A 112,271-nucleotide genomic window follows, 5' to 3' on the forward strand; every position below is an offset into this window, starting at 1 on the left:
GGTGCAAGAGCTGCGCCCGCTTTTGGGTGGGTCTCCCCTAAGCACCCACCGCCCCCCCCCCCCCCCCCGGGCCGCTACCGCCGCTGCGCGGCGGACCCTCCCTATGGGTCGGGTGTGGGGGCTGGGAGTGCGGTAGGTGGCGGATTTATGTGCCGGTGAAGTTGGGCTTGCGCTTTTCTGCGAAGGCTCGGGGGCCTTCCTTGGCGTCGGCTGATTTGAATACTTCGATGCCGATCTTCGCTTCGATGGGGAATGCCTCGTTCTCGGGCATGGCCTCGGTTTCGCGCAGGGTGCGCAGCATTGCCTGGACGGCGAGAGGGCCGTTGTCGGCGATCTGGGCTGCCAGGGCCATGGCCTTGTCTAGGGCGGTTCCGTCGGGGACGACGTGGCCGATCAGGCCGATCTCCTTGGCCTCGGCGGCGGTGATATGTCGACCGGTCAGCAGCAGATCGGCGGCCACGGTGTACGGGATCTGTCGGGCCAGGCGCACGGCGGAACCGCCGAGCGGGAACAGGCCCCAGCGGGCCTCGGAGACGCCGAACTTGGCGCTTTCCCCGGCCACGCGCAGGTCGGTGCCCTGCAGGATCTCGGTGCCACCGGCAATAGCCGGGCCCTCGACCGCCGCGATCAGCGGCTTGGCCAGTCGCCGCCCTTTCAGCAGCGCGGGGAGGTAGGCCGGGTCCCAGCTGCCGGCGGAGGCGGTGTCGCCCGGATGCTGCGAGCTCATCGCCTTCAGGTCCATCCCCGCGCAGAACGCGCCACCGGCACCGGTGAGGATCGCGACGCGGATGTCGGGATCGCCGTCCACCTGATCCCAGGCGTCGCGCATGATCGCCATCATCTCCCCGGACAGGGCGTTGCGCGCCTCGGGGCGGTTCATGGTGACGATGAGAACGTGGTCACGCTTCTCGACCAGACAGTGAGCCATGGGACAGATCTCCTCAACAACGTTCGGTCGCATTCGCCGAAAACCTTGTCAGAAACAGTAACACGTTCTATTTTTGACCTGTGAGCTACAACATAGCCGATCTCGTCGAACATGCCGTCGACTTGATGCCCGACCGGATCGTGCTGGTCGGCGAACATCGAGAGTCGACCTACGCCGAACTGGAGGAGCGGGCCAACAAGCTGGCCCACTACCTGCTGGAACAGGGCGTTCGACCAGGCGACAAAGTCGGAATCTATTCCCGCAACACCGTCGAAGCCGTCGAGGCGATGGTGGCGATCTTCAAGGCGCGGGCGGTGATGATCAACGTCAACTTCCGCTACGTCGAGAACGAACTGCTGCACATCTTCGACAACTCCGACATGGTCGCGCTGATCCACGAGCGCCGCTACACCGACAAGGTGGCGGCCGTTCGGGACAAGGTGCCTGCGCTGAAGACGGTGATCGTCGTCGACGACGGCACCTCTGCCGAAACCCCCGCAGACACCGTCGAATACGAAGCGGCACTGGCCGATTCGTCAGGCGAACGCGACTTCGAGGAACGCTCGCCCGACGACCTCTACATGCTCTACACCGGCGGCACCACCGGCCTGCCCAAGGGCGTGATGTGGCGGCACGAAGACGTGTGGCGCGTGCTGGGCGCCGGCATCAACTTCGTCACCGGCGAATACACCAAGGACGAATGGGAGCTGGCCAAGATCGGCGCGGCCAACCCGCAGATGGTGCGCTTCCCGATCCCGCCGATGATCCACGGCGGCTCCCAGTGGGCTACCTTCCACAGCCTGTTCGGCGGCGGCAAGGCCGTGATGATCCCCGAGTTCAGCGGACACAAGGTGTGGCAGGCCGTGGACAAGCACGGCGTCAACCTGATCTTCATCACCGGCGACGCGATGGCCCGCCCGATGCTCGACGCCCTGGCCGAAGGCAACCCGGAAACCGGTGCACCCTACGACCTTTCGACCCTGTACGTGCTCGCCAGCAGCGCCGCCCTGTTCTCGCCCGCACTCAAGGACAAGTTCCTCGAGGTGCTGCCCAACCGGATGATCTCCGACTCCATCGGTTCCTCCGAAACCGGCTTCGGCGGCCTGTCCCTGGTCTCCAAGGGCGCCAACCACACCGGCGGGCCCCGGGTGAAAATCGACGCCGCCACCCAGGTGCTCGACGAGGAAGGCAATCCGGTCGCGCCGGGCTCCGGCGTCGTCGGCCTGCTGGCCCGCAGCGGACACATCCCGTTGGGCTACTACAAGGACGAGGTCAAGTCCGCGGCAACGTTCAAGGAGTTCAACGGGGTTCGCTTCGCCATCCCCGGCGACTACGCCCGCGTCGAGGAAGACGGCTCGGTCACCATGCTCGGCCGCGGCTCGGTGAGCATCAACAGCGGCGGCGAGAAGATCTACCCCGAAGAGGTCGAGGGCGCCCTCAAGGCACACCCGGATGTCTTCGACGCGCTGGTAGTCGGCGTCGAGGACGAACGCTGGGGCCAGCGAGTCTGCGCGGTCGTCCAATGCCGCGGCGAAAACCGCCCCACCCTGGCCGATTTGAAGCCGGTTCTCGCCAGCGAGATCGCATCCTACAAGCAGCCCCGCAGCCTGTGGTTCGTCGACGAGATCAAACGCTCGCCCGCGGGCAAGCCCGACTACCGCTGGGCCAAGTCCCAAACCGACGAGCGCCCCGCCGACGAACACGCCGAAGCAGGTTCGGCCTAGCCCCACGATCAAGATCACCAGGCTGTGGTGGTTTTTCCTACTCGGCCGATGTTTGCGCCATAGCCTGGTGATCACTCGTCCAACACCTAACCCCGTCCGGCAGCGTCGCCGGACGGGGTGTTCTGCGTCCACGGCAACCGGTTCGGCTACGACTTCATCGACGTAGTCGGATCTCGGCGATATCGTTGATACGTGGAGCAGCCTGCGGAAACAGCAGTCAGCGAGCGTGACCGTCGGTTCGATGAGGCGGCCACCGATGTGCTGCGAATCAGCGAAGAGTTGAGTCAGCGACTGGCGCGGGATTCTGGTGACACTGTGATCGGCAGCGACGACGAGGGTTAGGCCCGTACGGAGTTTGTCCGTACGGGCCTGCGTTAGGGTTTGGGGCTAGCTCGCGAGTTCTGCGCCCAGGGCTAGGAGGTGGGGAGTTGCGCCGCCCAAGGCGAATTCTTGGTGTTTGGCGGCGGTGAAGTAGTTGTGGAGGGTGTGGTCTCGGTCTATGCCCAGTCCGCCGTGGATGTGGACGGCGGTGTGGGCGACCTGGTGGCCTGCTTCGGCGGCCCAGAATTTGGCTATGTGGATGGACTCGGTGGCGGGGAGGTTTTCGGAGACTCTCCAGGCTGCCTGGGTGACTGTCAGGCGGAGGCCGCCGATTTCTATGTAGGCGTCGGCTAGGCGTTGGGCTACTGCTTGGAAGGCGCCGAGGGGTTTGCCGAATTGTTCGCGGGTGCGGGTGTGTTCGGCGGTGAGGTCGAGGGCTCGTTCGAGGGTGCCCAGTTGGAGGGCGGACAGGCCCAGCCAGGCTTGTTCGCGGAGCCAGGGGAGGATGTCGGCGTCGAGGGTGCCGACCAATTCGGCTGGGGTGTCGGTGAATTCGACGAGGAATTCGGGGCTCAGGTCGACGACCTGCTGGGCGGTGCGGGTGACCGAAGTGTGGGTGGGATCGACCAGGAAGACCGCTGTGCTGCCGGAGATGGTGGCGGGCACCAGAATTCGTGCGGCTCGGTCGGCGTAGGGGACGGTCGTCGCGCTACCCGTCAGTGTGAAGGCGCCGCGCTGCGAGTCAGCGTTGTCGGCCGTGTCCCGAGCGAGGATGCCGGGTGCGTCGGTGGTGGCGCGTAGGTCCTCTGCGAGTGCGGCGGTGAGCACGATCTCGCCGGTGCCTGCTCGCGCCGCCAGCTGCTGCTGCGAGGCATCACCGAACTTCGCCAGTGCGCCCGCGCCGACGACGATCGACCACAAGTACGGCACCGCGGCGACAACGTGGCCGAGTTCGCGCAGGATCGCGGTCTGTTCGAGGGCGCCGAAGTCGCTGCCACCCAAAGCTTCTGGAAGAGCGGCGGCGAGGATGCCGGTTTCGGCCAGGGCCTTCCACAGCGGTTCGTCGAAGCGGCCGGGGGCGTCCAGTTCACGCAGACGATCGGCGGTGACGAGCTTGGCGCAGATTTCGCCGGTCAGGCGGGCGAGGTCGGTTTGGGCCTCGGTGGGAGTGAAATCCATGGGGGGATACCGGCTTTCAGCGGGCGGAGGCGGGCTGGCGGAGGGCGGTCATGGCGATGATGTCGCGTTGGACCTCGTTGGTGCCGCCGCCGAAGGTGAGGATCAGTGCGGCGCGGTGCATGCGCTCGAGTCGGCCGAGCAGCACGGCGCCGGGGGAGTCCTGGCGCAGGTAGGCGTGCGGGCCGACGACTTCCATCAGCAGGCGGTAGGCCTCGGTGGCGAGTTCGGTGCCGTAGACCTTGCACGCGGAGGCGTCCCACGGTTTCGGCGCGGCTTCACCGCCCTGGTCGGCGCGGCTGGCGATTTCCCAGTTCAGGAGCTTGAGGTACTCGACTTTGGCGTGCACGCGGGCCAGGTTCAGCCGCACCCACTCCTGGTCGATCAGGCGCTTGCCGTCGGAACCGGTGGTCGAGCGAGCCCACTCCACCGTCTGCCCCACCGCCAGCGACAGCGGCCCGGCCGAGGTCAGCGCGACGCGTTCATGATTGAGCTGGTTGGTGATCAGCGACCAACCGCCGTTTTCCGGCCCGACCAGCGACGACGCGGGCACCCGCACATCCTGGTAATAGGTGGCGCTCGTGTCGGGCCCGGCCATCGTGTGCACCGGCGTCCACGAGAACCCCTCGGCATCGGTGGGCACGATGAGCATGCTGATGCCCTTGTGCTTCTTGGCATTCGGATCCGTGCGCACCGCCAACCAGATGTAGTCGGCGTAGGCGATCAGGCTGGTCCACATCTTCTGACCGTTGATCACATAGTCGTCGCCATCGCGCACCGCCGAAGTACGCAGTGCCGCAAGGTCGGTGCCCGCGCCCGGCTCGGAATAGCCGATGGCGAAGTGCAATTCACCGGCGGCGATCTTCGGCAGGAAGAACTTCTTCTGCTCCTCGGAGCCGTACTGCATGATGGTCGGCGCCACGGAGTTCAGCGTGAGGAACGGGACGGGCGCGCCCGCGATGGCCGCCTCCTCGACGAAGATCAGCTGGTCCATCGTCGTACGGTCTTGTCCGCCATACTCTTTCGGCCAGCTCAGCGTGAGCCACCCGTCGCGCCCCATGTCGCGCACCACATCGCGATACACCGTGCCCGCACCGTATTCGCCGGTCTGCATGCTCAGCGCCGCGCGCCGCTCCGGTGTCATCAGCCCGGCGAAGTATTCGCGCAGCTGCGCGCGCAAAGCTTCCTGTTGCGGCGTATACGCGACGCGCATGCTTCCTACCTCCTGGAAAGGGACGGCGGGGCGCAGGGAATGAGCCCCGCCGAAACCGATCATTGCACACCAACTGGAACATGTTCCAGTATTGGTACTCATCGGGCTCCGGTTCCGCCGCGCGGACCGGGCTCGCTGGGTTAGTGTCGCCAGGACCGTGTGGAAGGAAGTTCTCATGAAGATCATCGTCGATTTCGACCGTTGCGAAGCCAACGGCGTGTGCGTCGGAATCGCCCCTGACATGTTCGAACTCGACGACGACGATCAGTTGACCGTCCTCGAGGGCGATGTCGCGCCCGATCGCCTCGCCGAGGCGGAGGAAGCGGTGTCGCAGTGCCCCAAGGCGGCGCTGAGGTTGGCGTGATTGCCTCTTGTCCGATGGTGGAACACGTTCTAGAGTCCGCTGCATGAGTGTGACGCAGATTTCACTGGCCGGCCGGGTCGCCATCGTGACCGGCGCGGGTGCGGGCCTCGGCCGTGCCGAAGCGCTGGCGCTGGCCGCGGCGGGCGCGGCGGTGGTGGTCAACGACCTCACCGAGGACGCGGCCGCGGAGACCATCGCCGCGATTCGCGAGCTCGGCGGCAAGGCGGAATTCGTCGGCGGCTCCATCGCCGAACGCGCCACCGCCGACGCGCTCATCGCCACCGCGCAGGAATCGCTGGGTGGCCTCGACATCGTGGTCAACAATGCGGGCATCACGCGAGATCGCATGCTATTCAACATGTCCGACGAGGACTGGGACGCGGTGATCGCGGTGCACCTGCGCGGACACTTCCTGCTGTCGCGCAATGCCGGTGCCTACTGGCGGGCGAAGTCCAAGGCCGCGGGCGAACCCGTCTACGGCCGCTTGATCAATACCTCTTCGGAGGCAGGGCTTCTCGGCCCTGAAGGCCAGGCGAACTACGGTGCGGCGAAGGCGGGCATCACCGCCCTCACGCTCACCGCCGCACGGGGATTACAGCGATATGGCGTGCGCGCCAACGCAATCTGCCCGCGCGCCAGGACTGCCATGACCGAGTCGGTCTTCGCCGATGCTCCTGAGGGCGCTGTCGATCCGCTGGCTCCCGAGCATGTCGCCAAGCTCGTCGCCTACCTGGCGTCGCCGGCCGCGGACGCGGTCAACGGTCAGGTGTTCGTCGTGTACGGCCCGATGGTGGCGCTGATGGCCGCGCCGACCGTCGAGCAGCGTTTCGATGCCGCAGGTGACGAGTGGTCCGAGACCGATCTCGCCGCCACGATCGGTGGCTATTTCGCAGACCGTCCCGCCGACCACACCTTCTCCGCGCGCGCCCTGCGCGATCTGGGCTGACCTGCCCGTGGCCTCGGTCGGACCCGCCTACGGGCTCGGTCCGACCGGCCCGTGGGTGGTTTGCCCGAAGTTGGCCCGCTAGCTGCGAGCAAGCACCGGTCTACGCCGATCTGTTGAACGCCGGTCCAGGTATTGGTAGACATGATCGTCGGGGTGTGTGGCGCCTCACAGGAGGGCGGCGGATGTTGATAAGTATCCGTTTCAGTTTGAACGGCGAACTACCAGAAAAACTCCTGGTCTAAGTCTTCGGATATAGCAGACATTACCGGGAACGTGTTCTAGTCTTTGGACAGTCTTCAGATCGGGGTGGCGGTGGAGTACGGATACGCGGACCAATCGGGCCGCCCGTCGAACGAGGAGGATTCGGTATGAACAACCTCCTTGCTGTCCCGTTGCGGGCGGTCGGCGGATTCTTCGAACTCGGCGCGGAAGTGGCTCGCGCCGCGGTCCGCAGGCCGTTCCAATGGCGCGAATTCGTCGACCAGTCCTGGTTCGTGGCCCGCGTATCGATCGTGCCCACGCTGCTGGTGGCCATCCCGTTCACCGTGCTGGTGGTGTTCACCCTCAATATCTTGTTGCGCGAAATCGGCGCCGCCGACCTCAGTGGCGCGGCGGCCGCGTTCGGCGCCGTCACGCAGGTCGGCCCGATCGTCACAGTGTTGATCGTGGCGGGCGCGGGCGCTACCGCCATCTGCGCCGACCTGGGCGCACGCACGATTCGCGAAGAGATCGACGCGATGAAAGTCCTCGGCATCGACCCGGTCAGCCGACTGGTCGTGCCGCGCGTGCTGGCCTCGATGTTCGTGGCGCTGATGCTCAACAGCCTGGTGTGCACGATCGGCATCGGCGGCGGGTTCGTGTTCTCGGTGTTCCTGCAGGGGGTGAATCCGGGCGCGTTCGTCAACGGGATTCCGCTGCTGACGAGCTTCTCCGAACTGATCATCTCCGAAATCAAGGCCGGCCTGTTCGGGCTGATCGCCGGAATGGTCGCCTGTTATCTGGGCCTGCAGGTCAAAGGCGGGCCCAAGAGCGTCGGCGACGCGGTGAACCAAACGGTGGTCTTCGCGTTCATGGCGCTGTTCGTGGTGAATGTCGTGGTCACCGCGATCGGCCTGAAATTCACGGTGCGGTGATGGCGTTCATAGTTCGCAGCAAGTTCCCGCGTACGGTCCGCCGTTTCGATCGACTGTCGAAATCGACCGACGCCCTTGGTAATCAGGCCATCTTCTATGTGAAGGCCCTGGCGTCGGTGCCGCGCGCGCTGATCCACTACCGCACCGAGACCATCCGGCTGATCGCCGAGATCAGCATGGGCAGCGGCGCGCTGGCCGTGATCGGCGGCACCGTGGTGATCGTCGGATTCCTCACTCTCATGGCGGGCGGCACCATCGCCGTGCAGGGGTACAGCTCGCTGGGCAATATCGGTGTCGAGGCGCTGACCGGGTTCTTCGCCGCGATGATCAACGTGCGCATCGCCGCACCGGTGATCTCCGGCATCGGCCTGGCCGCCACCATCGGCGCCGGCGCGACCGCCCAACTGGGCGCGATGCGAGTGGCCGAGGAGATCGACGCACTGGAATCGATGGCGATTCGGCCGGTGCCGTTCCTGGTCGGCACCAGGGTGTTGGCGGGCATGATCGCGATCGTGCCGCTGTACGCCCTGGCGGTGATCGCGTCGTTCATCGCCAGCCGCTTCGCGACCGTGGTGATCTACGGCCAGTCCGCCGGCGTCTACGACCACTACTTCTCCACGTTCCTCATCCCCAGCGACATCCTGTGGTCGTTCGCGCAGGCCATTGTGATGGCGCTGGCGGTGATGCTGATCCACACCTACTACGGCTTCCACGCCGCGGGCGGACCGGTCGGCGTCGGGATCGCGGTGGGCAACGCGGTGCGGTCCTCGCTGATCGCGGTGGTCACGGTGACACTGCTGATCTCGCTGGCCATCTACGGCACCTCCGGCAACTTCCACCTTTCGGGATAGCGGGATGAACTCTTCACGGATCGTCGCCGCATTGCAGGGCGGGCTCGGGCGCAAGCTCGCCGCGCTGACAATGGTCGGGCTGCTCGTCGGGGGCGCGGTGTTCGCGCTCGCGCTGTTCCAGGGCGCGTTCACCACCACCGCGCAGGTGCTGGTGCAGGCGCCGCGGTCGGGCTTGGTCCTCGACCCTGATGCCAAGGTGAAGGTGCGCGGGGTCGAGATCGGCCGGGTCGCGGACATCAACTGGCGCGATGACAGTGCGCAGTTGGTGCTCGAGGTGGACCCCGAACAGTTGAAGCTGGTGCCCGCCAACGCGGGTGTGGATATTCGCTCGACCACGGTGTTCGGTGCCAAGTACGTGAACTTCGTTGTCCCGCAACAGCCTTCGTCCGGTTCGTTGAAGCCGGGTGCGACGGTGGCGGCCACTGCTGTGACGGTGGAGTTCAATACGCTGTTCCAGCATCTGTCCGACGTGTTGGCTCAGGTGGAGCCCGAGAAGCTCAACGCGACGTTGACTGCTTTGGGTACGGCTCTGCAGGGGCGCGGGGACAAGTTCGGCGATCTGCTGGTTCGCTCGGATCGGTACCTGCGGGAGATCAACCCGTATCTGCCTACGCTGCAACAGGATCTGGCCAAGACGGGGCAGGTGACCGATATCTACGCCGATGCGTCCGGGGCGTTGTTACGGACTGTGGACAACGCGACGGTGACCTCGAATACGTTGTCGGAGTTGCAGGCTCAGCTCGATGACGTGTTGGTGAATGTGATCGGGCTGTCCGACACCACCGGTTCGGTGTTGCGGGAGAACGAAGCCAACCTCGTCACCGCCCTGGACCTGCTGCGCCCCACGACCAGCCTGCTGTTCGAATACGCGCCGGCGCTGAGCTGCATCATCGACGGTCTCGGCCCGATCATGCCGTTGGCCGAGGAGATGTTCGGAGGGGTCTTGCCCGGTGTCGGCATGAACACCAACTTCATGTTCGGCGACAAGCCCTACACCTACCCCGACGACCTGCCCAAGGTGAACGCGACCGGCGGCCCGCACTGCGACGGCATTCTCAACCGCGTGCCCGAGAGCCACGCGAACTACGTGGTGACCGACACCAACCAGGGTGCGCCCTACACGCCCCGCACCGGATCGCCGGAGTTCAACGGCCCCAAAGTTTTCCAGCTGTTGCTGGAAGGAATGCCGGGAGCGACACGGTGAAGAACACGGCGACGACGGTCAAGCTGGCGATCTTCACCGTGGTGATGACTCTGGTGTTCGCGGGTCTGGCGATCGTGCTCAGTCAGGCACGTTTCTCCAGCGAGAACGGCTACAAGGCGGTGTTCACCAGTTCCTCGGGCATGCTGCCGGGAGCGAAGGTGCGGATCGCCGGTGTGCCGGTCGGCTCGGTCACCTCGGTGAAGGTCGGCGACGACGATCTCGCGCATGTCGAGTTCGATGTGGACACCAAGTACTCGGTGCTGTCGAGCACAAGGCTGGCGATCAAGTACGAAAACCTCGTCGGTGACCGGTATTTGGAGCTGAAGGAAGGGCCCGGCTCGCCGCGTGCACTGCCCGACGGTTCCACCATCGGTAAGGAACAGACCACGCCCGCGCTGGATCTGGACCTGCTGCTCGGCGGTTTCAAGCCGCTGCTGCGCGGCCTGGATCCCGGCCAGGTCAACGACCTGACCTCGGCGCTGCTGCAGATCTTCCAGGGCCAGGGCGGCACGCTGGTCTCGCTGCTCAACAGCGGCGGCAGCTTCTCCAAGACACTCGCCGACCGCGACGCTCTGATCGGCAGCGTGATCGACAACCTCAACACGGTGCTGGCCACCATCGACGATCGTGATCAGCAGTTCACCACCACGATCGACGAATTGCAGCGCCTGGTCAGCGGATTGGCCGCCGAACGCGATCCGATCGGCGACGCACTGCCTCGAATCGCCGGTGCGACAAAGGAGATCAACGACCTGCTGACCACCGCGCGTCCGGATCTGCGCAACACCATCGAGCAGACCGGCAGACTGGCCACCAATCTCGACAACGGCTCCGACGACATCCAATGGGTGCTGAACAAGCTGCCGGAAACCTATAAGCAGCTCATCCGCATCGGCGCCTACGGCTCGTTCCTGCAGCTGTACGTGTGCGGCACCAACTTCCTGATCGACGGCCCCAACGGACAGCCCATGGAAGTCAAGATGCCGGGTCTGCAGGCCACCGGAAGGTGCACGCCCAATGAGTGAGAAGAAGTCGTCGACCGTGACCATCGGCATCGTCGGCATCGTGCTGGTGGTGACGATCTCGCTGGCCACGCTGCAGTACACCAAGCTGCCGTTCCTTCGTTCCGGCGCGACCTTCACCGCGCACTTCGTCGACGCGGGCGGCCTGGTGCCGGGTGACCCGGTGCACGTGGCCGGCGTGCGTTCGGGCGAAGTCGATCAGGTGGCTCTCGACGGGCCCAAGGTGCTGGTGAAGTTCACTCTCGACGAGTCGATTGTGCTGGGCCAGAAGACATCCGCCGCGATCAAGACCAACACGGTCCTCGGCCGCAAGTCCCTGGAGGTCGTGCCGACCGGGCTGGGCGCGCTGCGCACCGCCGACACCATCCCGCTGGACCGCACCACCTCGCCGTACTCGCTCAACGAGGCGCTGTCGGACCTGGGCGCGACGGTGCGCGACCTCGACATGGACCAGGTCGACCAGACCCTGGACACGCTGTCGGCCGCCTTCGCCGACACACCGGGCCCGCTGCGCACCGCCCTGGACGGCGTCACCGCACTGTCGCGCAGCATCAACACTCGCGACCAGGCACTGACCGACCTGCTCGGCCGGGCCCAGAACGTCACCAGCATCTTGGCCGACCGCAGTACGCAGCTGAATGCGCTGCTGCTGGACGGCAACAACCTGCTGGGCGAACTCGACAGCCGCCGTGCCGCGATCAACCAGCTCATCGTCTACGTCGACTCGGTTGCCAAGCAGCTGTCCGGGCTGGTCGCCGACAACGAAGCGCAGATGAAACCGACGCTGGACCGGCTCAACTCGGTGCTCGGTCTACTGCAGCGCAACAAGCAGAACCTGCGGGAAGCGCTGGAGAACCTCGGCCCCTACGCCTCGGCGCTGGGTGAGCAGGTCGGCAACGGCCCGTGGTTCAACGCCTACGTGGTGAACGCGACCAGTACCGAGCTTCGCCCGCTGGTCGACGCGCTGGTCTGGCCCGAACACCTGCCGCAGGACATGATCGACATCTTCACGCATCCGGCGCCGCCGAGCATCGTGCCTTCCGAGGAGGATCCGCCGCGATGAACATTGCATCGACAGTGCGTGGCGTGCCACGTTGGACCCTGGCCGTGGCCGCGGTGGTGATCGTCGCGCTGGTCGCGGTCGGGGTGTACAGCGGTCTCGGGATCGGCAAGACCAAGATCACCGCGGCCTTCCCCTCCACCACCGGCCTGTACGCCGGTGACGAGGTGCGGATGCTCGGGGTGCGGATCGGCACGATCGACGCGATCGAACCGGGACAGGGTCGGGTGCAGGTGCGAATGACCGTCGACAGCGGCGTCGACCTGCCCGCCGACGCTCGCGCGGTACTCATCGCACCCTCGCTGGTGTCGGCCCGTTTCATCCAGCTCGCACCCGCCTATACCGGCGGCCCGAAAATGGTTGATGGAGCGCAGATTCCGATCGAGCGCACCGCAGTGCCGGTCGAGTGGGACGACATCAAGGCCGAATTGTCGAATCTCGCGACGGCTCTCGGGCCCGTCGGTGACGACCCGCAGGGGTCCTTCGGCCGCTTCGTGAACACTGCCGCTGACAATCTCGACGGCAATGGACAAAAGTTCCGTGACACCCTGCGTGAACTGTCTGCGACACTGAATACGTTGTCCGACGGGCGAACTGATCTCTTCGGCACTATCCGCAACCTGCAGAAGTTCGTCGAGGTGATCTCGGCCAGCAACGAGCAGATCGTGCAGTTCGGCGGACGCCTCGCCTCAGTGGCCTCGGTGCTAGCCGGGGCTTCGGCTGAGCTGGGTGCGGGACTGGACAGCCTGGATGTGGCGCTCGCTGACGTGAAGCGCTTCCTCGAAGGCAGCGGCGCTGAGCTCACCGACGGTGTCGAGCGGCTCGCCGACGTCACCCAGACACTGGTCGACAAGCGGCCTGAGCTGGAACGAGTGCTGCATTCCGCGCCGACCGCGCTGGTGAACTTCTACCAGATCTACAAGCCGGCCCAGGGCTCGCTCACCGGCGCTGTGTCGCTGAACAACACGGCCAATCCGCTGAGCTTCCTGTGCGGTTCCATCCGGGCACTCGAGCACAACGACTCGGACCGCTCGGCGGATCTGTGCGCGGAATTCCTTGCCCCGGTGATCAGTTCGCTGGCCATGAACTACGCGCCGATCATGCTCAACCCCGCCAGCAGCGTGACGGCCTTCCCCGACCAGTTGGTATACAGCCCGCCGAGCCTGGCCGGGCAGGCGGAACCGGATGCGCCGCCGGTGATTTCGCCGGTGACCGTGCCGAACGGTCTTGCCGGACTTGCGGTTCCAGGAGGACAGCGGTGAAGCGGATAATCTCCGGGCTGGCAGTGGGTGTCGCGGTGACACTCGGTGCGACCGGCTGTCAGTGGGACGGACTGAACTCGCTACCCATGCCGGGCTCCGAGGGTGCTGCGCCCGGTTCGTACACGGTGCGCATCCAGATGCCCAATGTGACTACGCTGACGCGGAATTCGCCGGTTCGGGTGGATGACGTCGAGGTCGGCAATGTCACCGGGATCGATGTCGAGGGCTGGCACGCGCTGGTCACGGTCTCGTTGAATCCCGAGGTGAAGTTGCCCGCCAACGCGATCGCCAAGATCGGCCAGACCAGTCTGCTCGGCAGCAATCACGTCGAGCTGTCCGCGCCGATCAACACGCCCGCCCAAGGCCAGCTGCGGAACAACGATGTGATCCCGCTGGAGCGGGCCGGGGCTTTCCCGACCACCGAGCAGGTGCTGTCGTCGCTGTCGGTGGTGCTCAACGGCGGCGGCATCGCCCAGCTCGAGACCATCACCAGGGAGATGAACGCGGCGCTGCACGGTCGCGAAGCCGAGATCGCCGACCTGCTGCCCCAGCTCAACGAGCTGACCACCGGCCTGGACAAACAGACCGGCAGCATCATCGCCGCGATGAACGGACTCGACCGCCTCGCAGGCAACCTCGCCGACCAGAAAGACGTGCTGGCCCGCGCGATCGAGCAGATCCATCCCGCGCTGACCGCACTCGCCGACCGCACCGCCAACATCACCAGGGCGGTCACCGCGCTCGGCGAACTCAGCGACGTCAGCGAGCGGATCATCCAGACCAGCGGCGACGATCTCAAAGCCAACCTGGCAAGTCTGGGCCCGGTGCTGGAAACCCTGGCCGATACGGGCACCAACCTCATCGCGTCGCTGCGCATCCTGCCGACCTTCCCGTTCCCGATCAAGAACATCGGCAACGCGATCAAGGGCGACTACCTCAACCTCTTCATCACCGTCGACATGACCGGCAAGCGCCTGGACAGCAACTGGCTCACCGGCACCCCGTTGGGCGGGCGCTTCGGTGGCGTCGAAGGCGTGCTCGGCAGTTTCGCGCCGTCGACCGCGACCGACGCGGGCGACCCGACCAAGCTCCCGGCCGCACCCGCGCCCAGCGCGGCACCCACGCCCACCTTGCCCGGACTCCCGTCCATCCCCGGCCTGCCCGCCATCCCCGGAATCACCGTGCCGCTGCCCGGCCAGGAAGGGACGGGACGATGAAACTCACCAAGTTCGTCCACGTTCAGCTCGCGGTCTTCGCCGTGCTCACCGTGATCGGTCTGGTCGTGATGGGCGGCACGTATGTGCAGCTCCCCGCCATGTTCGGGATCGGCCGATACAACGTGACGGTGCAGCTTGCGGCCACCGGCGGGCTGTACCCGACTGCGAACGTCTCCTATCGCGGCACCAATATCGGCAAGGTCGAGTCGGTTCGGCTCACTTCGGCCGGGGTCGAAGCGGATCTGTCGATCGACAGCGACTACAAGGTGCCGTCGGACTCGACCGCCTGGGTGCGCAGTGTGTCCGCGATCGGTGAGCAGTACGTCGACCTGGTGCCCGAGCCCGACGCGGGCTCATCCAACCTGCGTGACGGATCGGTGATTCCGGTGCAGCGCACGAAGCTGCCCCAGGATGTCGGGTCGCTGCTCGATCAGACCGACAAGCTGCTGTCGACCGTCGCAGATACCCGGCTGCGTCAGGTGATCGACGAGGCGTTCAAGGCGTTCAACGGAGCGGGCCCGGACCTGCAGCGGTACATCGACTCGGCGGCTTTGCTGGTGCAGCAGGCCGAGACCGATGTGGAGCCGACCAAGAAGCTGCTCGATCAGATCGGGCCACTGCTGGACACGCAGATCCAGTCCGATGCCAACATTCGTTCCTGGACGACAGATCTCGCAATCGTCACCGACCAATTGCGCGCGCACGATCCCTCGCTGCGAAACCTGCTACACAACAGCCCCTCCGCGATGCAGAAGGTGAACGAACAGTTCCAGAGCCTGCGCCCGACCCTGCCGCTGCTGATGACCAACCTGGTCAGTCTCGGTCAGGTCGGCGTGACGTATCACGCTGGTATCGAACAACTCCTGGTTGTTTTCCCGCCGTTGATCGCGGCACTGAAGACCGTCATCCGCGGACCGACGAGGTACGGCGTGATGGTCGACTTCATGACAGTGGTCAACGACCCGCCCGCCTGCACCACCGGCTTCCTGCCCGCCGACCAATGGCGGCAGCCCAGTGAGTTCACGCCCATGGACACTCCCGAGGGGCTGTATTGCAAAGTGGCACAGGACTCTCCGATTCAGGTGCGCGGTATTCGCAACTCGCCGTGCATGGAGTACCCCGGCGTCCGGGCGCCCACCCCCGAACTGTGCCGAACCGGGTACGTGCCGCAGGGCACCAACCCGCCGTTCGGCGCGCCGCAGCCGGTAGCCCCGGCCTCGGCACCGATCGGCGCGCACAACGACGGGGTTACCCCCGCCGCCGCGCGCCCCTATGATCCGTCCACCGGTACCTATCTGGGCACGGACGGTCGCACGTACCGCCAAGGTGATGTCGCCGCCGATGGGTCGGGCACGGTGCCCGCCAGTTGGCAGGCGATGTTGGAGGAGCAGCAGAGATGAGTGACAACAGCAACCGGCGTCCGCGTCGGCGCGCAGCACGGTCGGCGGGTCCGCCGGTGGGGGATGTGAGGGGCGTGGAGGTGGCGGTCGATGAGTCGTCCACGGCTGCAACTGAACTGGTGAAGTCCGATGTGACGGTGAAGGGTGAGGTGGCAGCTGTCGGTCATGCGAAGGACGACGTGACGGCTGCGGCTGGTCCAGCGAAGGACGATGTGGCAGCTGCGAGTCAGCCGGCGAAGGACGATGGGCCGGCTGCTGTCGGTCTGGCGAAAGACGCCGATGCGACTGTCGTGGAGCTGACCGAGTCCGAGGATGCCGACGAGGAGTCCGACGACCTCGACGAAGAAGACGAGAAGCTGACGAAGCTGGGGCAGATCATCGGGCTCGCCGCCGCCGCTGTGCTGGTGTTGGCACTGGTCGTCGGCGCCACATTCACCGCGTTGGCCGCCCGCTCGGCCGGTCAGGACGAGGACCTGCGCGCCCAGTACACCCAGACCGCCCGGCAGGCCGTGATCAACCTGACCACCATTCGCGCCGACTCCGCCAAGGAGGACATCGACCGGATCCTGTCGGTGGCCTCGGGGGAGTTCAAGACCGAGTTCGACGGTCGGGTGGATCCGTTCATGGATGTGGTGAAGCAGGCGAAGGTGGTGTCCAGCGGCGAGGTCGTGGAGTCGGGGATCGAGTCCGTCGACGAGAACTCGGCGAAGGTGCTGGTTGCCGCGAAGCAGATGGTGAGCAATACCGGGTCGGCCGAACCGCAGGCGCGGCAGTACCGATTCCGGATCACGGTGTCGAAGGGCGATGCCGGAATGACTGTGTCGAAAGTGGAGTTCGTGGGATGAGCAAGCGACTGAGAGTTGTGTTCGGTGTGCTCGCGGCGGCGGGGTTGGTCGCGGCTGTGGTGTTGGGTGTGAGTGGGTTTCGGCTGTGGGAGCAGAGCAAGGTCGAGCAGGCGCGCACGGATGCGATGAGCACCGCCGGGCGCACGGTGAGCGCGATGTTCACCTATGAACCCGCCACCGTCGACACCGAATTGCCCAGGGCGGCAGACAATCTCACTGCGGAGTTTCGCACCGAGTATTTGGAGCTGATCGAGCAGGCCATCGCACCGGGCGCCAAGGAGAAGCAGCTCACCGTCAAGGCCACGACCCAGGCGGAGGGTGTGGTGTCGGCCGAGCCGGAGCACGCGGTGGTGCTGCTGTACCTGAACCAGCTGACCACCAGCAAGGACTCCCCGCAGGGCGCCACCTCGGGCAGCCGGGTCCGGGTGACCCTGGATAAGACCGACAATCGCTGGTTGGTCGCCCAGGTCACCCCGATCTGACCGCCTGGTGATCAATCGTCCAGGATGCGGTCAGGCGGGTTCGCGCGGTAGGCGCACGGTGAACGCCGTTCCCGTGCCGGGCGTACTGGTTACTTCGACGGTGCCGCGATGGGCGGTCACCAGGGCTTGCACGATGGATAGCCCTAGACCCGTGCCGCCGCTGGTGCGGGTGCGTGAGCGGTCCGTGCGGTAGAACCGGGCGAAGACGTGGTCGGCTTCGGCGGGTTCCAGGCCGGGGCCGGTATCGATGACCTCGAGGCGGACCTCATCGACGGCGGGGGTGAGTCGGACGGTGATCGACGTGTCGTCCGGGGTGTGGGTGCGGGCGTTGTCCAGGAGGTTGGTGAGGATCTGGCGCAGACGGGGTTCGTCGCCGAGTACCTCCAAAGTGCCAGTGCCTTCGGCGATCTCGAGAGTGATCGGGCGGTGTTGGCCTTCGGCCGCCTCGACCGCGCGGGCACTGTGGACGGCGTCCCCGGCCACTGCCAGCAGATCCACCGGCCCCAGTTCGACGGGCCGTTGGGCGTCGAGTCGAGCCAGCATGAGCAGGTCTTCCACCAGTAAACCCATGCGCTGAGCCTCGTGTTCGATGCGGTTCATGAACATCGCCGGGTCGGTGGTCGCGCCCTGGCGGTACAGCTCGGCGAAGCCGCGGATCGTGGTCAGGGGAGTGCGGAGTTCGTGGCTGGCGTCGGCGACGAAACGGCGCATCTTCGCCTCGGATGCGCGGGCCGCGGTCTCGGAGGCCTCCGTCGCGGCGAACGCCTGTTGGATCTGGGTCAGCATGGTGTTCAGTGATCGGGACAGCCGGTCGACCTCGGTGTCGTTGTCGCGCACCGGAACTCGACGGTGCAGCTGTCCATCGGCGATCGCGGCAGCGGTCTCCTCGACTCGGCGCAGGGGGCGCAAACTGCCGCGCACAACGAAGTACGCGGCAATTGCCAAGGCGGGCAAGACAATCGCGCCGACGAGCAGCTGCAGCATGATCAGATTGCGGACGGTCTCGATGTTCTCGGTCAGCGGCAGCGCGACGGTCGCCTTCGCCTTCGGGGTCTGCAAGGTGAGCACGCGCCACTGCACGGACCCGCCACCCACTGAACCCACCGTCACGGGGTGCGAGGTCGGAACGTCAGGCAGGGCGGGCAGGCCGGTGGTTCCTACGACATTGTCGAACCCGAAAAGCTGTCTGCCATCGGCACTTTCGGCGCGCAGGAAATACTGGCTCGGCAGCTGCCTGACGTCGTGCGAGGGCGGTGGTGGTGGCGCGGGCATACTCACCCGCCGCTCCCACTCGAGCGCGGCATCGTGCAACTGCTGATCGGTGCGATCCTGCAACGAGTTCTTCATCGCCGTGGTCACCACGAAACCCGAAGCGGCCAAGCCGAATCCAGCCATCGCGACCAGGATCAGCACGAGCGTCATCCGCAACGGGATCGCGGCCAGGCGCGCGCGCAACGGTGCCCTCACCCGCTCGCCCACCTACGGAACGACGTCCTCACCGGCTCGACTCCCGCATCACATAGCCGACGCCGCGCAGCGTGTGGATCAACCGCTGCTCGGTATCGACCTTCTTGCGCAGGTAGGACACATACGTTTCCACCACACCCACCTCGCCGCCGAAGTCGTAGCGCCACACGTGATCCAGAATCCGCGGTTTGCTCAGGACGCTGCCCGCGTTCACCATGAAGTACCGCAACAGCGTGAACTCGGTCGGGGACAACGCAACCGGCTCGCCCGCCTTCCACACCTCGTGGGTGTCATCGTCGAGTTCGATGTCGGCGAAACGCAACCGGGTTTTCGCGGGCTCCGGGCGTCCCGCGCGACGCAGGATCACCCGCAACCGCGCCACCACTTCTTCGAGGCTGAACGGCTTGGTGACGTAGTCGTCCGCGCCCAAGGTGAGTCCGGTGATCTTGTCGTCGACTTCGTCGCGCGCGGTCAAGAACAGCACCGGCGCGTCGATGCCGTCGGCGCGCAAACGACGCAGCAGACCGAACCCGTCCATGCCGGGCATCATCACGTCCACGATCAACGCCTGGGGGCGGAACGTGCGCGCCCGGTCCAGCGCCTGGGCGCCGTCGGCCGCGGTCGCCACCTCGAAACCCTGGTAGCGCAGGCTCACCGCCAGCAGTTCGACGATCATCGGCTCATCGTCGACCACCAGCACCCGCGCCTCGGGCGTACTCATGCCGGGCCCGCGCAGTGCGTCACTACGCGGGCCTTCTGCTGGTTCATGCCCCTATGCTCCACCACCCCGCTGGGAAGTGGCTGGACCGAAGCTGTGAGGTCGCTGTGTGCCGTTACCGCTGGTCGGCGGGGAACGTCTGTTCGTCGCTCATCAGCGCCGAACCGGCGATATTGCTGTGCGACAGCGCGTCGAGGAACGCCCGCGCCCACCGTTCGACGTCATGGGTGAGCACCTGCCGACGCATCGACCGCATCCGACGGCGTTTGGTGTCGCGATCGTCATCGAGCGCGCCGATGATCGCGTCCTTCACGCTGTCCAGATCGTGCGGATTGCACAGGTACGACTGCCGCAGCTCGGCCGCCGCGCCGGTGAACTCGCTGAGTACCAGCGCGCCGTTGAGGTCGCTGTGACAGGCCACGTACTCCTTCGCGACCAGGTTCATGCCGTCGCGCAGGGGCGTGACCAGCATGGCGTCGGCGGCGATGAAGAACGCGATGAGTTCGTCGCGGGGGATCGGGCGGTGCAGGTAGTGCACCACCGGGTAGCCGACGCGGGCGAATTCGCCGTTGATCCGGCCGACCTGGCGTTCGATATCGCCGCGCATCTTGATGTAGCTCTGCACGCGTTCGCGGCTGGGGGTGGCCAGCTGCACCATCACCGTCTCGGACGGATCGATGCGGCCCTCCTCCAGGAGTTCCTGTAGGGCGTTGAGTCGGATGTCGATGCCCTTGGTGTAGTCCAAGCGGTCCACGCCGAGCATGATGTTCTTGGGATTGCCCAGCTCAGCACGTATTTGTGCGGCTCGTTCGCGCACCGAACGGCGGCGCGAGGACTCGTCGAGTTCGGCGGAATCGATCGAGATCGGGAACGCGCCGACGCGCACCGTGCGGAAACCGACCTGCACCACACCCAGTTTCGAACGAACACCGATCGTGCCGCGCGACGTCGGCTGACCGGCCAGTCGACGGGCCAGATACAGGAAGTTCTGCGCGCCGCCTGGCAGGTGGAAACCGATCAGATCGGCGCCGAGCAGACCCTCGACGATCTCGGTGCGCCACGGCATCTGCATGAACAGCTCGACCGGCGGGAACGGGATGTGCAGGAAGAAACCGATGGTCAGATCGGGGCGAAGCATCCGCAGCATCTTGGGCACCAGCTGCAGCTGGTAGTCCTGCACCCAGACCGTGGCACCCTCGGCGGCCACCTTCGCGGTCTCCTCGGCGAACCGCCGGTTGACCTCGACGTACGCGGCCCACCAGTCCCGGTCGTACACCGGGCGCACGATCACGTCGTGGTACAGCGGCCACAGCGTGCCGTTGGAGAACCCCTCGTAGTAGTCCTCGACCTCCGACGCCGTCAGCGGCACCGGATACAGCTCCAGCCCGTCCTCGATGATCGGTTCGACGTCGACATCGGGCACACCGCACCAGCCGACCCACGCGCCCTTGTTGGTGCGCAGCACCGGTTCCAGCGCGGTCACCAGCCCACCGGGGCTGCGCTTCCACCGGGTGGTGCCGTCGGGCAGGCGCTCGAGGTCGACCGGAAGGCGGTTGGCGACGACGACGAAACCCGAACCCGATCCGGTCGGCTGTTGAGTTTCTTCGGACGGGCGGTCGTTGGACGGTTGATCGATCATGTGGTCCACTCACGCATCCTTCTGCGTCGCAGGGGGCGCTGTGTCAGGCGGGGGCGATGCCGAGCATCGACAACAGCATTCGGCACTCGTCGGCGTCGTCGGCGTGCGCGGCCACGACCTTCTGCGCCTGTCGGGCGGTCTCGTCGGCCAGCGGCTCGAGCTCGTCGTCGGCGATGTCGTTGGTGGTGCTCTTCGCGGCCATAATGGGTTCGTCCTCCCGGTTTCCCTACGCTCAACCTGCGAGTGCTCAATACTATCGGGCTCGGGCGGACAGCCGTTGAACTAGCGACGCGCACACCCCGCCCCGGTGCCGTGTCGTCGCGGTCCCGTTACCGTTGAGTCAGCAATTCGATCGACCCCCCGCACGAGAGGTTTGTTTCATGCCAGTGGCCACGGTGAACGGCATCGCACTGAACTATCAGGTCAAGGGCGACCGTACCAAGGGCACCGACGTGCCGGGTGGTGGTCCGCTGGTGGTCTTGATCATGGGGACCGGGTCGCCGGGTCGGGTGTGGGAGCTGCACCAGGTTCCCGCGCTGGTCGCGGCCGGTTATCGGGTGTGCGTGTTCGACAATCGCGGGATCGCGCCGTCGTACGAGGCCGCGGGCGGGATGCGGATCGAGGAACTGGTCGCCGACACTGCCGCGCTGATCGAATTCCTCGGCGAGGGGCCCGCCTTGATCGCGGGGACGTCGATGGGGGCGCGGGTGGCGCAGGAGCTGGCGTTGGCGCGACCGGATCTGGTGCGCAAGGCGGTGTTCATGGCCGGGCACGGGCGGCTGGACCAGTTCCAGAAGACGTTGTCCATCGGCGAACAGGAGCTGGACAAATCCGGTGCGAAGCTGCCCGCCAAGTTCGACGCGGCACTGGCCGCGGTGATGAACCTGTCGCCCGCGACCATGGCCGACACCAACGCCGCACGCGACTGGCTGGACCTGTTCGAGTTCACCGTCGGCACCCCCTCACCCGGAATCCGGGCGCAGCGGGCCATGGATCACGACTTCGATCGGGTCGCCGCCTATCGCTCGATCACGGTGCCCTGCTTGGCAATTGGCTTCGCCGACGACCGGATGATCCCGCCCTACCTGTCCCGCGAGGTCGCCGAGGCGATTCCGGGCGCGCGCTACCAGGAGATCCCTGATACCGGTCACTACGGTTACCTGGAACGGCCTGAGGCAGTCAACAAAATCCTGCTCGACTTCTTCGCCGCCTGACCGCCGACCGGGTAACTGCCACCAGTAACATATGCCTTGCTAGTGTCGACACAACGCTCGTGGCTCTCCGGCCGCGCAGTGACCCCGTACACAGCGCCAGTATTCCAGTGAGGTGAAATGAGCACCAACCCCTTCGACGACGAGGACGGCCGCTTCTTCGTTCTGGTCAACGATGAAGAGCAGCACTCTCTGTGGCCCGCGTTCGCGGAGGTCCCGGCGGGCTGGCGTGTCGTGTTCGGCGAAGAGAGCCGGGCAGCGTGCGTCGAGTACGTCGAGAAGAACTGGACCGACATGCGGCCCAAGAGCCTGCGTGACGCGATGGCCGCCGACGACGCAGCCCGCGCCAAGTCCTGACCTGTTCGCCCGCCGCGTGACACCCGATCCGGTGTCACGCGGTGCGCGTTCGCGGCTATGATGGTCGCCGCAGTACCCGCCTCCTTAGCTCAGTGGTAGAGCACCGCTCTTGTAAAGCGAAGGTCGTCAGTTCAATCCTGACAGGGGGCTCAATTCGGTCGGTGGGGCGACCGTGTATCTCAGGCTCGGCCATGCGGTGGACATGGGGGTCAAGGGGTCGCGGCAGATCCAGATGTCGATGTCGAAGTTTTGGCCGCTGAGGCCTAGGGGGTCTCGGAGTTGGCGTGCCTTTGTGGTGTGGGCGAAGCCGGCTAGGAAGTCGCGTTGTTCGGTGCCGTGGTTGAAGCCGACGTACACGATCGTGGTGGCCGAGTCCGGTGGGGTGCCGAAGGCGGCGAAGCCGCGGTGGGGGCTGTAGACGGGGGGGATCCATGTGGATCGGCCGTAGTGGTCGAGGGCGCCGGCCTGGTTGTAGGCGGAGGCTACGACCACCGCGGTGGCTTGTTCGGCGGGGGGCAGGCGGATCGCTACCTCGTGGACGGCGTCGGCGAGGGAGTGCCAGGTGTCGTTGCCGTAGTGCTGTAGGGGGAGCCAGGGGCTTTTCGGGTCGACGATCCAGCTGCTCGGGTAGGGCAGGCAGGCGAGAAAGGCCAACAGGGCGGCGGAGCAGGCGGCTGCACCAGTGCATAAGCGCCGCAACATGATTCGCTGGGCATCGGCGTCGAACAGGGTGGAAAGCATCGAAGCGCCGACGCCGAACAGCACGGGAAAGATTCCGGCGACGTAGTAGGACCTGCCGTGCCCGCCGATCACCATGATCACCATCAGCACCGCCGCGACCAGCAGGAACCGGTACTGCCGCAGATGCGGCGCGCGAGCCAGGCCGTACAGGCCGAGCAGGATCAACCCGCCGCCGATGAATCCGGGACTGATGATGATCGCCCCCACGGTTCCCCATTGCCCGCCCATGGTCTGCGCGGTTTCGTGGGCGATGGCGTCGTTGGTCGCCAGCTGCGGCCAGTCGTGCGACGCCTGCCACAGCAGCGCGGGCAGCATGGCGGCGGCGAAAATCAGCAGGCCCAGCCACAGGGCGGGGCGGCGCAGGATTTCGCGGGGGCCGAGGGTGAGGATGCTGAGGCCGACGGCGGCCGCCACCATCAGCACCAGCCATTTGTCCTGCACGTCGATCGCCGCGACGACCCCGATCGCCACGAGCAGGCGGTCTCGACGGGTGCGCACCCAGCGGACCAGCAGCCAGATGATCGACGCCTGGCACGCGATGTCGAAGGAGACACTGGTCAGCACGGTGAAGCCGAAGACAAGGGGGGACGTGGGAAAGGCTGCGGCGGCCAGCATTTGGAAGCGCGGGCGGGCGCCGCATTCATAGGCCACCGCGGCCGCGAGGATCGACACCGCGACCAGCAGGAGCAATCCGGGGATTCGGAGCGCGATCACCGAGCCGGGGGCGAGTAGATCGCACAGTCGCGCGATCAGCGGCACCAGCGGCCCATTGTCGACATAACTGACCGCCAGTCGCCGACCGCACGCGAGGTAGTACAGCTCATCACCGGCGATATGCAGCCGCGCCGCAGAGACCGACAACACCAGCGCCGCCAACCCAGATACCAGCGCGACACCTCGCCAGGCGAACGACGGTCGCGCGACCGTCGTCTCGGAATCAGCTTTGTCTGTAGTAGTGAGGGTCAAGAACTTCTCCGCCGTCATGCATGGCCGTGGCCTGAGGTAAGGATGGCGGGGTATCGACCAGTCCGTTAGTTAAATAGCATTATTTCATTTAACTCACAGGGGAACGGGGCAGGGGTCCACCGGCGGCACAGCGCGGGCGGGCCGGAGGTGCCGGTCGACCGGTCGGGCCTATCCTGACAAGGTCAGGCTGTGTACCCGTCGAAACTGATCGAAGGGAACGACGTTGAGCGAACACAATGAATGGTCGCCCGCCGAACAAGCCGCCCACCTGCGGTCCTTGCTGACCGAGGTGATCACCGCGGCACGCCGCAACATCGGCACCGTGTCCGACCCGAAGGCGCAGGCCCTGTTCGAGACCACCGCCGAGGTGTGCGGCGGACTGTGCCACGCGTACGACGATTACGCGAAGCGGGAACCGGCCTGGCGATAAGCCCTGCACTACCGTGGCTGGTGAAGCTCATCCTGTTCTGTCCGCGGAAACGTCGAGATAGGGGAATGACGCATGGCTATGTATGACGTGGGTGGTAGGGCCGCGATCGTCAGCGGGGCCGGGTCGGGAATCGGGCGGGCGGTGGCCCTGGAATTGGGGATCAACGGCGCGTCGGTACTGGTATTCGACCTGAACGGGGACGCCGCGCGAAAGGTTGTCGGCGAGATCGTGACAGCGGGCGGAATCGCGGACGCTTTCGAAGGTGATGCTTCCGATCCCGACACGGTCGCTCGAAGTGTCACTGCCGCACAAGAACTCGGGCCTTTGCGGATCGCGGTCAACAATGCCGGTATCACCGGGGAATCCAATCCGATCGGCGAGTATTCGACCCAGAGCTGGCGCAAAGTCATGTCGGTGAATCTGGATTCGGTGTTCTACGCGTTGCGCGCGCAATTGCCGGTGATGGTCGCGGCCGGGGGTGGGTCGATCGTGAATATGGCGTCGATTCTGGGCAGCGTCGGATTTCCCGGCTCGTCGGCGTATGTCGCGGCCAAGCACGGCGTGGTGGGCCTGACTCAGAACGCGGCGCTGGAATACGCGACGCAGGGCGTGCGCGTCAACGCGGTCGGGCCCGGCTTCATCCACACTCCACTGCTCGCGGACGACGCCGAGACCACGAAATTCCTGGCCGACAAACACCCCATCGGACGCCTGGGCACCCCGGAGGAGGTGGCGAACCTGGTGTTGTTCCTGGCCAGCGACGCGTCGACCTTCATCACCGGCAGCTACCAGCTCATCGACGGCGGCTACACCGCGCAGTAAAACCGTTGGCGGCGTAGGAAATCGGCGCTGCGGTCTCCTACGCCGACGGAAGTCAGGCGGGGACGTGGGCTCCGTAGCCGAGGTCGCGCAGGGCGGTTTTGATCTTGGTTTGGGCTTCGTCGAGGGATTCGGGGGTGGGGTCGGTGGTGGCGCCGGAGATGTCGAAATCGCCCATCGTGTAGGCGGGGAAGACGTGGGTGTGCAGGTGGGGGACCTCGAGGCCGGCGATGAGCAGGCCGGCGCGGGGGGCGTCGAAGGCCACGCGCACGGCCTGGCCGATCTTCTGGGCCACGCCCATCAGACGCGCCATGACGGCGGGGTCGACGTCTTGCCACTGGTCGATCTCCGCGCGCGGCACGACCAGGGTGTGGCCCTGGGTGACGGGGGCGATGGTGAGGAAGGCGACGAACTCGTCGTCCTCCCAGACGAAACGACCGGGGATCTGACCTGCGATGATCGCGCTGAACACGGATGCCATACCGGCGAGCCTAGCTAGATCGACACGAAATGCGACAGGATGCCCTGCACCTCGTAGATGTCGACCTGACGGTTGAAACGCTGCTTGACCGGGTCGTTGCCGCTGCCGATCCAGATGTACAGCTCGGCGTCGAGGTCGAAGGTGCCCGCGGTTTCGACGGCGAAGTGGCTGATCGACCGGTAGGGGATGCTGTGGTAGCTGACCTTGCGGCCGGTGACGCCCTGTTTGTCGACCATGATCAGGCGGCGATTGGTGAACAGCATCGCGTCGCGGACCAGGATGAACGCGGCGTACACCTGCTCGCCCTGGCCGAACAGTTTCGCGTATTCCTGCTGGGCGGCGGCCGGATCTATGCGCCCGGCGTTGCCCATCATCCCGTCGAGCAGGCCCATGGTGTGCTCCCTCCGCGTCCGGGTTCCATTGTGGCCCAGAAGGACCGGGGGCGGAACAACTCCGCTGAACGGACAATGAACGGCGGATCGGTCGGGAAATCGACCGAAGTGGCGAACAGTGGTCGCTCAGCGTGGCCGAATCCGTGAACCAGGGGGCTCGCGGTGACCGACGACCTCGCGACTAACCTGAGCGGGTGCGCGTACTCGTCATCGGTTCCGGAGCCCGTGAACATGCCCTCGTCCTGGCGTTGCGCCGGGATCCGTCCGTGACGGCGGTGATCGCTGCCCCCGGCAACCCCGGCATCGCCCAGCACGCCGAGTTACGCCCGGTCGACCCCTGCTCCGCCGAGGACGTCGCCGCGCTTGCCGCCGAGACCGCCGCTGACCTGGTGGTCATCGGTCCCGAGGTGCCGCTGGTGCTCGGTGTCGCCGACGCGGTGCGCGCGGCCGGGTTCCCGGTGTTCGGCCCGTCGGCTGACGCAGCGCGGATCGAAGGGTCCAAGGCGTTCGCCAAGGATGTGATGGCCACCGCCGGTGTGAAGACCGCGCACAGCGAGATCGTCGACAGCCCCGCCGAGCTGGACGCGGCGCTTGACCGCTTCGGCCCGACCTGGGTGGTCAAGGACGACGGCCTGGCCGCAGGCAAGGGTGTCGTCGTGACCACCGACCGACGCGCGGCCCGCGATCACGGCGCCGAGCTGCTCGAACAGGGACACCCGGTGCTGCTCGAGTCGTTCCTCGACGGGCCCGAGGTGTCGCTGTTCTGCCTGGTCGACGGCGAAACCGTGATCCCGCTGCTGCCCGCGCAGGACCACAAGCGGGTCGGCGACGGCGACGCCGGCCCCAACACCGGCGGCATGGGCGCCTACACGCCGCTGCCGTGGCTGCCCGACGAGACGCTGACCGAGATCGTCGAAGACGTGGTGAAGCCGGTGGCCGCCGAGCTGGTCGCGCGCGGTAGCTCGTTCTCGGGCCTGTTGTACGCGGGTCTGGCGATCGGCACGAACGGCCCCGCCGTCGTCGAATTCAATTGCCGCTTCGGCGATCCCGAGACCCAGGCGGTGCTGGCACTGCTGGACAGCCCGTTCGCCGAACTGCTGCACGCCACCGCGACCGGACGGCTGGCCGAAGTCGACGCACCGCGTTGGAAGGACGGCTCCGCGATCACCGTCGTGCTGGCCGCGGAGAACTACCCGGGTCGTCCGCGTACCGGCGATGTGATCTCCGGTGCCGACGACGGCGCGCTGGAGGGCGAAACCCTTGTGCTGCATGCCGGTACGGATCAGCGCGAGGACAAGGCGCTGGTGTCGGCCGGTGGCCGGGTGCTGAATGTGGTCGGCGTCGGTGCGGATCTCGCGCAGGCGCGGGAACGGGCCTATGCGCGGCTGGCGGACATCAAACTTCCCGGCAGTCATTTCCGGACCGATATCGGTGCGACCGAAGTTGTTGTTCCCGAACGCAATAGCGTCGCGGGGTAATTACACGCAGATGGTGATCAGCGGCATTGCACGCTGATCACCATCGAGCGAGGCGACTAGGTGACCGAGAGATCGACGATTTCGGCGCCGGGGGCATTGGTCTGAATGGAGGCGATGCCCTTTTTGGCACCCTCCTTGCTTTCATAGCCCTGACTCTCGAGGACGATTTCACCGTTACCGGCCTTGAGATGAAAGTGGAATTTTCCGGCCTTGTCCACGAATACCTCGAACTTACCTGCCATGGTTGCCTCGCTTTGTTCGGAGGGAAACATTCGACAGGTTCCACAATAACTGCCCCGTGATGTTTCCGGTCTCAGCGTGATGTCAATCGAGACGCAATCCATGCACCGCGAGCCAGGCCTGCGGGTCCACATGTTGACCGTTTTGCACGATTTCGAAATGCAGGTGCGGGCCGGTGGAATCGCCGCGATTGCCGATGCGGGCGATCTGCATTCCGGCCGGGACCCGCTCGCCCTGGGAGACGAAGAAGTCGTACATGTGGCCATAGATGCTGATGGTGCCGTCGTCGTGCCGGATACGGACCCACAGGCCGAAACCCTGTGCCGGACCCGCCTCCACGACCGTGCCGTCGGCCACAGCGTAGATGGGGCTGCCGATGGGGCCCGCGATGTCGATGCCACGGTGCAGGGTGCCCCAGCGCGAGCCGAATCCCGAGGTGAACGCGCCCTTCGCGGGCAGGCTGAACCCGCCCACGGACGGCGTCGAGCCGGGCGTCACCGCACCGGGAACCACGGGGGCTCGCGTGCCCATCCAGTCCTGCCATTCACCTGATGCAGCGGCCGCCGCCTCCGCTTTAGCGCGTTCGAGCGTCGCGCGGGCTGCCGCGGCGACCACGTGCCCCTCGCGGCGCTTCTCGCCCGCGGCGATGGCATCGAGCATTCGGGTCACCGATTGGGGGTTGTGCTGCAGCTGCGGGGGATAGGCGATGGCCACGTGGATCGCCTCGCCGGGCGCGAGCGGGCGCTCGTCGGGCACCGCACCGAACTGCCCGTCGGCCGCCACGAACACCGCGACCGCGACCATCCCGGCGATGAGCACGCGCCGCTGCACCAACACCTGACGTGCCTGTTCGCGACTGGGCCTGCGCGCCCACAGCCCCTCGGCCTGCGCCTTGGGCCGCCGCCAGAAGACCTTGCGAACCTCACCGCTTCGCAACTCACCGGCGATTTCCCCGACCACCGGATACCGCGCCGCCCACTCGGCCATCCGATCGCGCGTGGCAACCTTCGATGGCAACTGTTCGCGCCAATTCGCCTGCAGGATCCGGCCATTGACGCTGACCGGTCGACGACGGGGCGCATCGACATCCGTCGAGCGGTCTGCCACGGATTCGCCCCGCGCTGTCCGACTTCGCTTCATCTCGCCCCCGCGCCCCGGCCCCGTCGCGCCCACGTGGGTCGCGCCGGTGGCTGCGTATTCGCTGTCGGAGCCATTGTGCCGACCATATCTGTCGATGCCCGCAATCGGGTGCTCTACCGTTCCTCGGGTGTCCAGAGAATCGCGCCGGTCGGCCATTGCCCCTTTCTACGTGATGGATGTCTGGAAAGCCGCAGCTGAACGGGCCAGGTCGCACGGTGACGTGCTGGTGTTGGCCGCGGGGCAACCGTCCACGCAGGCGCCCGCGCCGGTGTTGCGTGCGACCAAGGCCGCGATCGATCACGAATTGCTGGGTTACACAGAGACATTCGGGATCCTGCCGTTGCGCGAGGCGATCGCGGGGCATCACAGCGAAACCTACGGGTACGACGTGCATCCGGACGAGGTGGTGGTGACCACCGGTTCGTCGGGCGCGTTCACGCTGATCTTCCTGGCTGCCTTCGACCCCGGCGACACCGTGGTCGTGGCGCGCCCCGGCTACCCCGCCTACCGCAACACGCTGTCCGCGTTGGGCTGCACCGTGATCGAACTGGACTGCGGCCCGCAGACCAGATTCCAGCCCACCGTGGCCATGCTCGAGGCGCTGCCGGAGCCGCCGAAAGGCTTGGTCGTGGCCAGCCCGGCCAACCCGACGGGCACCATGATCGACCCGGCCGAACTCGCGGCGCTGGCCCGCTGGTGCGACGAGCACGGCACCCTGCTGATCTCCGACGAGATCTACCACGGCATCACCTACGCCGGCGCGAGCACACCGACCTCCTCGGCATGGGAGTTCTCCCGCGAGTCGGTGGTGATCGGCTCGGTGTCGAAGTACTTCTCGATGACCGGCTGGCGACTCGGTTGGATGCTGGCACCGGCCGACTTGCGCCCGGCACTGCAGCGGCTGGCCTCGAACATGACCGTGTGCCCGCCCGCGATCTCGCAGTACGCGGCGGTGCACGCTTTCGGACCCGAGGCCAAGGACGAACTGGACGGGCACGTGCGCCGGTACGCGCGCAACCGGGCGCTGTTGCTGGAGGGTTTGCCCGCGATCGGAATCACCGATCTCGCGCCCGCCGACGGCGCTTTCTACGCCTATGCCGATATTGGTCATTTGACCGACAATTCTCGGGACTGGTGCGCGCGCGTTCTGGCCGAAACCGGCGTCGCGCTGGCGCCCGGTCTCGATTTCGACACCACAAATGGAAACCACACGGTCCGTTTTTCCTTCGCGGGCGCCACCGATGACATCGATGCAGCTCTGCGGCGTCTGGGACGGTTCCTGCAGCGCTGATTCTGTACTGTGTCAACAGTGATGTGCGACAACAACTTTGCGTAGTACGAACACATCTGTGCCGGGATACGGTAAAACTCAGTTATCCCGAATTCCCAGTGTTTCCCCGATGACGATTGCGCACGGTTGAACTGATGATGACTGGCATTGCTGCACGGTGACCACCGCAACGACTCCGAAAGGCGAACGACGTCGGCAGGCCCTGGTGGCGGCGGCGGCGCAGCTGTTGCTCGAGGGCGGCTTCGACGCTGTGCGACATCGTTCGGTGGCCTCGCGAGCCGATCTTCCACTCGCCTCGACCACCTACTACTTCGAATCGCTGGAAGATCTGATCGCGCGTGCCGTGGAGTTCAGCGGCGCGATCGAACTCGACGCCATGCGCCGCCGGGTCGGTGAGGTCAGCCACCGCAGGCGCGGCACCGACGCGACCGTCGACCTGGTGCTCGACGTGCTCGTGGGCCCCGTCGACGGCGACCTCGACGCCCGCGGCCAGCTCATCGCCCGGTACGAGCGATCCGTGGCCTCGGCTCGGCATCCCGAGTTACGCGAGGTCCAACTGCGACTACGCACGCAGCTGGAAGAGCTGCTCGCCGATGTGCTGCGCCGCTGCGACCGCGTGGTGCGCCCGGAACAATTACGCAGGCTGGTGGCCGTGGTCGACAGCGCGGTGGTCGCCGCGCTGATCGAAGGTCACCCGCAACCGCGCCGCCCCGCCCGCGCCGGGCTGATGGAAATGATCGACATCGTCGCCCCGCCCGTGGTCCCGAACATGATGCCCTCCCAGGCCGAACGGGTGCGGCAATTAGACTGAAGCCTCGTGAGCCTCGTCCCGAATGTCCTCGCCACCCGTTACGCCAGCCCGGAGCTCGTCGCGCTCTGGTCGCCCGAGAACAAGATCGTGCTCGAGCGCAAGCTGTGGCTCGAGGTGTTGCGCGCGCAGGCCGAGCTCGGAATCGATGTCCCCGCAGGCGTTGTCGACGATTACGAGCGCGTGATCGACCAGGTGGACCTGGCCTCGATCGCCGAACGTGAGCGGGTCACCCGCCACGACGTGAAGGCCCGCATCGAGGAGTTCAACGCGCTGGCCGGGCACGAACACGTGCACAAGGGCATGACCAGCCGCGACCTCACCGAGAACGTCGAGCAGCTGCAGATTCGCCTGTCGCTCGAACATGTCTACAAGCACGGCATCGCCATCGCGGCGCGGCTGGCCGAGCGGGCCGCCGAATACCAGACGCTGGTGATGGCCGGACGCTCGCACAACGTCGCCGCGCAGGCCACCACGCTGGGCAAGCGCTTCGCGTCGGCCGCCGACGAGATGCTGGTGGGCCTGGCCCGCGTGCGTGAACTGCTCGAGCGGTACCCGCTGCGCGGCATCAAGGGCCCGATGGGCACCGCGCAGGACATGCTCGACCTGCTCGACGGCGACGCCAACAAACTCGCCGCCCTCGAACAGCAGGTGGCCACGCACCTCGGCTTCGCGAACGTGTTCACCAGTGTGGGTCAGGTGTACCCGCGTTCGCTGGACCACGACGTGCTGTCCGCGCTGGTGCAGCTGGGCGCCGGGCCGTCTTCGTTCGCGCACACGATTCGCCTGATGGCCGGCCACGAGCTGGTCACCGAGGGTTTCCAGCCGGGCCAGGTCGGGTCGTCGGCGATGCCGCACAAGATGAACACCCGGTCCTGCGAGCGCGTGAACGGCCTGCAGGTGATCCTGCGCGGCTACGGCTCGATGGCCGCGGAACTGGCGGGCGCGCAGTGGAACGAGGGCGACGTGTTCTGCTCGGTGGTGCGCCGCGTCGCGCTGCCCGACGCGTTCTTCGCCATCGACGGGCAGATGGAGACCTTCCTGACCGTGCTCGCCGAGTTCGGCGCCTACCCGGCGGTGGTCTCGCGTGAGCTCGACCGGTACTTGCCGTTCCTGGCCACCACCCGCATCCTGATGGCGGCGGTGCGTGCCGGGGTGGGCCGCGAGACCGCGCACGAGGTCATCAAGGAGCACGCGGTGGCCGTGGCGTTGGCCATGCGCGAGCAGGGTCGCGAACCCGATCTGCTGGATCGCCTGGCCGCCGACGACCGGATGCCCCTGGACCGTGCGGGTTTGGATGCGGCGCTGGCGGACAAGGCCGCGTTCATCGGGGCGGCGTCGGATCAGGTGTCTGAGGTAGTTGCGCAGGTGCAGAAGTTGGTCGAGGCGAATCCGGAAGCCGCGCGCTACACGCCGTCGCCGATTCTGTAGTCCACACCCGGCGTAATCGACCACTTCGTCCTACTTTTCGCGGATTTCCGCGTGCGAAGCGGCGAAGTGGTCGATTACGCCGGGGTTACCGTACGTGAGTGAATCCGTACACGATCTTCGCCGACATCATCGCCGGGCACGCCCCCTCCTCGAAGGTCTACGAGGACGACGAGGTGTTGGCCTTCATGGACATTCGTCCTGTGACGCCCGGACACGTGCTCGTGGTGCCCAAGGTGCCCGCGCCGAGTCTGGCCGACCTCGATCCTGCCTTGGGCGGCAAGCTCTTTCAGGTCGGCCAGCAGATCGCCGCCGCTTTGCGCAGCAGTGAAGTCGCCGCGCACGGCGTGAATTTCTTTCTCGCCGACGGGGTTACGGCCGGTCAGGAAGTCTTCCACGTGCACCTGCACGTGATCCCACGCACGCCCGGTGACGGTTTCGGGTTGCGTGCCCGCCCGACCTCGCCCGCGCGCGCGGATCTGGACTACCTCGCTGGGTCCATCCGGGGCGCACTCGGCTGAATTTCCGGGCGAAGCGGTCATTGCAAACCGGGGAGTTTGCTGAAGAAACGCCCGAAACGCCGAATGTTTTCAGTTCGTTGCCCTGTGGGTTACTTTGGACTGTCATTGGCATGCGGTTATGGAGGGTAGATCGTGCGTCGTATAGGTGTTGCTGCTTCAGTGCTGGCTATCGCTTTCGCGTTGATCGGACCGGCGGTTCACCCCGCCACCGCATCCGCCGCGGAGATCATCGGGGTGCACCAGATGACCCCTAATCGGACGGCCATCACCGTCACCTCGCCCGCCATGGGCCGAAATATCGATCTACAGGTGCTGCACCCGGCGGGCGGTGGTTCACGCGGCACCTACTACCTGCTCGACGGACTCGACCCCGGCATCGGTCAGAGCACCTGGACCAATGCCACCGATGCCGAAGCCTTCTTCCGCGACAAGAACGTCAACGTGGTGCTGCCGATGGGCGGCCAGGCCAGCTACTACACCGACTGGGTCTCCGACGATCCGCGATTCGGCCGGTACAAGTGGGAAACGTTCCTCACCAGGGAACTGCCGGGACTGATCGACGGCCACTTCAACGGCAACGGCGTCAACGCCATCGGCGGCTTGTCGATGGGGGGCAACGGCGCGTTCATCATCGCCGCCCGCAACCCCGGTCTGTACCGGGCCGTGGCCGGTTACAGTGCGTGCCCGGACATCGCCATGGCGGCGGGGGCGATGATGTTCTCCATCGCCAATCGCGGCGGCAACCCCGGCAACATGTGGGGCGCGCCCGGCAGCCCGCAGTGGGCCGAGCACGACCCGGCCCTGATGATCGAGAACCTGCGCGGCAAGGCGCTGTACATGTCCACCGGTACCGGCATCCCCGGGCCCCACGAGGCCAAGATCAAGCCGACCCTGGCCGAGAACATCTTCCTGGGTGGGCCCATCGAACTGGGCGTCAACACCTGCATGGTGGCCTTCGACCAGCGTCTGCGGGCCGCGGGCATCGGCGCGAAGATCGACTACCACCCGGTGGGCACGCACTCCTGGTCCTACTGGCAGGACGCGCTGCACCACTCGTGGCCGACCATCGGGCCCGCATTGGGTGCGTAGGCGACTTACGTACAGCGTCAGGTCTGACAATCGCGACCCGGCTCGACGGCTGTTGCAGCCGGAGGGCCGGGTCGCGTTGCGTTCATGGGTTGGTGTGGCCGGTGGCCGGACCGCGCGGAATCGGCCGCATCGAACGCGTGGATCTGCCCGTTCGATCCGAGGTGAGCGCGCTGTGGAGGGCGCGGGTGGCCGAGTTGGCGGGCCCGGTCGCAGTGTGGCGGCTACGGTGGACCAATGCCTGGCGAGAATGAGACTGTGTCGGCGCCGATCGCGAAGAAGGCGCCGTTCGAGCGAGTCCACCACGGGGATACGTTCGTCGACGACTACGAGTGGCTGCGGGACAAGGAGAACCCCGAGGTCATCGCGTACCTGGAGGCGGAGAACGCCTTCACCGCGGCGCAGACCGACCAGTTGCAGCCGTTGCGGGACAAGATCTTCGACGAGATCAAGGCGCGCACGCAGGAAACCGACCTCTCGGTGCCCACCCGCCTGGGCGACTACTGGTACTACTCGCGCAGTTTCGAGGGCAAACAGTACGGCGTGCACTGCCGCTGTCCCATCGACGCGAACGCCGAGGGCATCGACGCGTGGACGCCGCCGCAGCTCGAGGTCGGCACCGTCATCGAGGGTGAGCAGGTGCTGCTGGACAGCAATGTGCTGGCCGAGGGGCTGGACTTCTTCGCTCTCGGCGCGTTCTCGCTGAGCCACGACGGCAACCTGCTGGCCTACTCGGTCGACAGCACCGGCGACGAGCGGTACACGCTGCGGATCAAGGATCTGCGCACCGGTGAGCTGCTGCCCGACGAGGTCGTGGGCGCGGCGCCGGGGGCGACGTGGTCGCTGGACGGCACGCACATCTTCTATCAAACCGTCGACGAGTCCTGGCGGCCCGACACCGTGTGGAGGCACCGCGTCGGCACCGGTTCCGACGCCGACGTGACCGTGTTCCACGAGCCCGACGAGCGTTTCTGGGTCAGTGTGGGCGCGACCCGGTCCGAGAAGTACCTGATGATCTGGCTCGGTTCCAAGATCACCACCGAGGGCTGGATCCTGGAATCGGAGAACCCCGAGGGCGAGTTCCGGGTGCTGCTGCCGCGTCGCGAAGGCGTGGAGTACTCGGCCGAGCACGCGGTGATCGCGGGGCAGGACAAGTTCCTGATCCTGCACAACGACGTGGTCGACGGGGTGAAGGCGGAGAACTTCGTGCTCGCCATCGCGCCCGCCACCGACCCGTCGGACATGACCACCCTGATCGGGCATCGCGAGGACGTGCGGCTCGAGGACATCGACGCCTTCGCCAATCACCTGGTGCTCAGCTACCGGCGCGGCGCACTGCCACGCCTGGCGGTCTGGCCGCTCACGGCGGACGGTTTCGGCGAGCTCACCGAACTGGACTTCGGACTCGAATTGTTCTCCGCCGGTGCGGGTTCCAGCCCTGAGTGGGAGCAGCCGACATTGCGCGTGGGGGTGACCTCGTTCATCACGCCGATGCAGGTGTTCGACTATGTGCCCGTCACCGGCGAGCTGATCCTGCGCAAGGAACAGCCGGTGCTCGGCGGCTACAACGCCGATGACTATGAGCAGCACCGTGATTGGGCGGTGGCCGCCGACGGCACCCGGATTCCGATCTCGATCATCAAGCGCAGCGGCCTGCCCGACGGCCCGAAACCGGTGCTGCTGTACGGATATGGGTCCTACGAGGCCAGTATCGATCCGTCGTTCTCGGTGTCGCGACTGTCGCTGCTGGATCGCGGCATGGTGTTCGCGGTGGCGCACGTGCGTGGCGGCGGTGAGATGGGTCGGCTCTGGTACGAGCACGGCAAGACGTTGATGAAGAAGAACACCTTCACCGACTTCGTCTCCTGCGCAAGCCATCTCATCGACACCGGGGTCACCACCGCCGACGAGCTGATCGCCGATGGCGGCAGCGCGGGCGGGCTGCTGATGGGCGCGGTGGCCAACCTGGCACCGGAGCTGTTCACCGGCATCCTCGCCAACGTCCCGTTCGTCGACCCGCTGACCTCGATCCTGGACCCGTCGCTGCCGCTGACGGTGATCGAATGGGACGAGTGGGGAAATCCCTTGGCGGACAAGGACGTCTACGAGTACATGAAGTCGTACTCGCCCTACGAGAACGTCGAAGCCAAGGACTACCCGGCCATCCTGGCCATCACCAGCCTCAACGACACCCGCGTGCTCTACGTGGAACCGGCCAAGTGGGTCGCCAAACTGCGCGCCACCTCCACCGGCGACAACGACGTGCTGTTGAAGACGGAGATGACCGCGGGTCACGGCGGGGTGAGCGGCCGCTACGAGAAGTGGAAGGAAGTCGCCTTCGAGTACGCGTGGGTCCTGGACCGGGTGGGTCTGGCGAACGCGTGATGTAGAAAATGGACCCCGGCTGATTCTGTCGGGGTCCATTTCGCGTCGGAGAGTTCGCTGCCGCGTCATCGGCGGAGCACGTAGGTGTCACCTCGGAGTGTCACCCTGGGGTGTATGAACGCTGAGTTGATCGTTTCGGTGTCGGGGATCCGGGATACGACTCGTGATGCCGCGATCGAGTTCGCGGCGGCGATGGATGAGCGGGGTGTGCGGCTGTCGTTGCTGGTTGCGCCGCGTTTGAAGGGGAAGTATCGGCTGGTCGACGATCCGGCTACGCAGTCGTGGTTGCGGGGGCGGCGGCTGGCGGGGGACGCGATCGTGCTGCACGGGTACGACCAGGCGGCGACCAAGTCTCGGCGGGCGGAGTTCGCGGATCTGCCGCGGCACGAGGCCACGTTGCGGTTGAAGGCCGCGGATCGGGTGATGGAGCAGGTGGAGCTGCGCACCCGGCTGTTCGCGGCGCCGCGCTGGGACGCATCCTCGGGTGCGCTGGCCGCGCTGCCCGAGGTGGGATTTCGGATGGCGTTCGGGCTCACCAGCATGCTCGACCTGGAACGTGATGTGGCGCAACGTGCTCGCGTGTACGGGATCGGCGAGGGGTTCCGGGCGGAGCCGTGGTGGTGTCGGGCGCTGGTGATGGGCGCGGAGCGGACCGCGCGGCGCGGTGCAGTGCTGCGGTTGGCGGTCTCGGCGGCGCAATTACAGCGATCGGGACCCCGTCAGGCCATGCTCGACGCGGTCGATCTCGCGCGGTATCACGGTGCCCGCAGCGACGTGTACCGCTGGGAACCCGACGCCGCCGCAGCAGCTGCCTGACCCGGCCGTCGCCGCGCGCGTACTGGCGATCAGCGCGCGGCGGCGGCCTCAATACGTCAGGAAAGCGCCTCGGTCATCGCGACCGTGATGGGCCCCATCAGCGGCAGCGCGACATTGGAGAGCGCGTACACGATCGTGTACGACATCAGCGGCGTGGCATTGCCCGCCACCTGCTGCACCGCGGTGATACCGGGCGTCGAACACTGCTGCCCGGTGATGGCACCCAACGCCAGCGGCGCGGGCAGTTTCATGATCTTCCACGCCACCAGCAGCGAGATGCACGCGGGAATCGCGGTCATGAGCACGCCGGCGATCGGCAGCCCGAAACCGAACTTGGCGACCAGGCTCACCGCCTGCGGCCCCGACGTCAGCCCGACCACCGCGATGAACACCGACAGGCCAAGCGTCTTGATGACTTCCGCCGCGGCCGGCGCGTACTGACCGATCTTGGGATTCTTGGACCGGAACCAGCCGAACAGCAACCCGGTGAGCAAGCAGCCGCCACCGGTACCCAGCGTCATCGGAATGCTGCCCACCGGAATCACGATCTTGCCGATGATGAACCCCAGCGCGACCCCGAGGGCGATGTAGATGATGTCCGCCTTGACGCTCGGGTCGAGCCGATAGCCAAGTCCGGGAATGTATTTGGCCAGATCGGACTTCGAACCGGTCAGCTGGACCGTGTCCCCGCGCTGCACCACGGTGCCGGGGCGCAACGGCAGTTCCTTGTCCTCGCGGACCACGCCGGTGAGGAACAGGCCCTTGCCGAGCTGCTTGTCGAACTCGTCGATGGTGGTGGACTTGGTCTGTCGATGATCGAGCACGACCTGGTCGGTTTCCAGCGAGGTCTCCAGACCGGCGGTCGGCACGATCTCGGTGCCGATCGCGTCTTCGGCGGGCACCATCGCCGACCGCAGTCCCACCACCAGCACCTGATCACCGGCCTGCAGCACCACATCGTCGGTGACGGTCACGGGCTTGCCGCCGCGCACCATTCGCTCCACGGTCAAATGACCGCCCAGGCTCGCGGTCACCGCACCGATGGTCTTGCCTGCCACCCGCTGCACCTGGAACGCACGGCCGACCAGATCCGGCGCCGCGGGCACCTCGTTGGCGGAATCGGCACCGCCGCCCATCTTCTGCCACAGCTTCTCGGCCTCGTCGCGCAGGTTGATCCGCATGATCAGCGGGAACACCTGACTGGACAGCAGCACGATCACGATCAGCCCACAGATGTACGAAATCGAGTACGCCGTACCGACATTGGCTTGCAGTGCACTGATCTCGTTCGCCGGTCGATCCAGCTTGGCGATGGCATCGGTCGCGGTGCCGACCGCGGCGGATTCGGTGGCGCCACCGGCCATCAGACCCGACGCGGTGCCCGGGTCGAGTTTCATGATGACCGTCGCGGCCGCGGTGATCGCCAAGATGCTGACCACCTCGATCACCGTGAATGTCCCGTACTTCAAGCTCTTTCGGTTGAGACTGGCGAAGAAGGTCGGTCCGGAGACGAAGCCGAGGGTGAAGATGAACAGCGCGAAGGCGATGTTCTTGACCTGATCGTTCAAGACGATGTGGCCCGCCATCCCGACGAAGATCGCCACGATCAACGTCCCGGCTACTCCGCCCAGCGACAACTTCCAGATGCGGATCTTGCCGATCGCGTAGCCCAATGCCAAACACAGAAAAAGCGCCGTCTCAGGAGAGTCCTGTAAGAACCTTTTGATCGCATCCATGGAATTGTCCTCGAGGGGTGAGTCGGGTCAGCTTGTCTCGGCACGACTTTCGAACTCACGGTGATACTCCTGCATGATCTCGCGCAGGCGCCGCCCGATCTCGGCGTAGTCGTCCTGCCGGAGATTGGCCAGCGACACCCGCACCGACCATTCCGGACCGTCGAAACCGCCACCATTGAGCAGCACGATCGAACCCTGCTCGGCCAGCCGGAACACCGGATCGACCGGTTCGTGCTCGGATTCCAGCCACTGCGCGAACTCCGCGCTCCAATGCTTCTTCACCCACAGCATCAGGTCGAGTTCGATGTAATAGTGCGCCGAATCGGGGCTGTTCGGAATCGAAATCTGCAGGCCCGCACACAGTTCCCGCAATCGACGCGCGAGAATCGCCTCGCATTCCTTCTTGTGCTGCCCGTCTTTGTCGAGCAGGTCGGTCAGGGCGAACAGTGCCATCTGCACCTGTTGCGGGGTCGACAATCCGGCGGTGTGGTTGAGCGCCACATCGCGCGAATCAGCGACCATGCGATCGACGAACTTCAGCTTCGCGGGATCGAGGGTGAGAATGGAGTAGCGCTTGTGCAACTGTTCCTGTTGGGCCGCAGGCAGTTTCGCGATGCGTGGATCGAAGGTGTTGTCCTTCGCGATCGCGATGACGCCCAGCCGCCAACCCGTGCATCCGAAGTACTTGCTGAACGAGTACACCCCGATGGTGTTGGCCGCCGCCACCGCCATGAGCGAGGTGAAGTTGTCGACGAAGGTTCCGTACACGTCATCGGTGATGATCGTGAGGTTCGGATTCTCCTTGGCGGCGATCTCGGTGATGCGATCCAGCGTGGCCTGATCCAACTTCATCGACGGCGGATTCGACGGGTTGACCAGGCACACCGCCTTGATCCGGGGGTCGGCGAGCTTGTTGATCTCGTCGAGGGGGTACTGCCAGGTGTGCAGCCCGTCGGCGGACAGCTGCGAGGCCTGGATCTCGACGACGTCGAAGTCGTAGCGTCGCAGGTGCGGGATCTCCAGGTAGGGGGTGAAGATCGGGGTCATGATCGCGATCCGGTCGCCCGGCGCGAGCAGGCCGTTGACCACGCAGCTGTCGAACACGTAACACATGGCGGCCGTGCCACCTTCGGTGGCGAACAGGTCCCAGCCACCTTTCGGCGCACCGCCCATGGCGAGCTCGAGGTAGGCGTGCACCACCTGTTCGATGTGGGTCAGCATCCTGGGCGGATCGGGGTAGTGGTCACCGTTGATCGCGTCGGCCAACTCGCCCACCCACGCGTCGGCGTCGAAGTTTCGGGTGGCGCCGTATTCGACCGCGCCGCGCAACAGTCTCACCGCGTCGGTTTCCGGTTCGGCGGTGAGGAATTGGTCGAATCGTGCTGCTATTCCGCTGGATTGGGGCATTCCCGCCAGCCCGGGGAATTCGTCCCAGTCCCGTTTCGCCTCGGTGCAGGTGAAACGGCCGAGCAGGTAAAAGGATTCCCTGGCGACGATGGAGGTCCAGTTGGGATTGCCGCGACCCGCGTTGATCAACGTGCCTGCGGTCTTCTTCATGTTGTCATCGGCCAAAGCGATGAGTTCGTCTTTGAGCTCGAAGGGGCTCAGTTGTTCGTACTTCTTCTCGTTCCCGCGATCGACCTCGTCCGAGCCCATCAACCAACCTCCGCGTTTTGAAGTCCGGTCGTTCCGCGAAAAGCATGGCACGAGGTCGTGCGCGCGATGACCCAACACGCAGGGGGTCAGAACTGGCCTTGATCCTCGGGTTCCAGGACGCGGAACTCGGTTCCCGCCGGTGCCATTTCGGCCAGCCTGCCGAAATAGATGCCCTGCGCGGACGGTTCGATGATGCCGAAATGAATGGGCACGGCGGTGCGGGGATTCACCGCGCGCAAGTAGTCGATGGTGTCCCAAATACGCATCCACGGGGCGACGGCCGGAATGGCGAGCACACCGACCGGGACCGGCGGCACCCATAACGAGTCGCCGGGATGAACGAGTTGGGCGGGATCGGACGCGGTGCCCAGCTGGAACACGGTGTTGTCCACAACCGGGATCTCCGGGTGGATCACCGCGTGCATTCCACCACCACCGGTGATCTGTAAGTCGCCGATATCGAGGACCTGACCGGCCGACACCGGCTCCCAGCCCTCGCTGCGCTGCTGGGCGGTCTGCGGATCGGACAGCAGGCGGGCACCGGGATTGTTCTCGATCAGGTCGCCGATGCGATTGGGATCGATGTGGTCGGGGTGCTGGTGGGTCACCGCGATCGCGTCCAAGCCGGTGATGCCCTCGAAACCGTGCGCGAAGGTGCCGGGGTCGAACAGCACTTTCACGCCGTGCAGTTCCACGAGGATGCAGGAATGACCGAAGTGGGCGATACGCATACCCGATGCTAAGCCGCTACTACCCCGGAAGGCGGGCTGCACGGCCGGGTCAACTAGGATTTCTGGCGTAACCCCCACACCACTTGAGGAGCAACGCGTGGCACGAGTCGTGGTCGAGGTCATGCCGAAGGCCGAGATTCTGGATCCCCAGGGACAGGCCGTGGTCGGCGCGCTGCCGCGTCTCGGGTTCGCCGGAATCTCGGATGTGCGGCAGGGCAAGCGATTCGAGCTCGAGGTGGACGACAGTGTGTCGGACGCTCAGCTCGAGCAGATCGCCGAGGCGCTGTTGGCGAACACGGTGATCGAGGACTGGAAGGTCGTTCGGGTCTCATGAGGGAGCGTAGCGAGCTCACAATAGGCACAGCCGCCTTCGCGGTCATGCCGGAGCCGAGCGCCAGCGAGGCGGAGGCATGAGCGCACGCATTGGCGTTATTACGTTCCCCGGCACGCTCGACGATGTCGACGCTGCCCGCGCGGTGCGGTTGGCCGGTGCCGAGGCTGTGAGCCTGTGGCACGCCGATGCCGATATCAAGGGTGTCGACGCGGTCATCGTGCCCGGCGGGTTCTCCTACGGCGACTACCTGCGCTGCGGTGCCATCGCCCGCTTCGCGCCGGTGATGGGCGAGGTCGTGCGCGCGGCAGGCCAGGGCATGCCGGTGCTGGGTATCTGCAACGGCTTCCAGGTGCTGTGCGAAGCCGGGCTGCTGCCCGGTGCGCTCACCCGCAACGAGGGCCTGCACTTCATCTGCCGCGACGAGTGGCTGTCCGTGGAAGCCACCGATACCGCCTGGACCTCGCGGTATGAGCCGGGCGCGCAACTGCTGGTGCCGCTGAAGTCGGGCGAAGGGCGTTTCCAGGCGTCGGAGAAGGTGCTCGACGAGCTCGAGGGCGAAGGTCGCGTGGTGTTCCGCTACGCGGGCGACAACCCCAACGGTTCGCAGCGCGGGATCGCCGGCATCTCCTCGGCCAACGGCCGGGTCGTGGGCCTGATGCCGCACCCCGAGCACGCCACCGAAGCACTGACCGGCCCCAGCGATGACGGCCTCGGCATGTTCTTCTCGGTGATCGACAGTTTCGTGAAGGCCTGAACTACAGATCATCGATGATCGTGAAGTCGACCCCGTTCGCCTGAGCCAGGTGGGCGGGGCCGACTGCTTGATTGCCCAGAAAACCTCGGCGCGACGCGGGGCCGTCGAGGACCAGACCATGCTCCGAACGGCCCATGATCGTCTCCACGTCGAGCGTGCCGACGGTGTCGGCGAGACTGTTCAGCAGATGGATCGCCTCGTAGGTCGAATTGCTGAATGTCGTTAGCGCTGGGGAGAATTGGCCCTGGTGCTCGCGGTAGCGGGCTTGGCGGGACCGGCCCTCGGTGGTGTGGTCGTCGAGGAAGAAACTCGACGCCACGTAGAGATTGACGTTCGCCGATGGTCCGGCGCTCAGCAGCACGTTTTCGTCCACGGCGGGGCTCAGGCGCGGCATCACCGCCGGTAGCCCGGTGGCGGTGAACTGGCGGTTGAAGCGGGCGGTGTCCGCACCCACCATCAAGATCAACACCGCGTCGGCCAGCAGCAGTGCTGGGTTGTCGAGGAAATCGTCGAAATCGGTGGTGCCCAACGGCACATACTGTTCGACGATGATGTCGTAGGGGCTGGGTAGCGAGCGGCGCAGGGCGTCGGCGGTGCGGCGCGGCCAGATGTAATCGTTGCCGATCACCGCCCACCGGCGCACCCCCAATTCGCGACCCATCCAGGCCGCGGCTGGCACGCTCTGATGGTCGGGATGTTCGCCGACCAGCAGCACGCCGGGACGCTCGTCGGGCAGGCCCTCGTGGTCGGTGGCATAGAGATACGGCACCCGCGCGTCCACCACCTCGGCCACCGCGCGACGCACGGCCGAGGTGTGCCAGCCGGTGATCGCGCCGACCATTCCGGTGGCCAGAAAGGCCTCGACTTCGGTGGCCACCTCGTGCGGTTCACGCCCGCCGTCGAGAGTGGTGAGTCGAATTTCGCGACCGAGAATTCCTGTGCCGCTATTGATTTCGTCGACAGCCAGCGAAATGGCGGCGGTGCACGAGGGGGCGATGATGCCGCCAGGGCCCTGCGTGGGCACGATCGACAGAATCTCGATCGTTTCATCCCGGCTCTGGCCGAAACTGGGCATTCTGTACTCTATCGCCTTGTGCGAACAGGATTGTTCGAATGAATTTCTCGGCAGGTGGGAATGCGATCAGTGTCCATCATATGTGGGTATTCCACGCTGCACGGTGCCTTGCGCTCCGCGGAGCGCAACTGGGTGAGTCGACTGGAATCGGCGCTGACGGCTGACAATCTCACAGCCGACCACTGGGCGATGCTGGCGCAGCTATCCACCGACAGCGGGATGACGATGTCGGAACTGGCCGCCGCGGCGCGCCTCGCCCCGTCCTCGGCCACCCGGCACGCGGACTACCTCGCCGAACGCGGGCTGATCTTCCGCGTCGCGGCCACCGACGACCGCCGCCGGATCCTGATCGGGCTGAGCAGTCTGGGCGCGAAACTGGCCGCCAAGATCCGCGCGCAGGAAAAACTTGCCGAGGAACAACTGCGCACCCGCCTCGGTGTTCGCCGGTATGGCGAACTGATGGCGGCGCTGTCGGTCGTCGCCGAACTCGACGACTGATCCACAGTCGGAGGGCATCGTGCCTAGGATCGCAGAATGCCCGTTTCTCTGACAGCGGCCACGGCCAGTGGATTGTGCGCCTTCATCGATGCTTCGCCGTCGCCGTTCCATGTGTGCGCGACGGTGGCCGCCGAGCTGGACGGCAACGGGTTCACGCCGTTGACCGAGGCGTCGGCGTGGGATGACGCGGGCGGCAAACACTATGTGGTGCGCGGTGGTTCGCTGATCGCGTGGGCCGACTACGACGCGGTGCCCGCGGCGCCGTTCCGGGTGGTCGGCGCGCATACCGACAGCCCCAATCTGCGGGTGAAACAGCATCCCGACCTGGCCTCGGCCGGGTGGCAGCTGGTCGGGCTGGAACCGTACGGCGGCGCCTGGCTGAACTCGTGGCTGGGCCGGGAGCTGGGGCTTTCGGGGCGGCTCAGTGTGCGCGAGGGTGCGCGGATGCGTGACGTGCTGGTGCGCATCGACGAGCCGATCCTGCGGGTGCCGCAGTTGGCGATCCACCTGTCCGAGGACCGACGCGGGGTCACCCTCGACCCGCAACGACACGTGAACGCGATCTGGGGCATCGGTGACGGCCCCGCGCCGTTCCTGGACTTCGTCGCCGAGCGGGCCGGGGTGAACGGCGCCGACGTGCTGGGCTGGGAACTGATGACCCACGACCTCGCGCCGAGCACGATCGTGGGCCGGGATCTGGATCTGGTGAGCGCGCCGCGGCTGGACAACCAGGGCACCTGTTATGCCGGGTTGCAGGCGTTTCTGGCCGCCGCCGACGAGCCGGGAGCGGCGACGGCGGTGCTGGTGATGTTCGACCACGAAGAGGTCGGTAGTCAGTCCGATCGCGGCGCGCAGTCGGATCTGCTGCCCGCGGTGTTGGAGCGGATCGTGTTGGCCCGCGGTGGCGGACGCGCGGATTACCTTGCGGCGCTTGCCGGTTCGGTGGTCGCCTCGGGCGATATGGCACATGCCACGCATCCGAACTACCCGGATCGGCACGAGCCCGCGCATCGCATCCAGGTCGGGGGCGGGCCGGTGCTCAAGGTGAACCAGAACCTGCGCTACGCCACCGACGCGGCGGGCGCGGGTGCGTTCGCGCTGGCGTGCGCGCAGGCCGACGTGCCCTTGCAGCGCTACGTGCACCGCGCCGACCTGCCGTGCGGCTCGACCATCGGCCCGATGACCGCGGCCCGCACCGGCATGTCGACCGTCGACGTCGGCGCACCGCAGTTGGCGATGCACTCCTGCCGCGAACTCATGGGCGCGGCCGACGTCCCCGCCTACGCCTCCGCCCTCGCGGCCTTCTTGACCCCCGAAGCCTGACCTGGACGGTTGATCACCAGGCTCTCACGCAAACATCGCCCGAGTGCGAAAATCCCTGAGAGCCTGGTGATCAGATGACCATTTAGCTACGGCTGCGTGAGTGCCGTTGCCGCGGCCGGATTTCGGCTGGGTCGGTAGGTGATCACCGCGAAGACGATCACCGCGAACGTGGTCCACACGTAACTGCTGCCGATGATCTGCTGCCACCACGTCCAGGCCAGTTCCTGGTCCTTGGAATGCGGCAGCAGCCATTGCGGGCCGATGATGAACATCACCGTGAACAGCGCGACCACCGTGGTGAAGGCGGGGGAGCGGCGGCGGTCGGCCAGGCTGACCGCCACGACCAGTGCGGGCGCCACCCACACCCAGTGATGCGACCACGACACCGGCGAAACCAGCAGCAGCGCAGCGGCATTCACCAAGATCGCGGCCACGTCGTGACCCGCGCCGATCAGGCGGTACATCCATATCGCGGCCAGCGTGATGGTCAGCGCGGACAGGCCGAGCCACAGGCCGGTGGCCAGCGATTCGTCCAGGCCGAGGCGGAACAGCGTGCCCTTGATCGACTGGTTGCCCGCGAAGAACGGGGTGCCGATGCGGCCGGTGTCGGCGACCGTGTGGAACCAGTATTCGACCGAATCCTTCGGAAACAGCAGAAAGCCGACGCCCACCGCGCCCGCCGCCGACGCCACCATCGTGGCCGCGGCCTTCCAGTCCTTGCGCAGCAGGAAATACAGCAGATAACCGGCCGGGATCAGCTTGATCGACACCGTGATGCCGATCAGCATCCCGCGCGGCAGCACCGGCTTGCGCATCAGCACGTCGACCAGCACCGCCGCCAACAGGATCAGATTGACCTGGCCGAAGTTGACCGACTGCCGAACGGGTTCGAGGAACTGCGCCAGGCCGAGTCCGGCGATCACCACGGTCAGCACCGCGATCCGGTCGAGCTCGGGGCGCACCCGCACCAGCACCAACCACAGCGCGATGCCAAGGCTCAGCAGCGAGGTCACCAGCACCACGACCTCGGCCAACCCCAGTGGCATCAAGGCCAGCGGCACGAAGAACATCGCGGCCAGCGGCGGATAGGTGAACGGCAGGCCCATCCCCTGGACCGGCGGCATCGGCCCGTACAGGTCGCCGCCGTCCAGCCACACCCGCGCCCCGGTGCGGTAGACCTGCAGATCGATGTACCCGTCCCACCAGTTCGCGATCAGCGCGATCGCCGCCGACACCGCGAACAGGCCGATCGCCGCGGCCAACCAGCGCCGCTGACGGTCGAGCGGCGGGGGGTGATCCGGTACCGAATTCGACCCCCCGTTATCTGCCGGAACAGGTGACTCGACCTGCCCGGCAACCCCCTGACATTCGTTCACGGCGCCAGACTAGCGGGTGCAGACCCAGCCGAAGCGCAAGTGTGATCGGGCCGCTATATAGACTCTGGACCAGACGATCCCCCCGGCCGAAAGGACCCTGGTCTCCCGTGACTTTGCAGGTCGACACCGTCGCCACCGCCGCAGCCACCCCGGATGCTCCGCAGCCGTACAAGGAACTCGGTCTCAAAGACGACGAGTACGCCCGCATCAAGGAGATTCTCGGCCGTCGGCCCACCGATGCCGAGCTGGCGATGTACTCGGTGATGTGGAGCGAGCACTGCTCGTACAAGTCCTCCAAGGTGCACCTTCGCTACTTCGGTGAAACCACCACCGACGAGATGAAGGCCTCCATGCTGGCCGGGATCGGCGAGAACGCCGGCGTGGTCGACATCGGCGACGGCTGGGCCGTCACCTTCAAGGTCGAATCGCACAACCACCCGTCGTATGTGGAGCCCTACCAGGGTGCGGCCACCGGCGTCGGCGGCATCGTGCGCGACATCATGGCCATGGGCGCGCGCCCGATCGCGGTGATGGACCAGCTGCGTTTCGGTGCCGCTGACGCCCCCGATACCCGTCGCGTGGTCGACGGTGTGGTGCGCGGCGTGGGCGGTTACGGCAACTCGCTGGGCCTGCCCAATGTCGGCGGCGAGACCGTGTTCGACGCCTCCTACCAGGGCAACCCGCTGGTGAACGCGCTGTGCGCGGGCGCGATGCGCGTGGAAGACCTGCACCTGGCGTTCGCCTCGGGTGAGGGCAACCGGATCATCCTGTTCGGCGCGCGCACCGGCCTGGACGGCATCGGCGGCGTGTCCGTGCTGGCCTCGGACTCCTTCTCCGGCGACGAGTCAGGCTCGGGCCGTAAGAAGCTGCCCGCGGTGCAGGTGGGCGATCCGTTCACCGAGAAGGTGCTCATCGAGTGCTGTCTCGACCTGTACGCGGCCGGCCTGGTCGTGGGCATCCAGGACCTCGGCGGTGCCGGATTGTCCTGCGCCACTTCCGAACTCGCGGCTGCCGGTGACGGCGGTATGCACATCGACCTGACCAAGGTCCCGCTGCGCGCCGCCCACATGACCCCCGCGGAGATCCTGTCCAGCGAATCGCAGGAGCGCATGTGCGCGGTGGTCACGCCCGAGAACGTGGAAGCGTTCATGGCCGTGTGCCGCAAGCACGACGTGCTGGCCACCGACATCGGTGAGGTCACCGACGGCGACCACCTCGTGATCACCTGGCACGGCGAGACCGTGGTGGACGTGCCCCCGCGCACCGTCGCCCACGAGGGGCCGGTCTACGAGCGGCCCGTGCAGCGTCCCGACACCCAGGACGCGCTGATCGCCGACACCACCGCCGCGCTGACCCGCCCGCAGACCGGCGACGAGCTGCGCGAAACCCTGCTCACCATGATCGCCAGCCCGCAGCTGTGCAGCCGCCGCTGGATCACCGAGCAGTACGACCGCTACGTGCGCGGCAACACCGTGCTGGCCGAACACGCCGACGCGGGCGTTGTCCGGGTCGACGAGGCCACCGGCCGCGGTATCGCCCTGGCCACCGACGCCTCGGGCCGCTACACCAAGCTCGACCCGTACACCGGCGCGCAGCTGGCGCTGGCCGAGGCCTTCCGCAATGTCGCCACCACCGGCGCCACCCCCAAGGCCGTGTCCAACTGCCTCAACTTCGGTTCGCCGGAGGACCCGGGCGTGATGTGGCAGTTCCAGCAGGCCGTGCGCGGTCTCGCGGATGGCTGTGCCACCCTTGGCATTCCGGTCACCGGCGGCAATGTGAGCTTCTACAACCAGACCGGCAAGGACGCGATCCTGCCGACGCCGGTGGTCGCCGTGCTCGGTGTGATCGACGATGTGCACCGACGCATCCCCACGGGCCTCGGCCTCGAGCCGGGCGAGTCGCTGATCCTGCTCGGCGACACCCACGACGAGCTGGACGGCTCGATCTGGTCGCAGGTCGTGCACGATCACCTCGGTGGCGTGCCGCCCAAGGTCGACTTCGCCCGCGAGCAGCTGCTGTCGGACGTGCTCACCTCGGGTTCGCGGGACGGCATGATCTCCGCCGCGCACGACCTGTCCGAGGGTGGTCTGGCGCAGACCGTCGTCGAAGCCGCGCTGGCAGGCGAAACCGGTTGCCGCATCGTGCTTCCCGAAGGCTCGGACCCGTTCGTGCAGCTGTTCTCGGAGTCGGCGGGGCGTGTGCTCGTGGCGGTGCCGCGTTCGGAGGAGACCCGCTTCACCAAGATGTGCGACGCGCGGCAGCTGCCGTGGGTGCGCATCGGCGTGGTCGACCAGGGTTCGGATTCGGTCGAGGTGCAGGGGCAGTTCTCGGTGACACTCGCGGAATTGCGTGAGGCGTTCGAGGGCACCTTGCCTAAGCTGTTCGGAGCGCACACCGCCTGATCTGACGAGGAGTCGAGCTTGTGACCACTGAGGATACGAGCTCGACTTCTCGACCAGAAGCACGCGTGCACGAGAACCTCTTCGTCCGGGGAATTCACCTGGTGGAGAGGTTTTTTCATCCCAATTACGTGGGGCTCATCGTTTCTGCGATGTTCTTCGGGCTGTCGCTGACACCGTCGCTGCTGCCGCGTGACTGGTTCTTCCAGGGACTGATCAGCGGGATCAACGCGACCATCGGCTACGGCATCGGCTGCGCGCTGGCCTGGGCCTGGCGTAAGTGGGCGGTTCCCCGCATCAAGTGGCCCGAGCAGGTGACCGCTGCATGGGCGAAGCGGCCGAGCTGGGCGCTGGTGGCGGTGAAGGGCGCGATCGTGGTGGCGTGCCTGATCTTCGCGGTGCTGATGAGCATCCAGTCGTCGAAGTGGCAGCGGCAGATCACCGACCTGATGGGGATGGCGCCGGTCTCGGACGCGGGCTATCCGCGCACGGTGCTGCTGGGCGCGGTGGTGGTCGGGATTCTGATCTGGATCTCGCGCCTGGTGGTCCGGCTGGTGCGCGCGGTGACGCGGGGACTGAACCAGTGGGTGCGAATTCCGACGGCGATCGCGCGGCCGCTCGGATTGCTCGTCGTGGTGGTGGTCGCGGCCATGCTGTTCAACGGCGTGCTGGCGAAAGGCTTTTTCGCCGTGGCCAATTCGGCCTTCAGCGCGCGTAACAGTCACACGTCGCCCAATGCGGTGCAGCCGGTACTGCCCGAACGTTCCGGTAGCCCTGAGTCTTTGGCGAAATGGGACACCCTGGGTTCGGAAGGCCGCTGGTTCGTGTCGAACGCACCGACCGCGCTGGCCATCAGCCAGGTGACGGGAAAGCCTGCGCGCGAACCGATTCGGGTCTACGCCGGGTTGGAATCCGGTGACGGATTCGAGGCGCAGACCGACGTGGCGATCGCGGAACTGGAGCGCACCAAGGCTTTCGAACGCGAGGTCCTCGTGGTGATCGGCACCACGGGTACGGGCTGGGTCGATACCGTCAGCGCCGAATCGGTGGAGTTGATGTTCGGTGGGGACACCGCGCTGGTGGCCACGCAGTACTCGTATCTACCCAGCGCACTGTCGTTCCTGTCGGACCGCGACAAGTCGATGACCATGGGGCGCATGCTGTTCGACAAGGTGTACGACCGCTGGTCGGCGCTGCCCGAGGACGCTCGCCCCAAGCTGCTGGTCTACGGCGAAAGTCTGGGCTCGCAGGGGTCGGAGGGCGCATTCTCCGGCCTAGCCGATATTCGCAACCGCACCGACGGCGTGCTCTGGGTGGGGCCGCCGAATTCGAATCGGCTGTGGTCGGAGTTCGTGAGCAGGCGCGACCCCGGCACCGAGGAGATCACCCCGATCTACGCCGACGGCATGTCGGTGCGTTTCGCCGCCAGTGCCGACCAGCTCGCGAAGCCGACCCCGGTCTGGAACGATCCGCGCATCGTCTATCTGCAGCACGCGTCGGATCCGGTGGTGTGGTGGTCGCCGGATTTGCTGTTCGGCAGGCCGGATTGGTTGCGCGAGAAGCGCGGACCGGATGTGTCGCCGGCGATGTCGTGGTATCCGATCGTCACATTCTGGCAGGTGGCGGCGGATCTTCCTCGCGCACAGTCTGTTTCGGACGGGCACGGTCACAACTACGGGAACCTGGTGCCCGACGCATGGGCCGCGGTGGCTGAACCACCGGACTACACACCGGAATTGGCGCAGCGGATTCGGGCGTACCTCGACGCGTCGATGGCGCGCGAACATCGGTTGAAGTGACGCACCGGGGCAGCGCCGAACCCCTCGATCAGCGCTGCCCCGGTGCGGTTACGACACCGATTTGAACGGATTGTGTTCGGCGATCAGCTGTTCCAGCCGCGCCTCGTCGACCCGGCTCAGCAGCGACTGGGTCTCCTGCTGGTCGCGCACGACCTTGGCCAGGGTGAAGCAGCTGGTCACCAGGAACAATCCCGACATCGCCAGGAACGCGCGCTGCCAGCCGTCCAACGGCAGGTAGGCGATACCGGCGCCGGTCCCGAACAGGCTGACGCCGAACGCGATCGCGGCCTGGGCCATGTAGGCCGAGGTGTTCTTCGGCTTGTGGTTTGTGCTCATGGGTATCAGTGTGCTGATCTGCGGCTTCGCGATCGCGCGTACAACTACTCGAGTGCGGTACGTAGTTTGTGAGCCGATCGGCATGCGCAAATCCGGTGTTTGTCAGACCCGGCCGCCATACTGAGGCGGTGACCGAACGCGCATCGACGGTGGCGACGCTGCGTGCGCGCGGCGGCGTGATCGCGCGCCGCGTGGAGGACGTCGTCGATCTGAACTATCCGGGACTGGTGCTGGCGACCCTGTTCTTCGGGCTGTCGGTGACACCGTCGCTGGTGCCGCGCGACTGGCTTTTCCAGGGGCTGATCAGCGGGATCAACGCGGCGATCGGGTACGGCCTCGGGTGTGTGCTGGAGTGGGTGTTCCGGCGGTGGGTGCGTGCGCGGCTGCCGATTCCCAGCCCCTCCGATCGGCTGCGGTACGCGATCAAGGCGACCGTGCTGGTGGGGTGTGCGGTGTTCGCGGCAGGGATGCTGGTGCAGTCGGCGCGGTGGCAGCGCGAGATCACCTCGCTGATGGGGATGGCGGGCACGACCACGCCCGCGTACCTGCGAACCGGGCTGCTCAGCGTGGCTGTAGGGGTGGCGGTGGTGGCCGCGTATCGGACGGTGCGGGTCATCGTTTTGGTGCTGGCGCGGCAGCTGAATCGGTGGGTGCGGGTGCCGCGTGAGGTGGCGCCGGCGGCCGGGTTGCTGGTGCTTGTCGTGCTGTCGGTGACGATTTTCAACGGGGTGGCGTCGCGGGCGTTCTTCGCGGTGGCGAATTCGGCGTTCAGTGTGCGCAACGACCGGACGACGTCGTTCGCGGTGCAGCCGGTGGCGCCCGAGCGGTCGGGGAGTGCGGGGTCGTTGGCGCCGTGGGAGACGTTGGGGTTCGAGGGGCGGTGGTTCGTCGCCAACGGGCCCAGTGCGTCGGGGATCGCCGGGGTGACGGGAAAGCCTGCGCGCGAACCGATTCGGGCGTACGTGGGGTTGGAATCGGTCAAGGGCGAACAGACCGCGGCGCAGCTGGCGGTTGCCGAGTTGGAGCGGACCAAAGCCTTCGAACGTGCGGCGATGGTTGTCGTCACGACCACCGGAACCGGGTGGGTCAACGGGATGGCGGCCGGGGCTGTCGAGTATCTGTACGGCGGTGACACCGCGATCGTGGCCACCCAGTTCTCGTATCTGCCCAGCGTGCTGTCGTTCATGTCCGACCGGGAGAAGGCGGCCGCGGCCAGCCGGGAGCTGTTCGACGCGGTGTACGCGCGGTGGTCGGCCCAGCCGGAGGGGCAGCGGCCGAAGCTGTTCGTCTACGGGGAGAGTCTCGGGTCGCAGGGATCGGAGGAGGCCTTCGACGGGTTGGCCGAGCTGCGGGAGAAGGTCGACGGGGCGCTGTGGGTGGGGCCGCCCAATTCGAACCGGTTGTGGCGGCAGTTCGTGGAACGGCGCGATCCCGGCTCGCCCGAGGTGGAGCCGGTGTACGCCGACGGGCTTGTGGTTCGATTCGCCGACGAGGCAACGGATTTCGAAGGTTTCGAGCCGTGGCGTGAGCCGCGCATCGCGTACCTGCAACACCCGTCCGACCCCATCGTGTGGTGGTCGGCGGACCTGATCTTCACCCGCCCGGACTGGCTGAGTGAGCCGCGCGGGTCCGATGTGTCCACGCAGATGCGGTGGGCGCCGTTCGTGACGTTCTGGCAGGTCACGGCCGATCTGACCAATGCGCAAGGGGTGGTCGACGGGCACGGGCACCGGTACGGGTCGTTGGTGCTGGATGGGTGGGTGGCGGTAGGGGCGCCCGAGGTGAGTGGTGAGGTTGTCGAAAAGATTCGGGCCGCACTGGAATTCGCGGAGGACTACGAGCGGGAGGTGAAGTGAGCCGGTTCAAAACGCTTGCCGCACTGATACTTCCGCCGCTCTGGAACAACCGTGTACTGCCCGCCCTCGACCTTCCCCTACGCGGCCGCACCGCAGCGAACCTGGTTTTCGCAACCGGCTACACGAAAGCCTTCCAAGGAACGCCGAATTGGCTGTCCGCCAGCGGATTCCGCTGGGGCTCAGCCAGCGCGGCCATAGTCCTCACCGGCTACGCCATCGCACTATCGATCCCACCCCTCCGTCGAATCCCCCTCGAAATAGAGACCCGCACCCCCGAAACCTCCACCCTCGAGTGGACAGCCCTACACATCCCCCTAGGCACCGTCCTAGCCGAAGAAGCAATCTTCCGAGGAACCCTCGACCCCCTCCTCACCCGATCGCTGGGCACCCCCGCCCTGAGCCCCCTCGACTTCGGCCTCTGGCACATCCACCCGGCAAGAACCGCAAACGATTCGATACCGGCAACCATCCTGGCCACCACCCTCGCCGGCCTGCTCTTCACCGAACTCCGCCGCCGCTCGAACAGCGCCACCGCCCCCGCCCTCCTCCACCTGGCCCTCAACACCGGCGCAGCCCTGACCCCCCTCGCCGCCCGACGGATCGAGCAGTTCAGGAAGTAGCTCGGTAACTTGGGGGAATGGCGCAACAGAAGGTGGATCCCGCGCAGGTGCGGGCGGCTGTGTTGGGGGTGGGGGAGTGGTTGCGGGGCTCGGGGGTGGAGAAGCCGGGGCGGGCGGAGATCGCGGCGGCGGTGAAGGGGACGGTGCGGGCGTTGGCGGCTGGTGCGCCGGGGCATTCGGTGGAGGTTCGGGTGCCGCCGTTCGCGGCGGTGCAGTGCATCGAGGGGCCTCGGCATACCCGGGGGAATCCACCGAACGTGGTCGAGACCGACGCGCGGACCTGGTTGTTGCTGGCCACCGGGCTGCTCGAGTTCGAGGACGCGGTTCGAGCGGGCGCGGTCAGTGCGTCGGGGACCAGGGCGGGGGAGATCGCGCAGTGGCTGCCGATTGTTCCGTTGGCGGCGAACAGTTAGAGCAGGTTTTCGCGGTGGAGGCCCTTTTTGTCGTAGAAGGTGGTCACCGCTACGCCCAGGACTACGGCGATGGCTATGCCGAGGAAGGCCATGAAGGTGCCTCGGCCCAGGCCTGCGTCGTAGTTGGAGTCGAAGTACAGGATCGAGCGGACGCCCAGGTAGACCTGGTGCATGGGTTCGAATTCGGCCAGCCAGGCGAGGTATTTGGGGGCGGCTTCGATGGGGACGGTGCCGCCGGAGGACGGTAGGCCCAGGATGACGAACAGGATCATGTTGATCAGCAGGCCGGGGGTGCCGAACACGGCGAGCATGGTCAGGCCGGTCCAGCCGCAGGCGAGCATGCACAGCACCGAGAACAGGTAGAGGCCGAAATGGTTGCTGATGGCCATGCCCAGGATCTCGGCCGTCACGACGTAGACCAGCGACACCACCAGCGAAACCACGGTCATGATTCCCCATTTGACCACCAGGGTGCCAAGGCGCGAGATCTTCACGGGCTCATGGTGGATGTAGAAGGGGCCGTACTCGTTGGGCACGAAACCCAGGCCCGCGTCGGTCATGGTGTGCACGACCATCGCGCCGATCATGCCCGCCAGCAGCAACAACAGCGCGTAGAAGAAGGCCGTGAGCCCTTCGCCGCTGCCCGCGGGTAGTGGGCGGAATTCCTGTTCGATGATATTGATCGGGTCCTGCAGGGTCAGCATGGCCGCGCCGGAGACCTGCGGTGCGGGGGCGCCTTCCGGAGTGCCGGCCAGGGCCTTCTTCACCTGGTCGGTCAGCTGACCACCGACCTGCTTGTCGACCTCGGCCAGTGCCTGCTGGCCGACCTGCTTGGTGATCTGGGTGCCGAAAGCGCCCAGGCGCGGGTTGGTCTGCAGGGTGATCACCGGACGTTCCATCTCGCCCGGCACGATCGAACCCGCGCCCAGGATGCTCAGCCGTTTGCTGAAGTCGCCGGGGATGATGATCGCGCCGTACACATCGCCGTTGCGCATCAACAGCTCGGACTCGGTGATGCCCACGACCCGCAGGTCGACCTTGTCCGCGGGCACGTTGTTCACCAGGCCGTCGGTGACCTGCTTACCGAAGTCGACCTTCTCCCCGGTGCCGGTGACATCGCCCACGTCGAGGTTGACCAGCGCGATCGGGAAATCGTGCAGGTTGCCCTCGGGGTCGGCCACGTAGTCCAGGTACATCACACCCAGCAGCGCGGTGAGGATCGCGAGCACGACCGTGGGCTTGAGCACCATCCGAATCAGGTCGCCACGCTGCAGGTTCCGGGTCGCCGGGCGCGCTTTGCTACCACGCTGCCGGGGCGATTTCACCGCCTGAGCACCGGCGGGATCGGGTTCCGCACCGGCCTGATCGTTCGCACTGTCGTCCGTGGTCACACCCGGGACGGTAGCAGTGCCGGGCAACATTTCGGCGACCAAAAAGCAGGTGTCACCCGCCGGGATGCCCAGCGGAGGTACTACCTGTCGGAGGTGACCCGTAGACTGATCATTGCCCCCAGCCCGCCCGAACAGGGAGCGAAAAACAGTGGCCAACCAAGCGCCCGACGAACTCGAACACGAGCCTCGCGAGGAGTGTGGCGTTTTCGGCGTCTGGGCTCCCGATGAGGACGTGGCCAAGCTCACCTACTACGGCCTGTACGCCCTGCAGCATCGCGGGCAGGAAGCGGCGGGCATCGCCGTTTCCGATGGCTCCCAAATCCTGGTCTTCAAGGATCTCGGCCTGGTTTCGCAGGTCTTCGACGAGCAGACCCTGGCCGCCATGCCGGGCCATATCGCCGTGGGCCACTGCCGCTACTCCACCACCGGTGGGGTCACCTGGGAGAACGCGCAGCCGATCTTCCGCACCACCTCCGTGGGTTCCGGCCTGGCACTGGGCCACAACGGCAACCTGGTCAACACCGCCGAATTGGCCGGTCGCGCACGCGAACTGGGCCTGATCGGCGCCGGGGTGGTCGACGGCCGCCCGCAGATGACCGGCGCCACCTCCGACTCCGACATCGTCACCGCGCTGCTGGCGCACGCCTCGGCGGACTCCAGCATCGAAGCCGCCGCGATGGAACTGCTGCCGCAGTTGCGTGGCGCGTTCTGTCTGACCTTCATGGACGAGCACACCCTGTACGCCGCGCGTGACCCGCACGGCGTACGCCCGCTGGTGCTGGGTCGGCTGGATCGTGGCTGGGTCGTGGCTTCGGAAACCGCCGCGCTGGACATCGTCGGTGCCGCGTTCGTGCGCGAGATCGAGCCCGGCGAACTGTTGGCCATCGACTCCGACGGCGTGCGCTCGATGCGCTTCGCCAATCCCGAGCCCAAGGGTTGCGTGTTCGAGTACGTGTACCTGGCGCGTCCCGACACCACGATCGCCGGGCGTTCGGTGCACTCCACCCGCGTGGAGATCGGCCGCAAGCTGGCCAAGGAGCACCCGGTCGACGCCGACCTGGTGATCCCGGTGCCCGAGTCGGGCACGCCCGCCGCGGTCGGGTACGCGCAGGGTTCGGGCATTCCGTACGGCCAGGGTCTGATGAAGAACGCCTATGTGGGCCGAACCTTCATCCAGCCCAGTCAGACGATCCGTCAGCTGGGTATCCGGCTCAAGCTCAACCCGTTGAAGGAAGTCATCCGCGGCAAGCGGCTGATCGTGGTCGACGACTCGATCGTGCGCGGCAACACCCAGCGCGCGCTGATCCGCATGTTGCGCGAGGCCGGTGCGCTCGAGATCCATGTGCGGATCGCGTCGCCGCCGGTGAAGTGGCCCTGCTTCTACGGCATCGACTTCGCCTCGCGCGCGGAGCTGATCGCCAACGGCACCGGCGCCGACGACAGTTACGCCGACATGATCGAGACCGTGCGCCGTTCGATCGGTGCCGACACCCTCGGTTACGTGTCCACCGAGGGCATGATCGCCGCCACCGAACAGCCGGCGTCGCGACTGTGCACCGCCTGCTTCACCGGTGAGTACCCGATCGAGCTGCCCACTGAGGCCGCGATCGGCAAGAACGTGCTCGAGGGGATGTTGTCGGGCAAGCCGGAGGCGACGCTGCTGGGCGAGAACGTGAACGTCGACGCGCTGAGTCGTCCGTAGTTTCCACCCATCAGGGGTCGGCCAGGATAAACCTGGTCGGCCCCTTTTGTGTGCTGTACGGACAAAATTCCGGTGCCCTCGAATTACGTAAGATTAGTTCATAACATAGCGGCAATATTTCGGCGCATTTGAAACTGGCCGGTAATGGTCGCAATGTACGGTCCCCCGTTATATCGCTAGCTCAAACGCGCTGCCGCCGCTCTCGAAACCCGGGTTCGGCGGCAGCGCAGCGTTCGAGAATGGGACCTGATGTTGAATAATCGTGCGAAACAAGTGGGTGCGGTGGGTGCCGCCGCGCTCGTCGTGGCCGCGCTGGCCGGCTGTGGCTCCGGCCGCACCGATGAAGCGGGCTCCGGTGCGGGCCTGGTCGTGGGCACCACCGACAAGATCTTCTCGCTCGACCCGGCCGCGGCCTACGACAACGGGTCGCTGCTGGTGGAAAACCAGATCTACTCGTACCTGCTCAATTTCGCGCCCGGCGACACCACGCCCAAGCCCGACGCGGCGGAGAAGTGCGAGTTCACCAGCCCCACGGTCTACACCTGCAAGATCAAGCCGGGCCTGAAGTTCGCCAACGGCAACCCGCTCACCGCCACCAGCGTGAAGTTCTCGTTCGACCGGATGCTGAAGATCAACGACGCGCACGGTCCGGCTTCGCTGCTGGGCAACCTCGAGAAGACCGACAAGATCGACGATCTCACCGTCGCGTTCACGCTCAAGGTTGCCAACGATCAGACCTTCCCGACCATCCTGCCCACGCAGGCCGGGCCGATCGTGGACGAGAAGTCGCTGCCCGCCGACAAGGTCGCCACCGACGAAGAGGTCGTGAAGGCCAAGGGTTACGCGGGCCCGTACACGATCTCGAGCTACGACAAGAACAAGCTGGTCGAGTACAAGGCCAACCCCGACTACCAGGGCATTCTCGGCACGCCGAAGAACACCACGGTGTCGACCAAGTACTACGCCACCTCCGACAACCTGAAGCTGGACCTGCAGAACGGCGCCATCGACGTCGGCTACCGCTCGTTCACCCCCACCGACATCGACTCGCTGCGCGCGGACTCGAAGGTGAAGGTCACCGACGGCCCCGGCGGCGAGCTGCGCTACGTGGTGTTCAACATGAACACCATGCCGGGCAACACCCCCGAGCAGAAGCTGGCCGTGCGCAAGGCCTTCGCGTCGTCGATCGACCGTGAGGCGCTGGCCGCCGGTGTCTACAAGGGCACCTACCAGCCCGCCTACGGGTACGTGCCGCAGGGCATGGCCGGTGCGGCCGAGCCGCTCAAGGACCTCTACGGCGCCAAGCCCGACAAGGCCGCGGCCGTGAAGTTCCTGGCCGACGCGGGCGTCACCGCCCCGGTGACGCTGAACCTGCAGTACAACCCCGACCACTACGGCTCCAGCTCCTCGGAGGAGTACGCCGCGGTCAAGTCGCAGCTCGAGGCCTCGGGCCTGTTCAAGGTGAACCTGCAGTCCACCGAGTGGGTGACCTACCAGAAGGAGCGCGCCTCCGACAGTTACCCGATGTACCAGTTCGGCTGGTTCCCGGACTTCCCGGACGCCGACAACTACCTGACGCCGTTCTTCGGCCCGAACAACTTCCTGCAGTCGCACTTCGAGAACCCCGGCATCAACGCCCAGTTGACCGCCGAGACCACCGAGTCCGATCCGACCAAGCGCGCGGAGCTGCTGAAGAAGATCCAGACCGATCTGGCGCAGAACTTCCTGCCGACCCTGCCGCTGCTGTCGGGTAAGCAGGTCGCGGTGTCGAAGCCGGGCGTGTCCGGTGTCGATCAGACCCTCGACGGCTCCTTCAAGTTCCGGTTCACGGTCCTGAGCAAGTGAGTGACGTTGCTGCTGCGCCCGAGTCACCGACTCGGGCGCAGCGTTTCGGGTGGATGCGCGGCGGGGGTTCCCGCCAGGTGGCTTTGCTGCGGTACCTGCTGATTCGGCTGTTGCTGATTCTGCCGACCGCGTGGTTGCTGGTGACGGTGGTGTTCTTCCTGATGCGGGTGATCGGTGACCCGATCAGCGCGGCCATGGGTGGCCGGTTGACCCAGGAGCAGATCTTCGAACGCAAGGAAGCGGCCGGGCTGAATCGGCCTATCCTTACCCAGTATTGGGAGTACCTGACCGGATTCCTGCGCGGTGATTTCGGACGAACACAGGACAACGAGGCGATCTCCGATGTGGTGATCACCTACGGTGCCGCGACGTTCGAGCTCGTGTTCTGGGGTCTGGTCGTGGCGTTCGCGGTGGGTGTTCCGTTGGGCAGATACGCTGCGACGCACCGGGATACGGCCGCGGACGCGTTCCTGCGGTTCTCCGCGGTGCTGGCCTACGCGGCGCCGGTGTTCTTCGTGGGCATGTTGCTCAAGCTGGTGTTCTCGGTGTGGCTGGGCTGGTTCCCGGTCGGCGGGCGTGCCAGCACCGACGTAGAGCTTGCGCTGCAACATGTTTCGCCCAAGACCAACATCTTGATCATCGACTCGATCCTGTACGGCGAGCCGTCGTACGTGCTCGACGTGCTCGAACACGCGGTACTGCCCGCGGTGGCGCTGGGCTTGCTGACCGCGGGCATCTTCCTGCGACTGGTGCGCGTGAACCTGATCCAAACTCTGCGCAGCGATTTCGTGGAAGCGGCACGGGCGCGCGGGTTGTCCTCGCGCGTGGTCACCGGTCGGCACGCGGTGCGCAACGCGCTGATCCCGATCATCACGGTGATGGGCATGTGCATCGCGATGATGCTGGGCGGTGCGGTACTCACCGAGACCACGTTCGAATGGAAGGGCTTGGGCTATCAGCTCGCCGAGTATCTGCGGGCGCGTGACTTCATCGCGGTGCAGGGCATCGTGGCGTTCATCGCGCTGATCGTCGCGGTGATGAGCTTCGTCGTGGACGCCATTGTCGCGCTGATCGACCCGAGGGTGAGGTTCTAGATGACCACCGCTGTGAAACGCCGGCGTCTGCCCGGCGCCGAACTGCTGTCGAAAACCGGTGGGCTGCAACGGGCTACGTTGATCACCGGGCTGGTGCTGGTCGGGGTGTTCGTGTTCGTGGCGGCCTTCGCGCCGCTGCTGGCGCCCTACGGTTTGGCGCAGAACTCCGCGGACGGTGTGGCATTCCTGCCGCAGCAACCGCCCTCGGCCGACCACTGGTTCGGTACCTCGGTGCGCAGCGAGGACGTGCTGTCGCGAGTGCTGTTCGGTGCGCGCACCGCGCTGCTGGTGATCGCGATCGCGGTGACGTTGTCGCTGCTGATCGGCGTGCCGTTGGGTCTGCTGTCGGGGTATGTGGGGCGTTGGGTCGACAAGATCCTGGTGCTGATCATGGACGCCATCTACGCGTTCCCGTCGCTGCTGCTGGCCATCGTGGTGTCGATCGTGGTGGCCGGTGGCACGTCGAGCAGTCTGGGCGGCATGTTGTCCGCGGCGATCGCGATCACCGTTGTGTATGTGCCGCAATACTTTCGGGTGGTGCGCAACGCGACGGTCGCGGTGAAGACCGAACCGTACGTCGACGCCGCCCGGGTCACCGGGGCGTCGACCACACGAATCATGTTCCGGCACATCCTGTCCAACGTCACCGGTTCGCTGCCGGTGATCGTCACCATCAACGCCGCCGACGCCATTCTCACGCTGGCCGCGCTGGGTTTCCTCGGGTTCGGCATCGAGCCGACCCAGGCCGCCGAGTGGGGTTACGACCTGAACAAGGCGCTCAACGACGTGTCCAACGGGCTGTGGTGGACCTCGATCTTCCCCGGCACCGCGATCGTGTTGGTCGTGCTCGGGATGACGCTGGTCGGCGAGAGCCTGGACGAGACGCTCAATCCGATGCTGCGCACCCGCCGCGCGGTCACTTCGAAGGAGACGGTCGATGAGTGAAACCACTGCCGCACTGGCGGTTTCGGGCTTGTCGGTGACCTTCTCGACCGACGCCGGACCCGTGCACGCGGTGCGCAATGTGTCGTACGAGGTGTTCCCCGGCGAGGTGCTCGCCATCGTCGGCGAGTCCGGGTCGGGCAAGTCGGTGAGCTCGCGCACCGCGATCGGACTGCTTCCGCATTCCGCGTCGGTGCGCGGGCTGGTCACCATCGGCGACCGGCCGGTCACGTCCATGACCGAACGGCAGCTCACCGCGTTGCGCGGCGGGGCGGTGTCGATGGTGTTCCAGGAGCCCGCGCGGGCGCTCGACCCGCTGTTCACCGTCGGGTTCCAGATCTGTGAAGCGCTGCGCGCGCACAGCGACATGAGCCGAAAAGCCGCCAAGGCCAAGGCAATCGAGCTGCTGCGCTCGGTCGGGCTGCCCGATCCGGAGCATCGCGTGGACTACTACCCGCACCAGCTGTCGGGTGGGCAGAAGCAGCGCGTGATGATCGCGATCGCCATCTCGTGCGAGCCGAAGGTGATCATCGCCGACGAGCCGACCACCGCGCTCGACGTGACCGTGCAGGCGGAGATCCTGGAGTTGCTGCGGGATCTGCGGGACCGGCTCGGCAGCGCGATCGTGTTGATCACGCACAACATGGGTGTGGTGGCCGATCTCGCCGATCGTGTCGTGGTGATGCGCGAGGGCGAGGTGGTCGAGCAGGCGCCGGTGCACGAGCTGTTCGCCAACCCCAAGGCCGACTACACCAAAGCCCTGCTCGATGCGGTTCCGCACCTCGGCGCGGCGACCATCGAGCGGCCCGTGATCGACCGGACTGTCGAGCCTGTGCTCGACGTGAAGGATCTGGTCGTCACGTTCCCCGGTCCGTTCGGGCGGCCCGCGTTCCGTGCGGTCGACGGCGTCAGCCTGCAGATCCGGCCGGGGGAGACCCTCGGCCTGGTCGGCGAGTCGGGGTCGGGCAAGTCGACCATCGGACGCTGTGTGGCCGCGCTGCAACGGCCCACCGAAGGGCACGTGCTGATTCGCGGGCAGGACATCGCGGATCTGTCCCAGCGAAAACTGCGCCCGATCCGGCGACGGTTCGGGTTCGTGTTCCAGGACCCCGCGGGCTCGCTGAACCCGCGCCTCACGGTCGGCGAGTGCGTGGCCGAACCGCTGGTCGTGCACGGCATCGGCGACAAGGCGAGCATCCGCGCGCGCGTGCGGCACATGCTCGACGACGTGCAACTGCCCGCGGGCACCGAGAACCGCTACCCGCACGAACTGTCCGGTGGACAACGTCAGCGGGCCAGCCTGGCGCGCGCACTCGTGCTCGACCCGGACCTGCTCGTAGCCGACGAACCGACCAGCGCCCTCGACGTCTCGGTGCAGGCAGCGGTCCTGGAACTGTTCGCCGAACTGCAGCGCTCCTGCGGCTGGGCCTGCCTGTTCATCAGCCACGACCTCGCCGTAGTCGACCAACTCGCAGACCGCATCATGGTCCTGCGCGACGGCACCTGCGTCGAAGAAGGCACCAACGAACAGATCCTGCGCAACCCCCAGCACGAGTACACCCGCCGCCTCGTCGCCGCCGTCCCGGTCCCCGACCCAGTCGAACAGCGACGGCGTCGGCTCGAGGGTGTCGGCATCGAGTAGGACCGGCTCCCCTGCCCGCTCGAAGTGCAGCTTTCGGGCGGGGGAGTCGTACCACAATGCGGTACCATTGAGGGGACTCTTGGGAGAGGACCGATCTCGATGACCAGCATGTCCGCCAGTGAAGCGCGAAGCAACCTGTTCCCACTGATCGAGCAGGTCAACGACGATGCGATCGCGGTCCACATCACCAGCCGCAAAGGCAACGCCGTCCTGATTTCCGAGGACGAGTACAACTCGCTGCGGGAGACGCTCTATCTTCTGCGATCCCCTGCGAATGCCGCCCGGTTGGCCATGGGCATCGCCCAGTTGGAGACCGGTGACGTGGTCGAGGTCGACGTGCGGAAGGTCGCGGAGGAACTCGAGTGAGGGTCATTTTCGCGAAGGCCGCGTTGGAGGATCTGACGCACTGGATCGACACTGATCGGAAACTCGCCCTGCGGATCATGCGCCTGATCGATGAGATCGAACGCGATCCCTTCGCTGGAATCGGCAAGCCCGAACCGCTGAGGGGCGACAAGTCGGGCTACTGGTCTCGGCGCATCAATGACGAGCATCGTTTGGTCTACGCGATCCAGGGCAACGACCTCCTCGTCGCCCAGGCCCGCTACCACTATTGATCGTCTTCTCACCTGTTGGGCATCGCGGGGGCGAACTCTGAAGCGAGGAGGACGCCGCGATCACATGTCGTATCACCGAAGTTGCCATCCAGAATCATGCTGTACTCCTTCATCTCAACGAGTACAAAGCAAGTTCCCGGTCCAATTGTGGAGTTGGCTACGATCGCGGGGTGGTCAGCTATGGTCAGGCGGCGTGTATCCCGGCTTTGGCTACTGGACTTCAGGGACTCGATGTATTCAATTGTTACGTTTGTGGTTGCAAAGTCGAATTGAGCAGCACTAGATTCGGGTTGGGTGGTCGGATTTTGATCTTTTATGTCACACGAAGTGCTGACTCGTATTTGCGATGACCAGTCTCCTCCTGCGTATGTAGGCGCGTAGAAATCTGACTCCAACTTGGTTAGGTCCAGTTTGGAGAGCAGTTCTGGTGCGATATATTCGCAAGGGTCGAACAATGGCGCTTTGCGGTTCAGCGATGGGACTTGTGCCGTCGCTGGATCGTGAGGGTAAGACTGTTCCGTTGCGCAGCCTAAGCATAGGGCGGCAACGCCGGCGATTGCAGCGAGTCCCATCGATCTCACCATGCTATTTCCCTCCCCCATTGCCACCTGTCACCTGTGCTGCGCCACCGGCCAAGAATTGGTTAAGAGCGTCCGGAGAATCGATAATAGTATCGACGGCCAGACCGTTATATGCAGTGCTGAGCTTATCTCTTGCATCTGTCGAAAGGTTGTGAAGTGCAACCTTTTCGTCATAGTAAGCGTAGGCGTTCGCCTTCAAGTCCTGCGGGCGAGGAAATTGGCTGGACTCTTCTTCCGGCTTGGGGTTCCATTTTTCGATAACCGATTCCATGCCCTTGTCGCGCATCTCGCCTACAATGCCGTGCACAATCGCGCCCCCTGGCATCTTCTCGATGGGCCCATCCGTGACTCCGCCGACGAGCATCGAGGCGAATTCGGCGGCTTTTTGTTTGGAGTCGTATATCTCCTGCCGATGTGAATATCCTTCAATCTTGTCGTTCACATCTCGGAACAACGCAGCGTTGCTGATCGCGGAATCCATACGGGCGTCAATTCCGCCCATTATTGTCAACGCTTTGGCAGGGTCTGCATACCCTCCGGCTTCGAGTCTGCTGAGTACGCCCAAGTCGTATGTTTGGCGAGCTGTCTCAAGGTACATAACGCCTTCCTGGGACTCCGCTGCCAGGAATAGCATGCGCTCGGCATCGGCGGTTGAGATCCTGCCGCTGCCAGGGGTCATGTCCGGCACATTTAGATTTCCCTGGATGGAATCGATATTGGGAGCGAGAGTTTTGCTCAGACCAGTTGCCAGCTCGGGATTCTTGAGGAACGACTCGGCATTGATCGCGAAGACGCTCTTCTTCTCGTCGCCCTTGCCTTCGGTCACGAGGACGCCGGCGTCATCGTGCGGGGAAAGGATATTGGGTAGGCCCGCGTACGCCTCGCGGGAGAGATCGCCGAGTTTGGATTGGTCGTGGGTGTGTTCGCCGATCCAGTCGACCATGCCGGCGGCGGCTTTGCCGTCGTCGGGCCATTCGTGGCGGATGGCGGTTGTCACGAGTTTGGACGGGTCATAATTGCCGGTTGGGTTGTGGTCAGCGTTGGCGCCGAAGGAGAGGTCGGCGGGGAGAGGTTCACCGGTGTGGGAGTTCTTGCCGGTGAGAAGTTGGTAGGCGGCTTCGGGGTTGGAGGTGCCCACCTCGAGGTATTTCTGGGCGGCGGACTCGAGCGATTCCTTGCTCGGCTCGCCGAAGACGCCGTTGGCACCGATGGTGCCGTCGGGCATCGCGTCCTGCCAATGTTGGGCCGACCACTGGTTGATAACGGTGGCCTTGCCGTCTACGTAATCGGCGAGGTCGGCTCCTTGGCGGCCGAGTTCGGTGCCAAGGGTTGTGCCCGGTGGCATGCCGTCGTCGGCGTGGGACATGAGGTCGGCCATGCCGATCTTTTCCTGGAGGCGCTTCTGGAATTCGTAGGGGCCTTGCGGGGCGACTTTGCCTAGGTCGACGTCGGCGAGTCGGCCCGAAACGCCGTTGCGCAGGCTTGCTGGAAGTTGGTTGTAGTCACCTGGTGAGATGAGTTTTCCGGTGTTGTCGAAGCCGGTTCCGATGCGCTCATTCGAGACCATCATCAGGCCGTTGGCGATGTTCGATTGAGCTTGGACAGCGGCTGGGAGCGTGGCGCTACCCGGTTGAGATTGTTCGGTGAGATAGCTGTTCAGCGAGAGCAAGCCGTCTTTGCCAAGATCTTGGTAGAGGTTCTTGTAGTAGTCGCGGAGTTCAGCGGGGACCGCGATGTCCTTGCCCGCTGCGAGCGCTGCGAGGTCCGCCTGCGGCAGTGAGTTGTCAGGCATGCTGGCGAGGATTTCGTCAATCCTCGCGGTGTCGTTGGTGCGCAACGCCTCTGCGAGTGCCTTGCCGTCGTCGACCCCGGAGTTGCCGTACCTGTCTGACTTCTGGGGTCCAAGTCCAAACTCGCCGTTGGCTTTCTGGACCAAGTCGAGGAGTTCCTGGCCAGCCTTCTGCGCGAGGGTCAGATCCTCGGTGATGAACTGGTTGATGAGGCCCTTGACGCGACTGGTCGCCTCGACGGCGTAGGTCGCCAGCTGTTCGGGTGACATCTTGATGACGCCGCCGGCCATGGCTGGGTTCTTTATTCCAGTCGCACCGGCGGGGGCCGTTACTGTGCCGTCGTCAGCGACGTTCATGCCAACGATGATGTAGCCGTCAGCTGCGGCGACCGCGGCCTTGCAGTAACCATCCATGGCGGCGCCATGCACCTTGTACGCGGTGGCGATGTCTTCTAGCTCGGTCGCCAGTTTGTTCCCGGACAACCGCTCGCCGAGTGCGCGTTCGTTCGCGGCTTTCGCCGCATCACCCTTCCAATCATCGTGGGTCGCGTCCACTTTGGTGTAAACGTCCGCCATGTTCTTCCGGAAGTCGGCGACCAAGGCTTCGACTCCGCGCGCGACCGCGCTGGTCGTGGCTTCAGGGTTGTACGTACGCATCTGGCTCAAACCCATACTCATGAGTACACGCCACCGCCGACCGTGTTGAGAAGGGCGGCGAACTCGCGGTCGGCTGCCTCGTAGTCGCCTGAACAGCGGATTGCCGCGCCGCCCATGGCGTGGATTCGGGATGCGACCGCGTTCAGCGCGGTGCGTACCTGGTCGACTGCGGCGGCTGAGACTGCCGCTGTCGCAGTGCCTTTCAAGTCATCGATGCCGCAGCGGAAAGGGGTGTGGCAGTCGGTTTTTTCCAATGCTGTGCCGATTCTGTTCAGTTCTACGCCGAGGGCGACGAGAGCTTGCTGGTTGACGGCGAGGTCAGACATTTCTCTCTCGATCCCTATTTCATTCTCGGCAACGCGGATTCGATTTTCTCGGCGGCTTCTTGGATGTGGTCACAACCGTCCCAGTCCGACAACCCTTTTGCGTTGTGTAGGTCGACGCTGATCACCCCGTCGGGCCCCTTCATTGCTATGCTGCACCGGTCCTTGAACTCTGGCATGTATGAGAGCGCCTCGCGTCCATTGACCGTGATGGCCTGCTTGGATGAGAAATCTGAGCGTTGCCAAAATTTGTCTAGGCTTAGGTCGGTCGATGAAATTATCATCCATCCACCGGGTATGTCATTTCCGGTGACGCGACTTTTCTCTCGTCGCTCAAACTTGCACCCGATCCAGGCGTAGTCGTCATAAATGAAGTCAGACCTGACGCGTGACGAGGCCTCGAAGCCGAGTTCGGAAACTGGACCATCTCCAATTTCAAAGCAGGGGTCGTAACCGGCCCGCGTTCCGGCTCGGCCAACTTGCGGTGGCGCTGCTGGCACAGCTACGAGGATCGACGGACGTGCAGAAGTTGCCGGAGCAGTCGAATCTCCTGTCGAGATGGGGTTATTACCTGATGGCTGGCCGGTGCACGCACTGATAGCTATGGCGAAGAGTGGGATGCCGATCGCGAGCTTAGCCTTCACTGGGCACCGCCCAGGTTGCCCTTCGCGAGGTTGATTCGACTCTTGTTTATCTCGTCTATGGCCGGAATCATGTTGGCGGCACGAAGGATTCCTTCTTCGAGGTCGAGTGACCCGGTTATCAGTTGATCGAGAACGCTGTGGCCTTCATTTGCCTTCCAAGCGAATCCCGCCGCGAGTTCATGTGCGGATTCGAATCCTCCGAAACCCTTGGTCTGCTTTGCCATATCCATATTTGGCCGTGCAGAGGCGATTGCGGCGATCAGCTGTTCGACCTCACCCGCCAACTGTCGCACCGCACCCTCCTCGAAGCTGATCTCACCATTGCGCGCACCTTCGAGCAACTGGGAGATTTCCTTCTTCCCGTAGTCGATCTGGGGGAGCTGGCGTTCAGGTTCTTGGCTCATGGTTCGCTCGCTTTCACCACACCTGGGCGGGTGTGTCGGCACGGAGTCGGGAACGGAGTTCGGTGGCGATTACGTCGTTGTCGGCCGGTAGGACGGTCACGTCGTCGCGCTGCACGGTGATCAGGTAGCGGCCGGACGCGAATTGTCCGGGCGGGATATCTATCCAATTCAGGTAATGCGGCGCGTAGGGGCGCGGGTCGTTGACCGCGGATTCGATGACGAAATGGCCTTCAGCCTCGCGGGGAATGCGGAGAAGGAGGTGGCGGATGCGTTCATCGGTTGGCAGGCGGCCATCGGCGCTGGGTAGGTAAGACGTGTTCGGTCCTTCGCCCCTGACCCTGGGTGCGTACCCGTCCATCCGGCCTGCACCGCCGGGCTGGGCTGGTGGTAGCGCGCGGGCAACGTAGGTGGCGACCGATTCAGGGCGGCAGGTGAACACGAGGATGGGGCCGACCTGACCGATTCCTTGGCATCGTTGGACGACAACCACCCCAAGATTCGACGTGATCGCGCCGTGTACCCGCAGCTGCTCCCCGGTTGGGAGCGTGCCATAGGCCCTGATTCTGTCCCGTGGCTCGGCGAGAGTAGTGAATGCCGCTGTGAGCCAGGGATTGTCGTCTTTGGGATAGCGCTTGGCGCATGCGGTCATGATCGGCCAGTGTTCGGCCTCGGTCGTTGCGGTCTCGCGGATATCGATCGGATCTGGGAAGTAGAACTCGTCGCGGTCGGTGTGTGCACGCCAGATCCACGCGAATTCGTCACAGGTCAGGGACCAGGCACGGTCGTCGGACATCAGTTGCTCCGCTCGCGCTGGCTCGGCTGGGCACCTGGGGTGAATCCGTAGGACGCGAGCAAGTCTGCGACGTTGGGCGCGATGATCGCAGCCGCTTGCTCCGCAACCGGATCGCGTGGCGGCTCCGCCTCCACGGGCGGTGGCGAATTATCTACCGCAGGAGCTGGATTGGGGTCTGATGGCATGACGGGGGTGGGGGGTCCTTCGGCCGGAACCACGTTGTGGTCTGGTTCGGGCGCGGCTGGGATGGGGAGCGGCGCTTGCGCGTTCGAATGCGAGGACGAGGCGCTGTCACCATTGGTCGCTGGGGTTGTCGCGGGTGCTCGCTGCTCGGAGTCTTTGTTGGGAGTGTTTGTGGCAGCGGCCGCTGGTGTGCTCGCATCTGCCATTGGCGAGTCTTCGGCACCAAGGGCTTGTGGCACCGCCGACAGGTTCTCTGTCCACATGGGATCAACTCGACGCAGGTACCCGGGCGCGTAGTGCTCCTCATCGTCCGGTTGTTTTCCGCCCCTCGCCCCAGCTCCGGGCGACATCGGTCCCATCGTCCCTGGCATACCCGCGCGGGCAGCGGATCCGGAGTTTGCCGGGCCGGGACCGCCTGGCGTGAGCGGACTGCCGGGTATCGGCTGCCCAGGCGCGGCCGAGGACAATCCGCCGCCGCCCGGGGAGCCACCGCCGCCACCAATTCCGAGTGAGGTTCCACCGGGGGAGCCGGACGGTCCGGCGCCCGGAATGGTCGGGGCTACGGCCGACGGCGCGGTGGCCGCGGGGGTAGTCGCCCCGGCGGAGTCATCGGTCGACGTAGCGGGCGAACCACCTGAATCATTCTGGGAATCATCGGAATTCGAGGCCTCTGAGCCATTGCCTTGGCCAGGCTCGTCACCTTGGTCCTGTGGCCCCGGCTGCGCGGGTTGACCGGCGGGACTGTCCGAACCGCCATCTCGGCCGCCGGGAGCATCGCTGTTCGGACTTCCAGACGATCCACCCGTGCCTGGTACGCCGCCAGCGCCGCTGGCGAGCTGATCGCTGACCGGAACATAGGTCGGAACTCCGACGCCTGACGGCGGGAAGGACGGTGTGTAGAGCGCGGTCATCGCCGCACGGACGGCCTGCTCGTTATAGGTCGATTCGGTCCGATTCCCGGTGGCGGTCGCGGGATTGGCCAGGCCGGGCAAGATCACCGCCATGGGGTTGTCGTTGTTCAAAGTCGTCGATGTGGCCACCGGCGCGGTCACCGCCGTGCGGATCGCTTCCGAGACGAAGGCCAAGCCCTGAATTCGCAGGCCAACTGATTGATAGATCTGCGCGGTCGTGTCGACGGCGGTGGCCAACCTCGACACGGCGGCTTTCGCGGCGTCGCCGCTCGCCCCGGTCCATGCCTTGTCAGCGAGCACGGTGTTCGCACGTGTCAAGAAGGCTTGCGCGGCTGCGGTCAGCTGAGCCGCGGCGGTGAGCCACGCGTTGGAGAGCGTGTGCAGACCGGCAACGTCCATGCCGCCCGCGCCATGCACGGCGGTGTAAATCTCCTGGTGTGACATCCCCATGAACCGCTCAACGGTTTTCGAGTAGTCAGGGTCGCTGCCCAATCCCAAGGCACTCAAGACACCGTCGAGCCCCTGCGCCTTCGATTGATTGCCGCCGAGGCTGGCCGACGCCTTGTTGATGGCGGCGACGACAGCGTTGGTCGCGCCGGGAGCCAGCACTCCGGGTAGCGCGCCGGGAGCGAGCACCAGCTCAGCAGGTATCTGCAGTGGATTTGTCATATGACTGCCCCCCTTGGCGTACTCACGGTCAACTCGCGCCGCCCTCCGCCCGGCAACGCTTGGCCGGGAGACTACCAGTCACTTCAGTACGCGGCCAGGGACTGAGAACCTCCCTGCGCCTGTCGCGCTGCCGGCGAGACTTGAGTTCGATGCCAGCTTCGTCGCGGCGGTGTACAGGCGGCGCAGGCAAGGCGTCCGGGTCGATGGCCTAGAGTTATAGGGCATCTATCCGCCGATTCGGTTTGGAGCTTTCCCCTACAATGACTGAACAAAACGCTGGTGCAGGCGCTTCCTACGCTGCGGCGGGCGTGAGCATCGAAGCCGGTGACCGCGCCGTCGAATTGTTCGGACCATTGGCCAGGAAGGCCAGCCGACCCGAGGTGCAGGGCGGCATCGGCGGGTTCGCCGGGATGTTCGCGCTCAAGGGCGGGTACCGGGAACCGTTGCTGGCCGCCTCCACCGACGGTGTGGGCACCAAGATCGCCATCGCTCAGGCACTGGACAAGCACGACACCGTCGGCCTGGACCTGGTCGCCATGGTCGTGGACGACCTGGTGGTGTGTGGCGCCGAGCCGCTGTTCCTGCAGGACTACATCGCCATCGGCAAGGTCATCCCGGAGAAGGTCGCCGAGATCGTCTCCGGCATCGCCGAGGGTTGCATCAAGGCCGGCTGCGCGCTGCTGGGTGGCGAGACCGCCGAGCACCCGGGCCTGATGGATCCCGATGATTACGACCTGTCCGCCACCGGTGTCGGCGTCGTCGAAGCCGACTCGGTGCTGGGCCCCGACCGGGTTCGCCCCGGTGACGTGGTCATCGCGATGGGCTCGTCGGGTCTGCACTCCAACGGTTACAGCCTCGCCCGCAAGGTGCTGCTGGACATCGACCGGATGTCGCTGACCGGGCACGTCGAGGAGTTCGGCCGCACGCTGGGCGAGGAACTGCTCGAGCCGACCCGCATCTACGCCAAGGACTGCCTCGCGCTGATCGCCGAAACCGATGTGCGCACGTTCTCGCACGTCACCGGTGGTGGCCTGGCCGCCAACCTGGCGCGCGTGCTGCCCGCGGGCCTGGTGGCCGAGCTGGACCGTGGCACCTGGAACCCGGCACCGGTGTTCAAGATGATCGCGCAGCGCGGACGCGTGGAGCGCATCGAGATGGAGAAGACGTTCAACATGGGCGTCGGCATGGTCGCGATCGTGGCGCCCGAGGATGCCGACCGTGCGCTGGCGGTGCTCACCGCCCGCCACATCGACTGCTGGACGCTGGGACAGGTCAAGAAGGCCGCCGACGTGGAAGCTCCGCGTGCGGTGCTGCTGGGCGACCACCCCAGGTTCTGATCTTTCACAGCACTGAGCCGGGCCGCAGACAGTCTGCGGCCCGGCTCACGTGTTTCCGGGGTTTGTAACCACCCCGCAACGGCTACCCCAAGATGGGTCGGCTCGGAGTGGTCGGGGCTTCGAGGCGACCAACACGACGAGCGTCCTGTGTGTGTGCACAGGACGCTCGTCGCGTATTCAGGTATTCACCGCAATAGCTGCAACTTCAGCGGCGCCAGCTGTCGTAGCCGTCGTCATCGTCGTCCCATCGGGACGGCGACTCCTCCGGCTCCTCGGATAGCACTGCACTACTCCTTGGTGCGGAGTAGGGCGAAGCATCGCTATCCGACAGCTCGCGCTGAAGGCTCGCGAAGTCGGTCGGCGCGGAGCTGTACTTGAGCTCACGTGCGACTTTGGTCTGCTTTGCCTTAGCCCGGCCACGGCCCATGGCTGACCCCCTCGCGTCACTGCGGGGCGGCCTGGGGTTTGTTGGCGGCCCCGTTCGAATTAATACTCTTCCTGACAGACACTTTAGCGTGTGTCAGACCGTCGCGCTCCCAGGAGTGGGTGAAGACCTGTCGAAGCGCCCCGGTTTGCCCCTTCTTCGCCCAGACCGGCCGGTCTCAGAAGACCCCCGGAATCGCGCGGATGACCCCGACTCTGGCGTCGCCGCCCAACACCGCGGTGGCCGCGAGCGCGGTGTGCTCGTCGGACCATTCCACGCCCAGTTCGCGCAGAATCGCCAGCGTCAGCGGCATCCGGGCCCGATCGTGACCGTCGGAAATCTTGTACGCGAAGGCTCTGCCGTCGGGGAGCGCACCCGCGTGCACGCCGTCGGCGCCGATCTTGCAGAACAATCCGGGGGTCGTGGACATCGCCAGCAGATCCGGTCCGCTCGTGCCGGAAATCACTCGCGGATTGCTTCGAACCGCGTCGGCGATCCGGCGCGGCGCGGTCCCCGGCTCGGCCGTGGTGAACCCGGCGAAGGCCCGCGCGAGGTTGATCAGCGACACCGGCACGATCGGCAGCCCACACCCGTCGATGCCGAGATCGGTCTCGGGTTCGTCGGTGAAATCGGCGATGGTGGCCAACACCGCCTGCTGCAACGGGTGGTCGAGGTCGAGATACCCGGTGCGCGGCCAGTCGTTGATCACACAGGTCGCCAGCATCGCGGCGTGTTTGCCCGAGCAGTTCATGTACACGCGACTCGCGCCGTCCCCGCTGATCGCGGCGGCCCGGGCGTTCTCCTCGAACGGCAGATCGGGCGGGCAGGCCAGATCATCGTCGGTGAACCCGTAGCGCTCCAGCAGCCGACGAACCAGTGCGATGTGATCAGGCTCGCCGAAGTGCGACGCGGTCGCGATGGCGAGTTCGTCGTCATCGACGGGATCGAAACCGTTGCGCAACAAGGCCAGTGCCTGCATCGGCTTGTTCGTCGACCGCGGGAAAATCGGCCCGTGCACCTCACCGAGTTCGACGGTAGGAGTCCCGAGTGCGTCGAGAACGACCACGGAACCGCGATGCACACACTCCCGAAAACCGGACCGAACAACTTCGACCAGTTCGACGCTCACGCTGCGACCTCCATGCCTTCCAGGCGATTCGTGCCGGGGTTCATCGCCCGCGCAGCCGGTTGACGGCGGCGCGGCCTGCCTGTTCGACGTCGTCGGCGGGGACCGAGTCGGGGTCGATGGCGGCGGCCATGCTGCCGACTACCAGTTCGGTGCCCGCGGGGACCGAGCGTTTGATCAGGGCCAGGGCGATCGGGCCGAGTTCGTAGTGGTCGATGACGGTGCCGAGGCGGCCGACGGTGCGGCCGCCCGCGGTGACGTCGTCGCCGGTGGTGGGGCGTTCGTCGGCGGAGCCGTCCAGGTGTAGGAGCACGAGGTTGCGTGGGGGTTTGCCGAGGTTGTGGACGCGGGCGACGGTTTCCTGACCTCGGTAGCAACCCTTGTTCAGGTGTACCGCGCCGTGCTCGTCGATGCCGCCGATCCAGCGGGCCTCGTGCGGGATGGTGCGTTCGTCGGTGTCGACGCCTATGCGGGGTTTCACTGCGGCCACTCGCAGCGCTTCGTAGGCCCACATGCCTGCGGGTTCGGCGCCGGCCTGGGTGAGCTTGGTCCACCAGGTCGACAGGTCGGCGCGGGGGACGATGAGGTCGAAGGAGTCGCCGGGCATCCGGCGCAGGAAGCCGCCGCCGGGAAGCGCGACGGCGCCGTAGGTCTCGGGCAGGCCGTCGAGACCGAGGGCGGGCAGCAGCGTGTCCACTTGCGGGCCCAGCAGGCTCAGCACGGCGTGATCGGGGGCGGCTACGGGTTTCGCGTCGGCCCAGAACACCATCTTCTGCAGAAACGACAGCAGGGCGGGGCCGCGGTCGGCTTCGGTGTCCAGCCACAGGGTGCCGTCGAGGTCGGTGAGCACGAAATGGTTCAGGACACGGCCGTTGAGATCGAGGTCGAGGGTTTCGGCGCTGTGCGCGTCGGGCAGCGCGGCGATGTGCTGGCTGGTGATGGTGTGCAACCAGCTCAGGCGTTCGGCGCCGGTGATCGTCGCGAGGCTGCGGTGGGAGCGATCCACGACCGCGACTCGCTGCGCGGCGGCCTTCTGCTCACCGAACGGATCGCCGTAATGCCAGGCGACAGCGGCGTCCTGCGTATCGGGAGCACCCGCGACGGCACCCGGAGTATGAAGAACAGGACTGGGGGCGACGACCTGTGACACGACACCCACTGTAGGCGCGTTGGCCGACACGCGCCGCACGCGGGCCGCCGACCGCCGCGCGTCGCGAGCCGGATTCTTAGCAGCGGTACACGTCACGGACCGATAACGCCTACGCTTCGCGCATGGGAGAACGGGTTCTTGTGACACTCGACGGGACGGTCGCCGACGCGAACGTGCCGTCACTGTATGCCGACGACATCGGCGCACTGCGCGGCGATGGAGTATTCGAAACGATTTTGGTGCGCGGCGGAGTAGCAACCGCGCTGGAATTCCACCTGGCCAGACTGCGTCGCTCGGCGCAGGCACTGGAACTGCCGGAGCCGGGCCTGTCGCGCTGGCGCTCCGCGGTGGAATTGGCTGTGAAGGAATGGGGTTCGGAATCCGAAGGCATGTTGCGGTTGATCTACACGCGCGGCCGCGACTCCGAATTCGACGCGCCGCGCTCGGAGTTGGCGCCCGAGGATCCGCAGCCCACCGCGTATGTGCTCGTCTCCCCGGTGCCCGCGCGCGTGGCGACGGTGCGGGCCGAGGGCGTGAAGGTGATGTCGCTGGCGCGCGGCATCTCCGTCGACCTCGCGCAGGCCGCGCCGTGGCAGCTACTGGGCGCGAAAACGCTGTCGTACGCCACCAATATGGCGGCGCTGCGGTTCGCGCGGCGGATGGGCGCCGACGACGTGATCTTCCACAGCACCGAGCACAAGGTGCTGGAAGGCCCGCGCTCGTCGGTGGTGATCGCGCGCGGCAAGGAACTGATCACCGTGCCGCAGAAAAGCGGTGTGCTGCCCGGCGTCACCCAGCGGGCGCTGTTCAATGTGGCCGAGAAGGCGGGGTGGGAGTGCAAGTACCAAACACTGTTCACCGCGGACCTTTTCGACTGTGACAGCATCTGGCTGCTGTCGAGTGTGACCCTGGCCGCACGGGTGAACCAGCTCGACGGCATTCGCCTGTCGGCGCCCGACAACGCGCAGGAGATCATCGACCTGGTCGACCTGGGGATCGAACGGCCGGGGACCATCGGAGACTGGTGACCGTTGCGTGGGGCGCGGGTGGGCGCGCCCCTGCGGTAAGGCTTTTCGCGCACCGTGGCGGTTGTCACCCTTGATGCGGGTGGTTGCGGGCGTACGATCTACTACAAGTCGTCGTAGTAGATCGGTGGAGGTCGGATGGACACCCTGGATGTCTCCCGGTGGCAGTTCGGGATCACGACCGTCTACCACTTTCTGTTCGTCCCGCTGACCATCGGCCTCGCGCCGCTGATCGCGATGATGCAGACCGCCTGGGTGATCACGGGCCACGAACGCTGGTACCGCCTGACCAAATTCTTCGGCAAACTGTTCCTGATCAACTTCGCCCTCGGCGTGGCCACGGGCATCGTGCAGGAATTCCAGTTCGGGATGAACTGGAGCGAGTACTCGCGCTTCATCGGCGATGTGTTCGGTGCGCCACTGGCTTTGGAGGCGCTGATCGCGTTCTTCATGGAGTCCACGTTCATCGGATTGTGGATCTTCGGGTGGACTCGACTGCCTCGGCTGGTGCATCTGGCGACCATCTGGATCGTGGCGATCGGGGTCAACGCTTCGGCGTTCTTCATCGTCGCCGCCAATTCGTTCATGCAGCATCCGGTGGGGGCTCGATATAATCCGGAGACTAAACGTGCTGAGCTGGAAAGTATTTGGGCGCTGTTGACCAATAACACTGCGCTGGCGGCCTTTCCGCACGTGGTGGCGGGTGCGTTTCTGACTGCGGGAACCTTCGTGGCGGGTATCGCCGGTTGGTGGATGGTGCGTAATGCGCGAAGTGGTGATTCGGTTAAACTTGCTGAGGCGCAAACGATGTGGCGGCCGGTGGGACGGGCGTCACTGGTAGTGGTCGCGCTGTCCGGGGCCGCGTTGATTCTTACCGGTGATATTCAAGGCAAGCTGATGTTCGAGCAGCAACCGATGAAGATGGCTTCGGCGGAATCGTTGTGCCACACCGCGACCGACCCCGACTTCTCCATTCTCACCGTCGGCACACACAACAATTGCGACAGTGTCGTGCACGTCTTGGAAGTGCCGTATGTGCTGCCGTATCTGTCCAAGGGCGAGTTCACCGGGGTGACGCTGGACGGTGTCGTCGACCTGCAGAAGACCTACAACGTCGCCTATGGGCCCGGTGATTATCGGCCGAATCTGTTCGTCACCTACTGGTCGTTCCGCGCCATGATCGGCCTGGCCGGCGGGTCGGTACTGCTGCTCCTGGCCGGATTCTGGCTCACTCGCGGCGGTCGGGTACCCGATCAGCGGTGGTTCGGGTGGTTGAGCCTGCTCGCCATTCCCACGCCGTTCCTGGCCAATGCCGCGGGGTGGGTGTTCACCGAGATGGGGCGTCAGCCGTGGGCGGTGGTACCCAACCCGACCGGCGACCCGAACATTCGAATGACGGTGCAGCAGGCGGTATCCGAACATTCCGTCGGGACCGTGGTGTTCTCGCTGGTGGTGTTCACGCTGCTGTACGGCGCGCTGGCGATGGTGTGGTTCTACCTGATGCGGCGGTACGTCGAAGCAGGCCCGGACACGCCGAAGCAGGCCACGGACGGGCCCGATAACGACCAGCTTTCCTTCGCGTACTAGGAGCCGACGATGGGTCTGCAACAGTTCTGGTTCGTCCTGATCGGAGTGCTGTTCACCGGCTACTTCGTGCTCGAGGGGTTCGACTTCGGGGTCGGAATGTTGATGCCGATTCTCGGGCGGCGGTCCGACACGCGGCGCCGGGTGGTGCTCAACACGATCGGGCCCGTGTGGGACGGCAACGAGGTCTGGCTGATCACCGCGGGTGGGGCGCTGTTCGCGGCGTTTCCCGAGTGGTACGCCAGCATGTTCTCCGGGTTCTACCTGGCGTTGTTGCTGTTGCTGGTCGCGCTGATCCTGCGGGTGTGTGCGATCGAATACCGGGGCAAGATCAACGATCCGAAGTGGCGGGCCTGGTGCGATCTCGGGATCGGGATCGGGTCGTGGATTCCGGCGTTGGCCTGGGGATGGGTGTTCGCGAATCTCGTGCGCGGCGTGCCGTTGAACGCGGACAGGCAGGTGGTGGGGTCGGTGTGGGAGTTGCTCAGCCCGTACGCGCTGCTCGGTGGGTTGGCGACGGCGACTCTGTTCGCGCTGCACGGTGCGGTTTTCCTGGTGCTCAAGACTGCGGGCGACGTTCGAACGGACGCTCTGCGGCTGGCCAGGTTACTGCTGATTCCTACCGCGATGGTGGTCGGCGGGTTCGGGCTGTGGACGCAGCTCACCTATGGGGCCTCCTGGACTTGGATCATGGTGGCGACCGCGGTGCTCGGGCTCGTGCTCGCGGGCGTGGCGAATACGGCCGGGCGTGATGGATGGGCCTTTGTCGGAACGACCCTTACTGTTGTTTCCGCGACCGTGTTGATCGTGGGGTCGATGTTTCCGAATGTCATGCCGTCGACGATCGACCCGCTCTACGACCTGACCATCTACAACGCGTCATCGACGGCGTATACGTTGAAGGTGATGAGCTGGGCGGCGGTGCTCGCTACGCCGGTAGTACTGATTTATCAGGGATGGACCTATTGGGTTTTCCGGCAGCGAATTCGAGTCGAACAGATTCCGCCGCCGGTGGGTTTGCCTGTCTAGTGCTCGCGAAAGGTCGGACGCTGTGGTGTCGGAGAGCTTGTCGCAAGACGATCGGTCGGGGCCCGTCGACGAGGTAGCGACTCGTCGACGGAAGGGGCCCGTTGATCCTCGGCTGTGGCGGTACGCGCAGTCGGCTCGGCCGCATCTGGTGGTCGCGGTCGCGTTGGCGATGGTGATCACGGGGACGATCGTGGTGATGGCGATCATGTTGGGGCGGGTGTTGTCGGGGGTCATCACTGATCCCAGCAGGCGTGAGTTCGGTTCGTGGACAGGCGAATTGGTGGCGATTGCGATCGCTGTCGCGGTGCGGGGGTTGGCCAGTTGGTGGCAGGCGCGTCTGGCGCATCGGGCCGGGGCGGCGGTGGTCGCTGAGCTCGAGACTGCGGTGTTGCGGGCCGGTGCTTCGCTGCCGCCTCGGGAGCTGGATGCGCGGCGAACTGAGATCGCGGTGGTTGTCAGCAATGGGCTCAGTGGGTTGCGCGGGTGGTTCACGGGTTACCTGCCCGCGCTGTTGCTGGCCTGCCTTGTGCCGCCGGTTGTGTTGATAGTCATCGCATTTCACGATTTGACGTCCGCGCTGATCGCGGTGATCACCGTGCCGTTGATTCCTGTTTTCATGATTCTCATCGGGCTGCTCACGCAAGGGCGAGCCGAGGCCACGCTCGCGGCGACCACTCGGTTGTCCGATCAGATCTTGGATCTTTTCGCGGGGATGCCGACGCTGCGTGCGCTCGGGCGTGAAGGGGCCGAGGGGCCTTCGATGGTGAAACAGGTGCAGGCGCTGGGGGATTCGCTGCGGGAGCGGACAATGCGTGCGCTGCGGATGGCGTTCCTTTCGTCGATGGTGTTGGAAAGCCTTGCGACGCTGAGTGTTGCGATCATCGCGGTGGCGATCGGGTTGCGGTTGGTGTTCGGGGAGATGGCGTTGTACAGCGGGATGGTGGCGTTGATTTTGGCGCCGGAGGTGTATTGGCCGTTGCGGGTGGTGGGGGAGAAGTTTCATGCGGCGCAGGATGGGATGGCTGCTGCGCAGCGGGCGTTTGCGGTGTTGGAGCCGGGGGAGGGGGTGGATCGGGGGTCTGGTGCGGCGGACCGGCAGTCCGACGCAGCGGAACGTGCGCTTCCCGATGCTGAATCGACGGTGGTGGGCGGCGGCGAATCCCGTGCTTCCGCTGAGGTCGGCGCGGCGCGAATTGTGCTGCGCGGGTTGACCGTTGGTGCCAGATCGGGGACTGCGCCCGACCAGTTGACTGCCGAACTCGCGCCAGGTGTGGTGACTGCCCTGACCGGGCCCAATGGATGCGGGAAATCGACTGCCTTCCAGGCGATTCTCGGGTTGATCTCGCCCGATGAAGGCGCTGTTCTTGTCGACGGCACCGATGTTCGCGAGCTCGATCCCGACCGTTGGTGGAGTCGGATCGCGTGGTTGCCGCAGCGACCGGTGCTCGTTCCCGGAACTTTGCGCGAGAACATCGAGTTGCTCGGCGCGCGGTCCGACAGTGCGGTGGATCTGCAATTGATCAGTGCGGCAACAGGATTCGATGAAGTGCTGGCCGAACTTCCGGACGGCTGGGACACCGTCGTCGGACAGAACGGCACGGGCTTGTCCCTCGGTCAACGCCAACGCCTCGCGCTGACTCGCGTCCTCGCCGCCGTTCGTCCCATCCTGCTCTTGGACGAACCCACCGCTCACCTTGATCCCGACAGTGAGCGACGTGTGCTGAACACGCTGCGCACCCTTGCCGATCGGGGTGCGACGGTCGTCATCATCGCCCACCGCCCGACAGTTCTCGCGGCGGCAGATGTGGTCGTCGAGGTGGTCGCCAGTGTTGCGATGACCGACCGAACCGGCCAGGAGGTACGGGTCTCGTGAATTCCATGCGCAAGCAGGAACTATCCGGTGGTGCGGGCACCGTTGGCGATGCTCGGACGAAGAAGTACGCGGCCCGCGACGAGGATCGAGTAGATGCCGTCGCGGGTTCGCGCGGGGGGAAATCGGAGGGCGGTGTTGTTCGGGATCTGCGCGAGATGTGGCGGCTGCTGGAATTGTCCCCGGGGCGGGTCGTGATCGCGATCGCGTGGGGTGTGGCCGCATTGGGCAGTGGGCTCGGTTTGGCCGCGCTTGCCGCGTGGTTGATCGCGCGGGCTTGGCAGATGCCGCCGGTCCTCGACCTGAGTGTCGCGGTGGTCGCGGTGCGGGCGTTGGGTATCTCGCGCGGGCTGTGTCGGTACCTGGAACGCCTGGCCACGCACGATGTGGCGTTGCGGGCGATGACGACCGCTCGGACCTCGGTGTATCGGACGTTGGCGCAGTCCGATGTGTGGTGGTGGCGGGATCGCCGGCGGAGTGGAGAGCAGAGTACGGGTCGCGAACTGCGGCGCGGGGACGTGCTCGTCCGGATCGGTGCCGATATCGACGATCTCGGGGCGGTTGTCGTTCGCGTGCTGGTGCCGGTCGCGGTGGCAGTGGTGCTGTCGTTCGCCGCGGTGGGGTTGATCGCCTTCATCTCGCCGTTGGCGGCAGTGATTCTGGCCGTGGCGCTGGGTGTTTCAGGAATCCTCGCGCCGTGGTTGTCGGCGGTCGCCGCCCAGGAAGCAGAACGGGCCGTGCGCGCCGACCGAGCAGAGTTCACCGCCGAGGCATTGACCGTTCTCGACCACGCAGCTGAACTGCGCGTCGCAGGCCGCCTTGACGCGGCAATTTCAGTGGCAGACAAGGCATCTCACCGAGCAGTCGTCTCCGAAGACTCCGCCGCCTCCCGAAGCGCATGGGCAGCCGCAGCCACCCCCCTCTCGATCGGCATCAGCGCATTCGGCGCCCTACTGGTCGGCATCGCCGCCTACGGCCCCACCGGCGGACTCCCCGGCGGCATGACCCCCATGGCCCTCACCATCCTCGTCCTGGTCCCCCTCTCCGCCTTCGAAGCCGTCGCCGCCCTCCCCGCCGCCGCGACTACCCTCACCACCTCCCGTGCAGCCCTGCACCGCCTCCGCGACATCTCGACGAATTCATCCCCACCCGTCAACAGCCCAGCCACGATCGCAATGCCCGCGGGTCGCCGAATCGCCGTAGTCGGCCCCAGCGGCGCAGGCAAAACAACGCTGCTGATGAGATGGGCGGGCCTGTTCGACACCCCACGCGAAGGGGTCACCTTCTTCGCCGAAGACGCCCACCTCTTCGGCACCTCCATCCTGGAAAACCTCCGAGTAGCCCGCGGCGACCTCACCCCCGAAGAAGCCGAAAACGCCCTGGACACAGTAGGTCTCACCCCCTGGCTCACCTCCCTCCCCAACGGCATCCACACCCCCCTCACCGCAGGCGCCGCCGCAGTCTCCGGCGGCCAACGCCGCCGCCTCCTCCTAGCCCGAGCCCTCATCTCCCCAGCCCAAACCCTCCTCCTGGACGAACCCACCGAACACCTATCCGCCACCGAAGGCGACCAACTCCTCCGCAACCTCCTCGACCCCAACAGCGGTTTGGTTGCCCCCAACCGCACAGTCGTAGTCGTCACCCACCAACTCCCCACCACTCACCACGCCGATACGATCATCACCGTCGACCCCACCGGAATCAGCAACATAGATAGCCCGCGGTCCTCGACGACCTGAGTTGTTGATCGGAGTATGCGTGACGGAATCCAGAAGGTTCGATAGCTGGATGGGTGTATCGAATAAATGGTGGAGTCTCCCGCTATTTCTCCTGGTCCTCCTTATCGGCAGCGGGTCTGCGGTGGGTGCATTCGAGGCCTGGAACCAGGATCGCTGGCCCATCTTCGTGCTGCTCACTCTGGTAGCTCTCGCATGCGCACTCGCCATTGCGCCGCCTGTCCTCGCAGAGATGTACGTTTACGTACTCCTAGCCGTTATGGTGCTGTCCTCTCCGCTGCTTTTAATGCCTCGCACACATACTTGGTGGAAGAGAACCTGGAGTCGCCTAATGGCCTCGAGTGGTCACCCCTCCAACTGACCTCGTGGAGAAGGGGGCGCTGCGTCTCCGAGAATTGGGATCGCCCTACGTGGCTACCGGATCGGCCTCAGATTCGTCTCGTGTCGGCACGTCCAAAGTTCCGACGCGACGATCGACTCGGTCCTCGCCGAATACTGCGTCGACCTCGGTGCGCTCCGCGGCCGCATCTTCGACCCCTGCGAAGCGTGCGAGCCGTGCCTGGAGGTCGGATGTCAGCACCTGCCGCGGCACCGGGACCGGCCGCAACTCGCCCACGGGATTCCCGTTTCTGGTGATGATGAAGTTCTCCCCCGCTTCGAGCGCGTCCAACACTGCTGCAGTGCCGGTGCAGAGTTGGGTCTGGGTGATCGTCCTGGTCATGCTTCGAGGATGGCCGCTGGTGTCATGTCCGGCAAGGCTGAAAGCCCTGTGCGGAGTTGAGCATCGTTGTCGCGCAACATGATCTGATTGGCGCGGTGTCGGACCCAGGCGGTAGCTTTCCGCTATGACCAAGAAGCCGTCGAATCCGCACGATGCCTACGCGCGTCAGGTCCTCAGTCGTGCGGCCGACGCGGCCAGTGAGATCCGGGTCAACATCGATGCGGAACTCGCCGCTCGCATCGATCTCGACGGGATGGTGTTGGTGCCGGGCAGTTTCATCACCGAGGATCTTCGCTCGCTGTACAGCGACGTTCTCTACCGGACCACGATCGACGGCCGAGGCGCCTACATCTACATTTTGATCGAGCACCAGTCGTGCAGTGACCAGCTGATGGCATTCCGGATGCTCGGTTACGTGGTCAATATTTGGCGTCGGCACCTGGACGAGCATCCCAAGCCGGAGGTGCTGCCATTCGTTCTTCCGCTGGTGGTGCACAGCACCCACACCGGTCTGCGCTGGACCGCTCCCACCCAGCTCAGCGATCTGATCGACCTCGATGACGTCACCCGTGACCCGCTCTACCGGTACCTGCCACGGTTCGAGTTCCTTCTCGATGACGTCGCCCCGCTGGATGTCGCGGCCTTGCGTGCGCGCGAGTTGACCCCGGCGGCGCAGCTGATGTTGATCATGCACAAGATCGGACCAGGTAATCCCCACCTCGGCTCGGATATCATGGAGGTGGTTGACGAGCTACGGGCGCTGCTGGATGGGCCTTCGGGTGTCCGCGAGTTCGACATTTTGGTGACGTATCTGTTCATCGTCGGCGATGTGGGCGTCACTGATCTGCAGCCCTTGACCGATCGACTCGGTCCTCGAGCGAAGGAAGTTGTGATGACTACAGCGGAACGGCTGGAAGCGCGAGGGGAAGCGCGTGGGCGCGCGGAAGGCCGCGTCGAGATGCTGGTCGAGATGCTGACTGCCAAGTTCGGTCCGTTGCCGAGCGCGATGGCGCAGCGGGTCCAGGTGGCCGATGCTGACGAACTTCATTTGTGGGCGAGGCGCGTGCTGACCGCTGATTCCCTGGCGGAAGTGTTCGCGTAGCCTGCTCGCTCCGTGCCGACATCCTCGGCTCCCGCGAAGCGCAAGTCGCTCCTCGAGATCGGGTGCCTCGGCGACGCAAGGATGAATTCGCAGGTCAGCGCGGCGATTAAATCAATTGCGGGGCGTGGCGGTGGGGGTTAGATTCTTCAGTACACAAGAGAGGAGGTGGTCTGAGGAATGTATGTTCAACGGATGCGTGAGGTGGCTGCTCGCTAGCAGCTTCACTGCGGGATGCCCCCAGCGAAGCTGAGAGTGAATCCCAAGCAGTCACCCGACCCCCGAGCCCCCGGATGATCCAACCGGGTTCGTCGTCCAGACGGAATGGCTCGGGGGTCGCACCATTTCCGGACCAAAAAGGCCCGCCCAGGGATCTGGACGGGCCGGTGGACGATTCTCAGCCGACGTAGCGCTGCAGGCGCGCGGACAGGCGGGGGACGAGGTCGCCGTCGGGGTCTACTCGTTCTTCTACGTAGGCCAGGTCGCCGTTGTCGACGATGCCGTAGAGGCGTTTCGCGCCGCCGACTACCGCGCCGGACTGGGTACGGATGGAGACGTCGGTGGCCAGTTCCCAGGAGGACTGGTTGCGGGCCTTGCCGTAGTAGAGCTCGATGACGCCGTTGCTGTGGGTGAGCAACAGTTCGATCATTTCGTCTTCGGAGCTCTCGCCGGCGACCCGCCAGAAACCGCTTTCGCGCAGGTCGGGGCCCTCGTAGGCGCCTTCGCTGTCGAGTTTCCAGGTCTGGGATTGCCAGGTCAGGTATTCGCCGCCGTCGTGGGAGACGATGATCTGCTGGCCGAAGGCGTAGCCGCCCTCGGTGGGGTGGTGGCCTTCGCCTTCGCCGCGCCACACACCCACCAGGGGGATCAGGGCCAGCATGGCGTGGTTGAGGTCGGGGCCTTGGCGCAGGTTCGCCGTGTCTTCGGGCAGCGGAAGGTCTGGCAGCACCGAAATGTTTCGGGCGCCAGTGGCTTTCGCGCGTTCCGCGGCTACTTCTACGGCCTCGTCACCGCTGCGTCGTTGCGCCGCGGCTGATTCAGTACTCGCTTGCTCGGCCGGATCGGAACCTTCGCTAGCGAGCCCGCTCATGACTCGGTGAACAAGCGGTAGAAGACGTAAAGGCCGAACCAGCCGATGAGAATCGACACGGCCACCAGGAGTACTTCGAAGAAGAGGACCACAACCGAAGTCTAGCGACTCCGGGGGCAAGATACGAAAACGGCCCCGGCAGTTCCCGCACAGGAACTACCAGGGCCGTTGTGAGCTTCTTTACTTCGCGACGGCTACGTCGACGGAGTGGATGCCCGCGCCTTCGGGGCAGATCTCGGCGGAGCCGTTGCCCGACGAGCTCAGCGCGCGCAGGGTCCACGAACCCGGTGCGGCGAAGAAACGGAAATCGCCGGTGCCCGAGGCGACGACCTCGGCGGTGAAGTCACCGTTGCCGTCCAGCAGACGCACGAACGCGCCGCCGACGGGCTGGCCGTCGGTGCTCAGTACACGGCCGGAGATGACCGTTTCCTTCTCCACGTCGACGCCGGCGGGGATGGCCTGACCCTGGGTAGGTGCTGCACACATATTGATTACGCTCCCAACTCGATAGGTGCTCCGACGAGCGAACCGTATTCGGTCCAGCTGCCGTCGTAGTTCTTGACGTTCTGGTGGCCCAGCAGCTCCTGCAGCACGAACCAGGTGTGCGAGGAACGCTCGCCGATGCGGCAGTAGGCGATGGTTTCCTTCTCGCCGTCCAGGCCCGCGGCCTTGTACAGCTCGGCCAGGTCGGCGTCGCTGCGGAAGGTGCCGTCTTCGTTGGCAGCCTTGCTCCACGGCACGTTGATCGCCGACGGGATGTGGCCGGGACGCTGGCTCTGCTCCTGCGGCAGGTGCGCGGGCGCGAGGATCTTGCCCGAGAACTCGTCGGGGCTGCGCACGTCGACCAGGTTCTTGGTGCCGATGGCCGCGATGACCTCGTCACGGAACGCGCGGATGCTCAGGTCGGGAGCGGCGGCCTTGTACTGGGTGGCCGGGCGTGAGACCGCGTCACGCGAGAGCGGACGACCGTCGAGCTCCCACTTCTTGCGACCGCCGTCGAGCAGCTTGACGTCGTTGTGGCCGTACAGCTTGAAGTACCAGTACGCGTACGCGGCGAACCAGTTGTTGTTGCCGCCGTACAGCACGACGGTGTCGTCGTTGCTGATGCCGCGAGCCGACAGCAGGTCGGAGAACTGCTCCTGGTTCACGAAGTCGCGGTTGACCTGATCCTGCAGGTCAGCCTTCCAGTCGAGGCGGATGGCGCCTTCGATGTGGCCACCTTCGTAGGCGGAGGTGTCCTCGTCGACCTCGACGAAGACGATGCCGGGGGCGTTGAGGTTCTCTTCGGCCCAGTCAACGGAGACCAGGACATCGGAGCGAGCCATGTTGTTCCTTTCAACAGACGTGCAGGGGAGTCAGTTCGGTGCCGGGGATGGGGTGGTCCGGCGGAAGCGGGCGACCAGGGGGTAGATCTGGCAGCCCAGGCAGACCCCGAACGCCGCGTTCAAGAACGCCGCGAACAGGGCGAAGCCGGCGAACACCGCGCCGACGATCGAGGAGCCGAGCGCGAAGCCCAGCAGGGAGACACCGGCGAACGCGAAGCCCAGCGCCTGCGCGAAACGCAGCGGCGGGACGGGCTCGGTCTCGGTGGTAGGGCCGTTACGCGGCGCGATGAACGCGGCGTAGATCCGGCCGTAGGGGCCCTTTGCGGGGCCCAGAGCCGCGCCGATCGCGAAAACCACGGCCTGCGCGCCGATCAGGACGGCGGCGGCGGTGGTCGACACGGTGGCGACGAGCAGGACGAGCACCAGCACGGCGGTGGTCACCCAGGCCACGAAACGTGGCCCGCGGACATCGACGCGAGGTGGGGAATCGGAAGGGGTCATTGTGCGAACTCCTGCGCTTGAAGCTGAGTCAAGGGGGATCTGCCTGTTCGCCGGGGGATCGTGAAGATCACTCGCACGGCGGGCACAGGTCGACGTCAGAAATCTCGGGAGAGAAAAAGCCGACCGATCAGCAGCACAGGCAGCAACAACCACCGAGGCGACACAGGTCAACTGTGCGGCGTCGGGTGAGCATCAGCTCGTGGTCGGTTTGCACGTTGGATAGTTTACCCGGTCTTCCCGGGGAATGTCTCGGGGCCCCTGGATAGGGGGCTGGATCACACTGTCAGGGGTTCGAGGGCGGTGCGAAGATCGCCCGCCTTCGGCACACCTGAGATGCGGAAACGTTCTTTTCCTTCGGCGTCGAAGACGAAGGTCGTCGGCAGCGAGAGCACGTTGAGCTCGCGGGCCAGCGCTGGATCGGCGTCGATGTCGATCTCGATATCGCGCGGGGCGTTCGGGGAATCGGACAGCTCGTCGGTGACGGACGCGACCACACGTCGGACGGCATCACACGGGCCGCACCAGTCGGCGGAGAAGTGCAGGACCGCGGGGGCCGCGCCGGTGACGCCGGCGGCGTCGAGCAGTCGGGTGCGCTGCCCGGTGTCCGCGTCGAGCGTGGCGGGGCGGACCTGACCCTGCCTGCGGGACAGGAACAAGCCCAACGCGACGGCGGTCGCGAGGACGACGGCGAGGATGACGATCTCGATCACGGATGCTGCAATCTGTCCAGGTCGATGGTGACGTTGCGGCCCACACCCTCGACGACGATCTGACCGCCCAGCGCCGACACCTCCGACGGTGCGACACCGAACGGCAACTCCTTGGTATCGATGGTACGGCTGAACCGCTCGAGCACCGCGGCGCGATCTTCGTCGGAGATCTCGGACTTGGTCGCGGCGGTGGTGTCGGTCGGGCCGCTGCTCTTGTCGCGGTAGAAGCCGGTGGCCTGGATGCGGACCTGATCGCCGACGAGGAACAGATCGGCCTGCACCTGCACGGGCACCTTGGTGCTGTTGCCGGTGGGGACCACGTTCGCGCTCAGGACGCGACCGTTGGGCGCGGTGGACAGCGTGCCGGTGAGCACCAGGCCGCCCGCGGTGGTCATGCCCGAACCGCCGGAACCGCCGGTGCCGTCGGACTTGTCGGCGGGCCGGGTGTGCACCTGCAGGTCGGGAATGCCGAACAGTTTGCCGAGCTCGGTGGGCTCGATGTGCATCTTCGCGTCGATGCGATCGACCTGCACATTGCGGGCCGCGCCGTCCAGCAGTTGGCTCGTAGGGGCATGCAGCCCTTGGAGTTCGGCTTCGATGCCGATCTCGCCGGGGATGTCGGGGCGCACGCCGCGCGCGCGGATCGTCACGTCGTCGAAGCGGTTGTTCATCGCCTGGACGGCGAACGGGAAGCCGTGGAACGTGACCTCGGGATCGGCGGACAGATCCGCGCCTGCCCGCAGTTGACGGGAGACGTGGTACTCGGTGTAGGCGGCGGCGCCGAAATCGATGACCACCGCCGAACCGGCCAGGCAGAGAAGCCCGATGATCAGCTTGCGCATAAGAGGCAGACTAGCGGCTGGCACCGCCCTCGAGACATCGGGAGCGACCGAGAATGTCACAAAAGCGACGCCGTGTTGCGAGGTCGTGGCCGTACAGGGGCTAATGTTGCTGCTGAATTGACCTGTGTTTCGGCGACGTAGCTGCGCGGCAGCTGTCGGCCGCGAAGCAACGAGAATAGGAGGAGAGCCCCATGGAGCTGCTCCTGTTGACTTCCGACCCCAACCCCGACGCGGTGCTGCCGTCGTTGTCGCTGCTGGCGCACAACGTCCGGCCCGCGCCGACCGAGGTGTCGTCTCTGCTGGAAGCGAGCAGCGCCGACGTCGCGCTGGTCGACGCCAGGATCGACCTCGCCGGTGCGCGCGGTCTGTGCCGACTGCTCGGCAGCACCGGATCCTCGGTGCCGGTGGTCGCGGTGCTCACCGAAGGCGGTCTGGTGGCCGTCAACGCCGATTGGGGCCTGGACGACATCCTGCTGCCCGGCACCGGCCCCGCCGAACTCGACGCTCGGCTGCGGCTGCTGGTCGGACGCAACGGTGGTGTCGCGAGCCCGGAGAACACCGGCAAGATCACCCTGGGTGAGCTGGTGATCGACGAGGGCACCTACACCGCGCGGCTGCGTGGTCGCCCGCTCGACCTCACCTACAAGGAATTCGAGCTGCTGAAGTACCTCGCGCAGCACGCGGGCCGGGTCTTCACCCGCGCGCAGCTGCTGCAGGAGGTGTGGGGGTACGACTTCTTCGGCGGCACCCGCACCGTCGACGTGCACGTGCGACGCCTGCGCGCCAAGCTGGGCACCGAGTACGAGTCGCTGATCGGCACCGTGCGCAATGTCGGCTACAAGGCCGTGCGCCCGGCCCGAGCCCCCAAGGGCGAGGCCGCGCCGGTGACCTTCGTCGACGAGGATCTCGACGGCGACGAGTCGTACGCCCCGGTCAACGGCTCCGCGCAGTAGCCCTCCAGCCGGGGCCACAGCGTGGTGGCGCGCGGCCGAGTAGCCTCCGGGGGGACCGTGCGGTAGTTACTACCGCTATCGAGGAGGACGCGATGCCGCAGTCGGCAACTCTGACCTGGACCGAGCAGATCGAACCCGCGACGGCGAGTCGAGTGCGCGCGCTGCTCGAGCGCGCGAAGGTCGAAGACGGCGTCGCGGCGGTGTCCGAGCAGGCCGTGTTGTCGCTGGCCGACGCGGATTCCTCGACCAGGCATCTGCTCGCCGAACGCGCGGGCGAACTCGTCGGCTACGCCAATCTCGTTGCCGCACATGATGATCACCCCGCGATGGCCGAAGTAGCCGTCGACCCGACCGCGCGCCGCACCGGCATCGGTACCGACCTGGTCCGCGCGGCTTTGACCGAGGGCGGGTCGGGTGCGCGAGTCTGGGCACACGGTGACCTGCCCGCCGCGAAGAAGCTGGCAACCGGTCTCGAGCTGAGCACGGCCCGCGAACTGTGGCAGATGCGGCGCTCGCTGGCAACACCACAGCTACCGGAACTCGAGCTGCCCGAAAACCTCATCGTGCGCACGTACGCGGGCCCCATCGACGACCTCGAGATCCTGCGCGTGAACAACGCCGCCTTCGCCTGGCATCCCGAACAGGGCGGCTGGACCGCGCGCGATATCGCCGCCCGACGCGCGGAATCCTGGTTCGAACCGGCAGGCCTGTTCCTGGCCTTCGACGTCGCCGATCCGTCCCGTCTGCTCGGCTTCCACTGGACCAAACAGCACCCCGACGCCGCCCCGGCGGGCGAGGTCTACGTGGTCGGTATCGACCCGTCCGCACAGGGTCGGGGCCTGGGCCGACTGCTCACGTTGGCCGGCCTGCGCCACCTCCAGGCCACCGGTTCGACGGAAGTCCTGCTCTACACCGAAGCCGACAACACCGCCGCCGTGCACACCTACACCAAGCTCGGCTTCGCGCCCTCACACGTCGACGTGGCGTACGCACTGCCCTGATCACGTGCGCACTGCCCTGATGCGAGGCACCTCACATGCCAGATGAATTCTGGTGCGTCAGGCGAATATCGCGAGGATGACCGGGTACGGGCGGGTAAAACTGGGGCAAACGTCACAGCCCGCGCCCGGTTTGCGCCGACGTGTTCATTCTCCGTTAACCCACGTCGGGCCAACTGTCAACCGGACGACCTTAGGTTACTTCTGGGCGGCACAGTCGTCGCCTGGTGCGCGCGTTCCATCAGGAACCGCGAGCACTACCCAGCCTCACTCGGGCCGGTGAGGGACCGAGTGAGACACCCCAGCATTGTCGGAGGAAAAGTGAACTTCAAGCGCACCAGTGCCCTGGTCGGCGTTCTCGCCGCGGGCGCCATGACCCTGGCCGCCTGTGGCAGTGACGAGAACAGCACCGGCGATGCGAGCAACGCCGCCAACACCAGCGTTGCCTGCGGTGGCAAGAAGGCGCTCAAGGCGTCGGGTGCCTCGTCGCAGAAGAACGCCATGGAGCGTTTCGTCGCCGCCTACGAGGCCAACTGCGACGGCTTCACCCTCAACTACACCTCGTCCGGCTCGGGCGCGGGCGTCAACGAGTTCATCGGTAACCAGACCGACTTCGGTGGCTCCGACTCGGCGCTGAGCTCGAAGAAGGAAGAGCCGGCCAAGGCCGCGGAGCGTTGTGGCGCCCCGGCGTGGAACCTGCCGACCGTCTTCGGCCCGATCGCCATCACCTACAACATCGACGGCGTGTCCGACCTGGTGCTCGACGGCCCGACCGCCGCCAAGGTGTTCAACGGCTCCGTCGCCACCTGGGATGCCCCGGAGATCAAGGCGCTGAACCCGAACGCGAAGCTGCCTGCCGAGAAGATCGCCGTGATCTTCCGCTCCGACGAGTCGGGCACCACCGACAACTTCCAGCTCTACCTCGACGCGGCCTCGGACGGCGCGTGGGGCAAGGGCGGCGGCAAGACCTTCAACGGTGGCGTCGGCGAAGGCGCCAAGGGCAACGAGGGCACCTCGGCCGCGATCAAGAGCACCAAGAACTCGATCACCTACAACGAGTGGTCCTTCGCCAAGGCGCAGAACCTGTCCATCTCGCAGATCATCACCTCCGCGAGCAAGGACCCGGTCAAGCTGTCGGCCGAGACCGCGGCCAAGGCCATCGACGGTGTGAAGGTCAAGGGTGAGGGCAACGACCTGATCCTGGACACCAGCTCGTTCTACAAGCCGACCGTCGCCGGTTCGTACCCGATCGTCATGGCCACCTACGAGGTCGTGTGCTCCAAGTACGCCGATGCCGAGACCGGTAAGGCCGTCAAGGCGTTCCTGACCTCGGCGGTGACCAACGGCCAGAACGGTCTGACCGAGGCCGGCTACGTTCCGCTGCCCGACGCGTTCAAGACCAAGCTCACCACCGCGATCAACGCCATCTCCTGATCGCTCTATAGGCAATGACCATGAACCCTGAGGTGACCGCGGTGGGCTCGTCGGATTCGACGAGCCCACGGGCGGCCGGAGATACTGCGAATATGCCGACCGAACCGACATTCGACAAGGCCCCCGACGGGGGTCGTCCCGGACGATTCGACGCCGAGACGATCTTCCGCTGGACGGCCACCGCGGCCGGCGCGACGATCGTCGCGGCGATCGCGTTGATCGCGCTGTTCCTGCTGATCCGCGCGGTCCCCTCGCTCATGGCCGACAACGCCAACTTCTTCACCAGCACCGAGTTCTCGACCGGCGATGCCAACAATCTCCGTTTCGGTATCCGCGACCTGTTCATGGTCACGGTCTTGAGCTCGGTGTTCGCACTGATCGTCGCGGTGCCGATCGGCGTCGGCATCGCGCTGTTCCTCACGCATTACGCGCCGTCGCGGCTGGGCAAGCCGTTCACGATGTTGATCGACTTGCTCGCCGCGGTGCCGTCCATCGTGTTCGGTCTGTGGGGCTTCCTCGTGCTGGCGCCGCAGATCGCGCCGGTGCAGGAATTCCTCAACAGCAACCTGGGCTGGTTCTTCCTGTTCGCCGACGGCAACGTCTCGATCGCCGGTGGCGGCACCATCTTCACCGCCGGTGTCGTGCTCGCGGTGATGATCCTGCCGATCATCACCTCGGTGGCCCGCGAGGTCTTCGCGCTCACCCCGCGCGCGCACATCGAGGCCGCGCAGGCGCTGGGCGCCACGAAGTGGGAAGTCGTTCGCATGACTGTGCTGCCGTACGGCCGCAGTGGTGTGATCGCCGGTTCCATGCTGGGTCTGGGCCGTGCGCTCGGTGAGACGATCGCCGTGCTGGTCGTGCTGCGCACCGCGAGCAACGCGGGTAACTGGTCGCTGTTCGACGGCGGCTACACCTTCGCCTCCAAGATCGCCTCGGCGGCTTCGGAGTTCAGTTCACCGCTGCCCACCGGTGCCTACATCGCCGCCGGTTTCGTTCTGTTCGCGCTGACCTTCGTGGTCAACGCGCTGGCCCGCCTGGCCTCCGGTGGAAAGGTGAACGGCTGATGACCACCACGACGACCCTGGACAAGCCGCTCAAGGCGCCGACTTTCCGGCACGTCAGTACCGGCAGGCGGATCAAGAACAACATCGCCACCGGCCTGGTGACCCTGTGCTTCCTCATCGCGCTGATCCCCCTGGTGTGGGTGCTCGGGCTGGTCGTGAGCAAGGGTTTCACCGCGATCATCAGCTCCGACTGGTGGTTCAACTCGCAGAAGGGCATCCTGCCCGAGCAGACCGGCGGCGGTGTCTACCACGCCATCTACGGCACCATCGTGCAGGCGTTGGTCGCCTCCGTCATCGCGGTGCCGCTGGGCATCATGGGCGCGGTCTACCTGGTCGAATACGGCCGCGGACGCCTGGCCAAGGTGACCACCTTCATGGTCGACATCCTCGCCGGTGTCCCCTCGATCGTCGCCGCGCTGTTCATCTTCGCCCTGTGGATCGCCACGCTGGGCATGCCGCAGAGCTCCTTCGCCGTCTCCCTGGCGCTGGTGCTGCTGATGCTGCCGGTGGTCGTGCGCAGCACCGAGGAAATGCTCAAGCTCGTGCCCGACGAGCTGCGTGAGGCGTCGTACGCGCTCGGTGTGCCGAAGTGGAAGACCATTCTGCGGATCGTCATCCCCACCGCCGCGCCCGGCATGATCTCCGGCATTCTGCTGTCGGTCGCCCGCGTGATGGGTGAGACCGCGCCGGTGCTCGTGCTGGTCGGCTACTCCAAGTCGATCAACCAGAACATCTTCGACGGCAATATGGCTTCGCTGCCGCTGTTGATCTACCAAGAGCTGGCCAACCCGGAGGCCGCGGGCCGCGAACGTGTCTGGGGTGCGGCGCTCACGCTGATCCTGATGATCGCGGCGCTGTACCTGGCTGCCGCCGGCGTCAACAAGCTGCTCACCCGGAACCGATAGAAGCGAACGGAATACTCCTCATGGCCAAGCGGATCGACGTCAAAGATCTCAACATCTATTACGGCAGCTTCCACGCCGTGGCGAATGTGGAACTGACCGTGCTGCCGCGCAGCGTCACCGCCTTCATCGGCCCCTCCGGCTGTGGCAAGTCCACCGTGCTGCGTTCGCTGAACCGCATGCACGAGGTGACCCCGAACGCCCGTGTCGAAGGTGCCGTGCTGCTCGACGGCGAGGACATCTACAGCTCCTCGATCGACCCGGTCGGCGTGCGTCGCACCATCGGCATGGTGTTCCAGCGCCCGAACCCGTTCCCCACCATGTCGATCAAGGACAACGTGGTGGCCGGGCTCAAGCTGCAGGGTGTGCGCAACAAGAAGGAACTCGACGAGGTCGCCGAGCGCTCGCTCAAGGGCGCCAACCTCTGGAACGAGGTCAAGGACCGTCTCGACAAGCCCGGTGGCAGCCTCTCGGGTGGTCAGCAGCAGCGTCTGTGCATCGCCCGCGCGATCGCGGTCTCGCCCGACGTGCTGCTGATGGACGAGCCGTGTTCGGCGCTCGACCCGATCTCCACGCTGGCGATCGAGGACCTGATCACCGAGCTCAAGAAAGAGTTCACGATCGTCATCGTCACCCACAACATGCAGCAGGCCGCGCGCGTGAGTGACCAGACCGGTTTCTTCAACCTCGAGGCGCAGGGCAAGCCCGGCCGTCTGATCGAGATCGACGACACCGAGAAGATCTTCTCCAACCCCACCCAGCGCGCCACCGAGGACTACATCTCGGGCCGCTTCGGTTAAGAGTCATCGCGGAAAGCCCTCGCCTCCTTCTCGAAGGAGTGCGGGGGCTTTTCTCGTTGGCGGCACGAAAAAGCCCCCGCACAGAGGGCGGGGGCAAAGTCGTTGTCTGTCAGCTGGTTTCGAGGTCCTCGTCGGCGGGCAGGACGCCGGTGACGAGGAAGATCACGCGGCGGCCGATCTCCACGGCGTGGTCGGCGAAGCGCTCGTAGTAGCGGCCGAGCAGGGTCACGTCCACGGCCGGGCCCACGCCGTAGGTCCAGTCACGGTCCATCAGCAGGGTGAACAGGTGGCGGTGGAGGTCGTCCATCGCCTCGTCGTCCTGGTTGAGCTGGGCGGCGCGCTCGGGGTCGCGGGTCTCGAGTACCTCTTTGGCGCCGGCGCCCATGTTGACCGCGATGCGGCCCATCTCGGCGAAGTAGCCGTTGACCGACTCGGGCAGCGCGTGGTTGGGGTGGCGGCGACGCGTCACCTTGGCCACGTGCAGCGCCAGCGCACCCATCCGGTTGACGTCGGCGACGATCTGGATGGCGCTCACGACCTGTCGCAGGTCGCCCGCGACGGGTGCCTGCAGGGCCAGCAGCGCGAAGGCCTTCTCCTCGGCCTCGCTGATCATCACCGAGATCCGATCCTGCTCGCCGATGACCTGCTCGGCCAGGCCCAGATCGGCCTGCAGCAGTGATTGAGTGGCCTGCTCCATGGCCTGGCCAGCGAGACCGGCCATCTCGCCGAGGAGGTTGGCGAGGTCGGCCATTTGCTCGTTGTAGATGACACGCATAATTGCTGACCCTAGTGGGTACGGGCATACCTGTCACCCAACACAGGGTTAATGCCGTGTGGCAGTGTCGTGGCAGGTCAGCGGTGTGGGCTTACTTGCAGGTGTCGTCGGCGGCGTTCATGTGCTCGAGGTCCGACGGCAGCGCGATCGGACCCGCGCTGTGCGGCTGGCCCATCGGTACGTTCGGCAGCTGTGAGCCCACCGGTGTCACCGTGCGCACGGTGCCGCCGAAATCGGAGCCGACCACCACTTCGATGATGCTGCCCAGCTCGTTGGTCTGTTCCAGCACGGCACCGGGGATGGTGCTGGCCACGGTGGCGGCCTCGGCTTCCAGGCCGGGGGCGAAGCGGATCGTGGAGGTCGGGGTGGTGCCGCCGGAGTAGTTGCCGGTGTTGTAGATCCCGAAGCCCTGGTAGCTGAGCTTGGAGGCCACGGTCTTGGCCAGGCCGACCGTGCCCGAACCGTTGGACACCAGCAGCGACATCGTGCCCGGTGCGACCGCGTACTGCGTGGGCGCGGTCGGTGCGGGCGAGGGCGCGGAGCTCTCGACTTCGGGCGCCTTGGTCTCGCCGGGCAGCGGCTGGTCGTCGATGACCGCGCGGAAGATCGCGTTGATGTCGGCGGTGCGCGGGATCTCGTTGCCGTAGTTGGTGGTGCCCGCGGTCGGGATGGTCAGGAAGGTCACGGCGCCCGCGTCCATCTTCTGCAGCGATCGGCCCAGCAGCAGCAGGTCCTGCGGGGTGACCTTGTCCACGAAGGTGTGGGCGGTGAACGCCTGGATGAACCCGTTGAGCTTGCCCGGATCGAACAGCACCTTGCTCGACAACGCCCCGCGCAACAGTGACGCGAGGAACCGCTGCTGCCGGTTGATCCGGTCGTAGTCGCTGCGTTCCTCACCGGCCACGTGGCGCGCGCGCACATAGTTCAGTGCCGTCTCGCCGTTGACGCGTTGCTTGCCCGAGCTTTCCAGCACCGGGCCGAGCACGCCGTCGATGATCGGCTTGGTCGAGCACACCTCGACGCCGCCGATCTCGTCGACCATGGCCTCGAAGCCGGCGAAGTCGATGCCGATGAAGTGGCCGATGGTCAGGCCCGACATCTTGCGCACCACGTCGACCAGGCACTTCGGCCCGCCCAGCGCGTAGACGGCATTGAGCTTGTCGCCCATGGCCGAGGGGAACTTCTGGTCGGTGTAGGCGGCCTTCTCGTTGTCCCAACCCGCGCAGACCGGCCGGGTGACGTCGAGGTCGCGCGGGAACGACACGACCACCACGCGCGAACGGTTCTTGGGGATGTGCACCAGCATCGCGGTGTCGGCGCGCGCGCCTTCGGTGTCCTTGGCGTCGCCCGCGCCCATATCGGCGTTGACGCCCGCTCTGGTGTCGGTGCCCACGATGAGGTAGTTCTCGTCGCCCAGCTGCATGTCGCCGTCGAGGACGTCACCGGTGGCGCCGCCGCCCAGTGCGTCGACCTGGGTGAAGCTGTTGCCGGTGGCCTGCAGGTAACTCCAGCCGCCGCCGGTGATGACCAGGGTCAGCACGGCGATGAAGGTCAGCGTGACGCGGCCTGCCATTCTGGCCTGCTTGGTGCGTCGGCCGCCGGTGCCCGGTCGCGGCTCGGAACGGCGCGGCGCGGCGGACTTGGCGCGGGTGGGTGCGGCGGCGGTGACCGCGGGCAGGATGTCGGTGGGCGGATCGAGGGCGTCGGCGGTGCGGCGCGCGGGGGCCGGGGGGCGTTTCGGTGCGTTGGCCTGTGCGGGCAGTGCGGTGGTCGCGGTGCGGTCGGCGGGCGATTCCGCGCGATGCGGTGCGACGCCCGCGATGTCGTCGACGACGGGGGAGCCGTCGGTGCGCGGGCCGATGTCCGAACGCGGGGTGGGGCGCGGTGCCTGTTCGCGGGCGCGGCGGCCTGCTCGTGAGCTCGGGTCGGCCGCTTCGGGGGCCCGGCGGGCCGCACGAGGATCGGCGGTGGTGTCGGGGGCGCGTCTGCTGCGCTTGGTGCGTTCGCTGTCGACCCGGTTGACCAGGTCGGCCACCGTCAGCGGTGCCGAGCCGGGTTCGGGGGTCGCGTCCGCGTGCCGGGAACGGCGTGCGCCGGTGTCCGGTTGTTCTGTGGGCTCTCCCGTCGAGTACCGCTCCCAGGGGGCACGATTCCCGGGCCGGGGCGTGCGCCCGCGCCGATCGTCACCCACCAACGAACCTCACTTCTCTATCTGGCGCAGCCTGCGCGTATCGCCCGGCCCCGATCGAACCGGAGTCGAGCGATCCCGCAATGATAACGATTCCGCCACGAGTGGCCACTCCAGTGCACTGGGGAATCGCGGACAATCTGGATTGGAACCTTCGATCGGCTAAGGAAAGGCCTGGTCGAGGGCTCACCGACGGGCGAAACAGCGTCGGCTTACGAATTGATGTCGACTCGCGATCAGCCGCCGTTATGCCTCATCAGCCGCCGCTGTGCATCACATCGGCCGCGGACGGGACGGTGTCGTCCTCGGGATCGTCGAGCCAGCCGTCGGGCAGCGTGACCTTGGTCTGCGGCGAACCCTGCCGTCCGCGCGGTCCCAGCGCGTCGGTGGGGAACGGCACAGACGGGTCGAGCTGACCGACCAATTCCTCGATCTGCGACAGCCGCGACACCGTGGCGAAGCTGCGGCGCAGCTGCGAGCCGACCGGGAACCCCATCAGGTACCAGGCCATGTGCTTGCGAATATCGCGCATGGCCTTGTCCTCGCCGTCGTGCTCGGTGAGCAGGGTGGCGTGGCGCACCAGGATCTCGCCGACACGGCCCAGCGTGGGCCCCTCGGGGATCGGTTCGCCGCGTAAGGCCGCGCTGAGTTCGGCGAACAGCCAGGGCCGTCCGAGGCAGCCGCGGCCGACAACCACACCGTCGCAACCGGTTTCGTTCATCATCTTCAAGGCGTCGTCGGCGGTGAAGATGTCGCCGTTGCCCAGCACCGGGATCGAGGTGACGGCTTCCTTCAGGCGAGAGATCGCCGACCAGTCCGCGGCACCCGAGTAGAGCTGCGCGGCGGTGCGCGCGTGCAGGGCCACCGCGGCCGCGCCCTCGGCTTCGGCGATGCGGCCGGTGTCGAGGTAGGTGTGGTGCTCGTCGTCGATGCCGATGCGGAATTTGAAGGTCACCGGCACGCCCGCCGGTTCGGCCGCGGCCACCATCTCGCGCACGATATTGGCGAACAGCCTGCGCTTGTAGGGCAGCGCGGAACCGCCGCCGAGCTTGGTCACCTTGCGCACCGGGCAGCCGAGGTTGAGGTCGATGTGATCGGCCCAGCCCTCGCCCACGATGATCCGCACGGCCTCGCCCAGCGTCTTGGGGTCCACGCCGTACAGCTGCATCGAGCGCGGATGCTCGTCGGCGTCGAACGACATCATGTGCAGCGTCTTCTCGTTGCGCTCGACCACCGCGCGGGCGGTGATCATCTCGCACACGTAGATCGAGGTCGGGCTGCCGAATTCGCGGCACAGTCGTCGGAAGGCACGGTTGGTGATGCCCGCCATCGGCGCGAGCACCACCGGCGGATCGACCGGAAAGGGCCCGATCCGCAAGCCCGTAGGCGCCTTGGGCATCGTCGTAGTCACGTCTGCCATTCTCTCATCTGCCCCGATGTGATCGATCTCGCGCACCGATGCCTTTGCCCGGGTCATGACCGCCATCACGGCCTTCGCGCCGCTTTTACCTGTTACTACGAGTACGGGTATCGCCCGCGAACTCAGTAGCCTTGACCCCGCTGGCCTCGCCGCCTCCGGCGATGCGCTGTTCCCACGTAATCGGAGAAGACCATGGCAGACGCCCCCGACCTGACGAAAACCCCCGCGAAGGGCACCGTCGCCGTGCGCGTTTCCTCGCTGGTCGGCGGCGCCGCGATCGCCGTGCTGGCCATCGTCGCGGTGGTGCTCGGTGTGCTGCTGGGTTCGGCGCGTTCGGAGGTCACCGACATGCGGGACCAGGCCGCCGACAACGCGAAGGCCGAACAGATCGCGCTGGACTACTCGGTGGGCTCGGCCAGCCTGAACTACACCGACGTCAACGCCTGGGTCGGCAAGCTCAAGGCGGGTACCTCGCCGGAACTGTCGGCCAAGTTCGACGCCACCGGCGCCAAGCTCGAGCAGATCATCGTCCCGCTGAAGTGGACCTCGAGCGCGACCCCGATCACCGCGAAGGTGCTGTCGCACGAGGACGGCGTCTACAAGGTGGCCGCGTTCGTCGACGTGAGCACCACCAACGCCCAGAACCCCGACGGCCTGCGCAACACGGTGACCTACAACATCACCGTCGACAGCGGCAAGAACTGGCAGATCGCCGACGTGGGCAGCGCCGACGGCACCCTCCCGCTCAAGTAGTAACCAACAAAAAAGCCGCCCACCTGCGAACGGTGGGCGGCTTTTTCGTGGAAAGACCTTTAGACGCTTGCCATTTCGCGCTTCTTGGCTTCGCGAGCGAGCATCTTGTCGCGCTGCTCCTCGAACTTGAGCACGTCCTCGCCCAGCTTCTCCAGGAAGCCGGCCAGGCGCTCACGAGTGGCCTCGCCGCGGGCGGTGAAGTCGGTGCGCTCGAAGATGTTCCACTTCTTCAGCACCGGCTGCACGACCTCTTCCAGGTGCTGACGCAGGTCGTAGATGCCGTGCTTGGCCATCAACACGCCGTTGCGACGGAAGTTCGGCATGCCCGCGCCGGGCATCTGGAAGTTCTCCACGATCAACGAGATCGCTTCGATCGCCTGGTCGGGCGACAGATCCAGCGCCGCGCCACAGAGGTTGCGGTAGAAGATCATGTGCAGGTTCTCGTCGGCGGCCACGCGCTGCAGCATGCGGTCCGCGATCGGGTCGTCGCACACCTTGCCGGTGTTGCGGTGGCTCACGCGAGTGGCCAGTTCCTGGAAGGTCACGTAGGCGACCGAGTGCAGGAACCCGGCGTCGACCTCGGCGGGGGAGGCGAAGCCGTTGGTCATGTGGATCATGCGCGCCTCTTCGAGGGCGACCGGGTCCACGCCGCGGGTGACCACGAGGTAGTCGCGCATCACGATGCCGTGGCGGTTCTCCTCGGCGGTCCAGCGACCGACCCAGGTGCCCCAGGCGCCGTCCTGCGAGAAGTTCTCGGCGATCTCACGGTGGTAGGACGGGAGGTTGTCCTCGGTGAGCAGGTTGGTGATCATGGCCGCCTTGGCGACCTCGCTGAGCTTGGACTGCTCAGGATCCCAGTCGATGCCGCCCATGGCGGCGAAGTTGCGGCCCTCGTCCCACGGGACGTAGTCGTGCGGATGCCACTCTTTGGCCAGCGACATGTGCCGGTTGACGTTTTCTTCGGCAACCGATTCCAACTCCGTGAGCAGTTCGAGTTGAGTCAGATCCCTTGCCATGTAAAAACCCTTCGCTGTCGTGCTTGCGGTCGAACGTCGCGATGCGGCCATACCTTACGGCACCGTAGGTGTGATGCGAAACGCAACAGAGCGATTTTCCATCGATGTTGAGCTACGTCACTACTGATCAGTAGGACCGATGGTTGTGCTGACGAGTCTAGGCGTTTCGCTCGCAACATAGGGAGTATCGCCGTGGGGCTGTCGGCGTTAGCTGCTGGTAGATGAACAGTTCGTAGCGGCTGCTCGGAGGGGTCGTTGCCGCTGTACGCGCCGCCTGCGGCAGTGTCGCCGGGGCCTGCCGCGCCGCGTGGATGTCGCTGTCGTGACGGTGGTCACGGTCGAGCTTGTGGTGCCCCCTGTAGGACTCGAACCTACGACCTAGTGATTAAAAGTCACCAGCTCTACCAACTGAGCTAAAGGGGCGCGCAGCGGAGTCTAGCGGACACTGTGCCCCGACACCCAATAGCGGCCCCCCGCGCGGGTGGCGGCGGCCGATTGCCGCTGGTGGTGGTCGGTAACGGGGCATGCCGACGCGACGATGCGACGGTAAACGCCTGGTGCTCAGTGCCGTTGGGGGTCGAGCTTGCGGATAGTGTACGAATGCTGTTGTATCGCAACATCTTTCGAAGAGCAGGGGTGTGACAAGGGTGCAGCGGTCCGAAGCGGGTGGCCGGCGGGCCGACTCCGTCCACGGTGCGCGACGGTCAACCGTGCTGCGCGCGTGTGGAATTCGTAGCGAACGCAAGCATTTCGGTTGCACCGCATTTGCCGATCCGGATAACCGGACCGGATGTTCGGATAGGTGCTCCATTCGCCGCATGTCGCCCAGTGAATGCGGGTACGGTGATTGCCTGGTGAATATCGAAACAATCACCGGTGCTGCGTTTTCCGTGGTCCCGGTGTCGGTGCAGGCGTGGAGAGAATTCACCGAAGGTACGCAGTGCCGGGTTGTTCGCGATGGGTGCGCGAACTCTCGGCAAAGGGGTAGAAACCACAATTCGCGCCGACGGTCGGTATTGATCGTGGGCGACGAGAAGGTTCGGAGGCGTTTCGAGCATGGCACGTCAGCAAGAGCGGGCGCGCCGCACGCGCGCGGCGATCATCAAATCCGCGGCCGTCGAGTTCGGCAAGAGCGGCTACGCCGCGGCCTCGCTGAACCGCATTCTGGAGGGTTCACGGGCCACCAAGGGGGCGATGTACTTCCACTTCGACTCGAAGGAAGATCTGGCGCGCGCGGTGTTGGAGACCGCCGTCGACCGCTACCGGGTCTGCGCCGAGCGCTGGCTCGCACGCGCTGACCTGGGCCCGTTGGACGTGCTGCACGGCATGGTCGACGAGATCGCGCTGCGCCTCGAGCACGACACCATCGTGCAGGCCGAGTACCGCCTGGTGATCGAGCCCGACTTCCATCGCGACACCGGCAACGGCGGCGGTCGCATCGTCGGCCGGGCCACCCGGGTGCTCGCGGTGCGGGCCATCACCGACGGCCAGCTGCGCCCCGACGCCGACCCCGACCGCTTCACCCGCACGCTGTCCGCGGCGTTGGCGGGGCAGCGCTACCTGGTCGACCCGATCGCCAACGGTTCCGCCGCCGATCTGCGTGCCCGGTTCGCCGAGGTGCTGGAGGTTATCGTGGAGGCCATGGCCACCCCGGTGTGGATCCAGAACTTCCGGACCGAGGGCTGGCGCGAACAAGCACGCCTGGAAGACCTCGGTTTGAGCGCTTGACCAGCCGATTTGGAACTCTGTGTGGACCTGTCATAAGCTATGCGAGCTCCCAACGGAAACGTTGAAGCCGCCCCGAAGAAATTCGGAACGAGCCCCCTTCGTCTAGCGGCCTAGGACGCCGCCCTTTCAAGGCGGTAGCGCGGGTTCGAATCCCGTAGGGGGTACAGTCTTCGGACTGTACAGAGGTACAAAAGCATGGCCCTGTAGCGCAGTTGGTTAGCGCGCCGCCCTGTCACGGCGGAGGTCGCGGGTTCGAGTCCCGTCAGGGTCGCAAGTGGTACCAGAGCAATCCGGTACTTCCCGGCCAGGTAGCTCAGTTGGTACGAGCGACCGCCTGAAAAGCGGTAGGTCGCCGGTTCGATCCCGGCTCTGGCCACACGTCAACCCCTGCACCAGATTCTGGTGTAGGGGTTTCTTGCGTTTCAGGGCATGCGCAGCGCGTTCGCCCACAGCCGGGACACGGTGTGGACAACTTCTTCCATCGGCAATTCCTTGCCGTCCACCCGGCCGTCATCGGCGACGAAGTAGTTGAACGCCATCCGGCTGACCATCCCCGACAGCGCCCGCGACGTCAGCAACGGGTCCAGATCGGCATCGGCCAGCCCACGCCGCTGCAGGTCCGCGATGCCCCGCGCGTTGCGCCCGATGAACGCGTCGGCGCGCTTCTGCCGCAGCTTCCCGAACTCGGGATCGATGTGCGAGACCTGCTCGAGCAGAGCCATCAGTTTCGCGTTGCGCGCGTACGCCTGGAAGTAGGCGAGATTGGCCGCTTCGATGATCGCCGCGGGGTCGTCGTCGCCGGTCACATGCGGCATCCCGGGGTGCATCATGTCTTCCTGGGCGTGTTCGAGGATCGCCGCGAAGATCTCTTCCTTGCCCGCGAAGTAGGTGTAGAAGGTGCCCGACGAGCAGTTGGCTTCCTGGGTGATGTCGATCAGCCGGGTGTCGAGGTACCCCATCCGTTCGAACACAGTGCGCCCGGCCGCGATCAGCGCGGCCCGCGTCCGCAGGCCGCGCTGAGTGGCGGGCAGTTCACGCAGCAACGAGGTGCGCGCCATCGAAGGCGGCGCGCCCTCGCCGTCGTTTTCCGCGTGTCGTTCCATAGCTGTAGTTATATACCGGCCTCAGATACCCGCGTCGTCGGCGATGCGCACCGCAAGCGCCACGACGGAGTCGATCCGCTCGACGGTCGGGGTGCCCGCCGCGGCCTTGTTCTCCGGGGTGTCCATGGCCCGGCGCAGCACGCCCTCGGCGATGATCGCGACCTTCCACAGACCCAGCACATGCCAGTACCGCAGCGCCTGCGCGTCGCGACCGGTCTGCTCGAGGTAGAGCTTCGCCAGTTCCGCGCGACGCGGGAATCCGTCCAGTGCCGAGGCGGGGAAGTCGCCGCCGATGTCCTCGCCGGGTTCGACCCAGTAGGCGAGCATGCTGCCCATATCGGCCAGCGGGTCGCCCAGGGTCGACAGCTCCCAGTCCAGCGCGCCGATCACTTCGCCGGTGTCGTGCGAGGTGATGACGTTGCGCAGGTGGAAGTCGCCGTGCACCAGGGTCAGCTCACGCTGTTCCGGCATGGCCGCGACGAGCCTGCGGGTGAGGTCGTCCAACGCGGGCAGTTCGCGGGTCTTGGACAGTTCCCACTGCCCGCCCCAGCGCTTGAGCTGACGTTGCGCATACGGCTTGTGACTGGCCAGATCGGTCAGGCCCACCGCATCCAGATCCACGGCGTGAATCTTCGCCAACGTGCTGATCAACGATTCGCCGATGGCCGTACGACGTTGCGGGGTAAGGGATTCCGCGATCGGCATGGTGTCCAGCACCTGCCCGTCGATGAACTCCATGAGCACCATCGGCGGCTCGTGGCTGACCCCGAGGATGCCCGGCGCGGGCACGTCGGTGTCGGCCAGCGCGGCCATGATCCTGGCCTCGCGCACCACGTCGTGCGCCGAGGCCAACAGGTGGCCCAGCGGCGGTCGACGCAACACCCAGCGCCGGTCGTCGGCATCGCGCACGAGGTAGGTGAGGTTGGATTGCCCGAGGCCGATGCGGTCGAAGCGCAAGGGCGCGGTGTGTTCGATGCCGAGGGTGCCGAACCAGTCGGTCACCGCGGTCGGGTCGATGGCGAGCGTGTCAGACACCGAGCGCTGCTCCCCGCTGGAACATGGGCGCGTAGCCCAGTCGCTGCCCACCGTCGATGACCATGACCTCACCGGTGACCCAGCTGGCCGCGTCGGACACCAGGAACGCCACGGCGGCGGCGATATCGTCGGGTTCGCCGATCCGACCCAGCGCGTTGGCACCGGCCACGGCGGCCTCATGGTTCTTCCACAGCGCCTCGGCCAGTTTGGTGCGCACGACACCGGGCGCGACCGCGTTCACGCGCACCTTCGGCGAGAGCTCCAGTGCCATCTGTTTGGTGAGGTGGATGATGGCCGCCTTGGACGCGTTGTAGAGCCCGATATTGGCCTCGTGTCCGAGTCCGCCGATCGACGCGGTGTTGACCACCGAACCGCCGTGCTCGCCCATCCACGCCCGGTGCACCAGCGAGGTCCACAGCACCGGCGCCCACACGTTCACGTCGAAGATCTTGGCGAAGCGGCCGTGATCCTGGTCGATCACGGGTCCGAAGGCGGGGTTGGTGCCCGCGTTGTTGACCAGGATGTCGATGCTGCCGAAGCGCTCGAGCGTCAGGTCCACGCAGCGCTGCGCGGCTTCCTCGTCCACCGCGTGCGCGGCGACACCGATGGCGGTGCCACCCACCTGCGCGGCGGCGGCGTCAGCGGATTCCTGTGTGCGCGAGGTCAATACGACATTGCCACCGGCGGCCGCGATGGCCTGCGCGACGGCGAGGCCGATCCCGCGCGAGGCGCCGGTGACGATGGCGGTGCGGCCGGTCAGATCCAGTCCGGTCATGTCAGTTGCTCTCCTTGATGCGGTACTTGTTCAGTTCCTGGCGGGCGATGGCGCGCTTGTGTACCTCGTCGGGGCCGTCGGCCAGGCGCAGGGTGCGCAGCTTGGCCCAGGCTTCGGCCAGCGGGAAGTCGCCGGTCACCCCGCCAGCGCCGTGGACCTGGATGGCCCGGTCGATGATCTTCAACGCGATATTGGGCGCGGCCACCTTGATCGCGGCGATCTCGGTGCGCGCGGCCTTGTTGCCCACGGTGTCCATCAGGTACGCGGCCTTGAGGGTGAGCAGCCGGACCATTTCGATGTCGATGCGCGACTCCGCGATCCAGTCCTGGATGTTGGCGTTCTCCGACACGGGCTTACCGAACGTGACCCGCGACTGCGCGCGCTTGCACATCAATTCCAGTGCGCGCTCGGCCATCCCGATGCTGCGCATGCAGTGGTGGATCCGGCCGGGTCCGAGGCGCGCCTGGCTGATCGCGAACCCCTCGCCCTCACCCGACAGCACGTCCTTGGCGGGCACCCGCACATCGGCGAAGTCGATCTCGGCGTGCCCTTCGCGTTCCTGGTAGCCGAACACCGGCAGCCCGCGCAGGATGGTGACGCCGGGCGCGTCGATCGGGACCACCATCATCGACTGCTGACGGTGCGTCGCGGCGGTGGGATCGGTCTTGCCCATCACGATCATCACGCGACAGTTCTTGTGCAAAGCGTTGGTGGCGAACCACTTTCGGCCGTTGAGAACGTAGTCGTCGCCGTCGCGCACCATCGACAGTTCGATATTGGTGGCGTCGGAGCTGGCCACGCGCGGTTCGGTCATCGCGAACGCCGAGGCCATGGTGCCGTCCAGCAGTGGCTTCAGGTACTTCTCTTTGTGCTCGTCGGTGCCGAACAGTTCCAGCACTTCCATGTTGCCGGTGTCGGGGGCGTTGCAGTTGCAGGCTTCGGCGGCCAGGTGGCTGCGGCCCATGATCTCGGCCAGCGGCGCGTACTCGAGGTTGGTCAGGCCGGGTCCGCGGCCGGGGTGCGGGTGGAACAGGTTCCACAGGCCGCGGCGCTTGGCTTCGGCTTTGAGGTCTTCGATGATCGGCGGCTGGAAGTGCGGGTCGCCCGATTCCCGCATCTGCTCTTCGTAGACGGCCTCGGCCGGATAGACGTGTTCGTCCATGAAGTCGAGCAGGTCTTCGCGGTATTTCTTCGCGCGGTCGGTCATTTCGAACACGGTGTACTCCTGTGTTGTCAGTGGTTGTCGGCCAGCAGGGCGGCTTGGTAGCGCCGCATGCCTTTGAGCCAGCGGTCGTAGTCGGAGCCCTTGTGGCGGTACATGTCCAGTACCTGCGGGTGCGGCAGGATCAGGAACTGCTCGTGCTCGATGGCTGCCAGGACGATCTCGGCGACCTCGGCGGGTTCCAGGACATTGCCCGCGGACGTGACCGCGCGGGTGGCGGCGGCGCCCAGCGCTTCCCCGGACTCCTGCCCGGCGTAGAGCAATTTGGTGTTCACACCCATCGGGCACAGGCAGCTCACGCGCACGCCCTGATCGCCGTAGGTGACATTGAGCCATTCCGCGAAGCCGACGGCGGCGTGCTTGCTCACCGAGTAAGTGGCGGAACCGATTTGGGTGAGCAGGCCGGCGGCCGAGGCGGTGCTCACGAAGTAGCCCTCACCGCGCTGGACCCACTGCGGCACCAGCAGCTGCGCCGCGCGGATGTGCGCACGCAGGTTCACATCCAAGGCCAGGTCCCAGTCGCTGTCGCTGACGTCGAGGCCGGGGGCGCCGACGATGCCCGCGTTGGCGAAGTACAGATCGACCGGTCCGAAGTGTTGCTCGGCCGTGGCGATCAGACCCTCGATCGCGGCGGTCCCGGCGACGTCGGCACCGACCCCGACCGCGCTGTCGGGATGCTGCGCAGTGATCCGCGTGGCCACGTCCAGCGCGCCCGCGCCGTCGATATCGGCCACCACCACTCGCGCCCCGGCGGCGACCAGGGCGGTAGCCAACGCGGCCCCGATTCCAGCGCCGCCACCGGTCACGATGGCTACCTTCCCAGCGACATTCACTCTGTGATTCCTTCGATCCGCGAGGGTGCGATTGTCAGAAGTTGACGTCAACTTCAAGTCTGCTCAGCTTGGGTGACAGGGGACGTAATGTCAATCACGCCGTCGGGAAGACCCGGCGTGACGGGCGCTCGAGGTGCCATGTACAGTCTCGGTACTGAAAGCAATCATGGCCCTGTAGCGCAGTTGGTTAGCGCGCCGCCCTGTCACGGCGGAGGTCGCGGGTTCGAGTCCCGTCAGGGTCGCTGCGCAAGTCCCCCACACCGCATCAGGTGTGGGGGATTTTCGCGTCATAGGCGGTGGTTGATGCTGGTGATTCGGTGTCGGCCGGGGGACACCTCGGTGGTGCGCATGACCTGCTCGACCTTCTCCACGGTGGCGTCGCCGGGCCATTTCTGGTGGATGGTCACGTTCCACAGCGACGGATCGTCGGCCTTGGTGATGTGGATGCAGTACTTCACACCCAGCGGCAGGGTGCCGATGCCCGCTGCCAGGGCGGACGCGTTGCCCACGTGGGCGTCATCGGTGACGAACGAGCGGGCCTTGTTTGCGTCGCGGTCGACGTAGTAGCTGTATTCGAAGCCCAGGATGGCGCCTTCGGGGCTGGCGGTGTCGCCGCGTTCGGCGCTGATCGTGATCGAGGGCGTGCGAAAGGACTCGCAACCCGACAGTGCGTGGGCCGGGAGTGGCGGCGTCGAAGTTGTTGTCCGCGTGTTGGATACGGCGGCCTGTACCTGCGGTTTGTCGCTGGGGCCGAGGAAGATCGTCGCGGCCAGGCCCAACACGACCACGAAGATCCCGGCGCCGACGACGCCCTTGATGGCGGCAGCGGCTCTGGTGCGGTTGCCGCTGTCGTCGTAGCGTTCGTCGTCGTAGTTCTTGCGGGGACGGCGCGCGATCTGGCCGCCGCCGCCGAAGTCCTTGAGGCGGGGCAGGACTGGCATTTCCACGCGGTCGCCGCTTTGTTCGGTGGCCGTGGTGGTGGCCCAGTCGTTCCAGTCGACATCGTCGGTGCGCTGGGGTGGGTCGTCGTCGCCGGTCCAGTCGTTCCAGTCGCCGGTGAAACCGTCGTCGTCCGGGTTTCGGCGGGTGGGCTGAGGGGTGTCGTCGAAGGGTTCCGGGTCCGGTGGGGGCCAGGTTTCGGGGTTGGTGCCGATGGTTTGGGGTTCGGCTTCGCGACGTCGTCTGCGGCGTCGTTTGCCCTGGGGGCGGCGGCCGGGCGGGGTGGGGTCCGGCGACGAGAAGTAGGCACCGAACGGGTTGTCCATGCGGGGTTCCTACGCCGGCGCCGGGACGACTCCCGGTTGGCCGTGTTTGGGTGCGGCGGAAGGTCTTTCGGTTTCCTGGTCCTGTTGCGGGCGGGCCGGGGGGACTACGCCGCCTTGCATCGGTGGCTGGGATGGGGCGGGGGTGCTCTGTTGTTGTGGCTGTGCGGGTTTCGGGGCTTCCTCCGACTGGAACGGGGCGACCGGTGCTGGGGTTTCCGGCTTCGGGACAACGCCGCCCGTGCCGCCGCCTGGGTAGGTGCCGCCGGGATTCGCGCCACCGGAATTCGTGCCTCCGGGGTTCGTGCCGCCCAAGCCGCCGAACAGCGTATTGCCGTTGGTGCCACCACCATTGGTCGACGGTGCGGTGGGGTTGGTGCCCGCGGGCGCTGTCGCGGTGCCCTCGGTACCGGCGGCATTCGCGGCGAGCGTGTCGATCCCGGTGGTCGCCAATTCCGCGCCCTTGTCGATCCCGTGCATCGCCACTTCGGCGATCTTGTCGATCAGATGCGTTCCGAACGTCACCCCGGCATCGATAGCCGCCGTTCCCAACGACACCCCACCGTCGATCAGCGCCTCCTGCAAGGCGATCTGCGCAGCCGTTGCCGGATCGAGGTTGTCGGTGTCGTCATCCCACGACGAGGTATCCGACCCACCCTTACCGAGCACGTAGACCCCCGGCGCCACCTCCGTCGCACCACTGGGCACGGTCACCCCATTGGTCCCACCCAGATCACTGGTGAGCCCCTTGGTATCTCGCGTGTACTGATCCATCTCGGTACTGGCATTCCCGACCACCCCCACGGCTTCCGAAATGGCCTGCTCGGCCAGCGCGACTATCGCATCCAGGTTGTTCTCGTTCACCGCGGGCGCGGCAGCTTTCGCCTTCTTCCTGAAGTCCGCGATGATCGCCTCGACCTTGGTCGCCGCGGTCGCCTGCGTCGAATGCGCCTGCTCCAACAGCGAACTCAGCTTCGCCCCACGATCAGCCGCCGCCGAAACCTCGGTCGCGGTCCGCCTGATCGCCGGCGTCGCGGGTGCGGCGGTCTCGGTCGACTCCAGCGCATACAACCCGAGCCGATGCGGGTCCTCGGTCGCGTTCGTGGCGGTCGAGGCCGAGGTCAGCGCGGCAACCGCCGCAGCATCAGGATCAGCAGAAGTATTGCTCCCCAACGACTTACGCAACTCGAGCAACGGCACTTCCAACAACGCGATCACCGGCGCGATCTTCGCCTCGGCCTCCGCAGGCGAAATAGTGCTCACCGTGGTCTCGGTAACCAGCGACTTGGAACGCATCACGCCACCTCGCTCTCGGCCGCACGCAGATCCCGAGCCACCCCGGCATCGATCCCGATCACACTGTCCCCGAACCGATTCAAAATGTCCTGATACGCGGCAACCAGATTTCCCGCGGTACTCAAGGTCGAAGCGTGCGCACCCGCGGCCTGCGCCCAAGCGGCGGCGAACTCCCGCCCGAGCACCCCCAGCCCGGAAAGATCCACGCCCGCAGCGGTAGTGGTGTCATCGGCGGCACTGCCGAGAAGTTCGGAAACCCGAGCCGCCGCACGCTGATAAGCGTCGAGCGCTGCCGGGTCGAAGGCCATTTCTGCCACGATGTCTGCCCCTTCACGATCGCGGATCACCAGCTGGGCCGGCCCCAAAATCGTAACCACCCAGCGCAGTTTGCGGGGCAGTCCCGCCCAGATGGATGCATCGATCTCGAGCCCCCGCAGGTCACGGACCTTTCATCGCGAACCTTCGTGGTGCTGGTGTGACTGACGAGTCGGTGGCGGCAGCTGACCAGCGAGTAGGGTCGCCCACGTTATGTCTGCCGCACTGCTCGCCATGCTCGGCCTGGCCCTGATCGACGCGCTCGATGTGCTGCTGGTCGCGATCACCACGGCCGTGGTCGCCGATGCGAGGCTGCGACGACGCTCGCCGATCACCGGTGTCCTCAGTTTCCTCGCCGGGGTTTTCGCGGTCTCCGTCGCGTTCGGCGTGTGCACGGTGCTGGGCATCGACTTCCTGGTCCGACTGCTGGACTTCGACCTGACCCCCACGGTGCGCTACTGGGGTGAACTGCTGATCGGTCTGGTGCTGATCACGGTGGCCGTGCTGCCCGTCGGCGCCTCTCCTCCGACGGGCCGGCGATGGGTCGAGCCGGTGCGAAAACATCCCGGGCTGATGGCAGTGATCGGATTCACTCTCGGCCTCGCGAAGGTGCCGACCTCCGTGCCGTTCCTCGCGGCACTGGCCCTGCTGTCCGCGCAACGTCCGCTGCCGGTGGTGTGGCCGCTGATCGTGGCGGGTTACTGCGCGGTGGCCTTGCTATTACCGCTGGTTGTGCTGGCCTTGGCGATGCGAACAACGCCGCGTGCCCGACGGGTGTATCGGGTGCTGGTGCGGGGTATCACCCGCTTCGGACCGCCGGTGGTCCGTGTCCTTTTCGTCGTCTTCGGCATCGGATTGGTCATCGATGCGGTAGTGCACAGCGGCCACCTGTGGTGAGTTCCCGGCGCGGCCACTCAGGAATGTGTCAGGGGGATCTAGTACCGTGATAACGAATTGATGACATGCTCCGCCCCGGATCCTGGGTTGCGGGGCTTTCCAGGTGAGCAGGGAGGGCGACCCTTGAGGGTTACCGTTGTTGTGCCGACCTACAACGAGCGGGAAAATCTGCCGGTGGCGGTCGAGCGGCTGACGGCGCTACAGGTGCCCGATCTGCACGTGCTGGTGGTGGACGACAACTCACCCGACGGCACGGGTGATGTCGCTGACAAGTTGGCCGCTGAGCTGCCCAATGTGGTGAGCGTGCTGCATCGCACCGAGAAGGACGGCCTCGGCCGGGCCTACATCGCGGGCATCACTGCCGCGCTCGACGAGGGCGCCGACGTGGTCATCCAGATGGATGCCGACCTGTCGCACCCCGCCGAGGTCATTCCGGCGATGCTGGAGAAGCTGTCCGCGCCCGAGGTCGGCGTGGTGCTCGGTTCGCGTTACGTGCCCGGTGGCGAGGTCGCCGCGGAGTGGAAGTGGTACCGCAAGGCGCTGTCGGCGTGGGCGAATTTCTACGTGAACCTGATCCTGCGCCTGCGCGTGAAAGACGCGACCGCCGGTTTCAAGGCGTGGAAGGCCGCCACCCTGCGCGATATCGACGTGGCGTCGATCCGCAGCAACGGCTACTCGTTCCAGGTGGAGATGAACTACCGCGCGATCAAGAAGGGTCACACGATCGCGGAGGTGCCGATCCGTTTCGAGGAGCGCACCATCGGCGCGTCGAAGATGAGCCTGAAGATCCAGCTCGAGTCGGCGATGATGCCGTGGAAGCTGCTGTTCGGCCGTTCGGTGTAGTTTTCTGACGCGAGAAAGGCCCCGCCGATTTTTTCGGCGGGGCCTTCTTGCTGTGGGTCACTTGGTGGTGATGCCGCGCCGCACACCTTCCAGCGCGATCACCATGATCGGCACCAGCACCACGTGCATCAGCGACAGTGCGATGGTGGAGGCGGTGTCGAAGTCGGCGGCGATGGTCATCGCGATGGTCCCCAGCGACAGCACCGAGCCGACCACGGCGGCGGTGCGCAGCACGCCGCTCCACAGGTAGGAGATCAGCACGGCCACGGTCAGACCGATCAGGACCGGCACGGTGGACATCAGGATCACGCCGCCGGGGGCGACAGAGCTGACAACGCCCTTATCGGTCATCTCGAACGAACCGCCTGCGGCGGCGCCGATTGCCCAGATGATCAGGTTCACGACAACGGCGACGGCAGCGGCGCCGAGTACGGC

Annotated in this window: 108 protein-coding genes and 6 tRNA genes (1 of these 114 cut by a window edge); 65 read left to right on the forward strand and 49 right to left on the reverse strand. The window is 65.9% G+C overall.

Annotation, left to right across the window (positions count from 1 at the left end):
- Window positions 1-145: 145 nt before the first annotated feature.
- A complete protein-coding gene (locus tag ACFWVD_RS07360) occupies window positions 146-928 on the reverse strand; it encodes a crotonase/enoyl-CoA hydratase family protein (protein ID WP_379241156.1) in 783 nt (260 codons plus the stop codon).
- 80 nt (window positions 929-1,008) lie between these two features.
- Between ACFWVD_RS07360 and ACFWVD_RS07365 the strand changes: the two genes are divergently transcribed.
- Window positions 1,009-2,652 (forward strand): acyl-CoA synthetase, encoded by a 1,644-nt coding sequence (locus ACFWVD_RS07365; protein WP_379241157.1) that lies wholly within the window; start codon window positions 1,009-1,011, stop codon window positions 2,650-2,652.
- 192 nt (window positions 2,653-2,844) lie between these two features.
- Window positions 2,845-2,994, forward strand: coding sequence for a hypothetical protein (locus ACFWVD_RS07370; RefSeq protein WP_379241158.1), 150 nt, complete (start codon window positions 2,845-2,847; stop codon window positions 2,992-2,994).
- A 45-nt stretch (window positions 2,995-3,039) separates the two neighbouring features.
- Here the strand turns inward: ACFWVD_RS07370 and ACFWVD_RS07375 are convergent, their stop codons facing one another.
- Window positions 3,040-4,152 (reverse strand): acyl-CoA dehydrogenase family protein, encoded by a 1,113-nt coding sequence (locus ACFWVD_RS07375; RefSeq protein ID WP_379241159.1) that lies wholly within the window; start codon window positions 4,150-4,152, stop codon window positions 3,040-3,042.
- 16 nt (window positions 4,153-4,168) lie between these two features.
- The gene (locus ACFWVD_RS07380; protein ID WP_379241160.1) at window positions 4,169-5,362 is read right to left on the reverse strand and encodes an acyl-CoA dehydrogenase family protein; all 1,194 of its coding nucleotides are present in this window, start codon (window positions 5,360-5,362) and stop codon (window positions 4,169-4,171) included.
- A gap of 175 nt (window positions 5,363-5,537) precedes the next feature.
- Here ACFWVD_RS07380 and ACFWVD_RS07385 point away from each other — a divergent pair, with 175 nt between their 5' ends.
- The 12 genes from ACFWVD_RS07385 to ACFWVD_RS07440 all read left to right on the forward strand — a co-directional run bounded on the left by ACFWVD_RS07385 (window position 5,538) and on the right by ACFWVD_RS07440 (window position 17,148).
- Window positions 5,538-5,726: a ferredoxin gene (locus ACFWVD_RS07385; protein WP_379241161.1), complete on the forward strand. Its 189-nt coding sequence runs from the start codon at window positions 5,538-5,540 to the stop codon at window positions 5,724-5,726.
- A gap of 43 nt (window positions 5,727-5,769) precedes the next feature.
- On the forward strand, window positions 5,770-6,672 hold the full coding sequence (locus tag ACFWVD_RS07390) for a 3-oxoacyl-ACP reductase (protein WP_379241162.1): 903 nt from the start codon (window positions 5,770-5,772) through the stop codon (window positions 6,670-6,672).
- Window positions 6,673-7,040: 368 nt separating this feature from the next.
- Window positions 7,041-7,805, forward strand: coding sequence for an MlaE family ABC transporter permease (locus ACFWVD_RS07395; RefSeq protein WP_379241163.1), 765 nt, complete (start codon window positions 7,041-7,043; stop codon window positions 7,803-7,805).
- Window positions 7,805-8,656, forward strand: a complete 852-nt coding sequence (locus tag ACFWVD_RS07400; RefSeq protein ID WP_379241164.1) for an MlaE family ABC transporter permease — start codon at window positions 7,805-7,807, stop codon at window positions 8,654-8,656. Before ACFWVD_RS07395 ends, ACFWVD_RS07400 begins: the two co-directional genes overlap by 1 nt.
- Window positions 8,657-8,660: 4 nt before the next feature.
- Complete coding sequence (locus ACFWVD_RS07405; RefSeq protein ID WP_379241166.1) at window positions 8,661-9,860, forward strand: MCE family protein; 1,200 nt, start codon at window positions 8,661-8,663, stop codon at window positions 9,858-9,860.
- Window positions 9,857-10,885 (forward strand): MCE family protein, encoded by a 1,029-nt coding sequence (locus ACFWVD_RS07410; protein WP_379241167.1) that lies wholly within the window; start codon window positions 9,857-9,859, stop codon window positions 10,883-10,885. The genes ACFWVD_RS07405 and ACFWVD_RS07410 overlap by 4 nt, the downstream gene beginning before the upstream one ends.
- Entirely contained in the window at window positions 10,878-11,945 is a 1,068-nt protein-coding gene (locus ACFWVD_RS07415; RefSeq protein ID WP_379241168.1) for an MCE family protein, read from the forward strand. Before ACFWVD_RS07410 ends, ACFWVD_RS07415 begins: the two co-directional genes overlap by 8 nt.
- The gene (locus tag ACFWVD_RS07420; RefSeq protein WP_379241169.1) at window positions 11,942-13,204 is read left to right on the forward strand and encodes an MCE family protein; all 1,263 of its coding nucleotides are present in this window, start codon (window positions 11,942-11,944) and stop codon (window positions 13,202-13,204) included. Before ACFWVD_RS07415 ends, ACFWVD_RS07420 begins: the two co-directional genes overlap by 4 nt.
- A complete protein-coding gene (locus tag ACFWVD_RS07425) occupies window positions 13,201-14,421 on the forward strand; it encodes an MCE family protein (protein WP_379241170.1) in 1,221 nt (406 codons plus the stop codon). The genes ACFWVD_RS07420 and ACFWVD_RS07425 overlap by 4 nt, the downstream gene beginning before the upstream one ends.
- Complete coding sequence (locus ACFWVD_RS07430; protein WP_379241171.1) at window positions 14,418-15,821, forward strand: MCE family protein; 1,404 nt, start codon at window positions 14,418-14,420, stop codon at window positions 15,819-15,821. The genes ACFWVD_RS07425 and ACFWVD_RS07430 overlap by 4 nt, the downstream gene beginning before the upstream one ends.
- Window positions 15,818-16,666, forward strand: a complete 849-nt coding sequence (locus tag ACFWVD_RS07435; protein WP_379241172.1) for a hypothetical protein — start codon at window positions 15,818-15,820, stop codon at window positions 16,664-16,666. The genes ACFWVD_RS07430 and ACFWVD_RS07435 overlap by 4 nt, the downstream gene beginning before the upstream one ends.
- Complete coding sequence (locus tag ACFWVD_RS07440; RefSeq protein ID WP_379241173.1) at window positions 16,663-17,148, forward strand: h domain protein; 486 nt, start codon at window positions 16,663-16,665, stop codon at window positions 17,146-17,148. The genes ACFWVD_RS07435 and ACFWVD_RS07440 overlap by 4 nt, the downstream gene beginning before the upstream one ends.
- A gap of 30 nt (window positions 17,149-17,178) precedes the next feature.
- Here the strand turns inward: ACFWVD_RS07440 and ACFWVD_RS07445 are convergent, their stop codons facing one another.
- From ACFWVD_RS07445 to ACFWVD_RS07460, 4 genes are all read right to left on the reverse strand, one after another.
- On the reverse strand, window positions 17,179-18,570 hold the full coding sequence (locus ACFWVD_RS07445; protein WP_379241548.1) for an ATP-binding protein: 1,392 nt from the start codon (window positions 18,568-18,570) through the stop codon (window positions 17,179-17,181).
- A 73-nt stretch (window positions 18,571-18,643) separates the two neighbouring features.
- Complete coding sequence (locus ACFWVD_RS07450) at window positions 18,644-19,336, reverse strand: response regulator transcription factor (protein ID WP_379241174.1); 693 nt, start codon at window positions 19,334-19,336, stop codon at window positions 18,644-18,646.
- 112 nt (window positions 19,337-19,448) lie between these two features.
- On the reverse strand, window positions 19,449-20,972 hold the full coding sequence (locus ACFWVD_RS07455) for a trehalose-6-phosphate synthase (protein WP_379241549.1): 1,524 nt from the start codon (window positions 20,970-20,972) through the stop codon (window positions 19,449-19,451).
- Window positions 20,973-21,015: 43 nt separating this feature from the next.
- Window positions 21,016-21,174, reverse strand: coding sequence for a hypothetical protein (locus tag ACFWVD_RS07460; RefSeq protein ID WP_379241175.1), 159 nt, complete (start codon window positions 21,172-21,174; stop codon window positions 21,016-21,018).
- Between the two features lie 178 nt (window positions 21,175-21,352).
- Between ACFWVD_RS07460 and ACFWVD_RS07465 the strand changes: the two genes are divergently transcribed.
- The 3 genes from ACFWVD_RS07465 (at window position 21,353) to ACFWVD_RS07475 (ending at window position 22,690) form a co-directional block, all read left to right on the forward strand.
- Window positions 21,353-22,186: an alpha/beta fold hydrolase gene (locus ACFWVD_RS07465; protein WP_379241176.1), complete on the forward strand. Its 834-nt coding sequence runs from the start codon at window positions 21,353-21,355 to the stop codon at window positions 22,184-22,186.
- Between the two features lie 117 nt (window positions 22,187-22,303).
- Window positions 22,304-22,540 (forward strand): MbtH family protein, encoded by a 237-nt coding sequence (locus tag ACFWVD_RS07470; protein WP_379239233.1) that lies wholly within the window; start codon window positions 22,304-22,306, stop codon window positions 22,538-22,540.
- Between the two features lie 78 nt (window positions 22,541-22,618).
- Window positions 22,619-22,690: transfer RNA gene (locus ACFWVD_RS07475), tRNA-Thr, on the forward strand.
- Here ACFWVD_RS07475 and ACFWVD_RS07480 read toward each other — a convergent pair.
- Window positions 22,667-24,247, reverse strand: a complete 1,581-nt coding sequence (locus tag ACFWVD_RS07480; protein WP_379241177.1) for an ArnT family glycosyltransferase — start codon at window positions 24,245-24,247, stop codon at window positions 22,667-22,669. The two genes, ACFWVD_RS07475 and ACFWVD_RS07480, sit on opposite strands and share 24 nt — an antisense overlap.
- Before the next feature lie 223 nt (window positions 24,248-24,470).
- Here ACFWVD_RS07480 and ACFWVD_RS07485 point away from each other — a divergent pair, with 223 nt between their 5' ends.
- Both ACFWVD_RS07485 and ACFWVD_RS07490 read left to right on the forward strand, forming a co-directional pair.
- Window positions 24,471-24,677, forward strand: coding sequence for a hypothetical protein (locus ACFWVD_RS07485; RefSeq protein ID WP_379241178.1), 207 nt, complete (start codon window positions 24,471-24,473; stop codon window positions 24,675-24,677).
- A 72-nt stretch (window positions 24,678-24,749) separates the two neighbouring features.
- A complete protein-coding gene (locus ACFWVD_RS07490; RefSeq protein ID WP_379241179.1) occupies window positions 24,750-25,499 on the forward strand; it encodes an SDR family NAD(P)-dependent oxidoreductase in 750 nt (249 codons plus the stop codon).
- Between the two features lie 52 nt (window positions 25,500-25,551).
- Here ACFWVD_RS07490 and ACFWVD_RS07495 read toward each other — a convergent pair whose 3' ends face one another.
- Window positions 25,552-25,977, reverse strand: coding sequence for an HIT family protein (locus ACFWVD_RS07495; protein ID WP_379241180.1), 426 nt, complete (start codon window positions 25,975-25,977; stop codon window positions 25,552-25,554).
- 14 nt (window positions 25,978-25,991) lie between these two features.
- On the reverse strand, window positions 25,992-26,369 hold the full coding sequence (locus tag ACFWVD_RS07500) for a PH domain-containing protein (protein WP_379239228.1): 378 nt from the start codon (window positions 26,367-26,369) through the stop codon (window positions 25,992-25,994).
- Window positions 26,370-26,563: 194 nt separating this feature from the next.
- On the opposite strand from ACFWVD_RS07500, the gene purD reads away from it, so the two are divergent.
- Window positions 26,564-27,847 carry a phosphoribosylamine--glycine ligase gene (gene purD / locus ACFWVD_RS07505; RefSeq protein WP_379241181.1) on the forward strand — a complete coding sequence of 428 codons (1,284 nt, stop codon included), beginning with the start codon at window positions 26,564-26,566 and terminating at the stop codon, window positions 27,845-27,847.
- Window positions 27,848-27,903: 56 nt separating this feature from the next.
- Here the strand turns inward: purD and ACFWVD_RS07510 are convergent, their stop codons facing one another.
- Both ACFWVD_RS07510 and ACFWVD_RS07515 read right to left on the reverse strand, forming a co-directional pair.
- The gene (locus ACFWVD_RS07510; RefSeq protein WP_379241182.1) at window positions 27,904-28,089 is read right to left on the reverse strand and encodes a YegP family protein; all 186 of its coding nucleotides are present in this window, start codon (window positions 28,087-28,089) and stop codon (window positions 27,904-27,906) included.
- Window positions 28,090-28,171: 82 nt separating this feature from the next.
- A complete protein-coding gene (locus ACFWVD_RS07515) occupies window positions 28,172-29,194 on the reverse strand; it encodes a M23 family metallopeptidase (RefSeq protein WP_379241183.1) in 1,023 nt (340 codons plus the stop codon).
- Between the two features lie 160 nt (window positions 29,195-29,354).
- On the opposite strand from ACFWVD_RS07515, the gene ACFWVD_RS07520 reads away from it, so the two are divergent.
- The 8 genes from ACFWVD_RS07520 (at window position 29,355) to ACFWVD_RS07555 (ending at window position 37,562) form a co-directional block, all read left to right on the forward strand.
- Window positions 29,355-30,518 (forward strand): pyridoxal phosphate-dependent aminotransferase, encoded by a 1,164-nt coding sequence (locus tag ACFWVD_RS07520; RefSeq protein ID WP_379241184.1) that lies wholly within the window; start codon window positions 29,355-29,357, stop codon window positions 30,516-30,518.
- 157 nt (window positions 30,519-30,675) lie between these two features.
- Window positions 30,676-31,329, forward strand: coding sequence for a TetR/AcrR family transcriptional regulator (locus ACFWVD_RS07525; RefSeq protein WP_379241185.1), 654 nt, complete (start codon window positions 30,676-30,678; stop codon window positions 31,327-31,329).
- A gap of 6 nt (window positions 31,330-31,335) precedes the next feature.
- Window positions 31,336-32,757, forward strand: coding sequence for an adenylosuccinate lyase (gene purB, locus ACFWVD_RS07530; RefSeq protein WP_379241186.1), 1,422 nt, complete (start codon window positions 31,336-31,338; stop codon window positions 32,755-32,757).
- A gap of 98 nt (window positions 32,758-32,855) precedes the next feature.
- A complete protein-coding gene (locus tag ACFWVD_RS07535; RefSeq protein WP_379241188.1) occupies window positions 32,856-33,275 on the forward strand; it encodes an HIT family protein in 420 nt (139 codons plus the stop codon).
- A gap of 159 nt (window positions 33,276-33,434) precedes the next feature.
- On the forward strand, window positions 33,435-34,364 hold the full coding sequence (locus tag ACFWVD_RS07540) for an alpha/beta hydrolase (protein ID WP_379241189.1): 930 nt from the start codon (window positions 33,435-33,437) through the stop codon (window positions 34,362-34,364).
- A gap of 101 nt (window positions 34,365-34,465) precedes the next feature.
- On the forward strand, window positions 34,466-34,615 hold the full coding sequence (locus ACFWVD_RS07545; RefSeq protein ID WP_379241190.1) for a hypothetical protein: 150 nt from the start codon (window positions 34,466-34,468) through the stop codon (window positions 34,613-34,615).
- Window positions 34,599-36,746 carry a S9 family peptidase gene (locus ACFWVD_RS07550; protein WP_379241191.1) on the forward strand — a complete coding sequence of 716 codons (2,148 nt, stop codon included), beginning with the start codon at window positions 34,599-34,601 and terminating at the stop codon, window positions 36,744-36,746. The genes ACFWVD_RS07545 and ACFWVD_RS07550 overlap by 17 nt, the downstream gene beginning before the upstream one ends.
- A gap of 114 nt (window positions 36,747-36,860) precedes the next feature.
- Window positions 36,861-37,562 carry a DUF2334 domain-containing protein gene (locus tag ACFWVD_RS07555; protein WP_379241192.1) on the forward strand — a complete coding sequence of 234 codons (702 nt, stop codon included), beginning with the start codon at window positions 36,861-36,863 and terminating at the stop codon, window positions 37,560-37,562.
- A 56-nt stretch (window positions 37,563-37,618) separates the two neighbouring features.
- On the opposite strand, the gene aspT is transcribed toward ACFWVD_RS07555, so the two are convergent.
- The 3 genes from aspT to ACFWVD_RS07570 form a co-directional block, all read right to left on the reverse strand.
- Window positions 37,619-39,298 carry an aspartate-alanine antiporter gene (gene aspT / locus ACFWVD_RS07560; protein ID WP_379241193.1) on the reverse strand — a complete coding sequence of 560 codons (1,680 nt, stop codon included), beginning with the start codon at window positions 39,296-39,298 and terminating at the stop codon, window positions 37,619-37,621.
- A 27-nt stretch (window positions 39,299-39,325) separates the two neighbouring features.
- Entirely contained in the window at window positions 39,326-40,954 is a 1,629-nt protein-coding gene (locus ACFWVD_RS07565; protein ID WP_379241194.1) for a bifunctional aspartate transaminase/aspartate 4-decarboxylase, read from the reverse strand.
- 86 nt (window positions 40,955-41,040) lie between these two features.
- A complete protein-coding gene (locus ACFWVD_RS07570; RefSeq protein WP_379241196.1) occupies window positions 41,041-41,685 on the reverse strand; it encodes an MBL fold metallo-hydrolase in 645 nt (214 codons plus the stop codon).
- 97 nt (window positions 41,686-41,782) lie between these two features.
- On the opposite strand from ACFWVD_RS07570, the gene purS reads away from it, so the two are divergent.
- The gene (gene purS / locus ACFWVD_RS07575) at window positions 41,783-42,019 is read left to right on the forward strand and encodes a phosphoribosylformylglycinamidine synthase subunit PurS (RefSeq protein WP_056818769.1); all 237 of its coding nucleotides are present in this window, start codon (window positions 41,783-41,785) and stop codon (window positions 42,017-42,019) included.
- A 76-nt stretch (window positions 42,020-42,095) separates the two neighbouring features.
- Window positions 42,096-42,773, forward strand: a complete 678-nt coding sequence (gene purQ / locus ACFWVD_RS07580) for a phosphoribosylformylglycinamidine synthase subunit PurQ (RefSeq protein ID WP_379241197.1) — start codon at window positions 42,096-42,098, stop codon at window positions 42,771-42,773.
- A gap of 1 nt (window position 42,774) precedes the next feature.
- On the opposite strand, the gene ACFWVD_RS07585 is transcribed toward purQ, so the two are convergent.
- Window positions 42,775-43,848: a substrate-binding domain-containing protein gene (locus ACFWVD_RS07585; protein ID WP_379241198.1), complete on the reverse strand. Its 1,074-nt coding sequence runs from the start codon at window positions 43,846-43,848 to the stop codon at window positions 42,775-42,777.
- A 60-nt stretch (window positions 43,849-43,908) separates the two neighbouring features.
- On the opposite strand from ACFWVD_RS07585, the gene ACFWVD_RS07590 reads away from it, so the two are divergent.
- Together ACFWVD_RS07590 and ACFWVD_RS07595 are read left to right on the forward strand one after the other, a co-directional pair.
- Entirely contained in the window at window positions 43,909-44,346 is a 438-nt protein-coding gene (locus ACFWVD_RS07590; protein ID WP_379241199.1) for a MarR family winged helix-turn-helix transcriptional regulator, read from the forward strand.
- Window positions 44,347-44,382: 36 nt separating this feature from the next.
- The gene (locus ACFWVD_RS07595) at window positions 44,383-45,669 is read left to right on the forward strand and encodes a M18 family aminopeptidase (RefSeq protein ID WP_379241200.1); all 1,287 of its coding nucleotides are present in this window, start codon (window positions 44,383-44,385) and stop codon (window positions 45,667-45,669) included.
- An 86-nt stretch (window positions 45,670-45,755) separates the two neighbouring features.
- On the opposite strand, the gene ACFWVD_RS07600 is transcribed toward ACFWVD_RS07595, so the two are convergent.
- Window positions 45,756-47,045, reverse strand: a complete 1,290-nt coding sequence (locus tag ACFWVD_RS07600) for a glycosyltransferase 87 family protein (RefSeq protein ID WP_379241201.1) — start codon at window positions 47,043-47,045, stop codon at window positions 45,756-45,758.
- Window positions 47,046-47,152: 107 nt separating this feature from the next.
- Between ACFWVD_RS07600 and purL the strand changes: the two genes are divergently transcribed.
- The gene (gene purL, locus ACFWVD_RS07605) at window positions 47,153-49,447 is read left to right on the forward strand and encodes a phosphoribosylformylglycinamidine synthase subunit PurL (RefSeq protein WP_379241202.1); all 2,295 of its coding nucleotides are present in this window, start codon (window positions 47,153-47,155) and stop codon (window positions 49,445-49,447) included.
- Window positions 49,448-49,596: 149 nt separating this feature from the next.
- On the forward strand, window positions 49,597-51,243 hold the full coding sequence (locus ACFWVD_RS07610; RefSeq protein WP_379241203.1) for an alpha/beta hydrolase: 1,647 nt from the start codon (window positions 49,597-49,599) through the stop codon (window positions 51,241-51,243).
- A 48-nt stretch (window positions 51,244-51,291) separates the two neighbouring features.
- On the opposite strand, the gene ACFWVD_RS07615 is transcribed toward ACFWVD_RS07610, so the two are convergent.
- Window positions 51,292-51,579, reverse strand: coding sequence for a YiaA/YiaB family inner membrane protein (locus ACFWVD_RS07615; protein ID WP_379241204.1), 288 nt, complete (start codon window positions 51,577-51,579; stop codon window positions 51,292-51,294).
- Between the two features lie 128 nt (window positions 51,580-51,707).
- Between ACFWVD_RS07615 and ACFWVD_RS07620 the strand changes: the two genes are divergently transcribed.
- The 3 genes from ACFWVD_RS07620 to ACFWVD_RS07630 are packed head-to-tail and all read left to right on the forward strand — an operon-like array spanning window position 51,708 to window position 54,468.
- Window positions 51,708-53,435, forward strand: a complete 1,728-nt coding sequence (locus tag ACFWVD_RS07620; protein WP_379241205.1) for an alpha/beta hydrolase — start codon at window positions 51,708-51,710, stop codon at window positions 53,433-53,435.
- Window positions 53,432-54,055, forward strand: a complete 624-nt coding sequence (locus ACFWVD_RS07625; protein ID WP_379241206.1) for a CPBP family intramembrane glutamic endopeptidase — start codon at window positions 53,432-53,434, stop codon at window positions 54,053-54,055. The genes ACFWVD_RS07620 and ACFWVD_RS07625 overlap by 4 nt, the downstream gene beginning before the upstream one ends.
- Before the next feature lie 17 nt (window positions 54,056-54,072).
- On the forward strand, window positions 54,073-54,468 hold the full coding sequence (locus ACFWVD_RS07630) for a sterol carrier family protein (RefSeq protein WP_379241207.1): 396 nt from the start codon (window positions 54,073-54,075) through the stop codon (window positions 54,466-54,468).
- Here the strand turns inward: ACFWVD_RS07630 and ACFWVD_RS07635 are convergent.
- On the reverse strand, window positions 54,465-55,859 hold the full coding sequence (locus ACFWVD_RS07635; protein WP_379241208.1) for a YhgE/Pip domain-containing protein: 1,395 nt from the start codon (window positions 55,857-55,859) through the stop codon (window positions 54,465-54,467). The two genes, ACFWVD_RS07630 and ACFWVD_RS07635, sit on opposite strands and share 4 nt — an antisense overlap.
- Window positions 55,860-56,007: 148 nt before the next feature.
- On the opposite strand from ACFWVD_RS07635, the gene purF reads away from it, so the two are divergent.
- The 7 genes from purF (at window position 56,008) to ACFWVD_RS07670 (ending at window position 63,701) form a co-directional block, all read left to right on the forward strand.
- On the forward strand, window positions 56,008-57,561 hold the full coding sequence (gene purF / locus ACFWVD_RS07640; protein WP_379241209.1) for an amidophosphoribosyltransferase: 1,554 nt from the start codon (window positions 56,008-56,010) through the stop codon (window positions 57,559-57,561).
- Window positions 57,562-57,810: 249 nt separating this feature from the next.
- Window positions 57,811-59,406 carry an ABC transporter substrate-binding protein gene (locus ACFWVD_RS07645; protein ID WP_379241210.1) on the forward strand — a complete coding sequence of 532 codons (1,596 nt, stop codon included), beginning with the start codon at window positions 57,811-57,813 and terminating at the stop codon, window positions 59,404-59,406.
- A gap of 53 nt (window positions 59,407-59,459) precedes the next feature.
- On the forward strand, window positions 59,460-60,500 hold the full coding sequence (locus tag ACFWVD_RS07650; protein ID WP_379241550.1) for an ABC transporter permease: 1,041 nt from the start codon (window positions 59,460-59,462) through the stop codon (window positions 60,498-60,500).
- Window positions 60,501-61,445 carry an ABC transporter permease gene (locus ACFWVD_RS07655; protein ID WP_379241211.1) on the forward strand — a complete coding sequence of 315 codons (945 nt, stop codon included), beginning with the start codon at window positions 60,501-60,503 and terminating at the stop codon, window positions 61,443-61,445.
- Window positions 61,438-63,084: an ABC transporter ATP-binding protein gene (locus ACFWVD_RS07660; RefSeq protein WP_379241212.1), complete on the forward strand. Its 1,647-nt coding sequence runs from the start codon at window positions 61,438-61,440 to the stop codon at window positions 63,082-63,084. The genes ACFWVD_RS07655 and ACFWVD_RS07660 overlap by 8 nt, the downstream gene beginning before the upstream one ends.
- A 99-nt stretch (window positions 63,085-63,183) precedes the next feature.
- Window positions 63,184-63,450, forward strand: a complete 267-nt coding sequence (locus tag ACFWVD_RS07665; RefSeq protein WP_379241213.1) for a type II toxin-antitoxin system Phd/YefM family antitoxin — start codon at window positions 63,184-63,186, stop codon at window positions 63,448-63,450.
- The gene (locus tag ACFWVD_RS07670; protein WP_379241214.1) at window positions 63,447-63,701 is read left to right on the forward strand and encodes a Txe/YoeB family addiction module toxin; all 255 of its coding nucleotides are present in this window, start codon (window positions 63,447-63,449) and stop codon (window positions 63,699-63,701) included. The genes ACFWVD_RS07665 and ACFWVD_RS07670 overlap by 4 nt, the downstream gene beginning before the upstream one ends.
- A 585-nt stretch (window positions 63,702-64,286) precedes the next feature.
- Here the strand turns inward: ACFWVD_RS07670 and ACFWVD_RS07675 are convergent.
- The 6 genes from ACFWVD_RS07675 to ACFWVD_RS07700 are packed head-to-tail and all read right to left on the reverse strand — an operon-like array spanning window position 64,287 to window position 70,655.
- The gene (locus tag ACFWVD_RS07675; RefSeq protein WP_379241215.1) at window positions 64,287-66,749 is read right to left on the reverse strand and encodes a hypothetical protein; all 2,463 of its coding nucleotides are present in this window, start codon (window positions 66,747-66,749) and stop codon (window positions 64,287-64,289) included.
- Complete coding sequence (locus ACFWVD_RS07680; protein ID WP_379241216.1) at window positions 66,746-67,054, reverse strand: hypothetical protein; 309 nt, start codon at window positions 67,052-67,054, stop codon at window positions 66,746-66,748. The genes ACFWVD_RS07675 and ACFWVD_RS07680 overlap by 4 nt, the downstream gene beginning before the upstream one ends.
- Window positions 67,055-67,068: 14 nt before the next feature.
- The gene (locus ACFWVD_RS07685; RefSeq protein ID WP_379241217.1) at window positions 67,069-67,695 is read right to left on the reverse strand and encodes a DUF3558 domain-containing protein; all 627 of its coding nucleotides are present in this window, start codon (window positions 67,693-67,695) and stop codon (window positions 67,069-67,071) included.
- Window positions 67,692-68,099: a hypothetical protein gene (locus ACFWVD_RS07690; protein WP_379241218.1), complete on the reverse strand. Its 408-nt coding sequence runs from the start codon at window positions 68,097-68,099 to the stop codon at window positions 67,692-67,694. Before ACFWVD_RS07690 ends, ACFWVD_RS07685 begins: the two co-directional genes overlap by 4 nt.
- A 13-nt stretch (window positions 68,100-68,112) precedes the next feature.
- Window positions 68,113-68,892 (reverse strand): ESX secretion-associated protein EspG, encoded by a 780-nt coding sequence (locus ACFWVD_RS07695; RefSeq protein ID WP_379241219.1) that lies wholly within the window; start codon window positions 68,890-68,892, stop codon window positions 68,113-68,115.
- A complete protein-coding gene (locus tag ACFWVD_RS07700) occupies window positions 68,892-70,655 on the reverse strand; it encodes a hypothetical protein (protein ID WP_379241220.1) in 1,764 nt (587 codons plus the stop codon). The genes ACFWVD_RS07695 and ACFWVD_RS07700 overlap by 1 nt, the downstream gene beginning before the upstream one ends.
- 260 nt (window positions 70,656-70,915) lie before the next feature.
- Between ACFWVD_RS07700 and purM the strand changes: the two genes are divergently transcribed.
- Entirely contained in the window at window positions 70,916-71,992 is a 1,077-nt protein-coding gene (gene purM / locus ACFWVD_RS07705) for a phosphoribosylformylglycinamidine cyclo-ligase (protein WP_379241221.1), read from the forward strand.
- Window positions 71,993-72,197: 205 nt separating this feature from the next.
- Here the strand turns inward: purM and ACFWVD_RS07710 are convergent, their stop codons facing one another.
- The 3 genes from ACFWVD_RS07710 to ACFWVD_RS07720 form a co-directional block, all read right to left on the reverse strand.
- A complete protein-coding gene (locus ACFWVD_RS07710; RefSeq protein WP_379241222.1) occupies window positions 72,198-72,419 on the reverse strand; it encodes a DUF3073 domain-containing protein in 222 nt (73 codons plus the stop codon).
- A gap of 175 nt (window positions 72,420-72,594) precedes the next feature.
- Complete coding sequence (locus tag ACFWVD_RS07715) at window positions 72,595-73,545, reverse strand: asparaginase (protein ID WP_379241223.1); 951 nt, start codon at window positions 73,543-73,545, stop codon at window positions 72,595-72,597.
- Between the two features lie 40 nt (window positions 73,546-73,585).
- Window positions 73,586-74,692, reverse strand: coding sequence for a YgfZ/GcvT domain-containing protein (locus ACFWVD_RS07720; RefSeq protein WP_379241224.1), 1,107 nt, complete (start codon window positions 74,690-74,692; stop codon window positions 73,586-73,588).
- 122 nt (window positions 74,693-74,814) lie between these two features.
- Between ACFWVD_RS07720 and ACFWVD_RS07725 the strand changes: the two genes are divergently transcribed.
- The 5 genes from ACFWVD_RS07725 to ACFWVD_RS07745 all read left to right on the forward strand — a co-directional run bounded on the left by ACFWVD_RS07725 (window position 74,815) and on the right by ACFWVD_RS07745 (window position 81,939).
- Entirely contained in the window at window positions 74,815-75,720 is a 906-nt protein-coding gene (locus ACFWVD_RS07725; RefSeq protein WP_379241226.1) for an aminodeoxychorismate lyase, read from the forward strand.
- Window positions 75,721-75,855: 135 nt separating this feature from the next.
- Complete coding sequence (locus tag ACFWVD_RS07730) at window positions 75,856-77,304, forward strand: cytochrome ubiquinol oxidase subunit I (protein WP_379241227.1); 1,449 nt, start codon at window positions 75,856-75,858, stop codon at window positions 77,302-77,304.
- Window positions 77,305-77,313: 9 nt separating this feature from the next.
- Entirely contained in the window at window positions 77,314-78,330 is a 1,017-nt protein-coding gene (gene cydB, locus ACFWVD_RS07735) for a cytochrome d ubiquinol oxidase subunit II (protein ID WP_379241228.1), read from the forward strand.
- A gap of 25 nt (window positions 78,331-78,355) precedes the next feature.
- Window positions 78,356-80,203: a thiol reductant ABC exporter subunit CydD gene (gene cydD, locus ACFWVD_RS07740; protein ID WP_379241551.1), complete on the forward strand. Its 1,848-nt coding sequence runs from the start codon at window positions 78,356-78,358 to the stop codon at window positions 80,201-80,203.
- A gap of 155 nt (window positions 80,204-80,358) precedes the next feature.
- Window positions 80,359-81,939 (forward strand): ATP-binding cassette domain-containing protein, encoded by a 1,581-nt coding sequence (locus tag ACFWVD_RS07745; protein ID WP_379241552.1) that lies wholly within the window; start codon window positions 80,359-80,361, stop codon window positions 81,937-81,939.
- A gap of 403 nt (window positions 81,940-82,342) precedes the next feature.
- Here ACFWVD_RS07745 and ACFWVD_RS07750 read toward each other — a convergent pair whose 3' ends face one another.
- Window positions 82,343-82,657, reverse strand: coding sequence for a type II toxin-antitoxin system Phd/YefM family antitoxin (locus ACFWVD_RS07750; protein ID WP_379241230.1), 315 nt, complete (start codon window positions 82,655-82,657; stop codon window positions 82,343-82,345).
- Between the two features lie 124 nt (window positions 82,658-82,781).
- On the opposite strand from ACFWVD_RS07750, the gene ACFWVD_RS07755 reads away from it, so the two are divergent.
- A complete protein-coding gene (locus ACFWVD_RS07755) occupies window positions 82,782-83,759 on the forward strand; it encodes an Rpn family recombination-promoting nuclease/putative transposase (RefSeq protein ID WP_379241232.1) in 978 nt (325 codons plus the stop codon).
- Window positions 83,760-84,153: 394 nt separating this feature from the next.
- Here the strand turns inward: ACFWVD_RS07755 and ACFWVD_RS07760 are convergent, their stop codons facing one another.
- The 6 genes from ACFWVD_RS07760 to ACFWVD_RS07785 form a co-directional block, all read right to left on the reverse strand.
- Window positions 84,154-84,846 carry an FABP family protein gene (locus ACFWVD_RS07760; RefSeq protein ID WP_379241233.1) on the reverse strand — a complete coding sequence of 231 codons (693 nt, stop codon included), beginning with the start codon at window positions 84,844-84,846 and terminating at the stop codon, window positions 84,154-84,156.
- A 180-nt stretch (window positions 84,847-85,026) separates the two neighbouring features.
- On the reverse strand, window positions 85,027-85,332 hold the full coding sequence (locus ACFWVD_RS07765; RefSeq protein ID WP_379241234.1) for a DUF1416 domain-containing protein: 306 nt from the start codon (window positions 85,330-85,332) through the stop codon (window positions 85,027-85,029).
- A gap of 5 nt (window positions 85,333-85,337) precedes the next feature.
- The gene (locus ACFWVD_RS07770; RefSeq protein WP_379241235.1) at window positions 85,338-86,171 is read right to left on the reverse strand and encodes a sulfurtransferase; all 834 of its coding nucleotides are present in this window, start codon (window positions 86,169-86,171) and stop codon (window positions 85,338-85,340) included.
- 30 nt (window positions 86,172-86,201) lie between these two features.
- Complete coding sequence (locus tag ACFWVD_RS07775) at window positions 86,202-86,672, reverse strand: DUF4395 domain-containing protein (RefSeq protein WP_379241236.1); 471 nt, start codon at window positions 86,670-86,672, stop codon at window positions 86,202-86,204.
- A gap of 275 nt (window positions 86,673-86,947) precedes the next feature.
- Window positions 86,948-87,382 carry a thioredoxin family protein gene (locus ACFWVD_RS07780; RefSeq protein ID WP_379241237.1) on the reverse strand — a complete coding sequence of 145 codons (435 nt, stop codon included), beginning with the start codon at window positions 87,380-87,382 and terminating at the stop codon, window positions 86,948-86,950.
- The gene (locus tag ACFWVD_RS07785) at window positions 87,379-88,224 is read right to left on the reverse strand and encodes an LmeA family phospholipid-binding protein (protein WP_379241238.1); all 846 of its coding nucleotides are present in this window, start codon (window positions 88,222-88,224) and stop codon (window positions 87,379-87,381) included. Before ACFWVD_RS07785 ends, ACFWVD_RS07780 begins: the two co-directional genes overlap by 4 nt.
- 191 nt (window positions 88,225-88,415) lie before the next feature.
- On the opposite strand from ACFWVD_RS07785, the gene ACFWVD_RS07790 reads away from it, so the two are divergent.
- The 6 genes from ACFWVD_RS07790 to pstB all read left to right on the forward strand — a co-directional run bounded on the left by ACFWVD_RS07790 (window position 88,416) and on the right by pstB (window position 94,375).
- Window positions 88,416-89,177, forward strand: a complete 762-nt coding sequence (locus ACFWVD_RS07790) for a winged-helix domain-containing protein (protein WP_379241239.1) — start codon at window positions 88,416-88,418, stop codon at window positions 89,175-89,177.
- A 92-nt stretch (window positions 89,178-89,269) separates the two neighbouring features.
- Window positions 89,270-90,178, forward strand: coding sequence for a mycothiol synthase (mshD, locus tag ACFWVD_RS07795; protein WP_379241240.1), 909 nt, complete (start codon window positions 89,270-89,272; stop codon window positions 90,176-90,178).
- Window positions 90,179-90,496: 318 nt separating this feature from the next.
- Window positions 90,497-91,609, forward strand: a complete 1,113-nt coding sequence (gene pstS / locus ACFWVD_RS07800; RefSeq protein WP_379241241.1) for a phosphate ABC transporter substrate-binding protein PstS — start codon at window positions 90,497-90,499, stop codon at window positions 91,607-91,609.
- Between the two features lie 92 nt (window positions 91,610-91,701).
- Window positions 91,702-92,673: a phosphate ABC transporter permease subunit PstC gene (gene pstC / locus ACFWVD_RS07805; RefSeq protein ID WP_379241242.1), complete on the forward strand. Its 972-nt coding sequence runs from the start codon at window positions 91,702-91,704 to the stop codon at window positions 92,671-92,673.
- Entirely contained in the window at window positions 92,673-93,578 is a 906-nt protein-coding gene (pstA, locus tag ACFWVD_RS07810) for a phosphate ABC transporter permease PstA (protein ID WP_379241243.1), read from the forward strand. Before pstC ends, pstA begins: the two co-directional genes overlap by 1 nt.
- A gap of 20 nt (window positions 93,579-93,598) precedes the next feature.
- Entirely contained in the window at window positions 93,599-94,375 is a 777-nt protein-coding gene (gene pstB, locus ACFWVD_RS07815) for a phosphate ABC transporter ATP-binding protein PstB (protein WP_378910261.1), read from the forward strand.
- Window positions 94,376-94,484: 109 nt separating this feature from the next.
- Here pstB and phoU read toward each other — a convergent pair whose 3' ends face one another.
- From phoU to dusB, 3 genes are all read right to left on the reverse strand, one after another.
- Window positions 94,485-95,150, reverse strand: a complete 666-nt coding sequence (gene phoU / locus ACFWVD_RS07820) for a phosphate signaling complex protein PhoU (protein ID WP_379241244.1) — start codon at window positions 95,148-95,150, stop codon at window positions 94,485-94,487.
- A gap of 91 nt (window positions 95,151-95,241) precedes the next feature.
- A complete protein-coding gene (locus ACFWVD_RS07825; protein ID WP_379241245.1) occupies window positions 95,242-97,341 on the reverse strand; it encodes an LCP family protein in 2,100 nt (699 codons plus the stop codon).
- Window positions 97,342-97,594: 253 nt separating this feature from the next.
- Window positions 97,595-98,758 (reverse strand): tRNA dihydrouridine synthase DusB, encoded by a 1,164-nt coding sequence (gene dusB, locus ACFWVD_RS07830; RefSeq protein WP_379241246.1) that lies wholly within the window; start codon window positions 98,756-98,758, stop codon window positions 97,595-97,597.
- Between the two features lie 192 nt (window positions 98,759-98,950).
- On the opposite strand from dusB, the gene ACFWVD_RS07835 reads away from it, so the two are divergent.
- Complete coding sequence (locus ACFWVD_RS07835) at window positions 98,951-99,511, forward strand: hypothetical protein (RefSeq protein ID WP_379241247.1); 561 nt, start codon at window positions 98,951-98,953, stop codon at window positions 99,509-99,511.
- Between the two features lie 59 nt (window positions 99,512-99,570).
- Here the strand turns inward: ACFWVD_RS07835 and ACFWVD_RS07840 are convergent, their stop codons facing one another.
- Both ACFWVD_RS07840 and ACFWVD_RS07845 read right to left on the reverse strand, forming a co-directional pair.
- Window positions 99,571-100,527: an acyl-ACP desaturase gene (locus tag ACFWVD_RS07840; RefSeq protein ID WP_379241248.1), complete on the reverse strand. Its 957-nt coding sequence runs from the start codon at window positions 100,525-100,527 to the stop codon at window positions 99,571-99,573.
- 347 nt (window positions 100,528-100,874) lie between these two features.
- Window positions 100,875-100,950 (reverse strand) — tRNA-Lys (locus tag ACFWVD_RS07845).
- 633 nt (window positions 100,951-101,583) lie between these two features.
- Here ACFWVD_RS07845 and ACFWVD_RS07850 point away from each other — a divergent pair.
- From ACFWVD_RS07850 to ACFWVD_RS07865, 4 genes are all read left to right on the forward strand, one after another.
- Window positions 101,584-102,255 carry a TetR family transcriptional regulator gene (locus ACFWVD_RS07850; protein ID WP_379241250.1) on the forward strand — a complete coding sequence of 224 codons (672 nt, stop codon included), beginning with the start codon at window positions 101,584-101,586 and terminating at the stop codon, window positions 102,253-102,255.
- 91 nt (window positions 102,256-102,346) lie between these two features.
- Window positions 102,347-102,419: transfer RNA gene (locus tag ACFWVD_RS07855), tRNA-Glu, on the forward strand.
- 33 nt (window positions 102,420-102,452) lie between these two features.
- Window positions 102,453-102,526 (forward strand) — tRNA-Asp (locus ACFWVD_RS07860).
- A 31-nt stretch (window positions 102,527-102,557) separates the two neighbouring features.
- A tRNA-Phe gene (locus ACFWVD_RS07865) sits at window positions 102,558-102,631 on the forward strand.
- 46 nt (window positions 102,632-102,677) lie between these two features.
- Here ACFWVD_RS07865 and ACFWVD_RS07870 read toward each other — a convergent pair.
- The 5 genes from ACFWVD_RS07870 to ACFWVD_RS07890 are packed head-to-tail and all read right to left on the reverse strand — an operon-like array spanning window position 102,678 to window position 107,223.
- Window positions 102,678-103,358 (reverse strand): TetR/AcrR family transcriptional regulator, encoded by a 681-nt coding sequence (locus ACFWVD_RS07870; protein WP_379241251.1) that lies wholly within the window; start codon window positions 103,356-103,358, stop codon window positions 102,678-102,680.
- A gap of 21 nt (window positions 103,359-103,379) precedes the next feature.
- Window positions 103,380-104,393, reverse strand: coding sequence for a phosphotransferase family protein (locus tag ACFWVD_RS07875; RefSeq protein ID WP_379241252.1), 1,014 nt, complete (start codon window positions 104,391-104,393; stop codon window positions 103,380-103,382).
- A complete protein-coding gene (locus tag ACFWVD_RS07880; protein ID WP_379241253.1) occupies window positions 104,386-105,168 on the reverse strand; it encodes an SDR family oxidoreductase in 783 nt (260 codons plus the stop codon). The genes ACFWVD_RS07875 and ACFWVD_RS07880 overlap by 8 nt, the downstream gene beginning before the upstream one ends.
- A 1-nt stretch (window position 105,169) precedes the next feature.
- Entirely contained in the window at window positions 105,170-106,375 is a 1,206-nt protein-coding gene (locus ACFWVD_RS07885; protein WP_379241254.1) for an acyl-CoA dehydrogenase family protein, read from the reverse strand.
- A gap of 26 nt (window positions 106,376-106,401) precedes the next feature.
- On the reverse strand, window positions 106,402-107,223 hold the full coding sequence (locus ACFWVD_RS07890; RefSeq protein ID WP_379241255.1) for an SDR family oxidoreductase: 822 nt from the start codon (window positions 107,221-107,223) through the stop codon (window positions 106,402-106,404).
- 168 nt (window positions 107,224-107,391) lie between these two features.
- Here ACFWVD_RS07890 and ACFWVD_RS07895 point away from each other — a divergent pair.
- Window positions 107,392-107,465: transfer RNA gene (locus ACFWVD_RS07895), tRNA-Asp, on the forward strand.
- Between the two features lie 45 nt (window positions 107,466-107,510).
- Here ACFWVD_RS07895 and ACFWVD_RS07900 read toward each other — a convergent pair.
- From ACFWVD_RS07900 to ACFWVD_RS07910, 3 genes are read right to left on the reverse strand one after another with little or no spacing between them, the layout of a single operon-like run.
- Entirely contained in the window at window positions 107,511-108,488 is a 978-nt protein-coding gene (locus ACFWVD_RS07900) for a hypothetical protein (protein WP_379241256.1), read from the reverse strand.
- A 9-nt stretch (window positions 108,489-108,497) separates the two neighbouring features.
- Window positions 108,498-109,781: a hypothetical protein gene (locus tag ACFWVD_RS07905; protein ID WP_379241257.1), complete on the reverse strand. Its 1,284-nt coding sequence runs from the start codon at window positions 109,779-109,781 to the stop codon at window positions 108,498-108,500.
- Window positions 109,781-110,158, reverse strand: a complete 378-nt coding sequence (locus ACFWVD_RS07910) for a hypothetical protein (RefSeq protein ID WP_379241258.1) — start codon at window positions 110,156-110,158, stop codon at window positions 109,781-109,783. The genes ACFWVD_RS07905 and ACFWVD_RS07910 overlap by 1 nt, the downstream gene beginning before the upstream one ends.
- A gap of 151 nt (window positions 110,159-110,309) precedes the next feature.
- Between ACFWVD_RS07910 and ACFWVD_RS07915 the strand changes: the two genes are divergently transcribed.
- Together ACFWVD_RS07915 and ACFWVD_RS07920 are read left to right on the forward strand one after the other, a co-directional pair.
- On the forward strand, window positions 110,310-110,993 hold the full coding sequence (locus tag ACFWVD_RS07915; protein ID WP_379241259.1) for a GAP family protein: 684 nt from the start codon (window positions 110,310-110,312) through the stop codon (window positions 110,991-110,993).
- Between the two features lie 123 nt (window positions 110,994-111,116).
- A complete protein-coding gene (locus ACFWVD_RS07920; RefSeq protein ID WP_379241260.1) occupies window positions 111,117-111,836 on the forward strand; it encodes a polyprenol monophosphomannose synthase in 720 nt (239 codons plus the stop codon).
- Between the two features lie 57 nt (window positions 111,837-111,893).
- Here the strand turns inward: ACFWVD_RS07920 and ACFWVD_RS07925 are convergent, their stop codons facing one another.
- Window positions 111,894-112,271 carry the 3' portion of a DUF6069 family protein gene (locus ACFWVD_RS07925; protein ID WP_379241261.1) on the reverse strand. 57 nt of this gene lie beyond the right edge of the window, so 378 of the gene's 435 nt are visible here — the last part of the coding sequence; its start codon lies off the right edge, out of view; its stop codon occupies window positions 111,894-111,896.

Source organism: Nocardia sp. NPDC058666 (genome assembly GCF_042714895.1).
In the GTDB taxonomy this organism is placed as follows: domain Bacteria; phylum Actinomycetota; class Actinomycetes; order Mycobacteriales; family Mycobacteriaceae; genus Nocardia.

Coding starts and splice junctions, on each gene's coding strand:
- pstC (WP_379241242.1), top strand. CDS start 91,702: ATGCCGACCGAACCGACATTCGACAAGGCCCCCGACGGGGGTCGTCCC.
- ACFWVD_RS07460 (WP_379241175.1), bottom strand. CDS start 21,174: ATGGCCGCGAAGAGCACCACCAACGACATCGCCGACGACGAGCTCGAG.
- ACFWVD_RS07870 (WP_379241251.1), bottom strand. CDS start 103,358: ATGGAACGACACGCGGAAAACGACGGCGAGGGCGCGCCGCCTTCGATG.
- pstA (WP_379241243.1), top strand. CDS start 92,673: ATGACCACCACGACGACCCTGGACAAGCCGCTCAAGGCGCCGACTTTC.
- ACFWVD_RS07755 (WP_379241232.1), top strand. CDS start 82,782: ATGACCAAGAAGCCGTCGAATCCGCACGATGCCTACGCGCGTCAGGTC.
- ACFWVD_RS07400 (WP_379241164.1), top strand. CDS start 7,805: ATGGCGTTCATAGTTCGCAGCAAGTTCCCGCGTACGGTCCGCCGTTTC.
- ACFWVD_RS07630 (WP_379241207.1), top strand. CDS start 54,073: ATGGCGCAACAGAAGGTGGATCCCGCGCAGGTGCGGGCGGCTGTGTTG.
- ACFWVD_RS07465 (WP_379241176.1), top strand. CDS start 21,353: ATGCCAGTGGCCACGGTGAACGGCATCGCACTGAACTATCAGGTCAAG.
- ACFWVD_RS07565 (WP_379241194.1), bottom strand. CDS start 40,954: ATGGGCTCGGACGAGGTCGATCGCGGGAACGAGAAGAAGTACGAACAA.
- ACFWVD_RS07675 (WP_379241215.1), bottom strand. CDS start 66,749: ATGAGTATGGGTTTGAGCCAGATGCGTACGTACAACCCTGAAGCCACG.
- ACFWVD_RS07690 (WP_379241218.1), bottom strand. CDS start 68,099: ATGAGCCAAGAACCTGAACGCCAGCTCCCCCAGATCGACTACGGGAAG.
- ACFWVD_RS07645 (WP_379241210.1), top strand. CDS start 57,811: ATGTTGAATAATCGTGCGAAACAAGTGGGTGCGGTGGGTGCCGCCGCG.
- ACFWVD_RS07420 (WP_379241169.1), top strand. CDS start 11,942: ATGAACATTGCATCGACAGTGCGTGGCGTGCCACGTTGGACCCTGGCC.
- ACFWVD_RS07750 (WP_379241230.1), bottom strand. CDS start 82,657: ATGACCAGGACGATCACCCAGACCCAACTCTGCACCGGCACTGCAGCA.
- ACFWVD_RS07880 (WP_379241253.1), bottom strand. CDS start 105,168: ATGACCGGACTGGATCTGACCGGCCGCACCGCCATCGTCACCGGCGCC.
- cydB (WP_379241228.1), top strand. CDS start 77,314: ATGGGTCTGCAACAGTTCTGGTTCGTCCTGATCGGAGTGCTGTTCACC.
- phoU (WP_379241244.1), bottom strand. CDS start 95,150: ATGCGTGTCATCTACAACGAGCAAATGGCCGACCTCGCCAACCTCCTC.
- ACFWVD_RS07680 (WP_379241216.1), bottom strand. CDS start 67,054: ATGTCTGACCTCGCCGTCAACCAGCAAGCTCTCGTCGCCCTCGGCGTA.
- ACFWVD_RS07360 (WP_379241156.1), bottom strand. CDS start 928: ATGGCTCACTGTCTGGTCGAGAAGCGTGACCACGTTCTCATCGTCACC.
- ACFWVD_RS07455 (WP_379241549.1), bottom strand. CDS start 20,972: ATGATCGATCAACCGTCCAACGACCGCCCGTCCGAAGAAACTCAACAG.
- ACFWVD_RS07710 (WP_379241222.1), bottom strand. CDS start 72,419: ATGGGCCGTGGCCGGGCTAAGGCAAAGCAGACCAAAGTCGCACGTGAG.
- pstB (WP_378910261.1), top strand. CDS start 93,599: ATGGCCAAGCGGATCGACGTCAAAGATCTCAACATCTATTACGGCAGC.
- ACFWVD_RS07915 (WP_379241259.1), top strand. CDS start 110,310: ATGTCTGCCGCACTGCTCGCCATGCTCGGCCTGGCCCTGATCGACGCG.
- ACFWVD_RS07745 (WP_379241552.1), top strand. CDS start 80,359: ATGTGGCGGCTGCTGGAATTGTCCCCGGGGCGGGTCGTGATCGCGATC.
- ACFWVD_RS07900 (WP_379241256.1), bottom strand. CDS start 108,488: ATGGACAACCCGTTCGGTGCCTACTTCTCGTCGCCGGACCCCACCCCG.
- ACFWVD_RS07555 (WP_379241192.1), top strand. CDS start 36,861: ATGAACGCTGAGTTGATCGTTTCGGTGTCGGGGATCCGGGATACGACT.
- ACFWVD_RS07570 (WP_379241196.1), bottom strand. CDS start 41,685: ATGCGTATCGCCCACTTCGGTCATTCCTGCATCCTCGTGGAACTGCAC.
- ACFWVD_RS07550 (WP_379241191.1), top strand. CDS start 34,599: ATGCCTGGCGAGAATGAGACTGTGTCGGCGCCGATCGCGAAGAAGGCG.
- ACFWVD_RS07395 (WP_379241163.1), top strand. CDS start 7,041: ATGAACAACCTCCTTGCTGTCCCGTTGCGGGCGGTCGGCGGATTCTTC.
- ACFWVD_RS07725 (WP_379241226.1), top strand. CDS start 74,815: ATGGGAGAACGGGTTCTTGTGACACTCGACGGGACGGTCGCCGACGCG.
- ACFWVD_RS07840 (WP_379241248.1), bottom strand. CDS start 100,527: ATGGCAAGGGATCTGACTCAACTCGAACTGCTCACGGAGTTGGAATCG.
- ACFWVD_RS07650 (WP_379241550.1), top strand. CDS start 59,460: ATGCGCGGCGGGGGTTCCCGCCAGGTGGCTTTGCTGCGGTACCTGCTG.
- ACFWVD_RS07610 (WP_379241203.1), top strand. CDS start 49,597: ATGTTCTTCGGGCTGTCGCTGACACCGTCGCTGCTGCCGCGTGACTGG.
- ACFWVD_RS07770 (WP_379241235.1), bottom strand. CDS start 86,171: ATGGCTCGCTCCGATGTCCTGGTCTCCGTTGACTGGGCCGAAGAGAAC.
- purM (WP_379241221.1), top strand. CDS start 70,916: ATGACTGAACAAAACGCTGGTGCAGGCGCTTCCTACGCTGCGGCGGGC.
- ACFWVD_RS07765 (WP_379241234.1), bottom strand. CDS start 85,332: ATGTGTGCAGCACCTACCCAGGGTCAGGCCATCCCCGCCGGCGTCGAC.
- ACFWVD_RS07385 (WP_379241161.1), top strand. CDS start 5,538: ATGAAGATCATCGTCGATTTCGACCGTTGCGAAGCCAACGGCGTGTGC.
- ACFWVD_RS07490 (WP_379241179.1), top strand. CDS start 24,750: ATGGCTATGTATGACGTGGGTGGTAGGGCCGCGATCGTCAGCGGGGCC.
- ACFWVD_RS07790 (WP_379241239.1), top strand. CDS start 88,416: ATGGAGCTGCTCCTGTTGACTTCCGACCCCAACCCCGACGCGGTGCTG.
- ACFWVD_RS07590 (WP_379241199.1), top strand. CDS start 43,909: ATGCGATCAGTGTCCATCATATGTGGGTATTCCACGCTGCACGGTGCC.
- purQ (WP_379241197.1), top strand. CDS start 42,096: ATGAGCGCACGCATTGGCGTTATTACGTTCCCCGGCACGCTCGACGAT.
- ACFWVD_RS07415 (WP_379241168.1), top strand. CDS start 10,878: ATGAGTGAGAAGAAGTCGTCGACCGTGACCATCGGCATCGTCGGCATC.
- ACFWVD_RS07700 (WP_379241220.1), bottom strand. CDS start 70,655: ATGACAAATCCACTGCAGATACCTGCTGAGCTGGTGCTCGCTCCCGGC.
- ACFWVD_RS07695 (WP_379241219.1), bottom strand. CDS start 68,892: ATGTCCGACGACCGTGCCTGGTCCCTGACCTGTGACGAATTCGCGTGG.
- ACFWVD_RS07435 (WP_379241172.1), top strand. CDS start 15,818: ATGAGTGACAACAGCAACCGGCGTCCGCGTCGGCGCGCAGCACGGTCG.
- ACFWVD_RS07390 (WP_379241162.1), top strand. CDS start 5,770: ATGAGTGTGACGCAGATTTCACTGGCCGGCCGGGTCGCCATCGTGACC.
- mshD (WP_379241240.1), top strand. CDS start 89,270: ATGCCGCAGTCGGCAACTCTGACCTGGACCGAGCAGATCGAACCCGCG.
- ACFWVD_RS07510 (WP_379241182.1), bottom strand. CDS start 28,089: ATGGCAGGTAAGTTCGAGGTATTCGTGGACAAGGCCGGAAAATTCCAC.
- ACFWVD_RS07730 (WP_379241227.1), top strand. CDS start 75,856: ATGGACACCCTGGATGTCTCCCGGTGGCAGTTCGGGATCACGACCGTC.
- ACFWVD_RS07450 (WP_379241174.1), bottom strand. CDS start 19,336: ATGAGTACGCCCGAGGCGCGGGTGCTGGTGGTCGACGATGAGCCGATG.
- ACFWVD_RS07445 (WP_379241548.1), bottom strand. CDS start 18,570: ATGACGCTCGTGCTGATCCTGGTCGCGATGGCTGGATTCGGCTTGGCC.
- ACFWVD_RS07470 (WP_379239233.1), top strand. CDS start 22,304: ATGAGCACCAACCCCTTCGACGACGAGGACGGCCGCTTCTTCGTTCTG.
- ACFWVD_RS07615 (WP_379241204.1), bottom strand. CDS start 51,579: ATGAGCACAAACCACAAGCCGAAGAACACCTCGGCCTACATGGCCCAG.
- ACFWVD_RS07585 (WP_379241198.1), bottom strand. CDS start 43,848: ATGCCCAGTTTCGGCCAGAGCCGGGATGAAACGATCGAGATTCTGTCG.
- ACFWVD_RS07665 (WP_379241213.1), top strand. CDS start 63,184: ATGACCAGCATGTCCGCCAGTGAAGCGCGAAGCAACCTGTTCCCACTG.
- ACFWVD_RS07405 (WP_379241166.1), top strand. CDS start 8,661: ATGAACTCTTCACGGATCGTCGCCGCATTGCAGGGCGGGCTCGGGCGC.
- dusB (WP_379241246.1), bottom strand. CDS start 98,758: ATGGCAGACGTGACTACGACGATGCCCAAGGCGCCTACGGGCTTGCGG.
- ACFWVD_RS07375 (WP_379241159.1), bottom strand. CDS start 4,152: ATGGATTTCACTCCCACCGAGGCCCAAACCGACCTCGCCCGCCTGACC.
- ACFWVD_RS07905 (WP_379241257.1), bottom strand. CDS start 109,781: ATGCGTTCCAAGTCGCTGGTTACCGAGACCACGGTGAGCACTATTTCG.
- ACFWVD_RS07500 (WP_379239228.1), bottom strand. CDS start 26,369: ATGGGCCTGCTCGACGGGATGATGGGCAACGCCGGGCGCATAGATCCG.
- ACFWVD_RS07885 (WP_379241254.1), bottom strand. CDS start 106,375: ATGACCGACCGCGCGAAGAAATACCGCGAAGACCTGCTCGACTTCATG.
- ACFWVD_RS07440 (WP_379241173.1), top strand. CDS start 16,663: ATGAGCAAGCGACTGAGAGTTGTGTTCGGTGTGCTCGCGGCGGCGGGG.
- ACFWVD_RS07785 (WP_379241238.1), bottom strand. CDS start 88,224: ATGCGCAAGCTGATCATCGGGCTTCTCTGCCTGGCCGGTTCGGCGGTG.
- ACFWVD_RS07835 (WP_379241247.1), top strand. CDS start 98,951: ATGGCAGACGCCCCCGACCTGACGAAAACCCCCGCGAAGGGCACCGTC.
- ACFWVD_RS07850 (WP_379241250.1), top strand. CDS start 101,584: ATGGCACGTCAGCAAGAGCGGGCGCGCCGCACGCGCGCGGCGATCATC.
- aspT (WP_379241193.1), bottom strand. CDS start 39,298: ATGGATGCGATCAAAAGGTTCTTACAGGACTCTCCTGAGACGGCGCTT.
- ACFWVD_RS07380 (WP_379241160.1), bottom strand. CDS start 5,362: ATGCGCGTCGCGTATACGCCGCAACAGGAAGCTTTGCGCGCGCAGCTG.
- ACFWVD_RS07655 (WP_379241211.1), top strand. CDS start 60,501: ATGACCACCGCTGTGAAACGCCGGCGTCTGCCCGGCGCCGAACTGCTG.
- ACFWVD_RS07430 (WP_379241171.1), top strand. CDS start 14,418: ATGAAACTCACCAAGTTCGTCCACGTTCAGCTCGCGGTCTTCGCCGTG.
- ACFWVD_RS07760 (WP_379241233.1), bottom strand. CDS start 84,846: ATGAGCGGGCTCGCTAGCGAAGGTTCCGATCCGGCCGAGCAAGCGAGT.
- ACFWVD_RS07660 (WP_379241212.1), top strand. CDS start 61,438: ATGAGTGAAACCACTGCCGCACTGGCGGTTTCGGGCTTGTCGGTGACC.
- ACFWVD_RS07775 (WP_379241236.1), bottom strand. CDS start 86,672: ATGACCCCTTCCGATTCCCCACCTCGCGTCGATGTCCGCGGGCCACGT.
- ACFWVD_RS07595 (WP_379241200.1), top strand. CDS start 44,383: ATGCCCGTTTCTCTGACAGCGGCCACGGCCAGTGGATTGTGCGCCTTC.
- ACFWVD_RS07495 (WP_379241180.1), bottom strand. CDS start 25,977: ATGGCATCCGTGTTCAGCGCGATCATCGCAGGTCAGATCCCCGGTCGT.